We start from the raw sequence: 114,211 nt of genomic DNA on the forward strand, positions 1-114,211 counted from the left end.
CCCGGAGAGCACCACGTCGGGGTTGGCGTCACCGACGACCAGCAGGTCGAAGTCACGCGCCACGGCAGGGCACGCGGTAGGCGTCGAGCTCGTACTTCTTCTTCAGCGAGTTGAAGTTCTGGGCGTTGGACTTCGCGCAGAAGGCCGAGGCGGCCAGGTTGTACTCGACGTTGAAGACGGCCTTGCCCGCCTTGACGAACTGGTCGTAGCCGTAGTCGTCGTTCTGCGCGGTGGTGCACTCGGTGTGCTCCCAGCACTCCTCGTTCACCGCGAAGTCGAAGTACGGCAGCAGCGCCGGGATCTGCTCGATGTCGTTCTTGAGCGCGACCGACAGGCCCCGCCGGTGGGCCTCGTTGGCGAACCAGGTGTTGTAGGCGAGCTGGTCGGCGGCCTTGAGCGGGAAGCCGCTGCCGTTGCTGTAGCCGTCGACGTTGTCGGGCTCCACGGCGTCGAACCCGGCGGCCTTGCACATGTCCAGCCGGGCCTTCATGATGTCGCCGAGCTTGCCGGTGTACTTGCGGATGTCGAGCCAGCGCTCGCCCGGCCAGTCCTCCAGCGGCTTGCCGAGCACCTCGGAGGGAAACTGGCCCGCGTCCGGGCGCCAGTCCTCGTACGTGCCGGCGCTGAGGTAGCAGACGACGCCGCGGCCCGGCTTGTCGGCCTTGAGCGACCTGACGATCGCGCCGTCCTTGGCGGCGAAGCCGTCGATGTCGAACATCTGCACGTTCGGGTACGGCTTGGCCGGCAGCGAGGACAGCTGCCACTGCCAGGACGTGTTCAGCGCGGGCTTCCAGCAGCCGTTGCAGGCGACGGGAGCGGGCAACGCCTTGGGGGCGGCGGCTGCCGCGGGGGCGGAGACGAGGGCGGTGGCGGCCAGGGCGGCCGCGGAAATGAGAGCTGGGAGACGACGCACAGGCACTCCTCGCGAACGTTCGGGTTCGGGATTAGTGGCGCTGCGCGCTGTTCCGCACTCTCCGAGACGCGTCCTGGCCAGGGACGCCGGAGTGGCGTGGCCCATATCCGTAGGGCGTCACGCCAGCACGCTCCAGGCGTGCCTCCCTTCCTGCTTGCCGCACAGAATTGCGCATTCTTGCTCTTTTGTCCAGACTTTGATGCACAAAAGCATCAGGCCTTGGTCCACTCCGCGCATCCGGCGGTCCGGAACGCCTTGTCCGTGGCCTGGACGGTGACGCTCGCCGGGCCCGACGGCATGCCTCTCGCGATCTCGTCACCCGTGGCGCTCTTCAGCCGGGCCCAGTAGCACATGGGAATGCCCGCGGTCGGGCCCGCCGTGCGGTAGGTGCCCGGCTGGATGTCCGTGCCCACGATGAGCGTCCGCATGGACAGGGAGTTGAACGCGGGACTGCTGCCGGTCCCCGCGCTCGGCGGGCCGGTCTGCCCCGGCGGGTTCTGGCCGGGCCCCGTCTGGGTAGGCCCCGTCTGAGCCGGCCCTGTCTGAGCCGGCCCTGTCTGAGTCGGCCCGGTCTGGCCGGGCCCCGTCTGAGTGGGGCCCGGCTGGCCCGGCGCCGTCTGGCCGGGCGGCGGCTGCGTGCCCTGGGGCTGGGTGGGCTGGACCGGCGATGACGGGCCGGTGGCGTCGGGCTCGGGGGGCTCAGTGCCCTCGACCGTGACCGTGACCCGAGGGGCGGGCTCTCCGGACGCCGTGGCCGCGCCGAACCCGACGAAGACCCCCAGCAGGAACCCGAGCAGCGCGGCGAGCCCGGACACGAGCACGATGATCGTCGGACTGCTCGTGGCACGCGGATACTCAGGCGGATAGTCAGGAGGCCCGTACATCACGGACCCAAGGGTGCCATCCCTGTCAACGGTGGAGGTAGTCGACGAGCGACGCCTTCTCCGTCTCCAGCTCCTCGATCGCGCTCTTGACCACGTCGCCGATGCTCACGATGCCCACGAGCCGGCCGTTCTCGACCACCGGCATGTGCCGGAACCGCTGCGTGGTCATGATCTGCCGCAACGAGTCGACGTTCTCGCCGGGCCCCACCGTGCGCACCTGGGTCGTCATGATCGCGGACACGGGGCCGTCGAGGATCGCCGGGCCGCGGTCGTGCAGCCGGCGCACGACGTCACGCTCGGACACGATGCCCTCGATGGACAGGCCGTCGGTGGAGACCACCACGGCACCAATGTTGCGCTCGGCGAGCGTGGACAGCAGCTCGCGCACCGTCGCCCCGGGCGCCACGGTAGCCACGTCACTTCCTTTGGCGCGGAGAATCGTCCCAATGAGCATGTGCACCACCTCTTGCAACTCAGTCTTCCTGGCCTTGCGTACAGGCAAACAACCCCACGGGGACGACGTCAAGGGGAGTCGGGTCGTAACGGCGCGGTCACTTTTCGTGCCTGGCTGACAACATGTGACCTGCGTCTCATACCTTTCGCGCAAATTCCCACGAAAGCATCGACTACTAGACAACCCGTCAGTAGGGTTGCCACTCATCCGTAGACGGCGGAGGTGGTCATGGCGGTAACCCGAGGTCGCCGATGACCCTTTCCGGGTACGTCGGACGCCGGGCCGGATCGGCGCTCGGCCAGGTCGGCGAGCTGTTCGTCATCGTCCTTGAGGGCTTGCGCAGAACCTGGGACATCAGGCGCTGGTGGTGGGAGTTCGTCGAGCAGTGCTGGTTCCTGGCCCGGGTCACCAGCGTCCCGGTCCTGCTGGTCGCCCTGCCGCTGGGCGCCACCGTGGCGCTCCAGGTGGGCGAGCTGGCCAGGCAGCTGGGCGCCAGCTCGGCGACCGGCAGCGCGGTCTTCGTCGGGCTTATCCGCGAGGTGGCGCCGCTGGCCAGCGCGCTGCTGATCGCCGGAGCCGGGGGCAGCGCGATGACCTCCGACATCGGCGCGCGCCACATCCGCGACGAGCTGAGCGCGATGGAGGTCATGTCGGTCAACCCGATCCACCGGCTGGTCACGCCGCGCATGTGGGCGGCCAGCACGATCGCGGTCTGCCTGTGCCCGCTGGTCATCCTGGCCGGCGCGAGCGGCGGCTACTTCTTCAACGTGATCGTGCAGGGCGTCACCCCCGGCGCGTACTTCGACGGCGCGTTCTCCCTGGTCGTCGCCTCCGACCTGTACGTGACCCTGTTCAAGGCGTGGATCTTCGGGTTCATCGCGGCGGCGGTCGCCTGCTACAAGGGCATGACGTGCGCCTCCAGCCCCGTCGGCGTGGGGCGGGCGGTCAACCAGGCGACCGTGGTGACGTTCATGCTGGTGTTCGCGTTCAACTACGTGATCTCGGCCGTCTACTTCCTGGCCTACCCGCCGAGGTCGCTGTGATGATGGTGACGCGCACGGCCGGCCTGCGGCTCGCCCTGCGGGGGCGCGACGTCGCCGAGCGCTTCGCGACGCTGGCCGACTGGCCGCTGTTCGTGTGGAAGGTGCTGTACTACTCCGTACGCGACGTCGTCCTGCGGCTCAAGTTCTCCAAGGTCGTCGTCAGGCAGGTCAGCGACGTCGTGGTGGGCGTCGGGGCGACCGTCATCGGCGGCGGCATGATCTTCGTGGTGTTCACGATGGCGTTCGTCGTGGGCGCGACCGTGGGCCTGCAGGGCTACCAGGGGCTGCAGGCGATCGGCGCGGAGTCGTTCATGGGCCTGGTGGGCAGTTTCGCGAACGTCCGCGAGATCACCCCGATCATCGCCGCGACGGCGCTAGCGGCGCAGGTGGGCTCGTCGTTCACGGCGGAGCTGGGCGCGATGCGGATCTCGGAGGAGATCGACGCGCTGGAGGTCATGGGCATCAACGCCTTCACGTACCTGATCTGCACCAGGGTCGTGGCGGCGCTGCTGGCGCTGGTGCCGATCTACCTGATCGCGCTGTTCGCCAGCTTCTTCGCCACCCGGCTGATGTGCACGGTGCTGTTCGGCCTGGCGCCGGGGGTCTACGACTACTACTTCTATCTGTATCTGCCGGTCCGGGACATCGTGTTCAGCGTCAGCAAGGTCGGCGTGTTCGCCTTCGCGGTCATCGTGATCCACTGCTACCACGGCTTCCACGCCACCGGCGGCCCGGTGGGCGTGGGCGTGGCGGCGGGCCGTGCCATCCGCCAGTCGATCGTCACGATCGTGCTGCTCAACCTGCTGCTGTCGTACCTGTTCTGGGGCGGCGGCGGCAACATACCGCTGACGGGGTGAACCGGTGGGCCGATTCCAACTCTCCCTCGCCGCCCGGGTGGGCATCGCGTTCGCGGTGCTCGTCGTGTTCGCCGCGGCCACCCTGTACGTCATCCGCACCGCCACCGAGCTGAGCGGGACCAGGATCGACGCCGTGTTCGCCCGGGCCGGGCAGGGCATGGACCCCGGCTCCCCCGTCAAGATCCGCGGCATCACCGTCGGCAAGGTGACGAGCGTGTCGCTGGACGCCAGGGGCCGGGCCGTGGTGACCATGCACCTCGACCCCGGCGTCAAGGTCCCGGGCTCCACGGTCGCCTCCGTCGAGCCGGCCTCGGTGTTCGGCCCCAAGTTCCTCGACCTCAATCCCGGCTCCGGTGAGACCACCGGCCCCTACCTGGCCGGCGGCGCCGTCATCACCGACACCGAGGGCCCGCTCGACCTGTCCGACACGCTCGGCGCCGCCTACCGCGGCCTGGACGCCGTCGACCCGCGCGAGGTCACCGTCATCGTGCACACCCTGGCCCAGGGCCTGGACGGCGAGGGCGGCAACCTGCGCGAGCTGATCGGCGACGCCGGCACGGTCATCGGCGTCGCGCACCGGCAGCGCGGCCGGGCCAGGCAGTTCCTGCACGACGCCGCCCTGCTGGGCACGGCTCTGCAGGACAAGGGCGACGACCTCGTGTCGATCTCCTCCGACGTCAACGTCATCACCCCCGACCTGCTCGCGCGGGCCGACAAGGTGCGCGTGCTGCTCGACGAGGTGACCTCCGTCTCCGGCCTGGCGGCCCATGGGCTGGCCAAGCACCGCCAGGACCTGCGGGCCGGCGTGCACTCCACCGAGCGGGTGGCCGCGCTCATCTACGCCCAGCTCGGCCTGGCCGGTGACGGGGTACGCGGCCTGAACAGGCTGGTCGACCTGCTCAACGAGCTGATCGAGGCACCCGGGCCGGGCAACACCCGCCAGCTCCAGGTCGAGGCGTTCGTGGCGACCGACGTCTGCGAGCTGATCGTCGGCATTTGCGGCCCGACCGACGGGAGGCGCTGAGATGCGGCGGGCCTGGACGTTCGCCCGGTTCGCGGTCTTCGTCGGCCTGTGCGTGGCGCTGATCGTGGTGATCGGCGTGCAGATCGCCCGGGTGAGCACGGGCGCCGGTTACCGGCTGGTCGCCGTGTTCGACGACGTGTCGGGGCTGAACGAGGGCGACCAGGTGAAGATCGCCGGAGCGCCCGTGGGCCAGGTGGACACGATCAAGGTGGTGGACGGGCGGGCCGAGGTGGGCATGGAGGTGCAGCAGGGGATCACCGTGCCCGCCGACACCGAGGCCGCCATCCGCTGGCGCAACGCCGTCGGCCAGCGCGTGGTCTACCTGCTGCCCGGCACCGCGACCGGCAGGCTGGCGCCCGGGGCGCGGATCACCCGTACGTCCTCGGTCGTGGACATCGGCCAGCTGGTCAGCGACCTCGGCCCGCTCACCCGCAGCCTGGACCCCGACCAGATCAACCAGCTCCTCACCGCCGCCGCCAAGTCGCTCAAGGGCAACGAGCAGAACATCCCGAGGCTGCTCGACAACGTCAACGCCATCACCACCACGGTCACCGAGCGCAGGAAGACCATCGAGCAGCTGCTGAAGGACTACGCCACCGTCACCGGCGTGGTCGCCCGGCGCGACAAGCAGATCGAGCAGCTCGTCGACAACCTCGTCACGCTGTCGGAGGCGTTCGCCGACAACCGGGAGCTGATCGACGAGTCGCTGGTGCAGCTGTCCACGACCGTCCACACCTCCAACGAGGTGCTCGGCAAGAACGCCGACGAGCTGGGCCGGCTGGTCGACAACCTGTCGGGGCTGACCGGCGGCATCAGGCGGCACGTGACCGAGGTCGACAGGACGATCAGCACGTTCCAGCCGCTGTTCGCCCGTGCGTACCAGACCGTGGACCGCGGCCGCTACTTCATCACCGCGGTCCCGTGCGTGGCGCTGAGCGCCGCGCCCTGCCCGTACGGGATGCAGGCGCCGCCGCCGCTGCGCAACACGCGGGTCCAGAGCACGAAGGACCTCCAGAAGCTCCTGGTGGGCGAGTGATGGCGCTCAAGTCCTTCCGCGACCGCAACCGGATCGTCGTCGGCCTGGCGTCGCTGGCCACGCTCGCCGCGATCCTCGCCGGCACGTTCCTGGTCGGCAACCTGGGGCTGCTGGAGGGCGGCTACTACATGTCCGGCGTGTTCGTGGACTCCGGCGGCCTGCGCACCGGCAACGACGTCAGGGTCGCCGGGGTGCGCGTCGGCAAGGTCACCGAGGTCCGCGCCGACTACGCGCAGGGGAACGTGGTGGTCACCTGGAAGGTGGACGACGACGTGCGGCTCGGCCGCGGCACCCGGGCCGACATCGCCCTGTCGAACCTGCTCGGCGGCCGGTACGTCAAGCTCACCGGCCCCGTCTCGGCCCCGTACATGGACCAGCTCCCCGAGGGGCAGCGGCGCATCCCCGTGGCCCGGACCGGCGTGCCCACCCTGATCAACGACGCCATCAAGGACGCGACCCGGCTGGTCCAGCGCCTGGACACCGACGCCGTCGACGACCTGCTCACCGAGCTGGACAAGGTCGACCTCGGCAAGCGCGGGCGCATCACCCGGCTGCTGCGCAACATCGGCGACCTGTCCGACACGATCAGCAAGAGCGAGCCGCAGCTCCAGCGGCTCCTCGACAACGGCACCAGGATCATGAACGTCCTGGAGAAGAAGGACCGGCAGCTCTCCCGGCTCATCGACGCCATCGGGGTCATGCTGGCCGAGCTGCGCAGGCGGCGCGACGAGCTGCGCACGCTGCTGGGCGACGGCAGCGACCTGGTGCGCAGCACCACCAAGCTGATCAACGAGCACGAGAAGACCCTCGTCCAGGTGCTGGACGACAACGCGGCCATCACGACCCGGCTCAGCGACAGCAACAAGCAGTTCAATTCGCTCCTGGCATGGGCGGGCCCGACCTTCTCCGGCCTGTCCACGATGGGCGGCCAAGGCCCGTGGCTCGAGGCCATAGCCACGGGCCTCGGCCCCATCAACCCGGAGGTGCTCGCCGCGATCTCCAAGGACAGGAAGAGTGCCAAATGAGACGGCCGATCGCGATCCTGCTCGCCGTGGCCGGGCTGTTCCTGTCTTCGGGGTGCACCGTGCTGGGGCCGGAGCCGTACCGGCTGGTGGCGATCTTCAAGAAGGCGCCCTCCCTGTACGAGCAGGCGCGGGTCAAGGTGATGGGGCTGGACGCCGGATATGTCGAGAAGATCCGGATCGATGGGGACAAGGTGAGAGTCGACCTGCTGGTCGACCGGCAGGTGCCGCTCCCGGCCGGGGTGAAAGCCGTGGTCGCACCCCAGAACACGCTCGGCGAGCGCAACGTCGTCCTGTATCCCCCGTGGAAACCCGGCGACGAGAAGGCCGCGCCAGGGACGGTCATCCCCCTGGAGCGCACGGACCTGCCGGTGGAGATCGACGACGCGCTCGACGCGTTCACCAAGCTCACCGACGCGCTCGACGACAAGAAGCTCGGCTCCGTGGCGAGCGACCTGGCCGACGGGGTCAGGGGGCGCGGCAAGACCATCAACAACGCCATCGCCGACACCTCCCGGCTCACCGGCACCCTGGCCAAGCAGGACCAGCAGCTCATCGACCTCGCCAAAGGGCTGAACCGGCTGGCCACCAGCCTCAACAGGCGCGAGAGCCAGGTGACGGGCGCGATCGACTCGTTCGCCGAGGCCAGCTCGATCCTCGCGGAGGAGCGGCGGCGGCTGCGCGGTTTCATCACCGGCATCGCCGACTTCGTACGGCGCGGCGACGTGATCATCGAGCAGTACTCCGAGCGGCTCCCCCAGGCCGCCGGGACGCTGGCCGAGCTGGTGCTGACCATGCGCGCCAACAGCGCGTCCGTGGCGCAGGCGGTCAAGGGCGCGGCCGACTTCGCCGACGTGGTGATCGACTCGTGGGACAGGAAGCAGCACGTGCTGAAGATCCGCGTCGTGCTCAACGCGATGACCAGGGCGTGGCTGACTCCGCTGTTCGAGTCGCTGAACCTGGGCCGGGTGCCGTGCCTGCCCGCCGGGCTGAGCAACTGCCCCTACGAGCAGCAGGGCAGGCGCCGATGAGGGCACGCTTGCTGGCCGCGATCCTGGCGCTCACCGTGACAGCGTCGTGCTCGCTCCAGACACTGGGCGCGACCACCGGCGATCTGACCCTGCACGCGGTCTTCGACGACGTGCAGAGCCTGGTGGCCGGGCACAGCGTGCAGATCTCCGACGTACGGGTGGGCACGGTCACCGGCATCCGGCTGGAGGGCTACCGGGCCAAGGTGACGATGTCGATCGTGTCCAGGTACCGGGTGCCTCAGGGCAGCACCGCCACCGTGGCCAAGACGTCGGTCCTGGGCGAGAACTACGTCCTGCTCACGCCGCCCGCGGGCAAGGACCTGGCCACGGGGCCGTACCTGAGCAACGGCGCCACCATCTCCGAGACGTCCGTCGAGCCGGACATCGAGCAGGTCACCGCGAAGGCCGGGCCGCTCATCGAGGCGCTCGGCGCGCAGGACGTGAACGCCATCCTGGACGCGGCCTCCACCGCGTTCGCCGGGAAGGGCGACGACGTCAACAAGCTGATCAAGCAGACGGCCGAGGTCACCGACGCCTACGCCGCGGCCCGCCGGGACCTGGGCACCAGCATCGACGCCCTGGCCAGGCTGGGCGACGACCTCGCCAAGGGCAGCGGCGAGCTGGACCGGCTGCCGGGCACGCTGGCCGCGGCCACCGCGCGGATCGCGCACGGACGCAAGCACGTGAAGAAGACGATCATCGCGCTGACCAGGCTGGCCAAGGAGGCCAACCTCACCGTCTACCCGCGGCACGCCGCCCGACTGCGCACGCTGCTGCTGGAGCTGGAGGCCATCTCCTCGTCGATGCAGCGGGGCAAGGAGGACCTGAAGACGCTGGTGGCGCGGCTCCAGAAGTTCATCGACGCGCCGCCGATCACCGTCAACGGGCAGGTGCTCATCTACCTGTGGCTGAAGGGCGTCCTGCTGCCCAAGAGATCGTCGGACGGGCCGCTGCCGAACCGCATCGAGGACTTCCGCCTGCTCCTGGAGCCGCCGCGATGAGACACCGGATCTATCTGAACCTGGGCTTCTTCGCCGTCCTGGGCGTGGTCATGACCGTCTGGGCGTTCAGCACGATCATCCGGCTGGACGCCATCGAGCGGCCCTACCGGGTCTCGGCCGAGTTCGTGTCGTCGCCGGGTCTCATCCGGGGGTTCGACGTGGCGTATCTGGGGGTGCGGGTCGGCAAGATCGGCGACGTGCGGCTGGCGCCCGGCAAGATCGTGGTTGGCCTCGACATCGACAGGGGGATCAAGCTCCCGAAGGGCGCCACGGCCGAGGTGCGGCGCAAGTCGGCCATCGGGGAGCCGTACGTGGAGCTCTCGCCGCCCGCCGCCGGCGCGACGGGCCCCTCGCTGGCAGCCGGGGACACGATCCCGCTGGCCAAGACGTCGGTGCCGCTCGACTACAAGAAGCTGTTCGAGGGCGTCGGCAGGCTGCTCAACGCGGTGCCGCCGCGCGACGCGAAGACGATCACCCATGAGCTGGCCGTCGCGCTGGACGGGCGGGCCCCCGCGATCAGGAACATCATCGACGACGCCCACTCCCTCACCGGCACCCTGGCCGACAACGCCGCCGTACTCGACGACCTGTCGGTGCAGCTCACACGGCTCACCCACACGCTGGCCGGCAAGCGGGGCGAGCTGGCCTCCGGGATCACGGACCTGAGCACGGTGACGAGCACGCTGCGCGCCTCCCGCGCCGACCTGAACGCCTTCCTCGACCGGGGGCCGGGGGTGTTCGCCCAGCTGGACGCGGCCGTCAAGAAGTCCAGGCCCGGGTTCTCATGCCTGCTGACGGCGCTGGGGCAGCCGCACCGGCCGGCGTTCTCACCGGAGACCGAGCGGAACGTGCACCACCTGCTCAGTATCGTCCCTACCGCGCTCAGCCTGGCGGACGACATCAGCGAACGACACGGCGACACCGTGTACGGGAAGGCGGCGTTCATCTTCAGCGTGCCGGGCGGGCCGACGCCGGCCGAGGAGTACGCCGGCGCGGCCGGGCCGCCGACCGTCCCCACCCTGCGCTCCTGCCCCTCCCCCGCCGCCGGGGACCCCGCCGACGAGGACCCTGAGGACTCCGACGGCTCCCGGGATTCCGGGGACTCCCGTGCGGATCGCCGCCAGGGCACCGCCTCGCCCGCCGAGTCCGCGCGCCCGGTGGCGAGGAACACCGAGAAACCGAAGCAGCGCCCGGAGACCACGCCGTCGCCCAGCGGCGCGGCGGCCGCCGGGCCCGCGTCCCGCACCCCACCGAACGCCACCCCCCTGATCGCCGGGATATTCCTCGCGGTGGTGGCCGGTGGTGGCATCGTGGGCTGGATCGCGACGGGCCGGGCCGCCCGCCGCCGTGAGGAGTCTAAATGACCACCAAGCAGGACCTCGCCGAGGACGCCCGCACCGATGAGGCCCCAACCGACGAGGCCCCCACCGCGGAGACCCCTTCCGAGGAGACCCCCTCCGAGGAGACCCCTGAGGCCCCTTCTCCGGAGGACACGGCGACGGCCCCCGCCTCGAAGAGCGGCGGGCGTTTCACGCGGGCCCGGCTGCTGGGGACGCTGGCGGCGATGCTGGTGGCCGCGCTCGCCGCCACGGCCGTGCTGCAGTGGATCTCCGCCTCCCAGGCCGAGGCCGCGCGGGCCAGGCTCGAGTCCGAGCGCGCGCTGCGGCTGGAGGTGTCGGGGGCGGCCGGCGCGTTCAGCAAGGCCCTGCTCAGCTACGACTACCAGAACCTCCAGAGCACCCGCTCCACCCTCGCCGCCCAGGCCACGGGCGACTTCCTGGCCACCTACGACGCGGCGTTCGGCGGGGCGATGGCGCAGGTCATCGTCAAGCTCAAGGCCACCTCGCAGGCCACGGTGCGCGAGGTCTACCTGTCCGACGTCGACGAGGCCACCGCGCACGCCATCGTCGTGGTCGACCAGCAGGTGAACACCTCCGAGGCGATCCGCTCCGTCAAGGACTCGCACCTTAAGATCAGTCTTGTGAAGGAGAAGGGGACCTGGAAGATCCATGACGTGACCGTTCTCGGCGCGGCCTCGGAGGACCAGTACAACCTCACCGGCGACAAGAAGAAGGACTGACCATCGGTTTCTTAGCGATGGGTGGCCGCCCCGACGAGGTGCGCGCCCCGGAGGACTGGCTCACCGAGGTGGAGACCGAGCGGGCCGGGCGGTTCAGGTTCGAGGCGGATCGGGCCTGCTTCGTGGCCGCCCACCTGCTCGTACGGCTCTGCGCCGCCGCCGTGCTCGACGTCAGGCCGCAGGAGCTGACCCTGCGCCAGCACTGCGACCTGCACGGGCCAGGGCACGGCAGGCCGTACATCGAGGAGGCGCCCGAGCTGGGCGTCAGCTTCAGCCACACGCGGGGCTACGTGTGCGCGGCGGCCGGGCCCGGCAAGGTCGGCGTGGACGCCGAGCACGTGCCGCCGGGGCCGCTGGACCCGCTGCTCGCGGACCGGGTGCTCACCCCGCGCGAGCGCGCGATGGTCACCGGCAACGACGAGCTGATCCGGCACTGGACGCGCAAGGAGGCGCTGATCAAGCGCGGCGAGCTGACGCTCGACAAGCTCCGCGCGGGCGGCGACGACCTCGGCGACCGGCACCTGCTCGAATGGAGCGTCGGACCCGACATCAGGGTAAGCGTCGTCACGGATGCCCCCGTCACAAGGGTGCCCATCCCCCACGAATAAACTGGCACGCATGTTCTACAAGAAGTCACTGGAGGAGCGGATCGCCGACCGCATGGCCCAGCGGCGGCCCCTCGAAGAGGGCAAGACGTTCGAGCATGGGCCGGCCAAGTTCGTGTTCATCTCCTTCATCGTCATCGTGGTGCTGATGCACGTGATCGGCGTCGCCGTGGCCATGCACTACTTCAGCTGACCCCGCCCCCGACCCCGGTCAGCGGCGGCGGGTCGGGGTGGGGTCGAGGAAGACCAGGCTGATCCCGGAGAAGCGCTCGCGCAGCCGCTTGTCCACCTCGTCGCAGGCGATCTCCACGCCCGCCGCGCTCGCCACGTCCACGAAGTCGATCTTGGCGGCCACGAGGATGGAGCCAGGCCCGATCATCATGGTGAGCAGCTCGACCACCTCCTCCACCTCGGGCTGGGCCATCAGCTCGGCCCGGATGCCGGTCTCGATCTGCGGGGGCGCGGCCCGGCCGATGAGCAGCGACAGGTTCGACCGGATCAGGGTGATCGCCACCACCAGCAGGAGCAGGCCGATCCCGACCGACGCGGCGCCGTCCCACAGCGCCGAGCCCGTCAGCTGCGACCCAGCCAGCCCGGCGGCCGCGATGATCAGGCCCACGAGGGCGGCGGCGTCCTCGAACAGCACGGCCTTCAACGCGGTGTCGGAGGTGATCCGCACCAGCCGGAGCGGGTCGAGGTCGTACCTCGCGGCCTGCCTGCGCAGCTGGGAGAGGGCCTTGGTGAACGAGACGGCCTCGATGACGAACGCGACGGCGAGCACGATGTACGCCGGCGCGAGGTTCGTCAGCTCCTCGCCATGACTGATCACGTGCAGTCCGTGCGTGATCGAGAACCCGGCCCCGCCCACCAGCGTCGCGACCGCCGCCATCATGGCCCAGACGAAACCGCTCTTGCCGTGGCCGAACGGATGCCGCCGGTCCGCCGGCCGGCCCGCGCTGCGCACGGCCACCAGCAACAGCAGCTCGGTCACGGTGTCGGCGGCCGAGTGGGCCGCCTCCGACAGCATGGCCGCCGAGCCGCTGAGGAGGCCCGCGACGAGCTTGGCCACGGCGATGGTCAGGTTGGCGGCGCCCGCGACCAGAACGGTGCCCAGGCTCTCCCCTGAATCCCGTTGCTCCATAGCGCTTCACTTTACGTGCGATAGATTAGAGATCATGAGCGCGCCTCGCTGGCTTTCACCCGCCGAACAGCGTGCCTGGCGCACGCATCTGGCGCTGCACAAGCTCCTCATGCACCGGCTCGACCGTGAGTTGCAGGAGCATCAGCTCTCGTTGAACGACTACGAGATCCTGGTCAACCTCTCGGAGAGCGAGGGGCGGCGCATGCGGATGAGCGACCTGGCCGACGCGACGATCCAGTCGCGCAGCCGGCTGTCGCACCAGATCTCCCGCATGGAGGCCAAGGGCCTGGTGACCAGGGAGGACTGCCGCGACGACCGGCGGGGCACGTTCGCGGTGCTGACCGACGAGGGCTGGGAGACGATCCAGCGGGTGGCGCCGCACCACGTGGCGAGCGTGCGCGAGCACTTCGTCGACCGGCTCACCGACGACCAGCTCGAATCGATCGAGGCGGCCTTCGCGCCGATCGTCGAGCGTCTCAAGAAACTGCGCTGAGACCGTGGGCTGAGACGGTGCGCTGAGACCGTGGGCTTAAGACAGTGGGCTGACACCCAACCGATATCCGCGACGCCGCACGGCGTTCCCGGGCGGTCGATACGATCCGCACATGCTCAGAAAGCTTCTGATCGTCGCCGTTCTCGCGCTGGTGTCGGCGTGCTCCTCGGGCGGCGGCGGCGAGCTGCCTGCCGGTCCCGACCTGATGACGAAGGCCGCCGAAGCCATGAAGGGCGTCAAGTCGGCCGGCTTCTCGATCACGACCGAGGGCAAGACCAACGTGCCGGTCAAGAAGGCGGACGGCAGGCTCACGGCCGCCGGTGACGCCGACGGCACGATCACGATCGACCTCATGGGCCTGCAGGAGATCAGCTTCGCCGTGGTCGGGGACACCGTCCACTTCAAGGGGCCCACGGGCGGCTTCCAGAAGATGACGCGCCAGCAGCTCGCGCAGTTCTACGACCCCTCGGTGATCCTCAATCCCACCAAGGGCATCGCGCAGCTGCTCGCCTCGGCCACCGATCCCAAGGTGGAGGCGCTGGAGGGCGGCGCCTACCGGGTGGCCACCACGTTCCCCGGGCAGGTTCTCGTCCAGATCATCCCCGGTCTCTCGCAGGGTGTGAACGGCAAGGTCTGGATCGACCAGGCCACCAGCCGCCTGACCAAGGCCAGCCTGCCGGTGCAGGAGGGCACGGTGACGGTGTCGTTCAGCGACTACGACGCGCCGGTCACGATCACGCCGCCCGCCGCCGGATGAGAGCCGCCCGCCGGGTCGTCCTCGGCACCGGGGGCGCGGTGGTGCTGCTGGCCGCGCTCGACGCGTACGTGGTGGTCACGGTCCTCATCGACATCGCCGAGGACGTGAACATCCCGCTGAACCACCTGGAGCGGGCCACGCCGATCGTGACGGGGTTCCTGCTCGGGTACGTCGCCGCGATGCCGCTGCTCGGCCAGCTCTCCGACCGTTACGGGCGGCGGCCGCTGATCCACGCCTGCCTGGCGGCGTTCGCGCTCGGCTCGGTGCTGACGGCGCTGGCCGCCGGCGAGGTGATGGTGGTGGCGGGGCGAACCGTGCAGGGGGTGGCCGGCGGGGCGCTGCTGCCGATCACGATGGCGCTCATCGGCGACCTGTGGGACGAGCGCGAACGGCCGGTGGCGCTAGGGGCCGTGGGGGCGGCGCAGGAGCTCGGGAGCGCCCTCGGGCCCCTGTACGGCGGGGTGCTGGCGCTGATCCCGAGCACCGTGGTGGCGGGGGTGGAGCTGGGCGGCTGGCACGCCATCTTCTGGATCAACCTCCCGCTCGCCGCCCTGGCCGCCGTCGCGGTCCACTTCACGGTGCCCTCCGGCACGCCCACCCGTACGAGCCCGGCGGTGAACCCGGCGGACCACGCCACGCCCGCCCCCGAGGCCACTCTCCTCCCAGCGACCGCAGCTGAGGCCGCTCTCTCCCCAGCGACCACATCCGAGGTCGCCCAGCCCTCAGCGACCACATCCGAGGTCGCCGACGAGGCGGGGGACGCCGCAGCCGAGACGGCCACCGGCGACGGCGCGGCCCCGGTGGGGAGCGGCGGCGGGCGGCGGCGCGTGGACGTCGTCGGCGGCGCGCTGCTGGCGCTGGCGCTCGCCCTGCTGGTCGTGGGCCTGTACAACCCCGACCCGGCCACCACCGTGCTCCCCCCGTGGGGCCTGCCCGTGATCGCCGCCGGAGCGCTGGTGACCGGGATCTTCGTGTGGTGGGAGATCCGCTCCCCCGTACGCCTCCTCGACCTCTCCGCCACCCGCAAGGGCCCCCTGCTCGCCACCCTGGCCGTGAGCTTCCTGGCCGGGGCGGCGCTCCTGGTGACCATGGTGTTCGTCCAGTTCACCGCCCAGACCCTGCTCGGCGAGGACGCTCTGGGAGCCGCGCTGGTCCTCGCCAGGTTCCTGGCGGCGCTCACCGTCGGCGCCCTGCTGGGCGGCCTCCTGGCCCGCAGGCTGGGCGACAGCGTCGTCGCGGTGGCGGGCATGGTGCTGGCGGCGGCCGGCTACTGGCTGATGAGCCGGTGGCCGCTCGAACTCGAGAGCGCCGGGCTCGTCGTGGACGTCGACCTGGTGGTCGCCGGTCTGGGGCTGGGCCTGGTCATCGCCCCGGTCTCGTCGGCGGTGCTGCGCGTGACCTCGGCGGCCCAGCACGGCGTGGCGTCGGCGGCGGTCGTGGTGGCCAGGATGATGGGCATGCTGATCGGCATCGCGGCGGTGTCGGCGTGGGGCTTCTACCGGTTCCAGTCGCTGACCGCCCACCTGGACACGCCGCTGCCGTTCGGCGTGGACACGGTGACGTACCAGCGGCAGCTGGCCGAGTACACCGCGAAGGTGCAGGCGGCGCTGCACACGGAGTACACGGAGATGTTCCTGGTCACGGCGTTCATCTGCCTGCTGGGCGCGGCCGTCGCGCTGCTGATGCCCCGCACCCGGCGGAACGCGCCCTCCACGCCCGCCTGAGAGGCGGGCGCGGAGGGCCGTCGGTCACGGGGACAGGCGGTGCAGGTCGCGGGGGAATGCGGTGGTCTGGCGGATGTTGGCGGCCCCCGTCAGCCGCGCCGTCCACCGTTCCAGCCCCAGCGCGAACCCGCCGTGCGGCGGCATCCCGTGCCGGAACGCCTGCAGGTACCCCTCGTACGCCTCCAGGCCCTCCCCCCTGGCGGCCAGCGCGGCCACGTAGTCCGGGTACCGATGCAGCCGCTGACCGCCCGTGACCAGCTCCAACCCCCTGAACAGCAGGTCGAACCCGTTGGAGTGGCCGGGCCAGGCGGGGTCGGGGTGGGTGTAGAAGGGCCGCTTGGACATCGGGTATCCGGTGACGAACAGGAACTCCGACCCGTGCTCCCGCGCCGCCCACTCGCACAGCCAGCGCTCCTGCGCGGGCGACAGGTCCGGCTCCGTCGAGCCGGTCAGCTCCTGCGCCTCGGTGAAGTGAACGGCCGGGATCTCGGCGGGCACCTCGGGCAGGACCGCGCCGGCGCGTTCGACGGCGGACGGGGCGCGGCGCCGTACGGACTCCAGCATGCCCGCCACCACCTCACGCAGCACCGCCATCACGTCCCTGTGGTCCCGGACGAAGCCCAGTTCGGCGTCGAGGCTGGTGTACTGGGCCAGATGGCGTACGGTGTCGTGCGGCTCGGCGCGGAAGACGGGACCGACCTCGTAGACCCGCTCGAACACCCCCACCATCGCCTGCTTGTAGAACTGCGGCGACTGGGCCAGGTAGGCGGGCCGGCCGAAGTAGTCGATGCCGAAGACGTTCGCGCCCGACTCGGTGGCCGAGGCGACGATCTTCGGGGTGTGGATCTCGGTGAACCCGAGCCCGTCGAGCGTCTCGCGGAACCCCGCCACGCTCGCGGCCGAGATCTCCAGCGGCGCGCTGAGCAGCGGATGCCGCAGCGCGACCGGCGCGTGGTCGAGGATCGTCGGCAGCCCGGCCGACACCACCGGCCGGTACAGGTCGAACGGCGGCGCCGCGTACGGCTCCGTCAGCACCTCGATCTCCGGCTCGACCAGCTCGACGCCTCCCGGCGCCTGCGGGCTGGCCGTCACGGTGCCGGTGACCTCGACCACGCTCTCCTCGCCGGGCAGGTCGCTCGCGGCCACCACCTGGGCGAGGCCGGTACGGTCCCTGACGACGAGGAAGGACACGGATTTCAGTTGCCGGCGGCGATGGACCCAGCCGGCGATCGTCACTCGTTGGCCGGCGTGCTCAGCGAGCTCCGCCGACATGACACGAGAGATCATTACAGCTCCTCACGAGGAATTGCATGACCCCTTGGGAGTGCGGGGGAGAAGGGAGCTCCCGGTGCCACCGCACTTTCGCCGCCTCAGCGGAGGCGGCCTCGACGACCCGATGACGGGGGTCAGGCCGGCGGGGCATTTCCTCCCCGCACTCGGGAGTGTCTTCACCAGCGGAGCACGGGACCGCCTTCGCAGCTACCGGCGGCTCTCTGGACCCCTGCGGACCTCTGGCTACTCGTCTCCGTCGACGTGTTGCCGTAGATCTTACGGCCGGGCCCGGGGGAACGGCAAAGCGATTCCCCCGGGCCCCGCGCAGGCTACTTTTCCTTCTTGCCGCGCTTCTCCCGGATCTTCATCGTGACCTCGATCGGCGAGCCGGCGAACCCGAACTCCTCCCGGATGCGCCGCTCGATGAAGCGCCGGTAGGTGTCCTCTAGCCATCCCGACGTGAACAGCACGAACTTCGGCGGCTCGACGGAGGCTTGAGTGGCGAAGAGGATCTTGGGCTGCTTCCCGCCCCGCACCGGCGGCGGCGTCTGCTGCACCAGCTCCGTCAGGAACGCGTTGAGCCGGGCGGTCGGCACCCGGGTGGACCAGGAGTCGAGCGCCTTCTCCAGGGCGGGCACCAGCCGGTCGATGTGCCGGCCGGTCAGGGCGGAGATGTTGACCCGCAGCGCCCACGGGGTGCGCACGAGCTGCCGGTCGATCTCCTTCTCCAGGTAGTAGCGGCGGTCCTCGTCGACCAGGTCCCACTTGTTGAAGGCCACCACCATCGCCCGGCCCGACTCGATGACCAGGCCGATGATGCGCAGGTCCTGCTCGGTGAGGACCTCGCTGGCGTCGATGAGCACGACGGCCACCTCGGTGCGCTCCAGCGCGGCGCGGGTGCGCATGGCCGCGTAGAAGTCGGCCCCCTGCAACTCCCGGTCGCGCCGCCGGATGCCGGCCGTGTCGACGAACCGCCAGGTGCGCCCGCCCAGCTCGATCAGCTCGTCGACCGGGTCGCGGGTGGTGCCGGCCATGGGGTCGACCAGCACCCGCTCCTCGCCGGCGAGCTTGTTGAGCAGCGAGGACTTGCCGACGTTGGGCTTGCCCAGCAGGGCGACGCGGGCCGGGCCGCGCTCGGCCTCGAATTTGACGGCGGGCGTCTCGGGCAGCGCGTCGAGCATCACGTCGAGCAGGTCGCCGCTGGAGCGCCCGTGCAGGGCCGAGACCGGGTACGGCTCGCCGAGGCCGAGCGCCCACAGCGCGGCGGCCTCCAGCTCAAGCTGCTGGTTGTCGACCTTGTTGGCGGCCAGGATGACCGGTTTGCCCGACTGTCGCAGCACCGCGCCCACGATCTCGTCGGCGTCGGTCGCGCCCACGGTGGCGTCGACGACGAACACGATCACGTCGGCCAGCTCGACGGCGACCTGGGCCTGCTCGGCGATGCGCAGGTTCATCCCGGTGGCGTCGGGGTCCCAGCCGCCGGTGTCGACCACCGTGAACCGGCGGCCACGCCAGTTGGCGTCGTACGTGACCCGGTCGCGCGTGACGCCCGGCACGTCTTCCACGACCGCCTCGCGGCGGCCGATGATGCGGTTGACCAGCGTGGACTTGCCGACATTAGGCCGCCCCACGATGGCGACGACCGGCAGCGGCGCAGTGTCGCCGTGCTCGGTGATCTCAAGGTCGTCGAGGTCAGCCTCGACCCAATCCCCCGTTGCCACGAAATTTCATCCTTTGTGAGTACCGCACCCTCAGGTGCGCTCTTTGACCAGTCTCAACACCTCAGCGATAACCTCTTCCAGGGTCAGCGGCGTGGTGTCGAGCTCGACGGCGCCATCCGCCATCGAGAGTGGGTCCGTCTTACGTGTCGAGTCCAGGGTGTCACGCCTGGCCATGGCCTCCTGCTGCGCCTCCACCGTCGAGCCCGCCACCTCGGCGTTGCGCCGCCGGGCGCGGGCCTCCGGGCTGGCCGTCAGGTAGACCTTGACAGCCGCTTCCGGCCAGACGACCGTGCCGATGTCGCGGCCCTCGACCACGATGTCACCGGCGCCGATGAGCTCCCGCTGGAGCTCGACCAGGCGCGCCCGGACCTCGGGGACGGCGGCCACGACGGAGACGGCGCCGGTGACCCCGGCCTCCCTGATCGGCCCCCCCACGTCGACGCCGTCGACGTGGATGCTGGGACCGTCGGGGTCGGTGCCGGACTCGATGCGCGGCTCGGCGCAGCGGGCCGCCATCGCGGCGGGGTCGGCCAGGTCGACGGCCTGGGTGAGCATCCACCAGGTCATCGCCCGGTACATCGCCCCGGTGTCGAGGTAACGCAGGCCCAGCGCGCGAGCGACCCCACGCGACACGCTCGACTTACCCGACCCCGAAGGGCCGTCCATGGCGACGACCAGACCGGCCACGGCCTCTCCCTCTGCACGAGCTTCTCAAGTATCCCAACCCGAAGAGGCTACCGTGTCCGGCTCAGTCGGCGATCCAGCTCCCGTGGAAGCCGAGCGGGACGCGGGCGGGCAGGTGGACGGTGGCGACCGGCTCGCCGGTGAAGTCCTGCGCGGAAAGGATCACCAGGTCGGCCGCTCCCCTGGCCTCGTCGTTGACGAAGGCGAGCAGGTAGCCGTCGTCCTCGGCCTCGCCGGAGGCGACGAACACCGGCTCGCCGACGTACGCGCCCCGCCCGAACCGCCGCCACTCCTGTGTCCCCCGCACCAGGTCGTGCTTGATCAGCGTGTTGTCGAACGCCTGGTCGGGCAGGTCCTCCAGCTCGCTGTCGGGCGCGTACAGCACGTCGTGCAGGTCGCGGGCGGCGGAGGTGTAGCCGTAGCGGTACGGCCGGCCGGTGCGGCGCTCGTCCATGCGCGGGAACTCCTGCGGCCGGTCGTCCAGCCGGGTCTGCCGGACCTTGCCTGAGACCGGGTCGATCGTCCAGCGGTCGAGCGTCGGCAGGCCGCCCAGGTCGAGCCGGGCGTCCACGAACCGCTTCGGGTAGCGGACCACGTCCACGACCACCTCGTCGCCGTCGTCGTAGGCGTTGAGCGTGTGGAACACCCAGCACGGGTCCACCTCCACCCAGCGCACGTCGCCGCTCTCGCGCGACATGAGCCCGATCCTGGCGCCGTGGGCGTCGTTCCACGCGTACGGCAGCTGGACCCCCTTCTCCGCGTGGGCCATGCTGAACGTGACCGGCAGGTCGTAGATCACCACGTACCGCTCGGTGAGCGCGAAGTCGTGCAGCATCGGGGCGTCGGCGATCGGGATGTCCCTGATCCCCGTCACCGAGCCCTCGGGGTTGATCACGATGTGCTGGTGGTGGTCCCAGCCGAAGAAGTAGGCCAGCGCGTGCAGCTCGCCGCTGACCGGGTCGAGGTGGGTGTGCGCGGCGAACCCGCCGGGCAGGCCGCCGCCGAAGTCGCACGCGCCGACGGTGTCGAGCTCGTAGCTCAGCTCGTACGGCAGCGCCCCCGCCTCGACGGTCGCGAACGTGCGCCCGGCCAGCCCGATGACGTGCGTGTTGGCGGCGAAGTCCATGCCCCCGTGCACGGGCCCCGGCCTGGCCGGCTCGCCGAGCCGTTCGGCGACGCGGGCGCTGCGCACCCAGCGGTTGCGGTACCACTCGGCGCGGCCGTCGCGCAGCCGCACGCCGTGGACCATGCCCTCGCCGAGGAACAGGTGGCCGGCCGAGGGGTCGTCGAGGCTGAGCGGGTTGGGGCCGTTGCGCAGGTAGCGGCCGTTCAGCTCGGCCGGGACGCGGCCGGTGACCTCCAGGTCGAAGGCCGTGATCTCATCGGTCACTGGCGCGAACCCGCCGGTGTAGGGCGTCATGTCAGATTCCTCTCCTCGTGGGTCAGGAATGGCGTGAGGACCGAGTCGCAGAGCAGCCGGTGGCGCTGCGCCGCCTCGTCCGGATCGAAATAGCCCGAAATTTCAAGACTTACGGCGCCGTGCATGGCCATCCACAGCACATCGGCGATCTCCCTGGCCGTGCCCCCGTGCAACGCCCCCGCCTCCAGGCACTTCTCCACGCCCCGCAGCAGCAGGTCGAACGTCCGCCTGGCGGCCTGCACCGACTCCTGGTCCGGCTTGAACCCCGGCATCGCCCCCTGGAACATGACCCGGTAGTAGTCGGGCTCGGCCAGCGCGTAGGCGCGGTAGGCCGCCAGCCCCGCGCGCAGCGCGGCCAGGGGGTCCGCCGGGCCCGTGACCTCCAGCAGCCACCGCTCGAACCGCGCGAACCCCTCCAGCCACAGCGCCCGGCTGAGCCCGTCCTTGCCGCCGAACAGCGTGTAGATCACCTTGGTCGAGCAGCCGACCTCGCCGGAGATCCGCCGCACGGTCAGCGCCGCCGGCCCCTCGGCGACGAGCAGGTGCGTGGCGACGTCGAGGATCGCGGCCCGGACGGCGCTCTGCCCCTCCTGCTGGGCCTGCTGGTATGCAGTAGTCACGGTAACGCCGTTTCCTATGGGTAACACTGTTACCGCTCTTCCTACCCCTTTCCGGGGAGCGCGTCAACCGGAGGAGTAAGAGAGCGCGGCACGGTTAGTGGCCCCCTGTGAACGATCCGCGCGTCACCGTGGTGGTGGCCGGCAGGAACAGGCCGCGGGCGCTGGCCCGTACGCTCCCCCTGCACCCGCGCCCGGTGATCCTCGTCGACAGCGGCGCGGCCGACGTGACGGCGGGGTTCGTGCGGCGTCACTTCCCGGACGTTCACCTGGTGGAGACGGGCAAGGATCCGGGGGCGCCGGCCCGCGACGCCGGCGTCCGCCTGGCCGGGACCCCCTACGTGGCCTTCGCCGACGACGACTCCTGGTGGGCGCCGGGGGCGCTGGAGCGGGCCGCGGACGTGCTGGACGCGCATCCGCGGCTGGCCGTCCTGGCGGCACGCGTGCTGGTGGAGCCGGAGGAGCGGCTGGACGCGGTGTCGGAGCGGATGCGCGCCTCACCGCTCGGCGTGGAGCCGGACCTGCCGGGGCCGAGCGTGCTGGGGTTCCTGGCGCTGGGGGCGGTGGTGCGCAAGAAGGCGTTCCTTGAGGCGGGCGGGTTCGACGGGGTGCTCGTGTCCTCCGGCGAGGAGGAGCGGCTGGCCGTGGACCTGGCCGCGAAGGGGTGGGGGCTGGCGTACGTGGACGACGTCGTGGCCCACCGCCACCCGCCTCCGTCCGGGGACGCGCGCGGCAGGCAGGTGCTGGCCACCCGCGACGCGGTGCTGACCGCCGTGCTGCGCCGCCCTTGGCGGGTGGTGGCGCGCAGGTCGCTCGACGCGCTCCTGGCCGGCCCCGCGGGCTGGGAGGGGCTGCGTACGGCCGTGCCGAGCCTGCCCCGGGCACTGGCCGAGCGGCGGGAACTGCCGGCCGCGGTCGAACGGGCGCGGCGACGGCTGGAGAGATGACCGGATGTTACATGCCGTGACTGACGGGAAGCAGAGGGTCATGACAACGATACCGAACCCGATCGACCTGCTCAAGAACCTGAGCGACGTCGAGTTTCCGGCCAATAAGCAAGATCTGCTCAGGGCTGCCCGCCAGCACAAGGCGAGCAAGGACATCATCAAGGCCCTGGAGACCTTGCCCGACCACGAGATCTTCGACGACCCGAGTGACGTGACCGACGCGCTCTCGACCATGCGCTGATCGCGGTAAGTGCGGCGGGCGGGGCCCGGAGGCCCCGCCCGCCGTGCTGTTCACCCGAGCCCCGCGCTCAGCGCGAACGCCCACACCGGCACCAGCCCCCGCTTCAGCAGCCTGAACGTGGGCATCGGGCTGCCGCTCACCGTCTCCTTGTACGCGACCGCCGCCCGGCCCTTCAGGTACCACCGGCGCGGGCTGTCGTCCGGCCGGGTGAACTGGATGACCGCGTCCTTGCGGCCCAGGGAGATGGGCTGATGCACGTACCCGAACCGGAACGCCTTCGGGGTCCTGCCGCGCAGAGTGTCGGCGAGCGAGTCGGCGGCGTGCAGACCGGTGGGGATGCCGCCCTGGCAGGTGCCGTGCAGCACGCCGAACCGCTGGCTGACCGCGGCGGCGTCGCCTACGGCGTACACGTCGGGGTGCGACACCGAGCGCAGCGCGGAGTCCACCACGATGCGGCCGCGGGCGTCGACGGTCAGCCCGGACCCGGCGGCCACCGGCAGACCCCTGGTGCCGGTGGTCCAGAGCGTCGCGTCGGAGTGGACGAGTTCGCCGCCGGCCAGTTCGACGGCGTCCGGGAGGACTTTGGTGATGTCCGCGCCGGTCCGCACCTCGACGCCCAGCCGCTCCAGCGCGGCATCCAGGTGGGCGCGCGCCCGCTCGCCCATCATGGAGCCGGGCCGCCCCCTGGTCAGCAGGACCACGCGCAGATGAGGGTGCGCCTCGGCGATCTCCGTGGCCGACTCGACGCCGGTCAGCCCGCCGCCGGCCACGACCACCGTGCCCGAGGCGAGGGCGGCGAGGCGTTCTGCGAGCCGTACGGTGCCGATGTGGTCGTCGTAGACGAAGGCGTGGTCGGCGACGCCGGGCACCGAGGCATCGGTGACGGTGCCGAGCGCGTAGATCAGCTTGTCGTAGCCGAGCACGCGCCCGTCCTCCAGGCGCGCCTCCCGGCGCTCGACGTCCAGCCCGGCCACGCGGCCCCGGACGAACTCGATGCCGGTGCCCGCGACCACGTCCTCCAGCGGGAAGTCGGCCAGCCGCTCCCCGGCGGCCGTCTGGTGCAGCCTGAGCCGCTCGGTGAACCTCGGCGAGGCGTTCACCAGCCGCACCCGGCCGCCCGTGCGGCGGGTCCTGACGGCGGTCCTGATGGCCGCGGCGACTCCGGTGTAGCCGGCTCCGAGTACCAGGATGTCGGTCATTGTCCTTACCTCCTCGATTCGGCCTGAAGACGGATCGAGGAGGCTCGGATGTGACATCGGGTTATCCGGCGGCCGGCACGGCGGGCTTGTCGTTCGTCCAGCCGACCTTGTACGTCTCGACCCCGCTCTTGCCGGCCACCGGCTTGCCGCCGTCCCGCAGGTCGATGTAGCGGGCCAGCAGCGTCATCGTCCGGGTGTCCACGATGAACTGCTCCTTGAGCACCGAGTTCTTCCGGTCGCTGACCGGCAGGGCGACCTTCTGACCGGACCGGCCCAGCGGATCCTTGACCCGGCCGAGGTCACTGACGCCCTTGGTGGTCTTCAACGCCTGGAACGCGGCGGACCTGACCTTGAACGGCACCGGGTTCTCGTACAGCAGCTGCGTCATGGACTGGGCCACGTACCGGTCCAGGTTGACCAGCCAGTCCTCCTTCTTGGCCCGTGGGTCGGTGGTCTTGGCCTCCTCCGCGGCCTCGTCGATCCAGGCGCGCACCTCCGCGACGACGTGCGCCCTGAGGGCCTCGGGCTCGGCGGGCAGGGCCTGGAGCTGGGAATACGGCGGCCGCCTCGTCCTGGGGCGTGGCAGGCTTGGCCGGCAACGGACCTCGCCACGCCGGGAATCGAACGTCTCGCGCTTCCCGAGCACCGCGAGGAACACCTCGGCGGTCTCGTCATCGGCGGCCTGCCGGTTCGGTCCAGGCGTCTGCCTAGGGACCAGAAACGGCTGTGCATGATGGCCCGGGTTCACCCGTCGGCGAACTCCTTGGACAGGTACCGGGAGGACGCCCTTTTATCGGAGCTGTCGCGCACCTCGATCATGTTTTCTTCGCAGCGGCTCAGCATCGCGTTGTCGAAGACGTTCCGTCTGGTGACATGACGTGTCTTCCTCGTCGATATTCAGCTGGGGATCATTGGCCAGGCGATAGAGTGTTCGATAACCAGTGGGAGGGGGCAGGCGGGATGCTAGCAGGGCGCCGGTACCGGCTGGAGTTCTCGCCCGACCAGGCGGCCTTTGCCGAACGCGTCGGCGGGATCTGCCGCAGCGTGTGGAACACCGGCCTGCAACAGCGGCGCGCATATCGGCAGCGGGGGGCGTTCATCGGGTATGCCGAGCAGTGTCGCCAACTCGCCGAGGCCAAGACCGAGTTCGGCTGGCTGGCTGAGGCTCCCTCCCAGGTGTTGCAGCAGACGTTGAAAGATCTGGACTCCGCCTGTTCCCGCCATGGCGCGTGGAAGGTCAGGTGGCGTTTGGCCCGCCGCTGGAAGCCGGCGTTCCGGTTCCCCTCACCCGAGCAGATCAGCATCCAGCGGCTCTCGCGCCGCTGGGGCCGGGTAAAGCTGCCGAAATTCGGTTGGGTGCGGTTTCGCTGGTCACGCCCGCCGGGCGGGACTGTCCGCTCGGCAACGGTGTCCCATGATGGCGGGCGCTGGTTCGTGGCGTTCCTGATCGAGGACGGACAGGCTTCCCCGGCGGCGCATCCGGGCCCGCGGGCCGGGATCGACCGCGGCGTGATCGTGGCCGCCACCACCTCTGATGGCGACTTCCATGACCGCGCCTACATCGCGACCGGCGAGGCTCAACGCTACCGCCGTTTGCAACAACAACTTGCCCGGACCCGGCGCGGCAGCAACCGGCGCAGGCGCGTGATCGCGAAGATCGGGGCGGTGATGCTGCGGGTCCGGCACCGCCGGGCTGATTTCAACGCGCGCACCGCAGCGAGCCTGTGCGACCGGTACGGCACGGTGGTGCTGGAGGGCCTCAAGACGGCGAACATGACCAAGTCAGCGTCCGGCACCATCGAGTGTCCGGGCAGGAACGTGGCCGCCAAGTCCGGCCTGAATCGGGCCATCTTGGATAAGGGCTGGTACGGGCTGGAGCTTGCGCTCACCAGCGCGGCGCGTCGTTCAGGCACTCAGATCGTCAAGGTCAACCCGGCGTACACGAGTATCACGTGCTCGACCTGCGGGGCGGTGGACGCGAAATCGCGCGAGAGCCAAGCGCGGTTCGCCTGCACCTCCTGCGCAATGGTCGCACACGCTGACGTGAACGCCGCCATCAATATCAAAAACGCGGCCGGGCAGGTCATGTCAGGACGTGGAGACCTGGCTATTGGGCGGTCTGTGAAGCGTCAACCACCCCGGACGCGAGCGCGGCCCCACACGCCGGCAGCACGGGGAATCCCGGTCGTTCAAGGCCAGGAGGAAGTCAATCAACCGATAGGGCGTTTTCTCCCCTCGCCGGTTTCGCCAGGGCTCTGACAGGACGATCCGCCTCTTTAGGGAACTTCCCAGCCGCGCTCGCGCAGGGCCTCGACCAGCATGGACACGGCCTCGGGCTCGACCGACAGCTCGGCGATGCCCAGGGGCAGCCCGGGCGCGTGCTCCAGGCGCACGTCCTCGACGTTGACCCCGACCTCGTCGCACACCTGGAAGAGGCGGGCGAGCTGGCCGGGACGGTCGCCGATGACGACCTGGACGACGGCGTAGGAGGAGGCCGGGCCGCCGTGCTTGCCGGGGATGCGGTCGTGGCCGACGACGCCGCGCTTGAGCAGCTGGGTGATCTCGAAGGTGGCGGTGCCGTCGCCCTCGGCCATGGCCCGCAGGGCGCTGGCGGCCTCGGCCAGGTCGGTGGCGACGGCTTCGAGCACCTCGGCGACCGGGGAGGCGTTGCCGGACAGGATTCCGAGCCACATGCTCGGGTCGCTGCCCGCGATCCTGGTGACGTCGCGCACGCCCTGACCGGCCAGGCCGAGCGCGACGTCGGTGGCGTCGGCCAGGCGGGCCGCCACGGCGGAGGCGGCGACGTGGGGGGCGTGGGAGACGACGGCGACCGCGCGGTCGTGCTCGGTCGCGCTCACCTCGACCGCGTTGGCCCCGCACAGCTCGATCATCCGCAGCACGGTCGCCTTCGCCTCGGGATCGGCCTGCTCGGTGGGGCACAGCGCCCACGGCCGGCCCAGGAACAGGTCGGCCCTGGCCGCCCCCGGTCCGGACTTCTCGCGGCCCGCGAGGGGGTGGGAGGCGACGTACGAGGTCAGGTCGCAGCCGAGCTGCGTGGCCCGGTGCAGCGGCTCGGCCTTCACGCTGGCGACGTCGGTGTAGTACCGGGCGGCGTTGATCCGCTGCAGCTCCAGCAGCTCGGTCGCCACGTGGGCCGGGGGGACGGCGATGATGGCCAGGTCCACCGCCGGGGTGGGCGGCTCGTCCGGCTGCCAGTCTTCGCCCGCGCCCAGCTCCCGGGCCAGCCGTACGGCGGCCTGGTCGCGGTCGGCGAGCAGCACGCGTACGCCGCGCTTGCGCAGCGCCAGGGCCGCCGAAGTGCCGATGAGGCCGGTGCCGACGACGAGCGCGGTACGAAGTTCCATCTCGATGTCCTGATTTATCGGGCGATTGTGGTCGTGAGTATGCCCTGGCGTACTCGCCCTGGCGTTACTGGGCGATATCCTGCCGCAACTTCACCGCGCCACGCAGGTAGACATGCTGGATCGCGGAACGCGGGCGGTCGAGGTCGACGTGGGCCATGAGGCGTACCACGCGGGGCAGCGCGCCCGGCACGTCGATCTCGGTGCAGCAGATCAGCGGCACCTCGTGAAAGCCCAGCTTCCGCGCCGCGAGCGCCGGGAACTCGGCCGTCAGGTCGGGCGTGGCCGTGAACAGCACGCTGATCACGTCGTCCGTGGTCAGCTCATTACGCTCCATGATCGCGGTGACCAGCTCGGTCGTGCCTGCGATGATCGAGTCGCGGTCGTTGGCTTCCACCTGGATCGCCCCGCGGATCGCCCGCACCATGTGGTCAGTCCCCTTCCATAGCGGGAGAGCCCGTGCGGAGGTTCGCACGGGCTCCTGCGTCCGGCCAGATTACAGCTTCACGGCCGCGTACAACTCACCGACCTCTTTCAAGGTCAGCGCCCTAACCGTCCCGGCTTTGGTACGGCCCAGCTTCACCGGGCCGAACTCGATCCTGGCCAGGTCGATCACGCGGTGGCCCGCCTCTTCCAGCATGCGCCTGACGACGTGCTTGCGGCCCTCGTGCAGGACGATCTCGATCAGCGCCTGCTGACCGTGCTCCTGCACGATGGCGAAGCTGTCGGCCTTGACGAGGCCGTCCTCCAGCTCGATGCCCTGCTTGAGCCTGCGGCCCAGGTCGCGCGGGATCGGGCCCGGCACCTTGGCCCAGTACTTCTTCTGCACGCCGTAGCTCGGGTGCGTCAGCCGGTTGGCCAGCTCGCCGTCGTTGGTGAGCAGCAGCAGGCCCTCGGTCTCGGTGTCGAGCCTGCCCACGTGGAACAGCCGCGGAGCGAGCTCCTCCACGTAGTCGGCCAGACACGGGCGGCCCTGCGGGTCGCTCATGGTGGAGACGACGCCGATGGGCTTGTTCAGGGCGTAGTAGACGAGGTCGGGGGCGGTGGGGATGCGCTTGCCGTCCACGTGGATGACCTGCGTCGCCGGGTCCACCTTGGCCCCGAACCGCCGTACGACCTGGCCGTTCACGGTGACCCTGCCGTCGCCGATCATCTCCTCGCAGGCCCGGCGGCTGGCCACGCCCGCCTGGGCGAGCACCTTCTGCAGCCGCACCCCGTTGGGGACCTCGGTGGTGTCGCGCTCGTCGGTGTAGTCGTCGGAGTAGAAGTCGCGGTCGCGGAGGGGCTGCCGCGCGGCCTTCACGCGGTCGCGCTGGGGGCTGCCGATCGTCTGCACGTCGTCGCGGCGAGGCACACGAGGTGCCCGGTCTGCACGGTCGGTACGGGGGGCGCGGTCCGCGGTGCGGGCGTCGCCGTCGCGCTTGCCGAACCGGGCCCGCGAGGAGACCGGCGCGGCCCCTTCCCGACGCCCGCTCCGGTCAGCCCGGAACCCGCCACCACGCTCATCCCGCCGCCCGGCACCGGCGCCACCGCGCTCGTCCCGCCGCCCGGCACCGAACCCACCACGCTCGTCACGGGCACCATAGCCACCGCGCTCCTGGCGAGCACCGTAGCCACCACGCTCCTCACGGGCGCCGTAGGCACTACGCCCCTCACGGGCACCGACGCCGCCCCGCTCATCACGCCGCCCGGCACCGTAGCCGCCGCGCTCGTCGCGAGCACCGTAGCCACCGCGCCCCTCGCGGGCGCCGAACCCGCCGCCACGCTGATCGTCGCGGCGCTCGGGACGGTATCCGCCCCGGTCACCGCGGGGTCGCTCCTGGCGCTCACCACGCTCGTCGCGCCGCCCGGCCGAGTAACCGCCGCGCTCATCACGCCGTCCGGCACCAGCGCCGGCGCGCTCATCGCGCCGTCCCGCGCCGGCGCCACCGCGCTCATCACGTCGCCCGGCGCCGTAGCCGCCGCGCTCGTCCCGCCGGTCGGTGGCGCCGTGGCCACCGCGGTCGTCGCGGGAACCACGGCCGCGCTCGTCACCTCGGTCGTCGCGACGCCCGGCACCGTAACCGCGGCGGTCGTCGCCGAACCCGCCGCCACGCTGATCGTCGCGGCGCTCGGGACGGTATCCGCCCCGGTCACCGCGGGGCCGCTCCTGGCGCTCACCACGCCCGTCGCGGTCTTCGTAGCGGCTCCTGCGCTCGTCACCGTCGCGGCTGCCGCCGCGGTCGTCGCGCGCCGGGTAGCGCTCCCCGCGCTCACCACCGGAGTATCGCTGCTCGCGTCCGCCGGACCCGTACCGGGCGCGCGAGCCGCTCCGGTCGGCGCGGAGGGAGTCACCGGACCCGCCGCGGCTGTCATTCGAACGGAAACCGTCCCTGGAACGGGACCCTGAACTGGAGTCGGAGCGGAAGGCGGGACGTCCCGCTCGGCCCTGACCCGAGCCGCCGGTACGTCCACGACCGCGTCCATCACCGGACGGGGTGCTACGCCTGTTGATCACTTTGTTGTCTCCTCGAGGTTTTCCACGTCGTCGGGGAGGAGGGGCGCGAGCTCGGGGAGCTCGCTGAGGTCCCGCAGTCCCAGACGTTCAAGGAAGTATGAGCTTGTCCGGTAGAGCACTGCCTGGCTCTCCGGGTCGGTGCCGGCCTCTTCGACCAGCCCTCTCGCGACGAGCGTCCGCATGACGCCGTCGCTGTTGACGCCGCGTACTGCGGCGACGCGGGCACGACTCACCGGTTGCCGGTAAGCCACGACCGCAAGTGTCTCCAGCGCGGCCTGGGTCAGCCGCGTCTGCTGGCCGTCGCGTACGAACCGCTCGACCAGGGGTGCGCAGTCGGCACGCGTGTAAAAACGCCAGCCGCCCGCGACATCTCTCAAGTCAAAACCTCGGCCGGCAGCGGTATATTCCGCCGCCAGACCCCGCAGCGCGGCGGCGACCTCGTGGGTGGGCCGCTCCAGCACCTGGGCCAGGGTGACCTCGGCCACGGGCTCATCGACGACGAGCAGAATGGCCTCCAGCGCCGCCGCCAACGTCGGCCCCTGCCCAGCCCGCTCCTGCCCCTCCCCCGCGCCTCCGGACGCCTCTCCTAGCTCCTCCGCCCCTTCCCCACCCAACGCCGCATCGGCCACCTGACGACCGCCGCCCGCCAACGCCCCACCGGCCTCCTCGGCCGCACGCGTTGCGCCGAACTCCACCGCGCCGCCACTCGCCGACCCGGCGCTCGGGAGGCGCGGGTCCAGGGTGGTGGCCGGAGCGTCCGGCGCCGCTGGGGCGTCGGGTGGTGCCTCGTGCGAAAGCGGCCCGTCGGTCGACTGCGCCGCGTCCGCCGACGGCGTGGTGCTCGCCGGGTCCGTCTCATCGGTCGGCTGGGCACCGTCCCTCGGCTGCGTCTCGTCCGCCGGCTGCGGCTCAGCCTCCGACGGTGCGTCGTCCGAAGGCAGGGGCTCGGTGGGGGTGTCCTCCACGGGTGGGGCCGGGGGTTGGGCGAGGGAGCCGGGGAGGGTCATCCAGGAGGGGAGCGGGGGCTCGGAGTCCGGGGAGCGGCGAGGGGTGGGCAGTGGGTTGTCAGTCATTGCGTGGTTTCTCCGCCGATTCCTCGTAATCGTCCCCCACCGCGACGTCCCCGTCGTCAGCGCCCGTCCAGGTTACGTGCAAGTCCCCCAGCGCTTCGACCTGTTCGAAGGTGACCGCCGACTCCCGGAAGAGCTCCAGCACCGCCAGGAAGCGGGCGATGACCTCGAAGGTGCCCGAGCAGTCGGCCACCAGCGCGCGGAAGGTGGCGCGCCGGAGCCGGCGCAGGTGCATGACCAGGATGGCCGCCTGCTCCTTGACGCTCGCCAGGGGCTGGTAGATGTGCCCGAGGCCGACGGTGGGGGGCAGCTTGGGGGTGAAGGCCTTGGCGGCGATCTTGGCGAGCTGCTCGGGCCCGATGCCCAGGATGAGCTCGGGCAGCAGGTTGGCGAACTGCGGCTCCAGCGGCACCGTACGGGGAAAGCGCAGCGCCTCCTCCGCCATCCGGCCCGCGAAGAGCTTCGCCACCTCCTTGTACGCCTTGTACTGCAGCAACCGCGCGAACAACAGGTCCCTGGCCTCCAGCAGCGCCAGGTCCTCCTCGTCCTCCACCTCGCCCGAGGGCAGCAGCCGGGCCGCCTTCAGGTCGAGCAGGGTCGCCGCGACCAGCAGGAAGTGGCTGGTCTGGTCGAGATCCCACTCGGGCCCCCGGGAACGGATGTACGCGATGAACTCGTCGGTGACCTTGGAGAGCGAGACCTCGGTGATGTCCAGCTTGTGTTTGGCGATGAGCCCGAGCAGCAGATCGAAGGGTCCCTCGAAGACGTCCAGGTGGACCTGGAACCCCTGGGGCTGCTCGGCGTCGGTCACCTGGCCATTGTGGCAGGCGCCGGCCAGCGCGAGAGCACCTCGCGGGCCAGCTCACGGTAAGCGTTCGCACCGAGCGAGGACGGGTCGAAGGTGGTGATGGGCTCACCGGCGACCGTCGCGTCGGGGAAGCGGACCGTACGGTTGATCACCGTGTGGAACACCTTGTCGCCGAACGCCTCCACCGTGCGCGCCAGCACCTCGCGGCCGTGCAGCGTACGGGCGTCGTACATGGTGGCCAGCAGGCCCTCGATCTCGAGGTCCTCGTTGAGCCGCTCCTGGACCTTGGAGATCGTGTCCATGAGCAGCGCCACGCCGCGCAGCGCGAAGAACTCGCACTCCAGCGGCACCATGACGCCGTGGGCGCAGGTCAGGGCGTTGATCGTGAGCAGGCCCAGCGACGGCTGGCAGTCGATGAGGCACACGTCGTAGTGCGGCAGCAGCGGCTTGATCACCCGGCCGAGCACATGCTCGCGGGCGACCTCGGAGACGAGCTGCACTTCGGCGGCCGACAGGTCGATGTTGCTGGGCAGCAGGTCGAGGCCCTCGACGCCGGTCTCCAGGAGCACGTCCTCGGCGGTGATGCCGCGCTCCATGAGCAGGTTGTAGACGGTCAGGTCGAGCTGGAGCGGGTTGATGCCCAGGCCGACGGAGAGGGCGCCCTGCGGGTCGAAGTCGACCAGCAGCACCTTGAGCCCGTATTCGACGAGCGCGGCCCCCAGGTTGATGGTGGTCGTCGTCTTGCCGACGCCGCCCTTCTGGTTGACCATCGCGACCACACGCGCCGGGCCGTGCACGGCGGGCGGCACCGGCTCGGGGAACACCGGTCTGGGCCGCTGCGTGGGCCCGAGGTTGACGCCGTTGGAAAGCGTGTTGGTCTTCGTGTCGCCCCAGGGGTTGTCGGGGGTCCCCGGGGTCGAACCCTTGGTCGTCACAGTCACCAGCTCGAACCTCCCTGACGATCCCGAACCGGACCGTCCGGACGGACACTATGGGCTCGCCACTTTAGGCGGCAAGGCGGCACGCCGTGGGCAGCCGCACGTCGCAAAAGACTATAGATCACTGCCGGGCACGCGGATGCGCGGCGGCATAGACCTCGCGAAGCTTGTCGACCGTCACCAGTGTGTAGACCTGGGTGGTCGTCACGGAGGCGTGGCCGAGCAGCTCCTGAACCACCCTAACGTCAGCGCCGCCGTCTATCAGATGGGTTGCGAAGGAATGGCGAAGAACATGGGGACTTATCCCGGCCAGCCCGCCGCGCTCGGCGGCGGCCTGGAGCACTTCCCACGCTCCCTGCCTGGTCAGACGGCCTCCCCTGGCGTTCAGGAAGACGGCCGGGGTGCCGCGCCCGTGGGCGAGCAGGCCGGGGCGGGCCCGGATGAGGTAGGCGTCGAGCGCGGAGCGGGCGTAGCGGCCCAGGGGAACGACGCGGGTGCGGCCGCCCTTGCCGCGCAGGCGCACCTGGTCGTCCTCCAGGTCGTCCACGGCCAGCCCGACGGCCTCGGAGATGCGGGCGCCGGTGCCGTACAGGACCTCGAGCAGGGCCCTGTTGCGCAAGGTCAGGGGGGCGCCGTCGGGGCCTGAGGCGGCGATGAGCCGCTCGACCTCGTCCACGGCGATGGCCTTGGGGAGCCTGCGGAGCTGGCGCGGCGGGCGTACCTCGTGGGCGGGGTCGTGGGCCGTGACGCCTTCGCGCAGAGCGAAACGGTGCAGCCCGCGCACGGCGGAGACGGCGCGGGCGGCCGAGCTGGCGACGAGCGCGGGATGCTCGCCGTCGCCCTCGCGCAACGCGGCGAGGAAGGCCAGCACGTCGGCCTCCCCCACCTCGTCGAGCCCCAGCCGGCCGCGCGCCTGCAGATGGTCGACGTATCGCCGCAGGTCACGACGGTAGGACGCGAGCGTGTTGGCAGCCAGGCCCCGCTCCACCGCCAGATGGGCGAGGTAGCTGGAGAGCACCGCCTCCACGAAAAGGTCCTTCCGTCACGCCTCAGGGGCGTCGGCGGGGCGCAACAGGGCGAACCCCTCAACCGAAGCCGCGTACGCGGCGAGGATACCGGCCACGGCCGGGGAATTGTGGATCATTCCCATGAGCGCTTGCTCGACCGCGTCGGGCAGGGGCACCCACTCGACCGGCATGTCGATCTCCTCGTGCCGGTGGACGAAGTCGGTCTCGATCTTGGTCAGGTCGCGGGCGAGGAACACCCGGATCCGCTCGTCGGTCATCCCCGGGGAGGAGCGCAGGTCGACGAGGGTGTGCCAGGTGTCGGCCCGGTAGCCGGCCTCCTCGGCGAGCTCCCTGGCCGCGCCCGCGACGAGCGATTCGCCTTCGACGTCGCGGATCCCGGCGGGCAGCTCCCACATCAGCATGCGCGTGGGGTGGCGGTACTGCCTGATCATCAGGACCCGCTCCTGGTCGTCGAGCGCGAGCACGGCGACCGCGCCCGGATGCACGATGTAGTCGCGCTCGGCGACCTCGTCGCGCGGCATCTTCACGGTGTCGGTGACCACCGTGACGATGTGGCCGCGGAAGCGTTCCTTGGAATCGACGACGTCCCACGTCTCGGGCGTGTCTGTGATCATGGTCGCACTCGCTTCCGTCCCTCGTTGGTCACGCAAGCTACCGCCCTCGGTCCGAGGCTCGCCGCTCCAGGGATCATGATCGCACTCGCTTCCGGGCCGCCGCGGCTCCGACGGTCCTCACTGGCTCACCTTGGTGGCGACCCGGGCGTCGGCGTACTGCAGGGCGGCGCCGATGAGGCCCTTGAACATGGGGTTGGCGCGCGTGGGGCGCGAGCGGAACTCGGGGTGCGCCTGCGTGCCGATGAAGAACGGGTGGACGTCGGCGGGCAGCTCGGTGTACTCGACCAGGCGGCCGTCGGGCGACAGGCCGGAGAAGACCATGCCGACCTTCTCCAGCTGCTCGCGGTAGGCGTTGTTGACCTCGTAGCGGTGGCGGTGGCGCTCGTCGGCCTTGGCCTTGCCGCTGTAGAGCTGTCTGGCCAGGGTGCCCTCGCCGAGCTTGGCGGTGTAGCTGCCGAGCCGCATGGTGCCGCCCATGTCGCGCTCGCCGGCGACGACGTCCTCCTGGTCGGCCATGGTGGAGATGACCGGGTGCTTGGTGTCGGGGTCGAACTCGGCGGAGTTGGCGTCCTCGATGCCGGCCATGTTGCGGGCGGCCTCGATGACCATGCCCTGCATGCCCAGGCAGATGCCGAGCAGCGGGACCTTGCCCTCGCGGGCGTGGCGGATCGCGCCGATCTTGCCCTCGATGCCCCGCACGCCGAACCCGCCGGGGATCAGCACGCCGTCGACGCCGTCGAGCTCGCGCTCGGCGCCCTCGGGGGTCTCGCAGTCGTCGCTCTTGACCCAGCGGATGTTGATGCGGGCGTCGTTGGCGAACCCGCCGGCCCGCAGCGCCTCGGTGACCGACAGATACGCGTCAGGCAGGTCGATGTACTTGCCAACCAGGGCGATCGTGACCTCCTTGGCCGGGCGGTGCACCCGGCGCAGGAGCTCCTCCCACTCCTTCCAGTCGACGTCGCGGAAGGGCAGGCCGAGCCGGCGCACCACGTACGCGTCGAGCCCCTCGGAGTGGAGCACCTTGGGGATGTCGTAGATCGAGGCCGCGTCCACCGCGGAGACGACGGCGTCCTCGTCCACGTCGCACATCAGGCTGATCTTGCGCTTGATCGCCGTCTGCACGGGCCGGTCGGAGCGCAGCACGATCGCGTCCGGCTGGATGCCGATGCTGCGCAGCGCCGCCACGCTGTGCTGGGTCGGCTTGGTCTTGAGCTCGCCGGAGGGGCCGATGTACGGCAGCAGCGACACGTGCAGGAAGAACACGTTGTCGCGCCCGACCTCGTGCCTGATCTGGCGCACGGCCTCCAGGAACGGCAGCGACTCGATGTCGCCGACCGTGCCCCCCACCTCGGTGATGACCACGTCCACCTCAGGACCGGCCATGCCCCTGATCCGGTCCTTGATCTCGTTCGTGATGTGCGGGATGACCTGGACAGTGTCGCCCAGGTATTCGCCCCGCCGCTCCTTGGCGATGACGTTGGAGTAGACCTGGCCGGTCGTCACGTTGGCCGAGCCGTGCAGGTCGGTGTCGAGGAACCGCTCATAGTGGCCGACGTCGAGGTCGGTCTCGGCGCCGTCGTCGGTGACGAACACCTCGCCGTGCTGGAACGGGTTCATGGTGCCGGGGTCGACATTGAGGTAAGGGTCGAGCTTCTGCATGGTGACCCTGAGACCGCGCGCCTTGAGCAGGCGACCGAGGCTGGATGCCGTGAGCCCCTTGCCGAGACTGGAGGCGACACCGCCGGTGACGAATAGATGCTTGGTTTGCGATGCGCTGCGCAAAGGGGCTCCCGTGGCTCGAGGTGTGGTCGAAGTGTCCACGGGCTCTCAGGATATCAAACAACGCCCCCGACATGCCCGAACGGCTTGACCTAGCGGTAACTTTGGTCCCTATGTCATTGGTACGGCGGGCGGTAGGCACGCTGATTCACCGTGCCTACGCGGCGATCCGCCGCGCCGGCGCGATCACTCCGGCTACTCCGTCCGGCTACAGTTTCCGCCGGATCGGCGACGGGGTCAGCATCGCATTCCCCCCGGGCGCGATCTTCGGCGAGGGGTGGATCGAGATCGGCGACCACACGCTGATCGGCGAGCGCGTGTCCCTGTCCTGCGGCATGGGCCCGGGGCTGGACCTGGGGCCGGACTCCATCCTGCGCATCGGCGGCAGCTGCTCGATCGGCCGCGGCTCGCACATCGTGGCCCACCAGTCGATCGACATCGGCGACCACGTCTTCACCGGCCCGTACGTGTACATCACCGACCAGAACCACGTCTACGACGACCCCGAGATGCCGATCGGCCGGCAGTGGCCGCGTAACAGCCCGGTATCGATCGGCTCCGGCTCGTGGATCGGGGCGGGCGCGATCATCCTCCCAGGCACGAGGCTGGGCCGCCAGTGCGTGGTGGCGGGCGGGGCGGTGGTGCGCGGCGAGTTCCCCGACCACAGCGTGGTCGCAGGGGTCCCGGCCAAGCTGGTCCGCGGCTACACCTCGGAGCTCGGCTGGCACGCCCCCGGCAGCCTCCTGAAGCACCCGGCCCATCCCGGGGGATGGACCGAACAAGCTTCTGCCGGTTAGCGTCAGACCATGCGGACCCCCATCTGTGAGCGCCTGGGCATCGAGTTCCCGTTGTTCGCCTTCAGCCACTGCCGCGACGTCGTGGCCGCCGTCACGAACGCGGGCGGTTTCGGGGTCCTGGGCGCGATCGCGTACTCGCCCGAGCAGCTCGACACCGAGCTGACCTGGATCGACGGGCAGGTGGGCGGCCGGCCGTACGGCGTGGACGTGCTCGTGCCCGGCAAGGTGGACGCCTCCGCGCTCGACCGGCAGGCGCGCCTCATGGACTTCGTCCCCGACCGGCACCGCGACTTCGTCACCCACCTGCTGTCCAAGTACGGCGTGAGCGCCCCCGCGCAGCCGATGACGGCGGCGGCGGACGAGTTCGGCAGGCGGGTGACCGCGACCGGCGCGACGGGGCTGATCGACGTGGCGCTCAAGCACCCGATCGGGCTCATCGCCAGCGCCCTGGGGCCGCCTCCGCCCGAGATGGTCGCCAGGGCCAGGGAGGCGGGGGTGCCGGTGGCCGCGCTGGTCGGCACGGTCGAGCACGCCCGCAGGCAGGTGGCGGCGGGCGCGGACCTCATCGTGGCGCAGGGCACCGAGGCGGGCGGGCACACCGGCGAGATCTCCACGATGGTGCTGGTGCCGCAGGTCGTGGACGCGGTCGGCCCGGTCCCCGTGCTGGCGGCGGGCGGGATCGCGTCGGGGCGGCAGATGGCGGCGGCCATGGCGCTCGGGGCGGAGGGCGTCTGGTGCGGCTCGGTCTGGCTGACCACGGAGGAGGCCGAGACGTCTCCCGCGGTCAAGCGCAAGTTCCTGGCCGCCTCGTCGCTGGACACGGTCAGGTCCAGGTCCCGTACGGGCAAGCCGGCCCGCCAGCTCAAGTCGGCCTGGACGGAGGAATGGGACTCCGGCCAGGAGAGCCCCGGGCCGCTCGGGATGCCGCTGCAGCTGCTGGTGGCCGAGGGCGCGATGGCCCGCATCGGGGCGGCGGCGGAGAAGGGCGAGCCTGGGGCGGTGGAGCTGGTCAACTACTTCGTCGGGCAGGTCGTGGGCCAGCTCGACCAGGTGCGACCGGCCCGCGAGGTGGTCTACGACATGATCAGCGAGTTCGGGGAGGCCGTGGAGCGGCTGGGGCGCCTGTCCGACCCTGACTAGCCGCGTACAGGTACAGGTACGGGTGCCGCGGCCGGACCTCGCCGTCCGCCGCGGCCCTGGCCAGCGCGAGCGCGCCGTCGGCCGAGGTTCCCAGGGGCGGCGCGAAGCGGGCTCCCGGCAGCAGGGCGCGTACGGTGCCCTGGAACGGCTCCATCAGCAGGTCCGCGGCGTCGAAGAGGCGGCCGCCCCAGGAGAAGACCGGGTCGAGCCCCTGCGCGGCGGCCACGGCGGTCTGGCCGAGCTGCCGCCCCGCCTCGGTCCAGATCCCGCGGGCGACCGGGTCTCCGGCGCGGGCCGCGGCGGCCACGGACGGCGCGAACGACGCCAGGTGGTGCGCCGGCGAACCCGACTCGTAGACGAGCGCCACCAGGTCCAGGGGGTGGCCGAAGCGGGCCGTCAGGTGTTCGAGCAGGGCGGGCGAGCCGTCGGCCCGGCCGTCGTGGGCGCGCAGGGCGGCCTGGAGGCCCTGGGCGCCGATCCAGGCGCCGCCGCCGTGGTCGCCGAGCAGGTGGCCCCATCCGTCGGACTGGTTCCAGACGCGGTCGAGGTCGGTGCCGAGCGTGATGACGCCGGTCCCGGCGGCGACCACCACTCCGGGCCGGAACCCGAGCGCGCCGACGTGCGTGGTCACCATGTCCCCCGCGACCACCAGCGTCCCGAGCCCGAACCGCTCCCCCAGCGCCCGCCACAGCGCCTCCGGATCCCTGACCAGCCCCGGCAGCCCGGTCACGCCGACGGCCATCCCGTCCAGCCGCCCGGGAGCGCGCCTCTCGACGACCGCCGCGATCCGGAGGGCGAGCCGGTCGAGGTCGACGCGGCCCTTCTCGCGGGGCACGGGCGCCGTGTCCTCGCCGTACGCGCTGTCCGCCCCGTCCTGGATCCGGGCCCTGATCCCGCCACCGCCGACGTCGACGCCCGCGAAGCCGCCGCTCATCCGGCCTGCCCGCCCAGCGCGGCGACGGCCGCGCGCACGCCCGGGTGGGCCGCGAGCGCCGCTCGCGCCCGGCCGGGCGGGCAGCCCGTGAGGAGGCGCACGAGCGCCTCGGGGATGCGCCCGCCCGACTCCTCCAGCGCGGCGCGGCAGGCCGGGATGCCCTCCCCGGTCGCCTCCGCGAGCAGGCCGACCGCCCGCTCGCGGAGCTTGGCGTTGGTGGCGACCAGCCCGACCATGAGGTTCGAGTACGTCCGCCCCGCCTTGATCATCAGGGCCGTCGAGAACGCGTTCAGCAGCACCTTGGTCGCCGTGCCCGCCTTGAGCCGGGTGGAGCCGGTCAGCGCCTCCGGCCCCGTGTCGGCCACGACGCCGATCTCGGCCAGCGCCAGCAGCGGGGCATGGGGGTTGCAGGTGACCAGCACCGTGAGCGCCCCGGCGGCCCGGGCCGCGCGGAGGGCGCCGGCCACGTACGGGGTGGACCCGGACGCCGTGACGCCGACCGCCACGCTGTCCGCGTCGAGCGTCCGGGCGTCGGCGGCGCCGAGCTCGGCCGCGTCCTCCCGGTCGACGGACGAGTCCGTGAGCGCGCCCGCCCCGCCGGCGAAGTGCGCGGTGAACAGCTCGCGCGCCACCCCGAACGTCGGCGTGATCTCGGTGGCGTCCAGCACCGCCAGCCGCCCCGACGCGCCGGCGCCGAAGTAGTGCACGCTCCCGCCCCGGCCCAGCCTGAGGTGCGCCTCGTCCACCGCCCTGGCCAGCGGCCCGGCGGCCGCGCGGGCCGCCTCCACTGCCCCGGCGTCCTCGTCCAGCAGCAGCCGGAGCACTTCGCCCGGCTCCAGGGTGTCGATGGCGGCGGTGCGCGGGTTGCGGCCCTCAGTCGGTGATGCGGTAGGTGATGCGGGGTGGGTCATCGTGCTCCTCGTCGTTCGTCCCAGATGCCGGATGCGTACGCGGTGTGCAGGCGGCGCGACTCCGCGGCCAGGTCGCCCGGCTCCACCGGCGCCGCGCCCTCCCGCAGGAAGGTCTCGGCCCGGTCGCGCAGCCGTCCGCGCAGCCGCGCCTCGGCGCCGGGATCGCCGTCGAGCGCGCGGCCGAGGCCCCGCGCCCACAGCTCCCAGCGGTCGCGGTAGTAGCCGCCGACCAGCCCCGCCCAGTGGCGGCCCGCGTAGTCGTCGAGCAGGGGGCTGTCCGCGCTCCCCCACACGGTGATGATCCGGCGGGCGTTGTCCAGCAGGACCGCCCGGTCGGCCGGCGTGACGGCCCACGCCAGTGCCTTGGCCTCCCAGTGCCGGAAGGTGTACTCGGGGCGGCAGGCCAGCATCCGGTCCAGGTCCTCGAAGACGCGCAGGAACCGGGCGGCCCGCGCGAGATCGCCCGCCGACTCCATGACGTCAAGGCAGAGCCGGTCGGCCACCCTGGCCAGGTACGCGATGCCCACCTCGGCCAGGTCGTGGCCCAGCGGCCCGGCCACCAGGTCCCGGTCGCGCTCGGCCGCCTCGATCATCCGCTCCCAGGCCACGGCCAGCTCCTCCGGCCGGTACCAGAGGGCGCGGGCGACGTCGGCGCGCAGCTCCTCCGGGCCCCGCCCGTACGTGGGCGCGGCGGTGATGACTCCGTTGAACTGCTCGGGGAAGATCCGCAGCCCCCGGGCGTCGTAGACGGTGTCCAGCAGCCCGCGCCAGGCCGACCGCAGCCCCGGCTCGTCCGTGCCATAACGCCGGGTCACGAACGCGTCGAGCCAGGCGCCGACGTCGGGCACCCGTTCCCAGATCTGGTCGGCCACCAGCTCGAAGAAGACCGGGTTGGTACGGGTGGCCTCCATGGACAGGCCGAGGCCGACGGGCGGGTTCGGCGCGGCCAGGGCGGCGTCGATCCGCGGGGGCACCCCGCGCAGGTCGGCGACGGGGTCGGTGCGGCCGCCGAAGTTGAGCAGCGCGCACCACAGCCAGGGCTTGCCGGGGAAGGCGTCGAAGCGCTCCCACTGCGGGTCGTGCTCCGCCCACAGGTCCGCGACCACCATCCCGTCGGTGGCGCCGAGGAAGGCCTCGACGCGCTCCGCGGTCCAGAACTCCCGCTGGTACGAGAACGGCCACGCCTGCATGACCCAGGCCGCGGCCGGATCGGCGGAGCGCAGCCCGGCCAGCGTCGCCGCCGCCACCTCGCCGGGGAAGGCGGGATCGGCCTCGACCGGGATCATCTCGATGAACGGGTCGGCCGCGTACAGGTGGTCGGTGCCGTACAGCTCGATCTGGGCGCGCGCCACCTCGCCGCACAGCCGCGCGTACAGCGGGTCGGCCGGTGAGAGCACCCGCGTCTCGAACCCCTGCCACCGGCGGACCTGGGCCGACGGCGCGAGCTCGCGCGGGACGTGCCCGGTGAAGGCGGGCAGCACGGGCGTCATGCCGAAGGCGCGCTCGCGGTCGAGGATGCGGGAGCCGAGCTCGCGATGGCCGGCCGGCCAGGACGCGGGCAGCGGCCCGGCGAAGCCGTCCAGGCAGCCCATGAACTGGAACGGCAGGTAGCCGGGCCCGCCCAGGAACGCGCGGATCGTCTCGTCACCGAGGCCCAGGCGGGAGTAGGCGGCGTGCAGCGCGGCCTCGTGACCGGTGACGGCCAGCGGCATCGTGATGCCGTGCAGGGCCATCCAGTCGATCTCCCGCTCCCAGTCGGCCCAGTCCCAGTAGGGCATGGTGTAGCTGAAGGTGCAGAAGTTGAGGTAGTAGCCCTCGCGCACCCGTGCGGACCCGCGGCGCGGCGGGCAGTCGGGCAAGGACGTCACCGGCAGCGGCAGCACGGTGTCCCAGCCCACGGACAGGCCGAGGCTCCCGCGCAGGTAGTGGTGGAGCGCGACGGAGGCGCTCACGCCGTCGGTCGCGGCGACGGTCAGCGTGCCGCCCCGCGCCTCGTACTCGTACGCCCGCCCCCGGCCCTCGACCGCGGCGAGGCGGATCGACCCGGCGAGCGGCCCGAGCACCCGGCGGGCCAGCCCTCGGACCGCGTCCTCCCAGGTGGGAAGCGCTCGACGAATTAATTCCGTACGGTCCATAATTAATATGCTAGCGTACCCCCAACCTGCCGGAGGGAGAGGTCATGGAGCTGGTCGCAGCGGGCACGCAGTTCATGCGGGAGGTGAACGCGGCCGCGATCCTGCGCCGGCTGCGGGCCGAGCCCAGCATGAGCGTGTCGGCGCTGGCCAAGGCGGTGGGGCTGTCCAGGCAGGCGGTCACCCGCTCGCTCAACGCGCTGGCCGAGGAGGGCCTCGTCGAGTTCGGCTCCCTCGACCGCGACTCCAACCGGGCGGGGCGGCCCGCCCAGCTCGTGCGGTTCAGGGCGGAGGCGGGCCACGTGCTGGGCCTGTCGATCAGCCCGCAGGACGTGCGCGTGGCGGTGTCCGACCTGGCCGGGACGGTCGTCGCGAACGAGGTGGCGCAGCTGCCCGCCGGGGCGGGCGGCGAGGAGGCGGTGGAGACGCTGCTGGCCGCCGTGGCGCGGACGGGCGCCGCCGGCCTCTGGTTCGCCTCGGCGGGCACGCCCGGCATCGTCGACCCGGCGACCGGCGTCATCAAGCTCATCCCGAGCATGCCCGGCCTGGCCGGAGACCTCCTCGTACGCCGCCTCAAGGACGCGCTCGACTGCCCGGTCTACCTCGACAACGACGTCAAGCTGGCCACCCAGGGCGAGCGGTGGCGCGAGCCCGGGCGGCGCGAGGACTCCCTGGTGATGCTTCACTGGGGCGAGCGCGTCGGCGCCGGGATCGTGCTGAACGGCGAGCTCTACCGCGGCGCCTCCAACGACGCCGGCGACATCGGCTTCCTCGACCTGTTCGAGGACGGGGTCGGAAAGGACGGCCTGGGCCCCTTCGAGTCCGCGGTGGGCGGGGCGGAGATCGTCCGCCTGGCCAGGACCGCGGCCGAGCGCGACGGCGACGCCGCCTTCACCGCCCTGATCGAGGCCGCGGGCGAGCGCGCGCTCGACGTCGTGCTGGACGCCGCGGCCGACGGCGCGCCGCCCGCCCTGGAGGCGATCGACGCGGTCTCGCGGCGTTTCGCCACGGGCGTGGCCGTGATCAGGGCGATCCTCGACCCGCGGCTGGTGGTCATCGGCGGGCCGCTGGCCAGGTGCGGCGAGCACCTGCTCGCCGCCGTCCGGCGGCACCTGTCGGGGCTGCCCCTGGAGCAGCCCGCCCTGGAGGTCTCGCGGCTCCAGGACGACGCCGTCGTCCTGGGCGCGCTGCGCCACTCGCTGGACGAGATCGAACGGACCAGGTTCGGCCTGGCGCGAAACACTCCATGAGAGGAGAGGTCATGCGGATGACGGCACCAGCTCGGTGGCTCGCGGCCCTAGGCTCCGCGATCACGCTGACGGCCTGTGCGGGAACCGGCGGCACCGCCGCCCCCACGACGAGACAGATCGACGTGTCCACCGCCGTGCCCGGTGAGCCGGTGACGCTGACCCTGGCCTACACCGACGACCCGCCCACCAAGGCGCTCATCGAGGGCTTCACCAGGCAGCACCCCAACGTCACGATCAAGCCCCAGCAGACGCCGTTCAACGACTACATCAAGTCGATCAAACTCGGGATGTCGTCGGACCAGCCGCCCGACCTCGCCCAATACAATCCGGGCGCGATGAACTCCCTGGTCCCCGCCGGTCTCGTGCTCGACCTGGGCCCGTGGTCCAAGGCGTACGGCTGGGACAAGCGCTTCCCGCCCGCCAGCCTCGAGGTGCTCAGCTCGGACAAGTCGGCCAAGCGGTTCGGCACCGGCGCGCTCTACGCCGCGCCCGGCGCCCTGTCCGTGCTCGGCGTCTTCTACAACAAGAAGATCGTGAAGGAGGTGCCGAAGACGCTGGCGGAGTTCGAGGCCGCGATGGGCAAGGTGAAGGACTCCGGCACGGCCCCGCTGAGCGTCGGCGCCCTCCAGGTCGGCGGCTTCCAGGTCTGGAACGCGCTGCTCAACGTGACCGGCGACGTCGACGCGTACCGATCCTGGGTGTACGGCGCGTCCGGGGCCACGATCGAGACCGACAGCGCGCGGCAGGCCGCCCAGACCCTGATCGACTGGGTGGCGAAGGGCTACATCCCGGCCTCGGCGAACGCCACGGCCGACAGCGACGCGCAGGCGAGCTTCGCCCAGGGCAAGAGCGCGTTCCTGATCACCGGCAACTGGGCGGCCGCCGCCCTGGAGAAGTCGATGGGCGGCGACGTCGGCTTCTTCCTCCTGCCCGGCAAGAACGTCGCGTCCGGGGCCAGCGTCGCGTACGCCATCTCGTCGAAGACGAAGAACCCCAACGTCGCCGCCGCGTTCCTCGACTACCTCAGCTCGCCCGAGGCGGCGAAGATCCAGTTCGAGGCCGGGTTCATGCCCGTGGACACCAGGACCGCGCTGGGCGGCGGCGGCCTGCCCCAGGAGATCGCGACCGCCTTCGGGCCGGTGGCCCAGAGCAACGGGATCGTCCCGTTCCCCGACTTCGCCTCGCCCGGCATGATCGACAAGCTGACGCCGGGCGTCCAGGGCCTCATCAGCGGCAAGACGACCCCCCAGGACTTCCTGCGCTCGTTGCAGACGTCGTGGGACGAGCATCATGGCTCATGACGCCGGGAGGGGACGGCGGGTGCGCGGCTGGCTGTACGTGCTGCCCGGGCTCGCCGTCTACCTGGGCTTCGCCATCTGGCCCGCGCTGAACACGCTGCGCCTGTCGCTCCTGAAGTGGGACGGCATCCTGCCGGCGACCTTCGCGGGCCTGGACAACTACGTCGAGATCATCCAGGACCCCGCGCTCTACGAGGCGATCCTGCACAGCCTCGTGCTGATCGTGTTCTTCTCGTTCATCCCGATCTGCGCGGGGCTGCTCATGACGGCGCTGCTGATGGGCAGGGTGCGCAGGGGCATGACGTTCTTCCGGATCGTCTTCTTCCTGCCGCAGGTGCTGCCGCTGGTCGCCGTCGGGATCACCTGGCGCTGGCTCTACAGCGAGTCCGGCGTGGTCAACCAGCTTCTCGACCTGGTGGGGCTGGGCGCGCTCGCCCGGTCGTGGCTGGGCGACTACGGCCTGGCGCTGGTCGCGCTCGGGCTGATCGGCACCTGGGTGATGAGCGGGCTGTGCATGATGCTCTTCCTGGCCGGGGCGCAGAAGATCGACCCGTCGCTGTACGAGGCGGCCACGCTCGACGGCGCGGGCTCGTACCGGCAGTTCCGCCACGTCACCCTGCCGGGCGTGCGCAAGGAGATCACGATCGCCGGGGTGATCACCACGATCGCCGCGCTGGCCAGCTTCGACCTCGTCTTCGTCACCACGAACGGCGGCCCGGCCGGGCAGACGAACGTGCCCGCCCTGCTGGTCTACCGGCTGGCGTTCAACGAGGGCGACATCGGCGGCGCCAGCGCGCTGGCCGTCGTGCTGACCGTGCTCGTGGTGGCCGTGGTCAGCACCATCCGGTACGTCACGAGGGACAGGGGCTGAGCATGCGCGTCAGATACGCGATCCTCGTCGTGCTGACGGTCATGGTGCTGCTGCCGTTCGCCGGCATCGTGCTGGCCGCCCTGCATCCGCCCGGCGCGCAGCTCAGCGGGCTGAGCATCCCCGACCGGTGGTCGTGGGAGACGTTCGCGCTGGCCTGGGAGCGGGGCAACTTCTCCCACCTCATGCTGTCGAGCGTGCTGATCGCGGTCTGCGTGGTGCCGCTCGCGCTGGTGCTGGCCACGCTGGCCGCGTACGGACTGACGGTGCTCAAGGTGTGGGGCAACCGGACGGTGTCGGCCGGGTTCGTGCTGGGGCTCACGCTGCCGGTCGAGCTGGTGGTGGTGGCGCTCTACTTCAACCTGCGCGAGGTCGGCCTCACCAACTCCTACCCGGGCATCGTGCTGGCCGAGGCGGCGCTGTTCATGCCGTTCGGGGTGTACTGGATGCAGACCCACTTCTCGAGCGTCCCGGGCACGCTGGTCGAGGCGGCGCGCATCGACGGCGCCCGCGATCTCGTGGTCCTGGTGCGGGTGCTGCTGCCGATCTCCTGGCCGGCGATCACCACGCTGTCGGTCCTGTACTTCATGTGGTCGTGGAACCAGTTCCTGCTGGTGCTGGTCATGATGCAGGACCCGGACCGGCGCACGGCGCCGAGCGGCCTGGGGCTCTTCGTCGGCCAGTACGCCACGGACATCCCGCTCCTGGCGGCGGCCAGCCTGATCGTCATCGCCCCGATCGTCCTGGTCTACCTGACCTTCCAGCGCAGCTTCGTCAACGGGATCACCCAGGGCGCCATCAAGGGCTGACGCACCCCGTGGGGAAGCGCGAGCCGGAGGAGCCGCGAGGGCTGCGCGCAAGCGGCGCGTATTTGGCATTCACCCCGAAACCCATGTCAAGATGCGCGTGTGGTCGGGACACCGCCGGAGCTGGAGCGTGGCACGGGAGTCCCCGCGCACGTGCAGATCGAGCGGTGGCTGCTCGAGTCGATCTCCAGCGGCGAGATGGAGCCGGGCGACCGGCTGCCCGGCGAGCGGGAGCTGGCCGGGCGGCTGGGCGTGAGCAGGATGACCCTCAGGCAGGCGCTGGCCACGCTGGAGCGCGACGGCGTGCTGATCAGGGTGCCCGGCAGGTCGGGCGGCGCGTTCGTGGCCGAGCCGCGCATCGAGTGCGACCTGACCGGGCTGGCCGGGTTCACCGAGCAGATGCGGCGGGCCCACCTGCGGGCCGAGGCGCGGATCCTGGCGGCGGCGACCGTGCCCGCGCCCCGGGCGGCGGCCGCGGCGCTGCGGGTGGCGGAAGGCTCGCCGGTGCACGAGGTGGCCAGGGTGCGCTCGGCCGGGCTCTCGCCGGTGGCGCTCGAACGCTCCTGTTTCCCGCCCCTGCCCGGCTTCCTCGACCAGGATCTCACCGGCTCCCTCTACGCCCTGCTGGCCGCCCGCTACGACCTGGAGCCGCGTACGGCGGTCGAGCACCTGGCCCCGGTGATCGCCCGCCCGGCGGAGGCCGCCGAGCTGGGCATCGCCCCCGGCGCGCCGCTCATGCTCATCGAGCGCACCGCCTACGCGGGCGACGGCACGCCGGTGGAGTTCGCCCGGGACCTGTTCCGCCCCGACCGGGTCCGGATCTCGGTACGCAGCGGCGTCACGGGACCAAGGGGCTCTTGACCACGACGCCCGGCACCCAGGCGCCCTCGACCTCGATCTCGACCTCGGCGCCCGGTCCGACCGGCAGATAGGCGTAGGCGATCGACTCCTTGGCGGTGTAGCCGTACCCGCCCGAGGTGACCCGGGCCACGACCTGCCCGTCCAGCCGTACGGGCTCGTTGCCGAGCGCGACGGCCCTCGGGTCGCGCAACGTCACGCACCGCAGCCGCCGCTCGGGCGCCGGGTCCAGGGCGTCCCTGCCGAGGAAGTCCTTGTCGGTCTTGACGCAGAAGCCCAGCCCCGCCTCGTACGGCGTCGTCTCGGGCCCGATGTCCGCGCCCCACACCCGGTAGCCCTTCTCCAGCCGCAGGCTGTCGATGGCCCGGTAGCCGCCGGCCACCAGCCCGTACGGCTCCCCCGCCCGCCACAGCTCCTGCCACAGCCCCAGCCCGTACTCGGTGGAGCAGTACAGCTCCCAGCCCGTCTCCCCCACGAACGTGACCCGCAGCGCCAGCACCGGCACGTCCCCGACGGTGATCTCCCGCGCGGACATGAACGGGAAGTCCATCGGGTCCGGCGTGAGCCCGGCGATGATCTCGGGGGCGCGCGGGCCCCACAGGGCGAAGCACGCGTACTGGCCGGTCACGTCGGCGATCCTGGCCGTCGCGCCGGTGCGCGCGGCCTGCTTGCGCAGCCAGCCCAGGTCGTGGGAGCCGAACGCGGTGCCGGTGACGATCAGGAACTCCTGCTCGCCCCGCCTGGTGACGGTGAAGTCGCACTCGATGCCGCCGCGCCGGTTGAGCGCCTGGGTGTAGGTGACGGCGCCGACCTCGCGGGCGACCCGGTTGTCGCACACCCATTCCAGCAGGTCCGCCGCGTCCGGGCCGGAGACCTCGATCTTCGCGAACGAGCTCTCGTCGAACAGGCCCGCCGTGGTGCGCGTGGCCCGGTGCTCGACGCCGATCGCGGGCGACCAGAGCCGCCCGGCCCAGCCGTCGGGGCGCTCCCCTTCCCCGGTCTCGTTCGAGGCGTAGTAGTTGACCCGTTCCCAGCCGGACTTCTCGCCGAAGGCGGCGCCGTGGGCGGCGTGCCAGCCGTACGCGGGCGAGAGCCGCAGGGGCCGCCCCGCCGAGCGCTCGTGGCCGGGGTAGCGGATGTCGTAGTAGGTCTCATAGTTCTCGACGGCGCGCTTGATCGTGTACGACGGGGAGCGGTACTGGCGGCCGAAGCGGCGGATGTCCATGTGCCAGAGGTCCATGCCGGGCTCGCCCTCGACGATCCACTCGGCCATCACCTTGCCGATGCCGCCCGCGCCCGCGATGCCGTGCGCGCAGAACCCGGCCGCCACGAAGAACCCGCCGACCTCCGTCTCCCCCAGGCAGAACTCGTTGTCGGGCGTGAACGCCTCGGGGCCGTTGATCAGCTTGCGGATGCCGACGTCGGCCATCGCGGGCACACGAATCCGGGAATTATCCGAAATTTCCTCAAATCTCGGCCAATCTTCGGACAGGAGGCGGCCGTTGAAGTCCGGGGGGACGGCGTCGAAGGAGTTCGGGCCGGCCGTCCAGGGCGCGCAGGTGCGCTCGTAACCGCCCATGACCAGCCCCTGCACCTCCTGCCGGTAGTAGACGAGCAGGTCGGGGTCGCGCAGCGTGGGCAGCCCCGTGTGGTCGTGGCAGGGCTCGGTCACCACGTACTGGTGCGACATGGGCACGATCGGGATCCGCGCCCCGGCCATGCGGCCGATCTCGGCCGCGAACATGCCGCCGCAGTTGACCACGATCTCGCAGTCGATGTCCCCCTGGTCGGTGCGCACGCCGGTGACGCGGCCGTTCGCCGTGTTGACACCGAGCACCCTGGTGCGGGTACGGATCACCGCCCCGCCCTCGCGGGCCCGCTGGGCCAGGGCGTAGCAGAGCTGCGAGGGGTCGATCTGCCCGTCCGTGGGCAGGTACGCGGCGCCCACGACGCCCTCGGGGTCCATGAGGGGGAACAGCTCGACGGCCTCGGCCACCGAGATCTCCTCCAGCGGCAGCCCGAACGTCCGCGCCCAGCCGATCTGCCGGCGGATCTCCGCCATGCGCTCGGGGGTGGAGGCCAGCTTGATGCCGCCGCACTCCGTCCATCCGGCGTCGAGGGTGCGGTAGAGCTCGACGGAGTACTGGTTCATGCGGGTCAGGGTGGGATCGGCGCGGAGCTGGCCGACCAGCCCCGCCGAGTGGAACGTGGAGCCGCTGGTGAGCTCGTCCCGCTCCAGCAGGACGACGTCGCGTTCGCCGAGTTGGGTGAGGTGGTAGGCGACGGACGCGCCGCCCACCCCGCCACCGATGATCACGATGCGGGCCGAGTCGCTCATGCTGGCGAGGCTAACCTTCGGACCGGTAAAAGGTCTAGACCGTTTAGCGCCGCCCGTCCTAGCATCGAGCATGGCCGTGCCCGAGGTGCTCGATCGCATCCCTCTGCTGTCCGGCGTGTCGCGCTCCGTCGAGGAGCTGCCCGGTGGGCTGACCAACCACAACTACAAGGTCACCACCCCCGGCGGGGCGTACGTGGTGCGCGTGTGGGCCAGCGACAGCTCGCTGCTGGGGATCGACAGGGACGCCGAGCACGCGTGCACGCTGGCCGCCGCCGAGGCCGGGGTGGGGGCGCCGGTGCACGCGTACCTGCCCGAGCTGGGGGTGCTGGTGGTGGGCTTCCTGCCGGGGCGGACGTTCACCGAGGCCGACCTCCGCGACCCGGCGAACCTGCCCCGGCTGGCGGAGGCGTGCCGCCGCCTGCACGCGGGGCCGCGGTTCGTACGGGACTTCGACATGTTCGAGGTCCAGCGGCACTATTTGGGGATCGTGCGGGAGCGGGGTTACCGGCTGCCCGCGGACTACCTCGGCTTCATGCCCGCCGTCGACAACATCCGGAAATGTCTGGAAATAAGGGCAGAAGGCACCGTTCCTTGTAACAACGACCTTCTGCCGGGCAACATCCTCGACGACGGGCAGCGCCTCCGGCTGATCGACTACGAGTACGCCGGCAACAACGACGCCTGCTTCGAGCTCGGCAACATCTGGAGCGAGTCCGACCTGCCGCCCGGCCACCTGGACGAGCTCGTCACCGCGTACTACGGCCGCCGCCTCCGCCACAAGATCGCCCGCGCCCGCCTGCTCGGCCTCATGTCCAAGTACGGCTGGACACTCTGGGCCTCCATCCAGGACGGCGCGAACGAGAGCATCGACTTCGACTTCTGGTCGTGGGGCATGGAGAAGTACGAGCGGGCGGTGGCCGAGTTCACCGGATCCGGCCTCGCGTACCTCATGGACGAGGCGGTACGGGCAGACTAGGGGCATGCTTGCCGCACTGACCGGCCTCGGCCTGTCCACGGCCGCCGGGCTGAACGCCTACATCCCGCTCCTGGTCGTGGGCGTCCTGGCCAACTTCACGGACGCCGTGAAGCTCCCCGACGGCTACTCCTGGCTGTCCAACTGGGGCGTGCTCGCGGTGATCGCCGTCCTGCTGGTGGCCGAGTTCGTCCTGGACAAGGTGCCCGCCGTGGACAGCGTCAACGACGCCATCCAGACCGTGGTCCGCCCGGCGTCGGGCGGCGTGGTCTTCTCGGCCACGCAGGCGGCCTCCGAGCTCGACCACTCCACCTGGATGGCCGAGCACCCATGGGCCGGCTGGCTGCTGGGCATCGTGATGGCGCTGGCCGTGCACGCGGTCAAGGCCACCGCCCGGCCGGTGATCAACGCCGGGACGGCGGGCGTGGGCGCCCCGGTGGTGAGCACGGCGGAGGACGCGGGCTCGCTCGGCATGAGCCTGGTCGCCGTCTTCGCCCCCGTGCTGGTGATCGTCGCGCTGCTGGCGATGGCCGTGCTGGCGTGGTGGCTGATCAGCCGGGTACGCCGCATGCGCGCCCGCAGAAGAGCGGCACGCGGCCAGCCCTGACCCGGCGCCACTCGCGGCCCCGGCCCGGGATCACTCCTGGGCCCGCAGCCACTCCTCCACCAGGTCCACGAACTCGGCGGGCCGCTCCTCGTGCAGCCGGTGGCCGGCGCCCTCCCAGCACACGACCCTGGACGCGGGGTCCTTGAGCAGGCCCGACTCCCAGCTCGCCCGTTCCGGATCCGCCCAGATCGACAGCACCGGGCAGCGCCTGCGGGCCAGGTAGTCGTCACTGGCCGGGCGCACCCCGATCGCGTCCGGGGCCGTGAACATGGCCTCGAACGCCTGGACCAGCACGTGCGGCGGCATGCCGTACAGCCTGCGCTTGTGCCAGCGCCTGATGACGGGGGGCGTGCCGGCGTTCGTGCACCACTCGTCGATCTTCTCGGCGGCGGCGTGCGGGTGCTCGCCGCGCAGGCCCGCGATCATCTTGGGGAAGCGCCTGGCGAGCCGGTCGGTCATGCCGTAGCCGGGGTCGATGGCGACGAGCCCGCGTACCAGCTCGGGATGCTCGACGGCGAGGATGGAGACCACCTGGCCGCCCATCGAGTGCCCGACGGCGACCACGCGCGGGATGCCCAGGCTTTCGAGCAGGGCGCGCAGGTCGCCGGCCATCTCGCGCGGCGTGTTGCCGCTCTCGGGGACGGACGAGTAGCCGTGGCCGCGCAGGTCCACGGCGATCACCCGGTGGGCGGCCGCCAGCGCGTCGATGTGCCAGGACCACTGGTGGGAGTCGGTGCCCCACCCGTGGACGAGCAGCAGCGGCGGCCCGTCCCCGTCCTCCGTGTAGAAAAGCCTGACATTTCCACCCACATCCGCGTACGGCATCTACCGACCGCCACCTTCCAGCCGGGCCAGCAGCGCGCCCTCACCGGCCGTCCACCCGCCGTCCACGGCCAGCTCCGCGCCCGTCACGTACGAGGCCGCGTCGGACAGCAGGAACGCGATGGCCTCCGCCACCTCCTCTGGCTCGCCCCAGCGCCCGGCGGCGGCCAGCGGGAAGGTCCCGTCCCCCGCCACCGCCCCGAGCGGCTGCGTCATTGGGGTGATGATCATTCCGGGATGTACGGAGTTGACCCGGATGCGGTCCTTGCCGAACTCCAACGCGGCGATCTTGGTCAGCCCGCGCACGCCCCACTTGGACGCCCCGTAACCGCCCGTGCCGGGGAGGGCGGTGAGGCCCGCGACGGAGGACAGGTTCACGATGGCGCCGCCACCGGACTCGCGCATGGCCCTGACCACCGATTTGAGGCCCAGGAAGACGCCGGTCAGGTTCACCTGGAGCACGCGCTCGAAGGCGTCCAGCGACTGCTGCTCGATCGGCTCGGTGAGGGCAATGCCCGCGTTGTTCACCAGCCCGTCGAGCCTGCCGTACGCCTCCAGGGTGCCGGCGACCACTTCGGCCCACTGGTCCTGATTTGTCACATCGTGAGGGATGAATCGGGCACCCAGCTCCTTGGCGGTGGCCGTACCCTCCTCCACCAGCACATCGGTGATCACGACCCGGGCCCCGGCCGCCACGCAGCGCCGCGCGGTGGCCGCTCCCATCCCGCGAGCGCCGCCGGTGATGATCACAACCTTGCCGTCGAGCACGTCGCCCCGCCCCCTTCCCGCCGCTCTCCGAGAACTGAAGCACAGCTCCGCGCCTCTGATCAAGTGCTTGCTTGGTAGCTCCGCCGCGCCGATGCCGCCCCGGGCGACTATCCTTCAATTCATCAACACCTTCGGGAGGTGGCGAAGATCAGCGAGTTGCTCGTCGTCCTACTGGTGATCCTGGCTTTCTTCCTGCTGCTGGGCGGTGTGGGCGTCTTCCTCCTGGTCAAGCTGGGCAAGAAAGCGGCGGTCAAGGCCAAGCAGGCCACGACCCGCATCACCACCCACGTCAACGCCATGGGCACAGGCGACGCCGCCGAGGTCGAGCGCCTCCGGCTCGACCTGCGCCGCGAGGTGTCCCTCACCCGCCAGGCCATCGGCCACGCCCAACAGCGAGGCTGGGGCCTCGGCGACCTCCCCCGGCTCATGGCCGACCTCTCGGCGCAGGCGGAGGTCCACGACGGCCAGCTCGGCATGTACGCCCAGCAGCGCCGCGTGTCCCCGTACGTCGACCACGCCACCCTCGACCGGCTCAGGGAGCACCAGGCCAAGCTGACGGCGATGTGCGCCCGCATCCGCGCCGACCTGCTGGGCGACCAGGTGCAACACACGGCCACCGGCATCGCCGACCTCGGCTCCCGCACCGACCTCGAGATCGAGGCCCGCCGCCGCGCCCCCGACCCACTGGACGAGATCGACGAGCTCTACCGCCGCTCGATGCAGGAACGCAAAGACCTCTCCTGACGACGTGGCGTCATGAGCGCGCCGCGCGAAAGGACGAGCTGCCCGTCGTTCACACCTTCGAGCGCGAGCCGGCGGTCAAGACCTACGTCCCCACCGGCATTCACCGCAAGCGACTGCAGACCTACATCGGATTCGACGTCGACATCGATCTCGACCTGAAATGGCCGCCACCGGTTTAGCGGTCGGTCCACTCGCGATAGATGAACGCGGCGAGCTCCGCCTCCGTGGCGCCGCGGTTGGCCAGGGCCTTGGTGGCCTGGGCCTGAGCTCCGGTGGGGAGTCGACCCTCCAGAAGGATGGGCAGCGACAGTCGCCGCAGCAGCACCTCGGATTCCGAGATCCCGGACGGTCGGCGGGTGACGGCCACGTTCACCCGCAGCGCGTGCTCGTTGCCGGGCGGGACGGCGGGGCGGTCGACCTCGATGGCCGAGTAGCGGAACCCGTTGGCCAGGTCACACGCGGTGCATCCGGCCGGCCCCCTGCTGAGCCGTTCGCCGCATTCGGGACAGGTCAGGCGATCGTATGCGGCGTCCACCACGCGCCACGGGTGCTTGTCGGGCTCGTCGGTGACCATCTCGGCGATGAGGCGCTCGTCGGGCGGCCCGGTGGTGCCGAACTCCCGTTCGAGGAACGCGCGCCAGCCCTCCTCGACGATCTCGTCGACCAACCCGGCGCACCGGACGCAGCCTGGGGCTCCGGCGGGCTCCCAGTGGTCGCAGGCCGGGCAACGTCGCATGCCCGCACCGTACAGGCCGGGCCGGACCCACCGCACCGCATTTAGAGGCGGCCCAAGGCAGGGCGCAACTCCTCACCGAGACGGGACCAGCCCCCACGATGTCGAGGCTGAGGCAGGGGCGAGGCAGGGCCGCGGTACGAGGCAGGCAGCGGCGGGGCAGGGCCTGAGGGGGGCCGGGCCCGAGGCGGGGCGCAAGGCAAGCCCGAGTTGAGGCCAGGCAGGAGGCGGGGCGCGGGGCGAGGCAGGCTCGGATAGCGGCGAGGCGGGGCTCTGCAGGAGCGAAGCGGCGCGAGGCAGGACGAGGCGACGCAGGACGAGGCGGCGCGACGCGTGGACGAGGCGACGCGGAGGCATGTGGGTTGGGTGTTGGTTGGCAAGGGTGTCGTTAATCGGTTGCGAAGGCTGGGGGTGGCCCGGCATACTCGGCCGAGTTGATCGCTTGGCAGCGGCTCGATGATGATCGCCGCGCCATGTCACGGAGGGAGGGTGAGACCGTGATGACGACTGTTCGCGTGCCGTTTTCCGCGTCCTCAGACCTTCCCACCGCGCGTTCGCTGACCTGATCGACGAGCCGGTGGGCCTCATACCTGGAGTAATCCCACCGTGCCCAAGCACTCGCAACACCGCACCCGTGGCAAACACGCCCTCGACGCCGACGACCTCGAATGGCTGGAAAGCACTCCCGAGACCGACGACGGACCGCCCGAGGGTGACCGCTGGTCCACCTGGGACCAGAGCACTCCCACGGAGAAGGGGCCCAAGCCCTACCCCGACTGGCTCGTCACCGAGCTGGCCGCCGTCGACACCGAGCACGGCGTGCTCAAGACCGGCAAGGAAGCCGACGTCCACCTGATCTCCCGGGGCGTGCCCGGTACGGACCGGGTCTGCCTCCTGGCCGCCAAGCGCTACCGCTCCTCCGACCACCGGCTGTTCCACCGCGACTCCGGCTACATGGAGGGCCGCAGGACCCGTGAGAGCCGCATGAACCGCGCCATGGCCAACCGCACCGCGTTCGGCAAGCAGGTGATCGCCGCCCAGTGGGCGGTCGCCGAGTTCGGGGCGTTGTGCCGGCTGTGGGAGCTCGGGGTTCCCGTGCCGTACCCGGTGCAGATCGTGGGGACGGAGATCCTGCAGGAGTTCATCGGGACCCGGGACGGGTACGCGGCTCCGCGGCTGGCGCAGGTGTCCGACGATCTGGACGGGCTGTGGGAGCAGTTGGTGGCGGCCATGGTCACGCTGGCCAGGGAGGGGCTGGCCCATGGGGACCTGTCGCCGTACAACCTGCTGGTCTGTGACGGCAGGCTGGTGATCATCGACCTGCCGCAGATCGTGGACGTGATCGCCCACCCGACCGGCCCCTCGTTCCTGGACCGGGACGCCCACAACGTCGCCACCTGGTTCGCCGCCAAGGGCGTCCCCGCCGCCGACCCGGATTCCCTCGCCGCCCTCCTCCGCAGGGAGGCCGGCCTGTCCCTGTGATCCGCATTTCGCCTTTCGCAGCTCAACCATGGGCGAGGGACTGCGGCCCCTCGGGGGTGGGGGGTGAGGCGACTGCGCCCGCGCGCCTCACGCCAACGAATGGATGGGCGTCGTGGGACGGCCGTATGCCACCACCACGGGAGCAGGGCCACAGTCCCTCGGGCGCGGCGTGCTGACGGCCGTGTTTGAGAGCCGCGCCCGCCGCACGAATGGCAACACGGGATGGCCGCAGTGCGCCACCGACGCCGGGTCACGTCCCTCAGGTGCGGCGTGCAGACGGCTGCGCCTGAGGGACACGCCCCGCCGCGCGGATGGCAACGCGGGACGGCCGGATGGCGCGAGGGCGCGGTTCTTTGGGTGCTGGGTGGAGGTGGCGGTGTCCGGGGTGCGACGCTATGTGTGGCGGAGTCGCGGCTCGGCGCGAAGGAGGCCGGGCTGTGGCTCGGCGCGAAGGAGACCGGGGCTGTGGCTCGGCGCGAAGGAGACCGGGGCCGCGGTGCTCCGCGAAAGAGACCGGGGCTGCGGCGCTGCGCCGAAGAGAGGGGCTGTGGCGCTTCGCGGTTCGAGGCGCCGGAGGCGGCCGGTCGTTTGTGCAGGTCGTAGGTATATTGGCCCCGGACATACGAGGAGGCCCGTCATGCACGATGCCGTTGTCCACCCCAGCGGTGCTCGCATCCGTTGGGTGGAGCTGCCGGGCGGGGAGCCGGTGCGGGTCTACGTGCACGGTCTCGGCGCCACCTCCGCCCCCTACTACGCCGAGGTCGCCGCCCACCCCCTCCTGCCGCGGCATCGTTCCCTGCTGATCGACCTGCTCGGGTTCGGGATCAGCGACCGTCCCCGCGACTTCGCCTACACCCTTGAGAGCCACGCCGACACCCTGGCCGACGCGCTGCGTAAAGCGGGGGTGGCCGGGGCGTCGATGATCGCCCACAGCATGGGCGGCGCGGTGGCGATCGTGCTGGCCTCGCGCCATCCCGAGCTGATCGCCGGTCTGGTCCTCGTGGACGCCAACCTCGACCCCTACCCGCCGGTTCCGGTGCCGCCGGGCGGCAGCGGGATCGCGAGCTACACGGAGGACGCGTTCGTGTCGCACGGGTGGAAGGAGGTGCGCGAGCGCGTGGGGCCGCACTGGTGGTCCACCATACGGCTGGCGGACCTGCGCGGGCTCCACCGCACGGCCGTCAGCCTGGCCTCAGGCACCACGCCCACCATGCGCGAGCTCCTGCGGGACCTCCCGATCCCCCGCGTCTTCCTGCATCCGGAGAGCGGCCCGCCCGAGGACGCCGGCGGCCTGCGGGCGAGCGGGGTCCAGGTGGTCGGCATCCCCGAGTCGGGGCACAACATCATGCTCGACAACCCCGAGGCGTTCGCCCGCGCCCTGGTGGACTTCCTCGGCTGAGCCCCGGCGACCGGCCGGCCGAAGGGCCCCCGGAGGCCCCCGGACCGCGGCTCCATGGCCCCACGGCCCCGGCCATGGCAGCTCCTGTACGAACGCCCTCGGCAGCCGCCCCGGGGCTCACGAAGTACCGCGCCCGGAGGCGGCCTACCGCGTTACTTGATGCCGGCCTCGCGCATGTCGCGCAGCTCGCGCTTGAGCTCCTTGATCTCGTCGCGCAGCCGCGCCGCCACCTCGAACTGCAGGTCGGCGGCAGCCTGGTGCATCTGCTCGGTCAGCGACTCGATCAGGGACTCCATCTGCGCCCGCGGCATCTCGCCGGCGATGGCCTTGGCGTGCTGGCCGGCCTGCTTGGCGGCGAAGCCCGGCACCGGGGCCTTGCCGCGCGACTGCTGGCGGCCACCGCCGAGGAGGCGGTCGGTGTCGGCGTCCTCGCGCTGCAGCGAGTCGAGGATGTCGGCGATCTTCTTGCGCAGCGGCTGCGGGTCGATGCCGTTGGCCTCGTTGAAGGCCATCTGCTTGGCCCGGCGCCGGTTGGTCTCGTCGATCGCCCGCTCCATGGACGGCGTGATCTTGTCGGCGTACATGTGAACCTGGCCGGACACGTTACGGGCGGCGCGGCCGATGGTCTGGATCAGCGACGTCTCCGAGCGCAGGAAGCCCTCCTTGTCGGCGTCGAGGATGGCCACCAGCGACACCTCGGGCAGGTCGAGGCCCTCGCGCAGCAGGTTGATGCCGACGAGCACGTCGAACTCGCCCGTGCGCAGCTCCCGCAGCAGCTCGATGCGGCGCAGCGTGTCGACCTCGCTGTGGAGGTAGCGGACCCGGATGCCGAGCTCCAGGAGGTAGTCGGTCAGGTCTTCGGACATCTTCTTCGTCAGCGTGGTGACCAGCACGCGCTCGTCGCGCTCGGCCCGCTGGCGGATCTCGTGGACCAGGTCGTCGATCTGCCCCTTGGTCGGCTTGACCACGATCTCGGGGTCGACCAGGCCGGTCGGGCGGATGACCTGCTCGACGACGTCGCCCTTGACCCGCCCCAGCTCGTACGGCCCGGGCGTGGCCGAGAGGTAGACCGTCTGGCCGATGCGCTCCAGGAACTCCTCCCACTTCAGCGGCCGGTTGTCGAGCGCCGACGGCAGCCGGAACCCGTGCTCGACCAGCGTGCGCTTGCGGGAGGCGTCGCCTTCGTACATGGCGCCGATCTGCGGCACGGTCTGGTGGGACTCGTCGAGGACCAGGACGAAGTCCTCGGGGAAGTAGTCGATCAGCGTGTTGGGCGCGCTGCCGGCCTCGCGCCCGTCCATGTGGCGCGAGTAGTTTTCGATGCCGGAGCAGGTGCCGATCTGCCGCATCATCTCGATGTCGTACGTCGTGCGCATCCGCAGCCGCTGCGCCTCCAGCAGCTTGCCCTGGCGCTCCAGCTCCTCCAGCCGCCCGGCCAGCTCCGCCTCGATGCCCGTCACGGCGGCGGCCATGCGCTGCTCGCCGGCGACGTAGTGGGAGGCGGGGAAGATGTAGAGCTCCTCGTCCTCCGTGATGACCTCGCCGGTCAGCGGGTGCATGGTCGAGAGCTTCTCGATCTCGTCGCCGAACATCTCGATGCGCACGGCCAGCTCTTCGTACTTCGGGATGATCTCGATCGTGTCGCCCCGGACGCGGAACGTGCCCCGGGTGAAGGCCAGGTCGTTACGCGTGTACTGCATGTCGACCAGGCGGCGCAGGAGCTGGTCGCGGTCGACGTCCATGCCGACCCGCAGCCTGGCCATGCGGTCGACGTATTCCTGCGGCGTGCCCAGGCCGTAGATGCAGGACACGGAGGCGACCACGATGGTGTCGCGGCGGGTGAGCAGCGAGTTGGTCGCCGAGTGGCGCAGCCGCTCGACCTCGTCGTTGATCGAGGAGTCTTTCTCGATGTACGTGTCGCTCTGCGGGACGTACGCCTCAGGCTGGTAATAATCGTAATAAGAAACGAAATATTCGACCGCGTTGTTGGGCAGCATCTCCCGCAGCTCGTTGGCGAACTGCGCCGCGAGGGTCTTGTTGGGCTGCATGACCAGCGCGGGCCGCTGCAGCCGCTCGATCATCCAGGCGATGGTCGCGGTCTTGCCGGTGCCGGTGGCGCCCAGCAGCACGCTGTCCTTCTCCCCGGCCCTGACGCGGCGCTCCAGCTCGGCGATGGCCGTGGGCTGGTCGCCCGAGGGAGTCATCTCGGTGACGACCTCGAACGGCGCCACCTTCCGCTGCAAATCTGTGACCGGTCGCATGTTGCCACTGTAGGCGTCCCGACCGACAGAAAGGGTCGTGCCCCCTCAGACCTCCGCCGCCGCCGGGGTCCCCGCGCCCCGGCGGCGTACCGGTCAGAACCAGCCGCGGCGGCGGGCCATCTGCTCCAGGCCGTGCTGCAGCACCCCGTCCGCGGAGTGCGGCGGGTCGTCGTAACGCACGGTGAAGCGGTTGTACGCATCGTGGCTGGAGGTCAGGAAGCCGCCCCGCTTGTCGGCCTCCAGGATGACGTCCATCTGCCGCGGCCCGGCGATGAACGTCAGTTCGAGCTCGTTGAAGTGGCGCCGCCACTGCCCGCCCGCGTAGTACTCGATCTCCTGGAAGAACGGCATCGTCGAGCCGTACAGCGTGCCGCGCTCCAGGTCGGCCTTCTTGAACTGGAAGCCCAGCCGGTCGAGCGCCGCGATGACGTGGTCCTGCGCCGGCAGCGGGCTCACGTACAGCGGGTCGAGGTCGCCCTTGTCGAGCGCGCTCGCCAGGGCCAGCTCCGTCTGGACGCCCAGCTTCATGCCGTGCAGGGGGTGCCCGGCGATGGCGCTGATCGGCGTCTCCCAGGGGACCTGGATCTCGAACGGCTGCTGGTGCTGCGCGCCCGCGGCGAGCTGGAACGTCCCGGCGACCTGCTGGCGCAGGAAGCTGTAGGTCGTCTTGTACTCGTTGTCGCCGGACTCGACCTCGACGACCGCGGTCAGGTCGATGTGGATGCCCTCGACCTTGTAGTCGGAGTTGCCGCCACGGAAGTGGACGACGCCGCGCAGGGCCTCGCCGGGGCGCACGCCCGTGTTGGTCAGCACCGTGTCTACCTCGACGCCCGCGCCGAACGCGGACATCAGTTTGCGGAACACCATGGGGTTCTCCTAAGCGGAAGGTGAGTGGCCGTTCACTTGAGCGGTACCCGTGCCCGAGATGCGGGGGAGCAACTGGGCAAGGAGGAGGGTGGACAGCGCGGAGTCCGACTGGCCCTGCTGGGTGCGTACGACCAGCGGCTGGGGTGCGTTCTCCGCGAGTTTGGCGCCCACGTCGAGGCGCCTGCGGGCCAGCTCGTACTGCAGCACGGCCCGGTTGTCCCGGTACGACTCGGCCAGCCGGCGCAGCGCCTTGGCCTCGTTCTCGGCGGCGGTCAGCTCGGCCCGGCCGCGCGCCTCGATCTCCCACGTCACGCGCTGTGCCTCGGTCTCCTGCTCCTCCAGCATGCGCGCCACGTCCTTGCGCGCCTTGTTGTGGGCGGCCTTGACCTCGACGACGCGGGCGTCACGGGTCTTCTTGGAGCGCTCGATCTCCATCAGCAGGGTGTCGATGCGGCGCTTGCGGGTCAGCTCCCACTCGCGCTCGTAGGCCGAGAGCTCCTTGGCCACCTTCTCGCGGGTGGCCAGGTGCTGCTGGTACTGGTCGGGCAGCTGGACGTCGGGGATGTTGGCGCCCGTGATGCGCACGCCGTACCGGCCGAGCTGGCGGGTGAGCGCGTCCTGCATGTCGCCGACGTCGGAGCCGCGCAGGTCGTAGGCGCGCTCGGTGTTGACCCGGCGGCTGCGCTGCCTGATCGCGTCCTGCACCGCGCTGGAGAGCACCAGGTCGAAGTTGCCGGCGCCGATCGTGCGGACGAACGCGACGGGGTCCACGATGCGGAACTTGAGGAAGAACTCGATCGACTTCAGCGGCACGTTCTCGGCCGTGGGGCAGGCCACGATCGGCGCCGAGTACGGGATCTCCGTGGAGGTGTCGACGACCGCGTCCACCCGGTCCCACGGCAGCCACAGGTAGTGGCGGCCCGGCGGGAGGGTGCCGGTGATGGCGCCCCAGCGGCTGCGTACGCCGGTGGTGCCCTCCTCGATCTCGATGATCGCCTTGCGCCACATCGTGACCATCGCCACGAACAGGAAGAACAGCGCCAGCAGCGCGGCGATCACGGTGAGGTCGGTCAGGACCGCCATCCCGGCGAAGTACAGCCCGAGGAACACCAGCGCCATCCACGCGAAGCCGCGCCGGTCCTTGGGGATCACGACGGGGACGAGCTGGCCCTGCTCGCCGCCGCGCAGGAGCTGGCGGATGTCACCCCAGGAGGCCAGCGACTCCTTGATCTTCGAAAACTCGCGGCTCATCTCAGATCTCCCCCTTGCCGGGCAGCAGGCGTTCGACGGTTCGCGCCAGGTCCGCGTCGGGCTCCGGCGCCGCCTGGGGCTCGGTCACGTCGGCGGTGGCCTTCTTGAGCAGGGCGGCGATCTCGGCCTCGCGGCCCTGCACGCGCGCGCCGATCTCGTCGAGCCTGCCGCGGATGGCGGCCATGTCCTCGGCGGAGAACAGCACCGCGTCCTTGCCGCCCACCAGTTGCTGGGCCAGGGCCAGGAAGTCGATGTCGGTCTGCTCGCCCACCTGCACGACCTGCGGCAGCCTGGTGGCGACGGACTCCAGCTTGTTCAGCAGGTCCTGCTGGAAGCGGTAGTCGAGGATCTCGGGCGCCTCCGCGGCCGACAGCGCCCTGATGTCCAGCGCCTGCGCCTCCAGGAGCGCGGAGTTGGCGTTGGCCGTGGACTCGGCCTCGACCAGGCGCTGCCTGGCCTGCGCGGTGGCCTGGTGGCTGGCGCGCTCGAGCGCGGTGTCCATGCGGGCCTGGTAGCCGGCGATCTCCGCCTGGATGGCGCTCAGCGTCTCCTGCAGCCCGGCCAGCTCCTTGACCAGGTCGCCCTCGTTCTGCTCCTTGCGCAGCTGCAGCTCGTACTCGTAGGTGTAGGCCTCCTTGGCGACCCGGACCATCTCGGGGGCGGCCAGGTCCATCCGGTATTCCTGGCTGGACGGCTCGGCGTGCGTGATGTTCACGTCGGTGAGCCGTACGGCCGGCAGGAACTGCTGGTTGAGGCTGTCCAGCATGCCCACCGTGCTCTCGCCGACCAGGTCGTAGATCTCCTCGGCCCGCTGGGCGTAGATGAGGGAGCGGGTGACCTCGCTGATGGCGTTCTGGAGCTTGGACTGGAAGCCGCTGACCGAGCCGAGCACGAAGATGAACTCCGCCGGGTTCTCGATCCTGAACTGCAGGAACAGGTCCACGCTGGCCTTGACGCCCTGCTGCGTCGGCGCTTCGCTGATCGGCGCGTTGAACGGATATTCGCGGGTGGTGTTGACGATGTAGCTGACCCGCTTCCACGGGTTGAACAGCGTCACCCGGCCCGGGTCCGCGATGTGCACCAGCTTGCCGAACTGGGTGATCAGCGCCTTGCAGCCCTCGGGCACCATCACCACGCTGCGCCGCCACCACAGGAACGCGGCCGCCAGGACCAGCACCACCCAGTAGTGGGGGCCGAAGATCAGATCGGTGTTGGGGATGACGTTGCCGAGCGCGCCGATCAGGCCGAGCACCACCAGGATGCCCAGCGGCACGATCACCTTCGCGGTGCTGCCCTTGGGGATCACCACCGGCGAGATGACGTGCATGCCGTTCTCGGTGAAGCTGCGGTTGACGATCTCGCCGGCCTCGTTCAGCGACGCCGACCTGGCCTCGATGGCCGTGCCGACCGACGCCCCGCCGTCGCGGGCCGCGGCGAAGTCGTGGGGGTTCAGCGCGAAGCCGCGTGCCTGGCCCGCGAACTGCCCCGCCTGGTCGACGACCTGGCCCATGGCCTGCCCCATCGCCTGCCGCATGTCACCCCCTTGGGCGACTGCTTGGGCTATGCCCTGACCTGCCTGGATCAGTGCCTCTCTGGGTCGTGACATGGAACCTTCCTTTTCCGCTACAGGCGAATCCGACCGTATCGGGTGCGACTTACTGTTCGCTTGCAATGCATGTCATATGTCTATTACGTCCCGTAGTAGGAGTGCTATCTATGTAGCAGGGCTACTATCTGGGGAATTGATGGGCGCTAAGAGAGCTCGAAGGAGGCTCGATGGGCGAGACCGTCTACAACCGCATCGCGCTGCTGCGCGCCGAGCGGAACGTGACCCGCAGGCAGCTCGCCGACGCCCTGGGGGTCCATTACCAGACCGTCGGCTACCTGGAACGGGGCGAATACAGCCCGAGCCTCCTGCTGGCGCTGCGGATCGCCGAATACTTCGGGGTGCCGGTGGAGGTGGTCTTCTCGACCAGGCCGTTCCCGCGGATCGGCGAGCGGTCCGCCTGACGGCCGGGGCCCGCGGTCAGACGGTGGCCACCGCCAGGACGTGCGCGCTGACCCCCAGGAGCGACGGCTCCGACTCCAGCCGGCGGGCGGCGTCGAGCAGCAGCTCGCGCCGCTCGTCGTCGTCCAGCCAGTCGTCCACGTCGCCGTAGAGCCAGAAGGCGCCCTCCAGCCCGTAGCGGTGGGGCCGCGCCAGCCCGGCGTCGGCGAACTCGCCCAGGATCTCGTCGGGCTGGTGGAAGTAGCCGCGGAACCCGCCCGGCCTCAACGAGATCATCACCCCCGTCTCCAGGCCCCGGTAGTCGGCCGCCCGCTGCTCCTCGTCCAGCAGGAAGCCGCGGTAGACGCCGTCGTGCACGGCCGCGAAGCGGCTGATGAAGGCCGCCACGACCAGGCCTCCCGGGCGTACGGCGCGCTTGGCCTCGGAAAGGGCGCGGACGCGGTCGGCCCGTTCGGGCAGGTGGTAGAGCGGGCCGAGCAGCAGCGCCGCGTCGGCCCCGCCGTCGGGGGCGGGCAGGTCGCGGGCGTCGCCCAGGCGGGCGCTCACCCCCGGCAGCGCGGACGCCTCCCGCACGTGCAGCGGCACCGGGTCGATCAGCTCGACCTCGTAACCGTCGTCGGCCAGCCATTCGGCGTGCGCGCCGGTGCCCCCGCCCACGTCGAGCACCCTCGCGGGCGTCGGCGGCAGGACGCGGCACAGCACGTCGCGCGTGCGCCAGTACTCCAGGCGGTTGCGCCCCTGCCGCAGCCTGGTCCGCTCACCGCCCTGCTCGTAGTAGCCGAGCACCTCGGGATCCATGATCATGCGAGCCGATGCTAGCGACGACCCCCGCGCGGGTTCGAGGCAATAAAGTCCCTAGCTTTGCGTTACTGGTGGTCGCTTGGCGCGGTCGTTACCATGACCTCGGGGACTGAATGATCGTCGAACGGCGGGGCGAGCGATGACACGGTTCGTGGCGGCGATGAAGCGGGTCGCCCCGTGGGCGGGGCAGAACGCCGACGGCGCCATCGCGCTGGTGCTCGCGATCGTGATCGGCATCGTGGGCGTCCTGCCCAACGAGATCGTCCCCGACGCGGTGCAGTCCCAGCTGGTCAACGCCGCGTCCCTGGTCATCATGGCGCTGGTGGCCACCGCGCTGCTGCGCGACCGCGCGCGCCAGGCCCCGGTCGAGGAGACGATCACCTCGGGCGCGCTGGCCGAGCTGCCCGCGCGCCTGGCGCGGCTGCAGGAGATCGAGTCGCTGGTCGGCAGCACCCGCAAGGCCCTCGACGTGCTCCAGCTCGTACGCGTGCTCGGCAGCAAGCAGGAGATCGCCCAGTCCCACGCCGAGGCGCGCAAGGACACCCACAGGTGGAGCTTCAAGGGCGGCACCGGCACCTACCTGCGCGCGGTCACCCTGCCCGAGTGCGTCGCGGCGGCCCGCAGGGACAAGCGCCACCTCACGGTCAGGGTCGAGGTGATCGACCCGGCCAACCTGGAGGTGTGCGAGACGTACGCCCACTACCGCCGCTCGCTGTCGGACGCCCCCGACGGCACCGGCGAGACGTGGACGACCGACCGAGCCAGGAAGGAGTCGTACGCGACGATCCTGGCCGCCTTCTGGCACCGCCAGCGCTACGGGCTGCTCGACATCGCGGTGGGCCTGTCCTCGACGATGACCACGTTCCGCTGGGACGTGTCCGCCAGCCGCCTGATCATGACGGTCGAGGACCCCAACAAGGCGATGACCGCGCTGGCCGGCACGTTCTTCTACGAGAACTGCGACACCGAGCTGCGGCTCAGCTTCGAGCAGGCGCGGCGGGTGCCGCTGGAGATGTACAAGAAGGTGCCGCTGAGCGACGAGCCCACCATCGAGGAGGTTCAGGAGCTGTTCGAGCGCGTCGGGATCCCCCTGCCCAAGTCGTACAACGGGCGTGACGTCGTCGACATCGCCCGCAAGGCGTTGCGGGCGATGGATCCCTACGGGGAGCCGCAGCCTCGAGACGGTGCGTGATGAGCCACAACGGCGTCCAGCAGCGGGTGCTCGGGGGCGGGGCCAGGTCGTGGGCGCTGGAGACGCTCTCGTCCGGCGGCCTGACCGCCGTGCGCCACCCGCTCGGATTCGTGTGCCTGCCGCTGGAGCGCGACGGCGGCGAAGGGGTATGCGTCCACCTGTGGACCGACACGTTCGCGCACGCCGAGAGCACCACCTCGCAGATCCACTGCCACAGCTGGGACCTGGTGAGCCACGTCCTGTACGGCCAGGTGCGCAACGTGCACGCGGTGGTCACCGACGCCGGCCCGGACGCCACGCACCGGGTCTTCGAGGTGGTCAGCGGGGCCGACGGCGACCGCATCTCACCAACGGGGCGCACCGTGCGGCACGCGACGGGCCTGGTGGAGGTGTTCGGCCCCGGCGACACCTACACGCTGGCCGCCGACCGCTTCCACAGCAGCGTCGTGCCGGAGGGCGGCGAGGCGGCCACGATCGCGCTGGGGCGGGGCCGGCCCGGCAGCCGCGACCTGTCGCTCGGCCCGCTGGGCGGCGGGCCGCACCACGTGGCCAGGCAGCCGCTGGACGCCCGCGAGACCGAGCTGGCCGTCCGTCTGATCACCGCTCACCTGACCTGAGAGGCACCCGATGGACCTGGATCACGCCCGCACGGTCGCCGTCGAAGCCGCCGAGGCCGCGGGAGCGCTGCTCCAGGAGGGCATGCGCGGCGCGGTCGACGTCCGGGCCAAGGGCGACGCGGGCGACGTGGTGACCGACCTCGACCTGGCCTCGGAGAAGCTGCTGCTGGAGCGCATCCTGACGGCCTACCCGTCGCACACGGTGATCGCCGAGGAGTCGGGGCTGGTGGGGGCCGCGGGCGGCGAGTGGACGTGGCTGGTCGACCCGCTCGACGGCACCAACAACGTGGCGATCGGCCTGCCCGCCTACGTGGTGGGCGTGGCACTGTGCCAGGGCGGGCGTCCCGTGCTGGGCGTGGTGCACGACCCCGTCTCCGCCCGGACGTGGTCGGCCGTCCGCGGGCGGGGCGCGCTGTCCGCCGCGGCGGGGTCGTCCTCAGGGGTACGCCTGGCGCCCCCGTACGCGCGGCGCCCGCACGGGCCGCTGCTGGCCTGGACCCAGGGCTACGGCGTGACCAGGGACGACGCGACCGTGCGGGCCCTGCGGTCGGCGCTGGAGCTCAACGCGCGGCGGGTGCTGCAGCTGTGGGCGCCGCTGCTGTCGTGGGCGATGCTGGCGCGCGGCGACATCGACGGCATCGTGGGCTACCGGGCCGAGGCGGTGGACCTGCCCGCGGGCGCGCTGCTCGCCCGGGAGGCCGGCATCGAGATCAGGGCGCTGGACGGCGGCCCGTTCGAGGAGTGCATCGACGGCACCGCCGACGACCGCAGCTTCGTCGCCGCGCATCCCCGTGCCCTCCCCGGGCTCCTGTCCGTCCTCGGGCTCGAATGAGGAAAAGTCCGCAGAACAGGTGTGTCCTTCGCCGATGAGTTCCGCTCCCGTCCGAGGTCTATTTGGAGAGAACGGCACAAGGGAGAGGGGCTCGACATGATGACCACGACCGAGCTGGCGCAGGTGCTCTTCACGACCGCTCTGCAGCCGTCCGACCGGCTGTCGGCGTTCCAGATCCGCGAGGCCGTGGACGCGCGGCTGTGCCGGTGCGGCGGCGACCCGGCCGGGTGCGCGGCCTACGTGGCCCAGGAGGCCGGCGACCACCCCGACACGTACGTCGTGCGGATGCGCTGGGCGCTGGACGCGGTCGCCGGCGCCTACGCGCTGGCCGCCGCCTGATCAGCCGAACCGGACCAGGGCCCACACGGTGGCGAGCAGCCCGACCACGGCCAGGCCCGTGCCGGTGAGCAGGAAGCGGCGCATCGGCACCGTGACCTCGTGGCGGCGGCACGACTCGAACCACAGCAGCGTGGCCAGCGACGCCCACGGCGTGATGACCGGGCCCACGTTGGTGCCGGCCAGCAGGGCCAGCAGCTGGTCCTGGCCGGTGGCCGGGATGACGATCTCGACGGCCTTGTAGGCGGGCAGGTTGTTGATGGCGTTGGACAGCCCGGCCCCGACGGCGGCCGTGCGGTAGGGGTCGCCCTCCGTGCCGACCATCCACGTCATCAGGTCGGACAGGCCGTGCCTGCTGAGCGTGGGCACCACCAGGAACAGCCCCGTCACGAAGATCACGAGCTGCCATGGGACGAGGCTCCAGGTCAGGCGCCCGCGGGCGCGTACCAGGAAGGCCGCCACGACGATCGCGGCCGCCGCCGTGGCGGCGATGGCGACGTGCGCCTTGAGCAGCAGCATCGCGATGAACAGCAGGCAGCCCGCCGACGCGGCGCCGAACAGCACGCGGTCGGCCACCGGCTCCAGCACCGGCGGGGTGTAGCGCAGGTCGCGCCGCTCGCCGCGGCGCCAGTAGAACACCCACAGGAACGCCATCGTCACCGCGATCGAGGCGAGCTGCGGGGCCCACATGCGCGCGGCGAACTCCTGGGCGTCCAGGCCGATCTTCTCCATGCCCAGGAGGTTGGTCAGGTTGGAGACCGGCAGCAGCAGGCTCGCGGTGTTGGCCAGCCAGATCGTGGTCATGGCCAGGGGGAGGGCGGCGATGCGGGCCTTGGGGGCGAGGGCGAGCATGACGGGGGTGAGCAGGACCGCCGTCGTGTCCAGATTCAGAAATATCGTGATAAAAGACGCGAAGGCTGTGCAGAGGAAGAAGAGGGCGGCGTAGTTGCCGCGGCCGAGCACCGCCATCCTCGCCGCGATCGCGTCGAAGACCTGGGCCTCTTTGGTGAGCTCGGCCAGCACGATGATCGCGACCAGGAAGATCAGCAGCGGCCAGATCTCATCCAGGCTGGCGAGCGCTTCCTCCCACGGCAGCAGCCCCGTCGACACGAAGACCACGCCGAGAATGAGCAGCCCGAACCTGATCAGGTCGAGCACCCCAAAACGCCGCCACACCCGTAGATGATCGCACACTGCTGAAACCCGTTGCCCTACAGGGGATACTGGCCTCATGGCGCGTGACGGCAGGCCGACCGAGATCTTCGTCAGCTACTCCCCGGCCGACACGGCGTGGGCCACCTGGATAGCGTGGGAGCTCGAGGCGGCGGGCTACAAGACCATGATCCAGGCCTGGGACTTCGTGCCGGGCACCAACTTCATCGACTTCATGGACCGTGGGGTCAGCGAGGCGCACCTGGTCGTGGCCGTGCTCTCGCGCCACTATCTGAGCTCCCGCTACGGCCGGATGGAGTGGCAGGCCGCGCTGCGGGCCGACCCCGACAACCCCTCCAACAAGCTCGTCACGATCCGGCTGGAGGACGTCCAGCTGGAGGGCCTGCTGTCCACGATCACCTGGGTCGACCTGCTCGGCGTCACCGACTCCGGGCAGGCCAGGGCGCTGCTGCTGGGCAGGGTGCGGGAGGCGATGGCGGGCCGGGCCAAGCCGGAGTCGGCGCCCGCGTTCCCCGACGGCTCCAGCGTGCCGGCGCCCGTCCCGACGCTCCCACCGCCGGGCGAGCGGGCCAGGGCGCGGCGCACGCCGGTGTCGGCGCCGAAGTTCCCCCCGGCGGCGAGCGCCGACCGGGGGCGCGGGTCGATCAGCGTGCTGCACATCGGCGGCCCCAGGTTCGGCCGGGCGCTGCCCGACCCGGGCGAGCCGTTCACGCCCGAGGACATGCAGGCGCGCATCTGGGCGGACCTGACCGCCATGTACGACCGGGGCATGCCGCGTCCCGACCTCATGCTGGTCACCGGTGACCTGACCGAGTCGGGCAGCCTGGGGCAGTTCGGGCAGGCGACCCGGTTCGTGACCGACCTGCGGCTGCTGATCGGGCTGGAGCCGCACCGGCTGATCCTGCTGCCGGGGCCGCGCGACGTGACCAAGGCCGCCGCCAGCGCGTACTTCATGACCTGCGAGGCCGACGACGTGAGCCCGCAGCCGCCCTACTGGCCCAAGTGGCGGCACTTCGCCGGGCTGTTCGGCGAGGTGTACCAGGGGCTGGACGACCGGGTGTTCGACGGCGGGCAGCCGTGGACGCTGTTCGAGGTGCCCGATCTGAAGGTGGTCGTGGCGGGGCTCAACTCGACGATGGCGATGAGCCATCTCGAACGCGACGCGTACGCGCAGCTCGGGGAGGCGCAGGCGGCCTGGTTCGCCGAGCGGCTGCGGCCGTACGAGGAGGGCGCGTGGCTGCGGCTGGGCGCGGTCGGGCATCCGCCGGGCGAGCTGCGCGACGCGCCCGCGTTCGAGCGGCTGCTGGCCCACCGGCTCAACCTGCTCTTCCACGGCGGGTCCGCCCACCGGGCCGAGGGCGTGATCGCCGCGCCGCGCTCCGGGCGGCACCAGGTGGTCGAGATCACCCCTGACGGCCTGCGGATCTGGCAGCCCGACGCGGACGAGCCCGAGCCGGCCCCGTACCGGTGGAAGGCCGTGCGGGCCACCTTCACCGGCGAGAGCCCGGCTCCCGAGCCGCCCGCGCCCAAGCCGGACGAGCGCGCGCCGAGCCCGGTCGAGCTGCTGCTCGACCGCATCGCCGAGGTCTGCGAGGCCAGGCACGAACGGGCCAGGATCCGCCGCTTCGACGCGCACCTCGTGGTCACCCACCCGGAAGACGGCTTCGTCCGCCAGACGATGATCGGCGCGCACGTGGGCGAGCTGACCGAGAGCGCCGCAGACGGCTTCGTCCGCCAGGCGCACGCCACCGGCCTGGCCGCCGAGCTGGTCTACCAGGGCCCGCCCGCCGCCCGCGCGGTCCGCGACGACCTGATGCGCAGGGGCGTGCGGCTGCGCACCTTCACCGAGTTCCAGGGGCTGCTCGACCTGACCGGCTACGTCGCCGAGCAGACGGCCAGGGTGACGGCCGACCGCCGCTACCCGCCCGACCTGTACGTGCCGCAGCGCTACCGCGAGCTCGACCGCCCGGGCGGCCAGGTCAAGCACGGCCTGACCGACGAGCTGATGCGGCTGCTGGCCACCGACCACGGCAGGTTCCTGCTGCTGCTCGGCGACTTCGGCCACGGCAAGACGTTCGCGCTGCGGGAGCTGGCCCGGCGCATCCCGGCCGAGCTGCCGCACCTGACGCCGATCCTGATCGAGCTGCGCGCCCTGGACAAGGCGCACTCCGTGGACGCGCTGGTGGCCGCCCATCTGGCCGGGCACGGCGAGGAGTTCATCGACCTCAAGGCGTTCCGCTACCTGCTCAGGCAGGGGCGCATCGTGCTGCTGTTCGACGGGTTCGACGAGCTGGTGACCCGGCTGACGTTCGACCGGGCGGCCGATCACCTGGCCACACTGCTGGCGGCGGCCGAGGACAAAGCCAAGATCGTGGTCGCCAGCCGCACCCAGCACTTCAAGTCGCACAGCCAGGTGCTGACCTCGCTCGGGGAGATGGTGGGCGTGCTGCCGCAGCGGCGGGTGCTCACCGTCGAGGACTTCACGCACGACCAGATCCGCTCCTACCTGGCCAACCGGTTCGTCGACGGCGACGAGGCCGGCGCGCGCATGTCGCTGATGGGCGAGATCAAGGACCTGCTGGCGCTGGCCCAGAACCCGCGCATGCTGAGCTTCATCGCCGACCTCGACGCCGACCGGCTGCGTACGGTCGCGGGCGCCCGCCACACCATCAGCCCCGCGCTGCTGTACGAGGAGATCCTCAGCTCCTGGCTGGCCTTCGAGGAGCGGCGGGCCGGGGTCCCCGGCTCGGCCGCGGCGCTGACCGTCGACGAGCTGTGGCAGGCGGTGACGGCGCTGGCGATGCGGCTGTGGGACAGCGGCGAGTCGCTGCTGGGCGTGGACGAGCTGACCGAGATCGGCGAGACGCTGACGGACCTGTCCGACGGGCAGCTGTCGGCGGCGCACGCGGCGTACCGGATGGGCTCGGGCAGCCTGCTGGTGCGGACCGAGGACGGGATGTTCGGGTTCATCCACGCGTCGGTGATGGAGTGGCTGATCGCCCGCCACATCGCCCTCGACAACTTCGCGCTGCTGTCCAGCAGGCCGCTGTCGGCGCTGACCATGGAGTTCCTGTGCGACCTGGCCGACGTCCGGGCGCTGCGCGAGTGGGCGGCCGACCCGCCGGGCGACGACGTGTCCAGGGCGAACGCGGTCAAGATCTCCGCCAGGCTGCGCACCCCCGCCCGGGCCGACCTGCGCGGCGCGAACCTGAAGGGCGAGGACCTGTCGGCCAGGGACCTGAGCGAGGTCGACCTCACCGGCGCCGACCTGTCCGAGGCCACCCTGGCGGGCACGAACCTGGCCAGGGCCACCCTGCGCGAGGCCAGCCTGGCCGGGGCGCGGCTGGACGGCGCCACGCTGACCGGGGCCGACCTGACCGGCGCCGACCTGTCGGGGGCGCGGCTGGCCCAGGTGGACCTGAGCGACGCGGCCGTCGAGGGCGCCCGCTGGCACCGGGCCTCGCTCATCAACGTGACCGGCACGCTGCCCCGCCTGCACGGCGCGGCGGTGGTGCCCGGCCAGCCGGTGGAGGTGGAGTTCGCGCCGGCCGGCATCGGCGTCCCGTACGGCTACCACTTCCAGACCAGCCGCCTGCCCGAGCCCATCGCCTACAGCCCCGACGGCTCCACGATCGCGATCGGCAACGAGGACGGCGGCGTGCTGCTCTGCGTCGGCGGCGCGCCCGTGCGCACGCTGCAGGGGCACCGGGGGCGCGTCTACGCGGTCACCTTCGCCCGCTCCCGCGACCTGCTGGCCACCGGCGCGAGCGACGGAGCCGTCCTGCTGTGGGACTCCCTCACCGGCGAGCGCCTGCACGCGCTCAAGGGCCACGCCGACGGCGTCTGGCCGGTGCGCCTCAGCCCGGCCGGCGACCTGGTGGCGGCCGGGGGCGGCGACGGCGTCGTCCGCGTGTGGGAGACGGCCACCGGGCGGCTCGCGCACGCGCTCGAAGGGCACCAGGCGCCGATCTACACGGCGTCGTTCGGCCACTCGATGCTGGTGACGGGTGACGCGGCCGGCGTCGTACGCGTCTGGGACCTGGCGAGCGGGCAGGTGCGGCAGACGCTCGACGGCCACCGCGGCAGCGTCTACCGCGCCGTGCACAGCCCGGACCTCCGCCTGCTGGCCACCGGCGACGAGGCGGGCACCGTCAGGCTGTGGGACACCGCCACGTGGACGCCGCTGCACGTGCTGAGCGGGCACGCGGGCAGCGTCTACTGCGTGACGTTCTCACCGGACGGCTCACTGCTGGCCACCGGCGACACGGCGGGCGCCGTACGCCTGTGGGAGGCGTCCGGCGAGTCCCGGGGCGTGCACACCACGCACGCGGCGGCCGTCTACCAGGTGACCTTCAGCCCCGACGGGCAGGCGCTGGCCAGCGGCGACTCGGGCGGCGTGGTCCGGCTCCAGCAGGTCGGCGGCGGTCAGCGGATCGAGCTGACGGGCCACCGCAGCTCGGTCTGGCCGTTCGCGTTCCACCCCGACGGCCAGCAGATCGCCACCAGCAGCAACGACGGCACCGTGCGCCTGTGGGACCCGGGCTCGGGCAAGTGCCAGCGGGTGCTGCGCGGCCACGGGCGGCGCATCTCGTCCGTCCGGTTCAGCGCCGACGGCTCGATGCTGGCGACCAGCGGCAACGACGGCGTCGTACGCGTGTGGGAGCCGCGCACGGGGCGGCGGCTGCGGGAGTTCACCGGCACGGCCGACCGGCTCATCTCGGCCCTGTTCTCCCCCGCCGGGCCGGCGCTGGCCACCGCCAGCAACGACGGCGGCGTGCACTTCTGGAACGCCGTCACCGGCGACTACGAGCGCGAGCTGAGCGCCGAGACCGACCACGTCTGGGCCGAGGCGTTCAGCCCCGACGGCCAGTTGCTGGCCACGGCCAACGACGACGACAGCGTCAAGATCTGGTATCGCCCGACCGGGCGGCTGGCGGGTAACCTGGCCGACCACCGCGGGCGGGTGCGCTCGATCGCGTTCAGCCCCGACGGCGAGTACGTGGCCACGGGCTGCGACGACCGGCTGGTGCGCCTGTGGCACGTGGCCACCGGCGGCCGGGTGGCCACGCTCAAGGGCCACTCCGACCGGGTCTACTCGGTGGCCTTCTCCCCCGACGGCCGCCACCTGGCCAGCGCGGGCAACGACGGGCGGGCCATGGTGTGGGAGCTGCGCACGGGGCAGCCGTGGCAGCCGCGGCTGGTGCACGAGCTCTGGCACGAGGGGCGGCTGTGGAGCCTGGCGTTCGACGCCACGGGCGAGCGGCTGGCCACGGGCGGCGACGACCTGGTGGTGCGGGTCTGGGACACCGCGACCGGACGGCCGCGGCACACGCTGGCCGGGCACGCCCGCCGGGTGTGGTCGGTGGCCTTCAGCCCGGCCTCCGACCTGCTGGCCAGCGCGGGCGACGACGGCGTGGTGATCCTCTGGGAGGGCGGCGAGCGGCGGGCGACCCTGCTCGGGCTGGCCGAGGGGTGGGCGGCGCTGGCTCCCGACGGGCGGTACAAGATCCAGGGGGAGCCGGCCGGGCAGTTCTGGCACGTGATCGGGATGTCCCGGTTCGAGCTGGGCGAGCTCGACCGCTACCTGCCGGGCGTGCGGCAGGTGCCGCTCGACGCGCCCTTCTGAGCCGCGCCAAGGCCGACGCGGCCCCGGCCCCCACCGGAGCGGGCCCGTTCAGCCGCGGCCGGCGCGGCTCGTGAGCTCCGCCCAGACCTCGTCCACCCGGGCGTCCAGCTCGGCCAGCGAGCCCTCGTTCGGGATCACGATGTCGGCCACGGCCAGCCGGTCCTCGCGGCTCGCCTGGGCGGCGATGCGGGCCTTGGCGTCGGCCTCCGGCATGCTCCGGTGCTCGGCCAGGCGCCGGATGCGGGTCTCGTCGTCCGCGTCGACGACGATGACCACGTCGTACATGGGGGCCAGGTGGTTCTCCGCCAGCAGCGGCACGTCGTAGACGGTGATCGCGTCGTCGGCCGCCCGGCTCTGCAGCTCCGCCACCCGCTCCCCCACCAGCGGATGCACGATCGCGTTGAGCGCGGCGAGCCGCTCGGGGTCGGCGAAGACGATGGAGCCGAGCTTCTCCCTGTCGAGCGAGCCGTCGGGGCGGAGCACCTCCTCCCCGAACACGGCGACCACCCTGGCCAGCCCGGGCGTGCCGGGCTCCACCACCTCGCGGGCGATCCTGTCGGCGTCGATCACGACCGCGCCCCTGGCCGCGAGCCGCTTCGACACCTCACTCTTGCCCGATCCGATACCGCCCGTGAGCCCAGTCTTCAACACGGGAAAAAGCCTACGGGGTCATCATCGTAAGCATGACGACCACGATCGTACGGGCCGCGCACGAGCAGGCCGCGGCCGTCGGGGACGACTGGGTGGGGCCGCAGCACGTCGTGCTCGCCCTGCTGGCCGGCGAGTCCCTGGCCGCGCGGGTGCTGGCCGGGGCGGGCCTGGACCGCGAGCGGGCGCTCGGCTGCCTGCCGCACCACGCCAGGCCCGCGCACGGGACGGGCGGGTTCGCCAACCCCGCCTTCTACAAGCTGTACGGCATCGCGACCGGCCTGGCGCTGGCCGCGGGCGACCGGCACGCCGAGCCCGAACACTGGCTCATGGCCCTGGCCTACGACGTCGAGGAGGACCGGGGCCCGACGCCGCTGCACCTGTTCGGGGTGGACCCGGCGGCGGTGGTCGAGGCGCTGCGCGCGCACGGGGTACGCACGCCGCCGCTCGGCCCGCCCGTGCACGTGCCGTGGCGAGGCCGCCACCAGGTCATCGTGCCCGTCTCCGCCCTCCAGGGCGTGCTGGACCGGCTCGGCGCCGAGCACCCGGCGGGCTCGGAGTGGCGCTGGGGGTGGAACTGGGTGGACGACGACCTGGGCCGCGCCGTGATCACGGCTGAGGAAGGGATCGATCTGGCCGCATACGCAGGTGGATCAGCGTCAGGTGATCGTCCATCCGCTCCCGGCCCGTCTCCCGATAGCCCAGACGGCGGTAGAGCTTGAGGTTCGCCTCTGACAGGTGGCCCGTGAACAGGTCGAACGCCTCCGCCTCCGGCACCGCCTCGTGCAGGGCCGTCAGCAGCGCCGTGCCGAGGCCCTGGCCCTGGCGGTCGGGCGCCACGACCAGCCGGCCGACCAGGCAGGTCGTGCCGGACAGCTGCCCGCGCACCGCCCCGATCACGCGGCCGGCGTCGAGCGCCTTGAGCACGACGGCGCCCTCGATGACCTTGCGGACCTGCTCCAGCGACTCGACGAGCGGCGGGATGTACGGGTCGCCGTACAGCTGGGCCTCGCTCACGTAGGCCGCCCGCTGCACGGTGAGGATCTCGCCCGCGTCCGGCGCGGTCGCCCGTTCGATCAGCACGCGCAGCACCCTACCGCTCAACCCTCACGAATACATGCCTGCCGTGAGCGCGCCGGGGCATTCGGTGCCTTCCTCCGGAAGCGCCCCGTTGACGAGGTAGTCGTGCACGCGCGTGCGCAGGCAGGCCGCGCGGAGCCGGCTGACCCCCTGGAGCAGGTACGCGTCGCGCCCGTCGCCGTGCGACAGCACGACCGCCCCGGGGACGGGCCCCGCGGGCCGCGCGCCGGCGTCCAGCCGTCCGACGCCGACCAGCAACGTCGGGTCGTGGCGCGGTTCGGGCACGTGCGGGCGCCAGCTCGGGGCGTCCCGGCGCGGCACGCCCAGGCATCGGGCGACCTCGTAGCGGCCGCTCAGCCATCCCACGCGCGGCGCCACCTCGCGCAGGTGCGCCTCCATGGCGCTGAGGCGCCGGTAGCCCGGCACGTCCGGCATGAAGTCGTGGCACAGCATGGACCCCGACGCGGTCGCCGGCGCGGCCGGGGCGGTAACGGCCGCCAGCGCGGCCAGCCTGCTCGCGTCACCCTGCTTGGCCTCGGACATGGCCCGGGCCAGCTCCGGCCAGTGCCTCGGCGCCAGCCCGGCGGCGACGGCCGTGGCCAGGCGTCTGGCCTTCACCGAGCGGCCGGGGCCCGCGTGCAGGGGCGTGCGGCGGGCCAGGGCGTCGTAGACCTCCACGGCGTCGTCGTCGAGCGGGCAGCCCAGATGCCCGCGGCACCAGTCGCGGAAGGCGAACAGCCGCCGCTCGGCCGCCCGCGCCAGGGCGGTCAGCCGCTCGGCCAGGTCGGGCTCGGTGTGGTCGGGCCCGCCTTCGAGGTACATCCGCCCGACCCGGTGCGGGAACAGCTCCGTGTACGCCTGGCCGTACACGGCCCCGTAGGAGGAGCCGAAGTACCGCAGCCGGGGCTCCCCCAGCTCGGCGCGCAGGGCGTCGAGGTCGTGGGCGACCTGCCAGGACGTGAGCCCGTCGTAGGCGGCCCCGGCGGCGGCGCGGCAGCTTTCGTCGTAGGCGGCGTTGTCGCGGGCGTAGGCGCGCCATCCGGCCCGTCCCGGGGCCAAGGCGAGGCGCGTCGGGTCGGGCTGGGTCACCGCGCACCGGACGCCGGCCCCGCGCGGCTCGATCAGCACCACGTCGAACCACCTGGCCAGCTCGCTCACGCTCTCCGGCTGGGCGCGCACGCCCTGGACGGTGGAGGCCGCGCCGGTGTTCACCACCAGGAAGCCACGGCTGTGCTGCGGGTCCTGCGCGGGCATCCTGGCCAGGTCGATCTCGGTACGGGCGCCGCGCGGCCTGGCCCAGTCGACGGGCACGGACAGCTTGGCGCACTGCAGCCCGTCGCCGCAGTCCTGCCACTGGGGAACGGCCGCGCCCTTCACCGCCGGGGTAGCGGTGGCCGCGGCCGCCAGCGCGGCCACGGCAAGGATGATCACCCGCTGAACCATGCCCACTGCGTCGCCCCTGAGAATCGGTCGTAGGTGTCAACAGCGCAGGTCAGTCTGACAGCGCCGGTTCCCGGGGGCGGCGGGCTCGCCTGGGCCGAAGGTAAAATCTGCGGCCCGCTCAGCGGACCATCCGGAAAAAGGCGCGTATGCCCGCTACCAGCGAGTCGGGCACCGCCATGGCGACCATGTGGCTGGGGCTGGTGGCGTCGCCCCAGTACACGATGTCGTTGTCCCGCTCGGCGATCCGCCGCATCAGCGCGGGCCCGCCGTGGGTCACGCCCGTCGGCACGGCGCTCTGGTTGATCGGCAGCCCGGCGGCGCCCTCGTAGTACGTCCACGACGACGACCCGCCGGTGTCGGTCAGCCAGTAAAGGGCCGCGTTCGTGAGCACCCGGTCCCGGTCGATCGGCTCGGCGCCCGAACCCCACCCGTCGAACTCCTTGAACCGCTCCACCAGGTACGCGAGCTGCGCCACCGGCGAGTCCGCGAACCCGTGCGCGAGCGTCTGCGGCCTGGCCGCCAGGTAGGGCCCGTAGCCGCTGCCTCCGCTCATCCACGACGTCAGCTCCTCCAGCTCGGCGGTCTCCTTCTCGCCGAGCCCTTCGAGCTGCGCCGGGTCTCCGGTGGGGATGCCCAGCCCGGCCGTGATGAGCGAGCCCACGACGTGCTCGCCGTCCAGCGCGGCCAGCTGCGGCGTGACCAGCGCCCCGGCGTCGTTGCCGTGCGCGCCGTAGCGCTCGTATCCGAGTCTGCGCATGAGCTCGGCCCACGTACGGGCCACCCGCTCGATGTTCCAGGGCCGCTCGTCGGCCGGTTCGGGGAACGGCGAGAAGGCGAAGCCGGGCAGGGAGGGCGCCACGACGTGGAAGGCGATGTCGGGGTCGAGCCCGTGCGCTCGCGGGTCGGTGAGCGGGCCGATGACGTCGAGGAACTCGGCGACGGAGCTCGGCCAGCTGTGCGTGATGATCAGCGGCAGGGCCCGGGGCTCGGGCGAGCTCACGTGCAGGAAATGGATCGCCTGCCCGTCGATGTCGGTGGTGAACTGCGGGAACGCGTTCAGCCTGGCCTCCTGCGCCCGCCAGTCGAACCCGTCGGCCCAGTACTCGGCCAGCTCCTTCAGGTACGCGACAGGCACGCCCCTGCTCCAGCCGCCGGGCAACTGGCGCGCCCACCTCGTCCGCCGCAGCCGCGCCTGCAGGTCGTCGAGGTCTTCCTGGGGGATGTCGATGCGGAATGCCGTGATCTCTTCCATGGGGAAAACCGTAGAAGCCAATGCGGCAAAGATCCTTCCGCATTGCCACCGGCGCCTTCAGAAAACACCGGCCATCGGCACCCGCCCCCGGGAGGCACCGGCACCCCGGAAAGGCGGAAGGCCCCGCACCACGTCGGGTGCGGGGCCTTCCGGAAAGGCATTCAGCCAGATCAGAGCCGGATGATCAGCTCTGGCCGCCGGCGAGCTTCTCGCGCAGAGCCGCGAGAGCCTCGTCCGAGGCCAGCGCGCCGCTGGCCGGGGCCGAAGAGGAGGAGCCGCCGGCCGGAGCCTGCGTCTCGCCGCTGTAGGACGAGGGAGCGGCCTCGCCGGCCTCCGCCTCGGCCTTGCGGGCCTCCTCGATCTGCTTCCTGTGGGCCTCGAAACGCGTCTGGGCCTCGGCGTACTGCCGCTCCCACTCCTCGCGCTGCTTGTCGAAGCCCTCGAGCCACTCCCCGGTCTCCGAGTCGAAGCCCTCAGGGTAGATGTAGTTGCCCTGGTCGTCGTACGTGGCCGCCATGCCGTACAGGGTCGGGTCGAACTCGACCTCGGCCCCGACGCCCTCGTTGGCCTGCTTCAGCGAGAGGCTGATGCGACGACGGTCGAGGTCGATGTCGATGATCTTGACAAAGATCTCGTCGCCGACCTGGACGACCTGCTCCGGGATCTCCACGTGGCGCTCGGCCAGCTCGGAGATGTGGACCAGGCCCTCGATGCCCTCCTCGACCCGGACGAACGCGCCGAACGGCACCAGCTTGGTGACGCGGCCCGGCACGACCTGGCCGATCTGGTGGGTGCGGGCGAACTGCTGCCACGGGTCTTCCTGGGTCGCCTTGAGCGACAGGGAGACGCGCTCGCGCTCCATGTCGACGTCGAGGACCTCGACCGTGACCTCCTGGCCGACCTCGACAACCTCGGAGGGGTGGTCGATGTGCTTCCAGGACAGCTCGGACACGTGGACCAGACCGTCGACCCCACCGAGGTCGACGAAGGCGCCGAAGTTGACGATCGAGGAGACGACGCCCTTGCGGACCTGGCCCTTCTGGAGGGTGTTGAGGAAGGTCTGGCGGACCTCCGACTGCGTCTGCTCAAGCCAGGCGCGGCGCGACAGAACCACGTTGTTGCGGTTCTTGTCGAGCTCAATGATCTTGGCTTCGAGCTCGCGGCCGACGTACGGCTGCAGGTCGCGGACGCGGCGCATCTCCACCAGGGACGCCGGCAGGAAGCCGCGCAGGCCGATGTCGAGGATGAGACCACCCTTGACGACCTCGATGACGGTGCCGGTGACGATACCGTCCTCGTCCTTGATCTTCTCGATCGTGCCCCAGGCACGCTCGTACTGAGCGCGCTTCTTGGACAGGATCAGCCGGCCCTCTTTGTCCTCCTTCTGGAGGACCAGGGCTTCGACGTGCTCTCCCACTTCCACGACGTCAGCAGGGTCGACATCGTGCTTGATGGAAAGCTCGCGCGAGGGGATGACACCCTCGGTCTTGTAGCCGATATCGAGAAGAACCTCGTCTCGATCGACCTTGACGACGGTGCCCTCGACGATGTCGCCGTCGTTGAAGTACTTGATGGTCTCGTCGATCGCCGCGAGGAAGGCTTCCTCGGACCCGATGTCGTTGACCGCTACCTGCGGGGTGCTCGAGGTGGCCTCAGTGCTGGACGTCATGTGTGGAATTGCTCCGAACGCGGACAGGATGTCGATGTGGCGGATGCGCGGCAGGCCCTCTTCCGCATCAAGCCGAGGAATTACGACATCGACGTGACCGAGCGCGAGCCCGCTCCGTCTGAGGCGCGCGCGAGCCCACAGCGCAGCGATCAGCATATGAGACCATCGCCACTGGGTCAATCCGGGGAGCAATCAATACGCGTTGACCTGCAGTCCTCGCTTGGCGACGATTTTACCGCGCAGTTTCTCCGGGATGGAGATCCGGGCCGGGTCGCCGTCGGAGACATAGCGCTCGCCGGGGTGCTTGTTCAGCCATTCCAGCCAGTACTGCGAGCACCACTTGCGGCACTCGCCCTTCTTACCGTTGCTCTGGATGCGCTGGATGGCGCCCCGGTCGAATTTTTTCGCGTAGGGCGAAAGTGAGGGCTCCGCACCCGCGAGGAAGACGCCCGCGAAATCATACTTGCTGCCGTCCCAGGATCCGGTGCGGGCGAGCTTCTTCGGCCGGGGCATCGACCCGTACGGCAGGGCCATGGTCCGCGACTCCGGCACGCCGAGCTTCTTGAGCAGGCGTTCGATCCGGACGATCTGCTCGCGGACCTTCTTCTTGCGCAGCACGCGCAGGTTGGGGTGGTTCCAGGTGTGGTTGGCCACTTCGTACCCGTGGTCGACCAGCCACTTGACGGCGGTCTCCTGGGCCTGCCGGTCGGTCAGCCCGAACGGCTCCCGGTTGATCCAGAAGGTGGCGACCGGCCGGAAGGACGGGTATTTCCTGGCCACCTCCTGGATGACGGCCACGGCCGTGCCGCTCTTGGGGTTGCCGTTCCCGTCGAGCCCGAAGTGGCTCGGGTGCCCGTCGTCGAACGTCAGCACCACCGGGAACTTCCCCGCCGGCACCTTGATGTCGCCGGTGGCGAAGTCTCTGGCGGTGATCGGCACGTAGCCCTGCTTGGCCAGCTTCTCCAGCTCTTTCCTGAGCTGGTCGGGCGTCCGGTCGATCGAGGCGAGCCGCTTGGCGAGGATCCGGTGGTACATCAGGACCGGCACCAGTCCGGCCTCGTTGGCGTGCACCTGGCGGGCGAAGTCGGGCGTGGCCACGACCCCGGGCGGCTCGCCCACCGGGGCCAGGCTCGGCGGTGCGACGCTGCCCTGGACCTTGGCCACGTCGTCCGGCTTGGCGTGGGGGCGCGGCTCGGAGGGTAAGAGGCTCAGGCCGATGACGGCCACCGTTACCACCACGACGTTGGCGATGCCGATGATCCGCGTGAAGGACGCTGGAAACCGCACAGAACTCCTGGCCGCCTAGTGAAATTTAGTCCAGGTTAGCCGAAAGAGATGATCAATCAGTGGCCCGCGTCCTCCCACGTGCGCCCGACGCCGACGGAGACCTCCAGCGGGACGCGCAGGTGGTAGGCGGCGTTCATCTGGTCGCGCACGAGCTGCGTGAGCCGCTCCAGCTCCCCTGGCGCGACCTCGAACACCAGCTCGTCGTGGACCTGCAGCAGCATCCGGGAGGACAGCTTCTCCTCGCGGATGGCCTGGTGGACGTGGAGCATGGCGACCTTGATGATGTCGGCGGCCGAGCCCTGGATGGGGGCGTTGAGCGCCATCCGCTCGGCCATCTCGCGGCGCTGGCGGTTGTCGCTGGTGAGGTCGGGCAGGTAACGGCGGCGGCCCATGATCGTCTCGGTGTAGCCGTCGGTGCGCGCCTGCTGGACGATGGCCTGCAGGAAGTCGCGCACGCCGCCGAACTCGGTGAAGTATTCCTCCTTCAGCGCCCGCGCCTCCGACACCGGGATGTTGAGCTGGCCGGACAGCCCGAAGTCGGACAGCCCGTAGGCCAGGCCGTAGTTCATGGCCTTGATGCGGGCCCGCAGCTCGCCGTCGATCTGCTCGGGCGGCAGGTCGAACACGCGGGCGGCGGTGGCCTGGTGGAAGTCGTGGCCCGACTCGAAGGCCGCGATCAGCGACTCGTCGCCCGACAGGTGGGCCATGATGCGCAGCTCGATCTGGCTGTAGTCGGCCGTCAGCAGCGTCTCGTAGCCCTCGCCGACCACGAAGCCCTGCCGGATGCGGCGGCCCTCGGCGGTGCGGATCGGGATGTTCTGCAGGTTGGGCTTCTCGGAGGACAGGCGGCCGGTGGCGGCGACGATCTGGTTGAACGTGGTGTGGATGCGCCGGTCGTCGGAGATCTCCTTGATCAGGCCCTCGACGGTGGTGCGCAGCTTCTGCTGGTCGCGGTGGCGCAGCATGATCGTCGGCAGCTCGTGCTCGGTCTGCGTGGCCAGCCAGGCGAGCTGGTCGGCGTCGGTGCTGTAGCCGGTCTTGATCTTCTTCGTCTTGGGGAGGCTGAGCCGGTCGAAGAGGATCTCCTGCAGCTGCTTGGGCGAGCCCAGGTTGAACTGCTCGCCGACCGACCGGTGGGCCTCCTCCACGGCGTGCTTGACGGCCGCGCCGAACTCGGCCTCCAGGCCCGCGAAGTATTCGCCGTCGACGGCGATGCCCGCCCGCTCCAGCTCGGCCAGCACGCTCAGCAGGGGCAGCTCGACGTCGGCCAGGAGCTGGGTGCCGCCGCGCCCGGCCAGGAAGGTCTCCAGGGAGTCGGCCAGCTCGCGCACGGCGTGGGCGCGCAGCGCGAGGTCCTTGGCCGGGGCGTCCTCGTCGTCGCCGAACAGCGCGGCCTGCCCGTTGGACTCCTCCTCGGCCCGCAGGTCGCGGTGGAGGTAGCGCCTGGCGAGGTCTTCGAGCGCGAACGTGCGCTGCCCCGGCATCGCCAGGTAGGCCGCCAGCGCGGTGTCACAGCTCAGGCCGCGCAGCTCCATGCCCTGCGCCCAGAGCGCCAGGATGGGCCCCTTGGCGTCGTGGACGGCCTTGGGCCTGCTCTCGTCGCCCAGCCAGGCCCGCAGGGCCGCCTCGTCGGCCTCGGTGAGCTTGACGGGGTCGATGTGGGCGGCGGTGCCGTCGGGCGAGGCGACGGCGATGGCGTCGATGCGGCCGGTGCCGCTGCCGTAGGCGCCCTTGAAGGCCAGCCCGGCCCGGCCCGCGGGCATCGCCGACAGCCAGCCGGGCACCCGGTCGGGGCCGAGCAGCACGGTCTCGACCTCGAAGCCCTGCTCGGGCTCCTGCTCGCCGGAGCCGAGCACCTTGAAGACGCGCTCGCGCAGCTCGCCGCGGATCTGCAGGGAGTCGAACAGCTTGTTGATCTCCTCGCGGTCCCAGGCGCCCTGCGTGAGGTCGCCGAGGTCGACCTCCAGCGGGACGTCGCGCAGCAGCTCGGTCAGGCGCCGGTTCATCAGCACCTGGGCGACGTGCTCGCGCAGCTTGTCGCCGACCTTGCCCTTGACCTCGTCGACCCGGTCGACCAGCGCGGTCAGCGAGCCGAACTCGCGCACCCACTTGGCGGCGGTCTTCTCCCCCACGCTCGGGATGCTCAGGAGGTTGTCGCTGGGGTCGCCGCGCAGGGCGGCGAAGTCGGGATACTGCTCCGGGGTCAGGCCGTATTTCTCGACGACGGCCTCGGGCGTGAACCTGGTCATGTCGCTGATGCCGCGCCGGGTCATCAGGACGGTGATGTGCTCGTTGACCAGCTGCAGCGCGTCGCGGTCGCCGGTGACGATCAGCACGTCCATGCCCTCGCCGGCCGCGCGGGTGGCGAGCGTGGCGATCAGGTCGTCGGCCTCGAAGCCCGCCTTGGACAGGTGCGGGACGCGCAGGATGTCGAGCAGCTCGTAGATGAGCTGCATCTGGCCGCGGAAGTCCTCCGGCGTCTCGCTCCGGTTGGCCTTGTACTCGGAGTACGCCTCGTGGCGGAACGTCGGCTCCGACCTGTCGAAGGCCACCGCCACGTGCGTCGGCTGCTCGTCGCGCAGGACGTTGGTCAGCATCGAGGTGAACCCGTAGACCGCCTCGGTGTGCTGACCATCGGTGGTCATCAGGTTGGCGTCCTTGAGCGCGTAGAAAGCGCGATAGGCCAGGGAATGCCCGTCAAGCAGCAACAGGCGCGGGCGGCTGGGGGTCACTTCACTCTTCGGCACACACGCAGCCTAGTCTGCGTCTGCGACAGAAAACCTGAGCTCGGAAGAGTGGAGACGTCCCTTTGACGCAGACCAACCCCATGGACTTCTCGGTGTACGGCGCCGTGCACGAGGGCACGCTGGCCGACCGCATGGGCATCGAGTTCCTCGAGGCCGGCCCCGAGCGGGTCGTGGGCCGGATGCCGGTCGAGGGCAACACCCAGCCCTACGGCCTGCTGCACGGCGGGGCCTCGGCGGTGCTGGCCGAGACGCTGGGCTCGGTGGCGGCCGCCATCCACGCGGGCCCCGAGCGCATCGCCGTGGGGATCGAGATCAACGCCACCCACCACCGCTCGGCGAGCGCCGGGCACGTCACGGGCGTGGCGACCCGGCTGCACGGCGGCCGGACATTGGCGACGTACGGCATCGAAATCACTGACGAGCAGGGAAAACTCGTCTGTACCTCGCGTCTCACGTGCATGCTGCGCGACAGGTGAAACTACCGTCCCTTTGCGCGCCGCACCCGTAGATGGATACGGTGGTCCGAACGCGAGCCCGCGGGGAGGCTTAGTAGAAAACGTGTGCGGCCGGGGAAGCCCTACACGGCCCCAAACGCCGACCTCGCGGGCTCGTCCAGCATTTACGGCGATCGTTACGCATTCGATCCGCAAAGCCGCCAGGCGTCTACCCCGATTTAGCCCCTGACCTGGCTTGTTGATTCCTCACATCAGTGACACACACATGTCACTAATTGGTGACGAACGATACTGAACCGGGCGTCACCAGAATAAGCTCCCGCCACAGCATCCCAGTTGTGCCTGCGATGCGCGCGTGTCGAGATGGAGGGGCACAACCCCGCCTTGACCTACTTGAGGGAGCACCATTGCGCAGAGCCGTGATCGCGTTCACGGCCTTCCTGGGTGGACTCGTCTTCCTGCTGGCCAGCCCCGCTCACGCGGGGCCCGCCGATTGCCAGGGACTGAGGGGAACACTCAAACTCCAAGGCCAGCCAGTGAACGGCGCCAAAGTCGCCGTGACCACCGAGAGCGGACAACCCGTCAAGGAGGTCACGAGCAACGCACAAGGCACTTGGGACGTTCAGGTCGACAAACCCGGTAAGTACAAGGTCACCCTGGATGTCAGCAGCCTTCCGCAGAACTCGGAGGTGCGTGGCGGCAACAACGTCCGCACACCGACCGTCTATGAGGGCAACTGCTCGACGGTCCTGTTCGCCCTCGAAGCCAAGGGCGCCCCGGGGCAGCAGCAGGAGGAGGCCGGCGGCGAGAGCTCGTTCTGGTCGACGGCCGCGCAGCTGACCTTCGAGGGCCTGAACCTCGGCCTGATCATCGCCCTGGCCGCGCTCGGTCTGTCGCTCATCTACGGCACGACCGGCCTGACCAACTTCGCCCACGGCGAGCTGGTCACGCTCGGCGCGATCCTCGCCTACGCGTTCAACGTGGGCTTCGGGCTGCATCTCATACCCGCCGCCATCATCGCCGTCGTGGTCGGCGGCATGCTCGGATACCTGCAGGACCGCCTGTTCTGGGGCCAGCTGCGCAAGCGCGGCACCGGCACCATCGCCATGATGATCATCTCGATCGGCGTGGCGCTCTTCCTGCGGTACGTGTTCCTGATCTTCTTCGGCGGTCAGAACGAGGCCTTCGCGCAGTACACCGCCCAGCCCGGCATCCAGGTCGGCCCCATCTCGGCCGCGCCCAAGAACTTCGTCGCGATGGGCATCGAGCTCGCGGTCCTGATCATCGTCGGCCTGGCCCTGATGCGCACCCGCACCGGCAAGGCGGCCCGCGCCGTGGCCGACAACCCGGCGCTCGCGGCCTCGTCCGGCATCAACGTCGACCAGGTCATCCGGATCATCTGGACCACGGGCGGCGCCATCGCCGCGCTGGCGGGCATCATGCTCGGCCTGTCGCAGAGCCTGAAATACACGATGGGCCAGGACATCCTGCTGCTCATCTTCGCCGGCGTGACGCTCGGCGGGCTCGGCACCGCGTTCGGCGCCCTGGTCGGCTCGCTGGTGGTGGGCCTGTTCATCCAGGTCTCCACCCTGTGGGTGCCGCCGGAGCTCAAGAGCCTCGGCGCGCTGGGCGTACTCATCATCGTGCTCCTCGTCCGGCCACAGGGCATCCTGGGCCGCCGCGAGCGGATCGGCTGATCGGGGAGGATCACAATGGACTGGATCACGATCATCAGCACCACGCTCAAGTCCGCCGTCGGCGTGGACACGGTGCTGTACGCCCTCGCGGCCATCGGCATCAACATCCACTTCGGCTACACGGGCCTGCTCAACTTCGGCCAGGCCGCGTTCATGGGCGTGGCCGGCTACGGCCTGGCGGTCACGGTCACCGTCATGGGCCTGCCGTTCTGGATCGGCATCATCGTCGGCCTGCTCTCCGCCGTGGTGCTGGCGATCCTCATGGGCATCCCGACGCTGCAGCTGCGCGCCGACTACCTGGCCATCGTCACCATCGCGGCGGCCGAGATCATCAGGCTCGTCTTCCGTTCGGTGGCCTTCAAGGGGGTCTTCGGCGGCTCCGACGGGCAGCGCGGCTTCTCCGACGGCTTCTACGCCCTCAACCCGTTCCCTGAGGGCGACTACGGCTTCAACCTCGGCCCGGTGCCGCTCTTCTTCAACAACCGGGTGCTGTGGGTGCTGGTCGTCGGCTGGGTGCTGATCGCCATCTGCTGCGCCATCGTCTACCTGCTCATGAAGAGCCCGTGGGGCCGCGTGCTCAAGGCCATCCGCGAGGACGAGGACGCGGTGCGCAGCCTGGGCAAGAGCGTCTTCTCGTACAAGATGCAGTCGCTCATCCTGGGCGGCGTCATCGGCTCGCTCGGCGGCTTCATCTACGGCCTGGCCTTCGCCTCCGTGCAGCCGGACGTCTTCGGCACCGAGACGACCTTCTACATCTACACCATGGTCATCCTCGGCGGCGCGGCCCGCGTGCTCGGCCCGGTCGTCGGCTCGATGATCTTCTGGGTGCTGCTGGTCTTCATCTACGGTGTGCTCACCGAGGCGGTCGGCGCCGGGTACATCACGTTCATGGACACCAACCAGGTGGGCGCGTTCCGCTACATCATCGTGGGTCTCGGCCTCATCCTGTTGCTCGTCTTCCGGCCACAGGGCGTCTTCGGTGACAAGAGGGAGATAGCAATCGATGCACGCTGAAACCCACGCGCAGACGGGCACCACCGAGCGCAAGTCGGCCGCCCTGGCGGCGTTCAAGGACCTGGCGCGCGACCCCGGCGTGCCCAAGCCCGACCCCATCCTCGTGGTGGACAACGTGGTGCGCCGCTTCGGCGGCCTGACCGCGGTCGAGGTGAACCACGTCGAGATCCAGCGCGGCTCCATCACCGCGCTGATCGGCCCCAACGGCGCCGGCAAGACCACCTTCTTCAACCAGCTCACCGGGTTCGACACGGCCGACTCCGGCTCGTGGACGTTCAACGGACGCTCGATGAACGGGGTGCCCGCCCACAAGGTGGCCCGTTCCGGCATGGTGCGCACGTTCCAGCTCACCAAGGCGCTGTCCCGGCTGACGGTGATGGAGAACATGCGCCTGGGCGCCCAGCGCCAGAAGGGCGAGAACTTCTTCCGCGCGCTCGTGCCGAGCCTGTGGCGCGGCGAGGAGGACGCGATCACGGTCCGGGCCGAGGAGCTGCTGGAGCGGTTCAAGCTCGACGCCAAGCGCGACGACTTCGCCGGGTCGCTGTCGGGCGGCCAGCGCAAGCTGCTGGAGATGGCCCGCGCGCTCATGGTCCAGCCGGAGCTGGTCATGCTCGACGAGCCCATGGCCGGGGTCAACCCGGCGCTGACGCAATCGCTGCTCGGCCACGTCAAGGACCTGCGCGAGCAGGGCATGACGGTGCTGTTCGTCGAGCACGACATGGACATGGTCCGCGACATCAGCGACTGGGTGATCGTCATGGCGCAGGGCGCGGTCATCGCCGAGGGACCGCCCTCGACGATCATGTCCGACGAGCGCGTGATCGACGCCTATCTGGGCGCGCACCACGACGCGCCGCTGTCGGAGACCGAGCTGGAGGCTCAGCTCCAGGAGGCCGAGGCGGCGCTGGAGGCCGAGATCGAAGAGGAGACGCAGAAGTGACCGTCCCTGAGCCGGCCCAGTCGAAGGCGGCCGTCACCGACCGCAGCGACCACCTGCAGGGCGCCGAGGACGCCGTGCTGAGGTGCGACGAGCTGATCGCCGGCTACCTGCCGGGCGTCAACATCCTCAACGGCTCCGACCTCTACGTCAAAGAGGGCGAGCTGATCGGCATCATCGGCCCCAACGGCGCCGGCAAGTCGACGCTGCTCAAGGCCATGTTCGGGCTGGTCACCATCCGCAGCGGCACCGTGCTGCTCAAGGGTGAGGACATCACGAACATGAAGGCGCACTCGCTGGTCGCCCGCGGCGTCGGCTACGTGCCGCAGACCAACAACGTCTTCCCCAGCCTCACCATCGAGGAGAACCTCGAGATGGGCGCCTTCCAGGTGCCGGGGAAGTTCAAGGAGCGCTTCGAGTTCGTGGCCGAGCTGTTCCCCGCGCTCAAGGAGCGGCGCAAGCAGCGCGCCGGCTCCCTGTCCGGCGGTGAGCGGCAGATGGTCGCGATGGCCAGGGCGCTCATGACCGAGCCGTCCGTGCTCCTGCTCGACGAGCCGTCGGCGGGCCTGTCGCCCAAGCTGCAGGACCTGGTGTTCATCCAGGCCCAGCAGATCAACAAGGCGGGCGTGACAGTGATCATGGTGGAGCAGAACGCGCGCCGCTGCCTGCAGATCTGCCACCGCGGCTACGTCCTCGACCAGGGCCGCAACGCCTACACCGGCACCGGGCGGCAGCTCGCCAACGACCCCAAGGTCATCGAGCTGTACCTCGGCACGCTGGCCAAGGCGTAAGTCGATCGAGAACGGCGGAGGGGCTCCCATGGGCCCCTCCGCCGTTCTTTAATGTGCGTTGTGAAACGTTTAGCGACAGTCGCGCTCATGCTTCCCGTCCTACTCGTCGGCTGCCAGGGCAACGCCTCGTCCGCGTCGAAATACAGCACCGGCGGCGATCCCACCGACAGCCCGTGCGCCCGCGTGGTCTCGGCCATCGGGTACGCCAACCTCATGCTGGAACCGAAGGGTCAGGAGGACCGGCAATACTTCGAGGACGCCGTGATCGGCCGCCTGGCGGAGCTGCGCGGGATCACGCTGGAGTTCGGCGACCGGCTGCCCGACTCCCTGAAGGGCGCCGTACAGACCGTCAGGACCACCACCGCCGGGCTCGCCAGGAACGACGTGCCCCGCGCGCGGCAGGTGGCGCTGCTCAAGCAGTACCGCGTGGCCGCCGACCAGATCGTGGCCGGCTGCAGGCGGTGACGACGAGAAGGGCCCGGCCGTGGCGGCCGGGCCCTTCCGTGTGAGGCGGCGGTACTAGCCGGCGATGTTGCCGGTGCGGTACTCGAGCGCCTTGGTGGCGTACTTGTTGTTGGCGCCGTACTGGTAGATGCCGATGGTGGCCACCGCCGGGTCACCGGCGTCGTTGAACTCGACCGGGCCGCTGACGCCCTCGTAGTCGATGTCCTTGCCGGCCTTCAGCAGGTCCACGCACTCCTTGAAGCTCTTGCACTTCTCGCCGCCCTTGCTCACCTCGGCGAGCTTGGCCGCGATGTCCGTGCCGGCGTCGCTCTTGGCGGCCTCGGCGGCCAGCGCGATCAGGTTGGCGGCGTCGTAGGACTCGGGGGCGTAGCTGAAGTCCTGGAGCTTGGGGTTGATGGCCAGGAGCTTCTTCTCGAACTCCTCGGGGGCCGCGGCACCCGGAATCGTGCCCTTGACGCCGTCGAGCGTGCCCTTGGGCATCTTCACGTAGTTCGTGTTGGACGTGTTGCCGTCCACCATGTACCACTTGTGCTTGTCGGCGGGCAGGCCCTGCTTGACCAGCTCGGCCACGACCTTCGCGGTCTCCTCGAACCCGATCAGCACGATGCCCTTGGGGTTCTTGGCCTTGATCTTGGCCACGTCGGCGGAGAAGTCGGCCGCCTTCGGGTCGTAGTCGACCCGCTCGACGACCTCGGCGCCGCCGTCGGTGACGGTCTTCTGCACCTGGTCGGCCAGACCCGTGCCGTAGGAGTCCTGCATGGCCAGGATGCCGACCGTGTCGTTCCCGTCGGCCACCACGAGGTCACCCAGCACGCGCCCCTGCAGCTTGTCGGGCGGCGAGGTACGGAAGTACAGGCCCTTGTCGTTGATCGTGGTGAACTTGTCGGAGGTGTTGGCCGGCGAGAACTGCACCACACCCGCACCGGTGATCTTGTCGATCACCGACTCCGACACCGACGAGGACGCGGCGCCGATGATGGCGTCGGCCTTCTGGGCCAGGAGCTTGTCCACCGACTGCGAGGCGATGTTGGTGGTGGTGTCACCCGAGTCGGTGTCGTACTTGGTGATCGGCTTGCCGAGCACGCCACCGGCCTCGTTGATCTCCTTGACGGCGGCGTCGACTCCCGCGATCTCGGGCGGGCCGAGGAAGGCCAGCGAACCGGTCTGGGGCAGCAGGGTACCGATGGTGAGAGTGCCATCGCCCTTCGCCGCGGCGGGCGCCGACGACGATGGCGCGGCAGACTCTGACGTCTGCGTGGCGGTGTTGCCGCCGCCACCGCCGCAGGCTGTCAGGGCGAGGCTGGTGGCAGCCACGACAGCCAGCGCCCGCCCCACGGGAGCAATGCGGATCATGAAGTGTCTCCTTCATTTCCAGGCCGGGATCGGTCAGCACCGCCGAGCGTTCCCGAACGAATGCAGGAAACGTACAAAACTGCAGCGTGCTCCAACCAGATGCGCTGGGGAACTGTCGGCACTTGGATGCGGAGTCGTAATCAGTCCTCAACTTACGGGACCTGGGCAAGCGCGCTTAATCTGCATCGAGTGAAGCGTTTTACGGTTCTCCTCGCGACGGCGCTCCTCCTCGCCGGTTGCGGCACCTCCGAGCCGCCTTCCCAGCCACCCGCGACGCCGCCCGCGGGCGTATCCGTGTCACTGGCCCAATGGCGTTCGGACGAGCCCGTGCACGCGCTGGAAGTGGCCGTCCGCAATACCGCCGACACTCCGGTCTATTTCGCCGATGTCCAGCTTGTCACGCCTTCATTCAAAACCCTGCCGGCCCAAAGGACCGACGCCACCATCAAGAAGACCGAACGGACGGACCTGCGCATCACGTACGGGCCCGCCAACTGCCTGCCCCAGGGGCTGCCCGAGGTCCAGCCGGCCACGGTCGTGGCGCACGTCAGTACGGGCTCCGAGCAGCCGCGGAAGGTGGTCTTCACCGTCCCCCACCCCGACCCGCTGCTGGCCAGGCTGCTGCGCGACGAGTGCTCCGAGTTCCTGATCAAGGAGTCGGCCGACATCCAGTTCGGCCCGGAGTGGAAGGACGTGGACAAGGCCATGCGGGGCACCCTGGTGATCACCCGGCGCGGGAACGGCTCGGTCGCCCTGAACGACATGGGCGGGACCACCCACTTCATCGTCACGCCCGAGCACCGGCCCCTGGGCGTGCTGGCCGCCGGGCAGCAGCGGCTGGAGGTGCCGATCGCGCTCACCCCCGGCCGCTGCGACCCCCACGCGTTCGCCGAGGCCAAGAAGGCCTTCCTGTTCCCCGTGCGGGCCAGCGTCGACGGGGGCCAGGAACGCGTGGTCATCGTGGTGCCGCCCAAGCCGCTGCAGGACCGCCTCATCCCGTGGGCGATGAAGACGTGCGGCCTGAGCTGAGGGTCAGCCCTCGATCTTGCCGGTGCGGTACTCCAGCGCCTTGCCGGGGTACTTGTTGTCGTCGCCGTACTGGTAGACGCCGATCGTGGCCACCGCAGGGTCACCGGCGTCGTTGAACTCGACCGGGCCGCTGAGACCGTCGTAGTCGATGTCCTTGCCGGCCTTCAGCAGGTCCACGCACTCCTTGAAGCTCTTGCACTTCTCGCCGCCCTTGCTCACCTCGGGCAGCTTGGCGGCGATGGACGCGCCGGAGTCGTCCTTGGCCGCCTCGGCGGCCAGCGCGATCAGGTTCGCCGCGTCGTACGACTCGGCCGAGTACGTGAAGTCGCTCAGCTTGGGGTCGAGCTCCTGGAGCTTCTTCCTGAACTCCTCGGGGGCCTCGGCACCCGGGATGGTGCCCTTGACGCCCTTGAGGGTGCCCTTGGGCATCTTCAGGTAGTTGGTGTTCGACATGTTGCCGTCCACCATGTACCACTTGTGCTTGTCCGCCGACAGGCCCTGCTTGACCAGCTCGGCCACGACCTTGGCGCCCTCCTCGAAGCCGATCAGCACGATCGCCTTCGGGTTCTTCGCCTTGATCTTGGCCACGTCGGCGGAGAAGTCGGCCGCCTTCGGGTCGTAGTCGACCCGCTCCACGACGCTGGCGCCGGCCTCCTCGGCGGTCTTGGTGATCTGGTCGGCCAGGCCGGAGCCGTAGGAGTCCTGCATGGCCAGGATGCCGATGGAGTCGTTGCCGTCGGCGGCGATCAGGTCGCCGAGCACGCGGCCCTGCAGCTTGTCCGGCGGCGCCGTACGGAAGTACAGGCCCTTGTCGTTGATCGTGGTGAACTTGTCGGAGGTGTTGGCCGGCGAGAACTGCACCACGCCCGCACCGGTGATCTTGTCGACGATCGACTCGGACACCGACGACGACGCGGCGCCGATGATGGCGTCGGCCTTCTGCGCCAGCAGCTTGTCCACCGACTGCGAGGCGATGTTCGTGCTGGTGTCACCCGAGTCCGTGTGGACCTTGGTGATCGGCTTGCCGAGCACGCCACCGGCCTCGTTGATCTCCTTGACGGCCAGGTCGACGCCGGCGAACTCGGGCGGGCCGAGGAACGCGAGCGAGCCCGTCTGCGGCAGCACCGTGCCGAGGGTCAACGTGCCGTCGCCCTTGGCCGCGGGAGCCGACGAGGCCGCCGCGGACGGGGCCGCCGACTCAGACTGCTTCGCGGCCGTGTCGCCACCGCCGCCGCCACACGCCGTCAGAGCCAGGCTCGCCGCGGCCGCCACGGCCAGGACGCGCCCCGTTGGAGCAATGCGGATCATAAAAGAGACTCCCCCTATCTCAACGAAGGAACGATCACCTTCGCTGGGTTTTCCGAGCTCAGCATGCCTGTTCGAACAGGTGATGGGGAGTTCTTACGCGGCTTTTATGCGGATTCGTAATGTCACAAACACTCATAGTAATGAGATGTTTCGCGTGAGTTACGGTCTTCTCGGAGTACGAGACAACCCCGATCCAGAAATTTCCGGATCGGGGCCGTAATGGGCGATCGTCAGCCGGCGATGTTCCCCTGCCGATATTCGAGCGCCTTCGCCGCGTCGAACTTGTTGTCCGCGCCGTACTGGTAGACCCCGATCGTGGCCACCGCCGGGTCGCCTGCCTCGTTGAAGTCGACCGGCCCGCTGACACCCTCGTAGTCGATGTCCTTACCGGCCTTGACCAGGTCCACGCACTCCTTGAAGCCGGTGCACTTCTCCCCCGACTTGCTCACGTCCACCAGACGCGCCGCGACGGCCGCCCCCGAGTCGTCCTTGGCCACCTCGGCCGCCAGCGCGATCAGCGTCACCGCGTCGTACGACTCGGCCGCGTACGTGAACTCGGTCAGCTTGGGGTTGACCGTCAGCAGCTTCTTCTGGAACGCCTCGGGAGCCGCCGCGCCGGGGATGGTGCCCTTGACGCCCTTCAGCGTGCCCTTGGGCATCCTCAGGTAGTTGGTGTTCGACATGTTGCCGTCCACCATGTACCACTTGTGCTTGTCCGCCGTCAGGCCCTGCTTGACCAGCTCGGCCACGACCTTCGCCGTCTCCTCGAACCCGATCAGCACGATCGCCTTCGGGTCCTTGGCCTTGATCTTGGCCACGTCGGCGGAGAAGTCGGCCGCCTTCGGGTCGTAGTCGACCCGCTCCACGACCTCGCCGCCCGCCGCCTGCGCGGTCTCGGTCACCTGGTCGGCCAGGCCGGAGCCGTACGAGTCCTGCATGGCCAGGATGCCGATCGTGTCGCTCCCGTCGGACACCACGAGATCGCCCAGCACCCGGCCCTGCAGCTTGTCCGGCGGCGCCGTACGGAAGTACAGGCCCCTGTCGTTGATCGTGGTGAACTTGTCGGAGGTGTTCGCCGGCGAGAACTGCACGACCCCGGCCCTGGTGATCTTGTCGATGATCGACTCCGACACCGACGACGACGCGGCACCGACGATCGCGTCCACCTTCTGCGTCAGCAGCTTGTCCGCCGACTGCGAGGCGATGTTGGTGGTGGTGTCGCCCGAGTCCGTGTCGTACTTGACGACCGGCTTGCCCAGCACCCCGCCCGCCTCGTTCACCTCCTTGAGCGCCAGATTCACACCCGTGAACATGGGCGGGCCCAGATACGCGAGCGAACCCGTCTGCGGCAGCACCGTGCCGATCGTCAGCGTGCCGTCCCCCTTCTTCGCGGCCCCGGCCTCACCCGAGGAGGCCGGGGCCGAGGACGACCCGGCGGGCGCGGCGGTCGTGCCCGCGCCCGAACACGCCGTCAGCACCAGACACACCGCGGCGCCCGCCGCGACGACCGGCAGGCGAGCGGCAGCGACCGGCAGGCGGGCGGCGGCGAGCGCCGATACGCGGACCGCCGTGACGGCGAGCACCGGCAGGCGGATCGCTGTCGCGGCGAGCACCGGTAAGCGGGCGGGCGCCGGTACGCGGATCGCTGTGGCGGCGAGCGGCGCACGGGAAATACGGATCATCGAAAGTGTCTCCGTTCGAGATGAGCGGACCTTCCGTCCGCCCATCAGTTACGCGCCGGGACACCTCCCACGAAAAGCACTCGAAGCCGGTTGGATGCCCACTCGTGACCACACCACAACCCGCCGGCCCAAAAGACCTGATACAGGCCTTATTCAGCTCCGCTCGGCCGCGTCGTCTATAACGATCTGAGCAACCTCACGCATGCTCAACCGCCGATCCATCGACGCCTTCTGGATCCACCGGAACGCCTGCGGCTCACTCCAGCCGTGCTGCGTCATCAGCAGCCCCTTGGCCCGCTCGACCAGCTTCCTGGTCTCCAGCCGCTCCGACAGGCTCGACACCTCGGCCGCCAGCGCGACCATCTCCTCGTGCCTGCTGACCGCCATCTCGATCGCCGGCACCAGATCCGCCTTCGTGAACGGCTTGACCAGATAGGCCATCGCCCCCGCGTCCCTGGCCCGCTCGACCAGGTCACGCTGGGAGAACGCGGTCAGGATCAGGCACGGCGCGATCCGCTCGGACACGATCCGCTCGGCCGCCGAGATCCCGTCGAGCACGGGCATCTTCACGTCCAGGATCACGAGGTCGGGCCTCAGATCGGCGGCCAGCTGGATCGCCTGCTCACCGTCCCCGGCCTCGCCCACGACGACGTAGCCGTCCTCCTGGAGCATCTCCTTGAGGTCGAGGCGGATCAGGGCCTCGTCTTCCGCGATCACTACTCGCCGCTGCGTACTCACGAGCAGAAGAGTACCGATGTCCGGTACATTAGAGCCACGTTGGCGGCCAGCAGGCGATCTTGCTCGACGCTAGGATGCACGGCAAATCCGGAAATGCCCCGGTATTCCAACGGCAGAGAAGATGGCCTCAAAATCCATTCAGTGTGGGTTCGAATCCCACCCGGGGCACTGACCGACCGCCCGGTTCTTTGAACCGGGCGGTTTTGTCGTACCCGGCTGCGACACTCTCCGCATGCGCGATCTCGCCGTCCGTGACGACACCCTTCGCCTGCTCGCCCGAGCACCGGCCGCACCGGTTCCCGCGGCACGGTCCCGCGCCATCGTCCTCGAGCCGTGGCAGCGGGAGGTCGTCTCGGCGCAACCCGGGTGGTTCGTCCGAAGGCTGCCGAGGCATGGACCGGGCCCGCCGGGGCATGGACCGGGTCCGCCGGGTCCTCCCCAGCGGAGTCCGCTGGTGCGAGTCCCCCGACATCCTCGCCCCCTGCGGCGAGGCGCTCGATCTGCTCGGCGTCGCCTGGCGGTTCGACCACCGCGACGAGCTCTCGGCCGCCCGGCGGGAGGCCGTGGAGTCGCTGGATCTCCAGCTGGACCCGAAATACCGACCGGTCACCAGGGCACGGTGCCTGCGTCGTCGTAGAAGCCGCCGCTCGGCCCGTCGGGGCCGAGAGTGGCCAGGGCGATGACGACGATGGCCCCGTCCGCGGCGGTGCGTGTGGGCCTGTACGGCAGGTCCTTGGTGAAGTCGGTGGCGCAGGCGCCCGGGGCGGCGGCATTGACGAGGATGCCGTCCTTCCGCAGTTCCTTGGCGTACTGGACGGTCAGGGAGTTGAGCGCGGTCTTCGAGACGGGATAGGCGGCCGTGGCCGGCAGGGCGGACATGTAGTGGCCGGGGTCGGTGTGGTGGGCGAGGGAGCCGACGCCGCTGGAGACGTTCACGATGCGGGCCGCGGGCGAGCGTCTGAGCAGGGGGAGCATGGCGTTGGTGACCGTGAGGACGCCGACGACGTTCGTCTCGAACACCTCCCGGACGGTCCGCGGGGACATCGCGCTGGGCGGGTCGCCGATGGGGCCCGAGATGCCGGCGTTGTTGACCAGCACGTCGAGGCGGGTCAGCGTGGTGGCGGCGGCTTCGATGGAGGCCGGGTCGGTGACGTCGAGCACGACGGGGCGCACGTCGCCACCCTCGGCGCGGAGCCGGGCGGCGGCCTCCTCCCCGCGTGCCCGGTCGCGGGAGCCGAGCAGCACCGTCATGCCCTTGCGCGCGAGGCCCGCGGCGACCTCGTACCCGATGCCCTTGTTCGCCCCGGTCACCAGGGCGGTGGTCTTTTCCGTCATGTCCGGCAGCACACCATCGACGGCCGGTCCGGGGCCAACACCGGGTGGGTCACGGGCAATACCCTGAGGGTATGGAGACGCGCGAGCTGGCCTATTTCGCCGCCGTCGCGGAGGAGCTGCACTTCGGTCGGGCGGCCGAGCGGCTGGGCATGGCGCAGCCGCCGCTGTCGAGGGCGATCCAGAAGCTGGAGCGGCGGCTCGGGGTGAGGTTGTTCGACCGGTCGGGGCGGCGGATCTCGCTGACTCCGGCGGGCGAGGTGCTGGCCAGGGAGGCGGCCAAGGTCCTCGACGCGGTGGCCGCCGCGACGGTGCGCACGCAGCGGGCGGGGCAGGCGGTGCCCCGGCTGGTGGTGGCGATGAAGGCGGGCGGCGACGGCGGCCTGCTGCCGGAGATCCTCGCCGCCTACCGCGCCCATCCGGACGCGGTCGAGGTGGACCTGGTCCTGTGCGCGGTGACGGAGCGGGCGCGGATGCTGCGTGAGGGCACGGCCGACGTGGCGTTCCTGCACAGCCCGTACGAGGATCTGACCGGTTTCGACAGCGAGCCGCTGCGCGAGGAGGGCAGCGTGGCGATCGTGCCGCCCGGGCACCGGCTGGCGGGGCGGCCGTTCGTGCGCCTGGCGGAGTTGGAGGAGGACCCGATTCCGTGCTGGCCGGGCCGGCATCCGGAGCTGCACGATCCGGCCGTGTTGATGCAGTTGGTGGCCTTCGGGCGGTTGATCGCGGTGGCGCCGGAGTCGGTGCGGGATCAGCTACGGCGGGATCTGGCGTGTGTGCCGGTGCTCGACGGGGTGCCGACGACGGTGGTGCTGGCCTGGCCGGAGGGGGCCCGGTCGCGGGCGCTGGCGGCGTTCGTGCACACGGCGACGACGGTCGCGGCCCGGAACCTCGCCGCCACAGATGGGGATCACCTGGGAAAAGCCGCGATCGAGGAGCTTTCGGGATCGCTCCCATCGGGAATATCGGTCTCAAGATCGATGAAGACGGGGGTGGGGCGGGATGCCGTTGAGCGTGGCGGTGAGGGAGGCGTTCCTGGCGGAGCCGCACATCGCGAGCCTGGCGGTGGAGACGGGTGACGGGCGCGCGCCACTGATCGTGCCCGTCTGGTACGACTACGTCCCCGGCGGCGAGATCCGCTTCCTGACGGACGGCGACTCGCGCAAGGCGCGGCTGATCGCGAAGGCGGCCAGGTTCTCGATGCTGGTGCAGCGGGCCAGCCCGACCTACCGGTACGTGTCCGTCGAAGGGCCCGTCGTGCGCTCCGGGCCCACGACGCTGGAGGACCTGACGCGCATCTCCTCCCGCTATCTGCCGCCCGACGCGGTGGAGGGATACGTGCAGGGCTCGGACCTGCACGTGCTCATGACGTTCCGGATGCGCCCCGAGCACTGGCTCTCCGCCGACCTGGGCGCTCTCGGCTGACCCGGAAACGGTATTTTTGGCCCGTGACTGCTATCGATCCCACCTCGACCGGCGCGTTCGGCGTCGGCCTCGCGACCATCGCCGCCGACGGCACCGTACTCGACACCTGGTTCCCCGCCCCCGAGCTGGGCGACGCGCCCGCGACGGGCACCGAGCGGCTCTCCGCCGACGAGGCCGGCGAGCTGGCCGAGCTGGCGGGGCCCGACGCGGCACGGGGCGTGGAGGTGGTGGCGGTGCGCACCGGCATCGCCAAGCTCTCCGAGGCGCCCGTGGACGCCCACGACGTCTACCTGCGGCTGCATCTGCTGTCCGCGCGCCTGGTCAGGCCGCACGGCGTGAACCTGGACGGCGTCTTCGGCCTGCTCGCCAACGTCGTGTGGACCAATTTCGGCCCCTGCCCGGTGTCGGACTTCGAGCGCACGCGCCTGCGGCTGCGGGCGAGGGGCGCGGTGACGGTGTACGGGGTGGACAAGTTCCCGCGGATGGTGGACTACGTGCTGCCTTCCGGCGTACGGGTCGCCGACGCGGACCGGGTGCGCCTGGGCGCCCACCTGGCGAGCGGCACCACGGTCATGCACGAGGGCTTCGTGAACTTCAACGCCGGCACGCTGGGCGCCTCGATGGTCGAGGGCCGCATCTCGGCCGGCGTGATCGTCGGCGACGGCTCCGACGTGGGCGGCGGCGCCTCGATCATGGGGACGCTGTCGGGCGGCGGCAAGCAGGTCATCTCGGTCGGCGAGCGCTGCCTGCTGGGCGCCAACGCGGGCATCGGCATCTCGCTGGGGGACGACTGCGTGGTGGAGGCCGGGCTGTACGTGACGGCGGGCACGAAGGTCGCGCTCCCGGACGGCACGGTGGTGAAGGCGGCCGAGCTGTCCGGCTCGAACGGGATCCTGCTGCGCCGCAACTCGCAGTCGGGCGCGGTGGAGGCGGTGCCGCGCACGGGCGGCGGCATCGAACTGAACGCCGCCCTGCACGCCAACTGACACCCTGACGACACGGGCGGGAGGCCCGACCCCTCCCGCCCAGGCCCGGCCCACCGCCGGTGCCGCCTGCGCGCCCCTGCCCGATGCGGGCCGCTCGAAGAACGCGCCCCGGGCCATGGCCTTGGCGCCACGGGACGCAGGACGGCGGGTCGACCGCTCATCGGGAGAGCCCGGAAGAGGCGCCCGGCATGTCATACGGTGCGTCGGCCAGGCCGGAGCACTCGGATGCCCGAGGCATGGCCTTAGGCGCGCCGGTCAAGCGGGAACCACCGTGGCGGCCCACGGCGCGCCGTTACGGGGGCGCGCCGGTGAGGCGGGTGAGCGTCACCCTGGAGGGCCCTCAGCCACGGTCGGCGGGTGGTGCCCACCGTGCGCAGCCGTAAAAGCTCCTGAGAGCCTTCAGTGCGCGTGGGAGACGGCCGAGCCGACCGTGTGGACGCGCAGGGCGTTGGTGGAGCCCGGGGTGCCGGGAGGCGACCCGGCCACGATGACCACCTTGTCGCCCTTCTCCAGCCGCCCGGACGACAGCAGCGACGCCTCCACCTGCCGCACCATGTCGTCGGTGTGGTGCACGAACGGCACGTGGAACGTCTCCACCCCCCACGTCACCGACAGCTGCCCCCGCACGTGCGGCGACGAGGTGAAGGCCAGCAGCGGGATCGGCGAGCGGTAGCGGGCCAGGCGGCGCGCCGTCTCCCCCGACATCGTGAACGCCACCAGCGCCTTGGCCCCCACGATGGCCCCCACCTCGGCCGCGGCGCGCGCGATGGCGCCGCCGGTGGTCTCCGGCATGCGCTCCAGCGTGTGCGTGGCGTGCAGGGACGTCTCCTCGGCGGCGCAGGCGATGCGGTCCATCGTGGAGACGGACTCGATCGGGTAGTTGCCGACCGACGTCTCGCCCGACAGCATGACCGCGTCGGCGCCGTCCATGACCGCGTAGGCCACGTCGGAGGCCTCGGCCCGGGTGGGGCGCGGGGCGTTCATCATGGAGTCGAGCATCTGGGTGGCGACGATGACCGGGTGGGCCTTCTCGCGGCACAGCTCGATGATGCGCCGCTGCACGATCGGCACCTGCTCCAGCGGCAGCTCGACGCCCAGGTCGCCGCGGGCGACCATGATGCCGTCGAAGGCGTCGACGATCTCGGGGAGGCGGTCGACGGCCTGCGGCTTCTCGATCTTGGCGAGCAGCGGCAGGCGGACGGCCTCCTGCTCCATGATGTTGCGCACCACGTCGGCGTCGGAGGGGCGGCGGACGAAGGACAGGGCGATCATGTCGAAGCCGGTGCGCAGCGCCCAGCGCAGGTCGGCCTCGTCCTTGTCGGTCAGCGCCGGGGCGCTGACGTTGACGCCGGGCAGGTTGAGGCCCTTGTTGTCGGAGATCATGCCGCCGATGACGACGCGGGTGGTGATGCGCTCGCCGTCGACGCGGGTGGCCTCGAGCACGAGGCGGCCGTCGTCGACGAGGATCGTGTCACCGGGGCGGACGTCGTTGGGCAGCCCCTTGTAGGTGGTGGAGACCTGCTCGCGGTCTCCCGGGACGTCTTCGGTGGTGATGGTGAAGACGTCGCCGAAGCCCAGCCTGACGGGGCCCTCCTCGAACGTGCCGACGCGGATCTTGGGGCCCTGCAGGTCGGCGAGCAGGCCTACACCGCGGCCGAGGTCGGCCGCCACCTCCCTGACGCGGTCGTAAACCTCTCTGTGCATGTCATGATTGCCATGGCTGAGGTTGAACCGTGCCACGTCCATGCCTGCGGCGATCAGCTCGCGGAGGCGTTCTTTGGAGGATGTGGCGGGGCCTAGGGTGCAGACGATTTTCGCGCGACGAGTCACGAGTCCTACCTTAATTGGTACAGACCACTTGGCAGTCACTGACGACGGAGAACGTAGCCCATGTAAGAGAACAGAACGAGAACGGCGACCCCCAGACGTGCCAAGTTCGTGTACTCCTCCGGGTAGATCACGCCCTTGATGTAGTGGTCGATGAAACCCCCGGGAGGCAGCCCCGCCAGCCCCGCGCGCCGGCGTCCCCAGTCCTCGACCACGGTCAGCGGGCACTCGAGGCCGACTGTGATCGAGAGCAGCCCCCAGGCGACCACGGCGAGATGCGCCCAGATCGTGCGCCGCCAGCGCCAGGCGAGGAATCCGCCCACGACCATGTAGGCGAGGAACGCGAAGTGCGTCACCATCGCGAGGTCCGCGATGATGCGGTACATCATGGTTCGACAGTAGCCGCTTTCCAGGCGTCCACGACACCGTGCCCGAAGAAGCCGTTGTCGGCCTGGTCCCCCTCGCAGACCTGCGTGACGTCCTGGCCGTACGCCTTGTACACGTACTGGCGGGGCGTGGGGCACGCCTTGGGCGTGGCGGTCTTGTAGAGCAGGTCCTCGACGGTGGCGGGAGCCAGTTCGAGGCCGGCCTTGCCGGGTTTGCCGAAGCGGCTGATGAGGATGGCGGCGACTCCCGTGGCGTGCGGGGCGGCCATGGAGGTGCCGTCGAGGTACTGGTAGTAGGCGCAGGTGCCGCGCGCGCAGTCCTTGACGACGTCCGCGCCCTTGGGCTCGCCCTTGGCGTCGATCCGCCCGGCGGCCCGCAGCACCCGCTCGGGCGCGGCGCCCAGGATCGACCGGGTGGCCTTGGCCCCGTTGCCGTCCAGCGCGTCGCCGCCGGGCGCGGACACGTCGGCCTGCTCGACGCCGTAGTCGCTGTAGATCGCCTTGCGGCCGGAGGGGCCGAGCCCGGCGACGGAGATGACGCCGTTCGACTCGGCGGGCACGTTGAGGCAGGAGTTGTCGACCTGGCGGGTCTTCTTCTCGCCCACCGGGTAGCCGGGGCTCTCCTTGTCGACCTTGGGGTGGCCGAGGTCGGTGGAGCCGTTGCCGAGGGCGGAGATGAGCGTGACGCCGCGCTGGCGGGCGTAGTCGAGCGCCCGCTGCATGCCGGTGATGATGGCCGCCTGTTCGAGCTGTTCCTTGCGGGAGTCGGCCTTGTTGGCCGTGCAGTTGAACAGCCAGGGGTCGACGTAGTAGCTCATGTTGACGACGTCCACGCCGATGTCGCCGGCGTAGGTGAGGGCGTCGAGGCTGGGCTTGAGGAAGAAGAACCCGGAGTCCTGGCCGGCCCTGATGTTCACGATCTGGACGCCGGGGGCGACGCCGGCGATGCCGATGCCGTTGATCGGCGCGGCGATGGTGCTGGCCACGTGGGTGCCGTGGCCGTCGTCGTCCTCGTCCACGGGGTCCTTGCAGCTGCTGACCTCGCAGGGTCCGTCGAGCGTCTCGCCGCTCTCGTCCTTGGGCTTGTCGGTGACGAAGTTGCGGCTGAGCTCGCGGTTGAAGTTGGGGGCGATGTCGGGGTGCTTGCCGTCCACGCCGGTGTCGATGACGCCGACCAGCACCTGCCTGCTGCCGGGGACCTTGGCGTTGGCGCGGTCGGCGCCGATCATCCGCATGTCCCACTGGCGGCCGGCGAGCGGCTCGCCCGAGCCCGAGCCGCTCCTGGTGAAGGATCTCGCGTCGGGGAAGGTCCCCGCGCGGGCCTTGGCCCCTCCGGTACGGCGGGTGACGGGGGCGGCGCCGCCGCCGTCGGCGAAGCCGATGCTCCGGTCCGGGGACACCCCGACGATGGACGCGTCCGCGCCCACCTTCTCCACGAACGTGGCGCCGCCGCCCGTGGCGGTGAGGTAGCCGAGTTTGGCGTCGTTCGCGAGCATGGTGCCGCCGGCGCGTTCGACGGCCTGCTGCGCCCGGCTCTGCCCGCCTTCGGTGTAGAAGACGAGGTATTCGGGGCCTTCGTGGATGGCGGAGCGCGTAGTGGAACGCGTGGCGGTCTCCGGCGTGCCGACCGAGCAGGCGCCGATCGCGACCACGGCGGCCAGCGCCGTCAGGCCAGAGGCGACTCGCCGCATTCTTCCCCCATCCACCGAGTGCCGCAGATTCTGCATCTTCCCGACACTTACCAGGTGATGCAACTTAGTGGTGAAATTTCGCCCCATAAGTAGCGAAGCGGATCCCCCGTTACGGGATCCGCTTCACCGCGGGCTCAGGCCCGTACGCCGGGCTCCGGGGTCGTGTCCCGCGCGACCGGCTCGGGCGGCGTCTGGTCGGTCAGGCGTACGTTCCTCAGGCACACCAGGAGCAACGTGCAGACCAGCAGGATCGGCCCCATCCAGGCGAACACCGCGCCGATGGCTTCGGAGAAGGCGAGTTGCGTGGCGTGGCGTGCGGCCTCCGGCAGCGCCCGGATCGCGTCGGGCGTGAGCGCGGACTGTCCCGCCGCGAGCCTGCCGCTGAAGACGCCGCCCAGCACCGCCACGCCCACCGCGCCGCCGACGCCCCGGGCGAACGTGACGGCCGAGGTCGCCGCGCCCCGGTCCGCCGCCGTCGTGGTGGTCTGCACGGCCAGCAGCACGTTCTGCATGACCATGCCGAGCCCGGCCCCGAACAGCGCCATGTACGCGCCGGAGACGATCCCGCCGGTCCCGAGGTCCATGGTGGAGAACAGGAACCCGGCGACCCCGGCGAGCGCCGTCCCCGTGACCATGAACCACTTGAACCGGCCGTACCGGTGCACGAGCTGCCCCGTCAGCGTCGACGAGACGACCATCCCGATCATCATCGGGAGCAGCAGCAGCCCCGAGTCCGCCACGCTCGCCCCGGTGGCCAGTTGCAGGAACATGGGCAGGAACGTGGCCGCGCCGAGCATCGCGGTGGCCATGAGCACGACGGCGGCCACCGGGAGCGTGAACGTCCTGTCGCGGAAGAGCCGCAGCGGCAGCACCGGCTCGGCCGCGTTCCGCTCCACCAGCACGAACAGCAGGGCCAGCAGCACCGCGCCGCCGCCGAGCCCGATGACGACCGGCGAGGACCAGGCGTAGAGGGTGCCGCCCCAGGAGGCGAACAGCGTCAGGCAGGTCAGCAGCCCGGAGATCAGCACGGCGCCGAGCCAGTCGATCCGGTGCGGAGAGACCCGCTTGGGCAGCTTCAGCACGGTGAACGCCACGGCCAGCGCGATCGCGCCGAGCGGCAGGTTGATGTAGAAGATCCAGCGCCAGGAGACGTGCTGGGTGAGGTAGCCGCCGAGGATCGGCCCGGCGATCGAGGCCATCGTGAAGACCGCGCCGAAGATGCCCTGGAACTTGGCCCGTTCGCGGGGCGAGACCAGGTCGCCGAGGATGGTCATGGTCAGCACCATGAGCCCGCCCGCCCCGATGCCCTGGAAGGCCCGGAAGGCGATGAGCTGGCCCATCGACTGCGCCAGCCCGCACAGGGCCGAGCCGAGGACGAACAGGACGATGGCCGACAGATAGAGGTTCTTGCGGCCGTACATGTCGCTGAGCTTGCCGTAGAGGGGCGTGGCGATGCCCGACGTCAGGGCGAACGCGGTGACCAGCCACGACAGGCTCTCCAGGCCGTGCAGCTCGCCCACGATGGTCGGCATGGCGGTCGCCACGACGGTCTGGTCGATGGCGGCCAGGAACAAGGTGAGCATGAGTGAGCTCATGCTCACCCAGAGTGAGCGCCGCGACGCGGCCTCGGGCTCGGTTGCGGATAGCATTGGTCGTCTCCTTGCTTCTTTCGCGAGGGCAGGAGTGATCCGCGGCGATCGGGGGTGCCACCCCGGTCGCCGCTTTCTCTATGGGTTTCTCTCTGAGGTCAGAGCCCGTTTTCGAGCAGCGTGAACGCCTCGTCGATCAGCTCCTCCACCGAGCCGCCGCCGGCCGTCGCCTCCTGGATCGAGGAGATGGCCGCGCCGAACGACGCGATGATGAGCAGCCTGGCGTGAATGCGGCTGGTGACGCCCGGACGGCCCCTGACGGCCTCGAAGACCGTGTCCATGATCTTCGTCTCGTCGGCCGCCCTGGCCTTGGCGGCCAGTTCGGGATGGCGCCTGCGCAGCTCCATGAACGGCTCCATGTCCGCCCAGATCCGCTGACTGCGGACGGCGAAGGCCCGCATCACCGCTTTCAGCGACTGGAAGGCCGGCTCGTCGGCCGGCCTTCGCGCGAGCAGGTCGACGAGCTCCTCAGGGTGCCAGATCGGCTCCATGACGAGCGCCTCTTCCTTGGAGGCGAAGTAGTTGAAGAAGGTGCGCGGCGAGATGTCTGCCGCCACGCTGATCGCCTCCACGGTCGCGGCCTCGACCCCCTCGTCGAGCGCGATCTTCACGGCGGCCACCCTGATGGCCTGCCGCTTCTCGGCCCTGCGACGGTCTCGACGCTGCTGCGCACTCTCCATATCTTGCACTGTACGAAACTGTTGCAGACCGTGCAAGCTTTGCATGATGTGCAATTTCTGTGGACACGCGAAAGGCGCCCGCCATACGGGGCGGGCGCCTCAGGAGCGGAGGAGGCGGGCCCGCTCGCGCGGCTCGTGCTCGACCTGTCGCCGCTGCCCGCCATGCTGCTCAACCACCGCTTCGACATCCTCGCGTGGAACCCGGAGATGGCCGGGCTGATGCTGGACTTCGGCACGCTGCCGCCGGAGCACCGCAACAGCCTGTGGCTGTGCACGCTGCACCCGGGCCTGCGCGACTTCTACCGCGACAGGGAACGCACGCTGCGCGAGGGCATCGCCGGCCTGCGGGCCTCGTGGGCGGCCCATCTACGAGGTGCTGGCCCCGATCCAGGCCCCCGGCCGGCGGCTGGTCATCCACCGCGCCGCCGACGCCGGCTCCCAGCGCGTCCTCGACGACATCGCCCGCGAATGCGCGTGAAAAAGCCGGGACCGCGCTGAGCGGTCCCGGCCTCTTTTTGAGTTACACCAGCGGCCGCGCGGTCGGCAGGATCGGGTACGGCAGCGCCGTGTCCCCGGTCAGATACCGGTCCACGCCCGAGGCGGCGGCCCGCCCCTCGGCGATGGCCCACACGATGAGCGACTGCCCGCGGCCCATGTCACCGGCCACGAAGACGCCGTCCACCTTGGACATGTACGTCTTGTCCCGCGAGACGTTGCCGCGCGCGTCGTAGAAGCCGTCACCGGCGACCTCGGCCAGGTCCTGCAGGAGCGAGCCCTTCTCCGGGCCGAGGAAGCCCATGGACAGCGTCACCAGCTCGGCCGGGATCTCCCGCTCGGTGCCCGGGATCGGCTTGAACCCGGCCTGCGGCCCCTCGACCTCGACCAGCCGCAGCGCCCGCACGTTGCCGTCGGCGTCGCCGACGAACTCGGTGGTGGAGACCGCGTAGACCCGCGCTCCCCCGCCGTCGACCAGCTCCTCGTGGGCGCTCTCCATCTTGAACAGGATCGGGAACGTCGGCCACGGCTGGCTGCCGGGCCTGTTCGCCGGCGGCTGCGGCATGATCTCGAGCTGGGTGACGGACTCGGCACCCTGCCGGATCGCCGTCCCGATGCAGTCGGCGCCGGTGTCGCCGCCGCCGATCACCACGACGTGCTTGCCCTCGGCCGAGACGGGCGGCTGGTCGAAGTCGCCCTCCTGGACCTTGTTGGACAGCGGCAGGTACTCCATCGCCTGGTAGACGCCCTTGAGCTCGCGCCCGGTCACCGGCAGGTCGCGCCACTGGGTGGCGCCGCCCGACAGCACCACGGCGTCGAACTGCTCGCGCAGCTCGGCGGCGGTGATGTCGACGCCGACGTTCACGCCGGTGCGGAACTCGGTGCCCTCGGCCCGCATCTGCTCCAGGCGGCGCTCGATGTGCCGCTTCTCCATCTTGAACTCGGGGATGCCGTACCGCAGCAGGCCGCCGATCCGGTCGGCCCGCTCGAACACGACCACGTCATGCCCGGCCCTGGTGAGCTGCTGCGCCGCGGCCAGGCCCGCCGGGCCCGAGCCGACGACCGCGACCCTCTTGCCGGTCTTGACGGCCGGGGGCTGCGGGGTCACCCAGCCCTCGGCGAACGCCCGGTCGATGACCTCGACCTCGACCCGCTTGATCGCCACGGGGTCGGAGTTGATGCCGAGCACGCACGCCGCCTCGCACGGGGCCGGGCAGAGCCGGCCCGTGAACTCGGGGAAGTTGTTCGTGGCGTGCAGCCGCTCGATCGCCTCGCGCCAGTCGGTGCGGTAGACGAGGTCGTTCCACTCGGGGATGAGGTTCCCGAGCGGGCAGCCGTTGTGGCAGAACGGGATGCCGCAGTCCATGCAGCGGGCCGCCTGCTTGGTCAGCTTCTCCTGCGAGAAGTCCTGGTAGACCTCGCGCCAGTCGCTGATGCGGACGTCCACGGGGCGGCGCGCCGGCAGCTCCCGGTCGTGCGTGAGAAAACCCTTGGGGTCAGCCATTCGGTTACGCCTCCCTTAGCTCTGCACCGCGGCGGCCATGACCGCCTCGTCGATGTCCCTGCCTTCGATGCGGGCGGCCTCGGCGGCGGCCAGCACCCGCTTGTAGTCGGTCGGCATGATCTTGCCGAACCGGCCCAGCGCCGCGTCCCAGTCGGCCAGCAGCTCCTTGGCGACCGGCGAGCCGGTCTCCGCGAAGTGCTTCTCGACGATCTCCTTGAGGAACTCGCCGTCCTCCTCGGTGAGCGTCTCGATGGCGACCATCTCGCGGTTGACCCGCTCGGACTTGAGGTCGAGCAGGTACGCGATGCCGCCCGACATGCCGGCCGCGAAGTTGCGCCCGGTCGGCCCGAGGACGACGGCCCGTCCGCCGGTCATGTACTCGCAGCCGTGGTCGCCCACGCCCTCGACGACCGCCGTGGCGCCGGAGTTGCGCACGCAGAACCGCTCGCCCACGACGCCGCGGACGAACACCTCGCCGGACGTGGCTCCGTACAGGGCGACGTTGCCGGAGATGATGTGGCCGTCGAGCGGGGCCTCCTCGTGCGGCCGGACGGTGATCCGCCCGCCGGACAGGCCCTTGCCGAGGTAGTCGTTGGCGTCGCCGGTCAGCCGCAGCGTGACCCCGCGCGGCAGGAACGCGCCGAACGAGTTGCCCGCCGACCCGGTGAACGAGATGTCGATCGTGTTGTCGGGCAGGCCCTGGCCGCCGTACCGCTTGGTCACCTGATAGCCGAGCATGGTGCCGACCGTGCGGTTGACGTTGCGGATGGGCAGCTCCAGCGTGACCGGGGTGCCCTCGTTGAGCGCGCCCTCGGCGAGCTGGATCAGCGTGTTGTCCAGCGCGTGCTGCAGCCCGTGGTCCTGCTCGATGACGCGGCGCAGCGCCGTGCCGGCGGGCAGTTCGGGCTTGTGCAGGATCGGCGCCAGGTCGAGGCCGCTGGCCTTCCAGTGGTCCTCGGCCGCCGACATGTCGAGCAGCTCGACGTGCCCGATCGCCTCGTCGAGCGAGCGGAAGCCCAGCTCGGCCAGGTATTCGCGGATCTCCTCGGCGATGAACTCGAAGAAGTTGACCACGAACTCCGGCTTGCCACTGAAGCGCTTGCGCAGCTCCGGGTTCTGCGTGGCGACGCCCACGGGGCAGGTGTCGAGGTGGCAGACCCGCATCATGACGCAGCCGCTGACGACGAGGGGCGCGGTGGCGAAGCCGTACTCCTCGGCGCCGAGCAGCGCGGCGATGACGACGTCGCGGCCGGTCTTGAGCTGGCCGTCGACCTGGACGACGATGCGGTCGCGCAGGCCGTTCAGCAGGAGCGTCTGCTGGGTCTCGGCCAGGCCGAGCTCCCACGGGGCGCCCGCGTGCTTGAGGCTCGTCAGCGGGGACGCGCCGGTGCCGCCGTCGTGCCCGGAGATGAGCACCACGTCGGCGTGCGCCTTCGACACGCCCGCGGCGACCGTGCCGACGCCGACCTCGGCGACCAGCTTCACGTGGACCCTGGCCTCCGGGTTGGAGTTCTTCAGGTCGTGGATGAGCTGGGCCAGGTCCTCGATCGAGTAGATGTCGTGGTGCGGCGGCGGCGAGATGAGGCCGACGCCCGGCGTGGAGTGCCTGGTCTTGGCGATCCACGGGTAGACCTTGTGGCCGGGCAGCTGGCCGCCCTCGCCGGGCTTGGCGCCCTGGGCCATCTTGATCTGCAGGTCGGCCGCGTTCACCAGGTATTCGCTGGTGACGCCGAACCGGCCGCTGGCGACCTGCTTGATGGCGCTGCGGCGGGCGGCGTCGTAGAGCCGCTCGGGGTCCTCGCCGCCCTCGCCGGTGTTGGACTTGCCGCCGAGCTGGTTCATCGCCATGGCGAGCGTCTCGTGCGCCTCCATGGAGATGGAGCCGTACGACATCGCGCCCGTCGAGAACCGCTTGACGATCTCCGAGGCCGGCTCGACCTCCTCGATCGGGATCGGCTCGCCCTTGCGCAGCTTGAACAGGCCGCGCAGGGTCATCAGCCGCTCCGCCTGGGAGTCCACGAGGTTCGTGTACTCCTTGAAGATCTCGTAGCGGCGGGTCCTGGTGGCGTGCTGCAGCTTGAAGACGGTCTCGGGGTTGAACAGGTGCGGCTCGCCCTCGCGCCGCCACTGGTACTCGCCGCCGACCTGGAGGCGGCGGTGGGCGTTCTCCGCGCGCGGGTAGGCGTGGCGGTGCCGCTGCTCGACCTCCTTGGCCAGCACGTCGAACCCGACCCCGCCCAGGCGGGAGGTGGTGCCGGTGAAGCAGGAGTCGATGACCTCCTGGCTCAGGCCGAGCGCCTCGAAGATCTGCGCGCCGGTGTAGGAGGCCACCGTGGACACGCCCATCTTGGACATGACCTTGATGACGCCCTTGCCGTACGCCTTGATCAGGTTGCGCACGGCCTTGCGCTTGTCCATCTGGAGGGCACCGGTGTCGACCAGGTCCTCGATGGTCTCGATCGCGAGGTACGGGTTGATCGCGCCGGCGCCGTACCCGATGAGCAGCGCCATGTGGTGGCACTCGCGGGCCTCGGCGGTCTCGACCACGAGGCCGATCTTGGTGCGGGTCTTCTCCTGGATCAGGTGGTGGTGCACCGCGCCGGTCAGCAGCAGCGCCGGGATCGGCGCCAGCGTCTCCGACGAGCCGCGGTCGGACAGCACGATGATCCGCGCGCCGCCCGCGATCGCCCGGGACGCCTCGGCCCTGATCTCCTCCAGGCGGCCCAGCAGCGCCTCACCGCCGCCGGCGACCTCGTACAGGCCGCTGATGACGTACGGGTGGAAGCCGGGCAGGTCGTGCTCGTCGTTGATGTGGATGATCTTGGCGAGCTCGTCGTTGTCGATCACCGGGTACGGCAGCACGAGCTGGCGGCACGACGACGGACCCGGGTCGAGCAGGTTGCCCTCGGGACCGATGGTGCTGGCCAGCGAGGTGACCAGCTCTTCACGGATGGCGTCCAGCGGCGGGTTCGTGACCTGCGCGAACAGCTGCGTGAAGTAGTCGAACAGGAGCCGCGGCTTCTCGCTCAGCACGGCCACGGGCGTGTCGGTGCCCATGGAGCCGATCGGCTCCTGGCCGGCCCTGGCCATCGGCGACAGGATGATGCGCAGCTCTTCCTCGGTGTAGCCGAAGGTCTGCTGCCGCTTGACCAGCGCCTCGTGCGTGGGGATCTCCCGCTGCCGCGCGGGCAGCTCCTCGAAGCGGACGAGCCCCGCGTGCAGCCACTCCTCGTACGGCAGCTCGGCGGCCAGCTCGGCCTTGATCTCGTCGTCCTCGATGATCTTGCCGCGGGCGGTGTCGATGAGGAACATGCGGCCCGGCTGGAGGCGGCCCTTCCTGACCACGTCCTCGGGCTTGAAGTCCAGCACACCGGCCTCGGAGGCCAGCACGACCAGGCCGTCGGCGGTCACCCAGAAGCGGCCGGGGCGCAGGCCGTTGCGGTCGAGCACGGCGCCGGCCAGAGTGCCGTCGGTGAACGTGATCGACGCGGGGCCGTCCCACGCCTCCATCATCGAGGAGTGGAACTCGTAGAAGGCCCGGCGCGCGGGGTCCATCTCGGTGTGGTTCTCCCACGCCTCCGGGATCATCATCAGGACGGCGTGGGGCAGGCTCCGGCCGCCGATGTGCAGCAGCTCGAGGGCCTCGTCGAAGCTGGCGGTGTCGCTGCCATCCGGGTCACAGATGGGGAAAAGTCGTGAAATATCGCCCGGGATGTGGGCAGACTCCAGCATCGCCTCGCGGGCCCGCATCCAGTTGCGGTTGCCCTTGACCGTGTTGATCTCGCCGTTGTGGGCGATGTAACGGTAGGGGTGGGCGAGCGGCCAGCTCGGGAACGTGTTGGTGGAGAAGCGCGAGTGCACCAGCGCGATCGCCGTCTCGTAACGCTCGTCGCTCAGGTCGGGGAAGAACGGCTCGACCTGGTCGGGCGTGAGCATGCCCTTGTAGACGATCGTCCTGGCGGACAGCGAGGGGAAGTACACGTGCGCCTCGTGCTCGGCCCTCTTGCGCAGGCAGAACGCCAGCCGGTCGAGCTCCAGCCCCTCCCGGCCCTCGGGGTCGGTCACGAACAGCTGGGCGAAGTGCGGCATGACGGCCCTGGCGCTCGGCCCGGGCAGCTCGCGGTCGACCGGCAGCTCACGCCAGCCGAGCACGGTGAGGCCCTCCTCGGCCGCGATCTCCTCGATCAGGCCGGTGGCGATGCCCCTGGCCTGCTCGTCGAACGGCAGGAAGGCGATGCCGGTCGCGTACGCGCCGGCAGGGGGAAGCGCGAACGGCACGCTCGCGCGGTAGAACCCATCGGGGATCTGCGTCAGGATCCCGGCTCCGTCGCCGGTGTCCGGCTCGCTACCCTTGGCCCCCCGATGATCAAGATTGCACAGAGCCGTCAGCGCCTTGACCACGATCCCGTGCCCCCGGCGCCCGGCGACGTCGGCAACCATGGCGACACCGCAGGCATCATGCTCGTTGGCGGGGTGGTACAGGCCCTGGGGCTCGGGGAACCCGAGGTGGGCAGCAGGCATTTAATCCCTCCCGTCGTCATCGTCTGTCTCTAACTGCGCTACAGGCGGGGACGACGTTGGCCCTGCTGCATATCGTGGGTAGAGGTTACCCCACCCTGCCGGAATGGTGCCCGCCACGTCCGCATTGCGAACATTGGGCCTCATCCCAACATCCGAACTCCCTATCCCAAACCCCGGACTAGGGCTCCAAAATTCCCGCTCCAGACGTGCGATTTACGGCACGACGAGCGACTCCACCCCTCACCGCCCCGCACCCCCTCCACGACCCCAGCCCAAGCGCCGAAACCCACCACCCACCACCGCTCCCCGCCCCGGCGCCTCGCCCGCCCCACTGGCATCTCCGGGCACCCCCGCCACGCCCCGGCCGCCTGGCGGGCGGGTCACCCGCACCTTATTGACCCGCCCATCGCCCCCTCGTTCCCTCACCACACAGGAATTCATCCACCTCAGGAGCTAGCCCGCCACGCATCCGTCACTTCGTCCACGACATCACCCCCACGCACAGCCCCGACCTTCCCCCATGGCAACAACAGCCCTCCCCTCAGGCCCCTGCCCGGCCAAAGCGTGGGACTCCGGATGGTCGATAGGGTGACCCTCATGGACCGTGACGGGGTGGAGCGGCTGTTCAGCGAGGCCGGGGCGGACAGCAGGCGGCTGCGGCACGCCCTGACCCTCCTGTGCGACGGCCAGTGGTGGACGCTGGCCGATCTGGTCAGAGAGACCGCCACCTCCAGGCGCACGATCGAGGCCCTGCTCCGCGAGCTCCGCCTGGAGCGGGACGGCGAGACCTTCCGCGTCCCGCTGATCCACACCCCTGACTACCAGGACCTCCTCGCGCTGGCCCCGCCGCCGGAGGATCCGGTGGCCCACCTGCTCCCCCACTACGCCGCGGAGCTCGCCCGTCTCAAGGATCTCGTCGCCCGGGCCCCGCGCGCCCGCCACGTGCTCGACCACGTCTCGGCCACCCCCGAGACGGTCCTGAGGCGGGCGCTGCTGCTGGGCACCCGTTTCTGGCTCCCCGGCACGCGCCTGCTGTGCGTGGGCGACCACGACCTGACCTCGCTGGCGGTCAAGCTGGTCCATCCGGAGACCGACGTCACGGTGGTCGACATCGACGAGCGCATCCTGGCGTACATCGACGCCCAGCGCCTGGGCGTCCGCACCCGCTGGGCCGACCTGCGCCTCGGCCTGCCGGCCTCCGCCCGAGACCACGACCTCGCGCTCACCGACCCGCCGTACACGCCGGAGGGCACGGGCCTGTTCGTGGCGCGCGCCGCCGAGGCCCTGGCGGACAACGGCCGCATCCTGCTCGCGTACGGCGCCAGCGAACGCACCCCGATGCTGGCCTTCAAGGTCCAGCAGGCCCTGACGGACCTCAACCTCGCCTACGAAGCCATCTATCCCGACTTCAACCGATATTTCGGCGCAGAAGCCATCGGCTCCGCCGCCGACATGTACATCCTGCACCCCACCACCAAGACGCGCCCGGCCGTCACGTCCCGCCTGAGCCGCCAGACCACCGCCATCTACACTCAGGGCCCGCAATCGGTCGAAAGCGCCCAAAACGCCCTCTCGGCTCCGCAGGAGGCCATCCAGGGCTTCGACCCCGACCTGCTGGTCGGCGAGTGGCCCAAGGACCTCACCCAGCCCCGGGTACGCCTCTCGACCTGGCTCTCCAAGCCGTACGCCGCCACCCTCGACCGCGTGGCCGTGGCCCTGCCCCCGGGCCTGGAGGCCGCCCTCCCGCGCATCCTCCTGGCGACCCGCGCCTCCCACGTACGCGTCGTGTGCCCCGACCTCCCGCCCCTGCCCGACGTGCTGTCCACGGTCTACAAGCTGAGCGCCGGCGGCGACGTCCTGGACGCCGTACGCCTGCCACAGCCGGACGGCGAGGCGGCCTCGGTGCTGCGCCGGATCCTGGACAACGCGCACGCCAAACTGGCCAACACGTGGCGCGAGGCCCTCATCGCGGTGGCCCGTGCCCAAGGCTCGACCCTGACCAAGAACGAGGCCCGCACCCTCATCGCCGAAGCC

General features: G+C 70.8%; 102 protein-coding genes and 1 tRNA gene (2 of these 103 running past the window's edge). 49 read left to right on the forward strand and 54 right to left on the reverse strand.

Translation table 11 applies throughout. The features are described 5' to 3' along the window. From ABZS69_RS01300 to ABZS69_RS01315, 4 genes are all read right to left on the reverse strand, one after another. On the reverse strand, positions 1–63 hold the 5' end (the start) of the coding sequence (locus tag ABZS69_RS01300; protein WP_355364472.1) for a carbohydrate kinase family protein. It extends 852 nt beyond the left edge of the window; the window shows 63 of its 915 coding nt (coding positions 1–63); the start codon lies at positions 61–63; the stop codon falls past the left edge of the window. Further along, complete coding sequence (locus tag ABZS69_RS01305) at positions 53–913, reverse strand: endo alpha-1,4 polygalactosaminidase (RefSeq protein ID WP_355364475.1); 861 nt, start codon at positions 911–913, stop codon at positions 53–55. Before ABZS69_RS01305 ends, ABZS69_RS01300 begins: the two co-directional genes overlap by 11 nt. Positions 914–1,125: 212 nt before the next feature. Further along, entirely contained in the window at positions 1,126–1,728 is a 603-nt protein-coding gene (locus ABZS69_RS01310) for a hypothetical protein (RefSeq protein ID WP_355364478.1), read from the reverse strand. A gap of 94 nt (positions 1,729–1,822) precedes the next feature. Next, complete coding sequence (locus tag ABZS69_RS01315) at positions 1,823–2,251, reverse strand: CBS domain-containing protein (protein ID WP_355364481.1); 429 nt, start codon at positions 2,249–2,251, stop codon at positions 1,823–1,825. A gap of 251 nt (positions 2,252–2,502) precedes the next feature. Here ABZS69_RS01315 and ABZS69_RS01320 point away from each other — a divergent pair, with 251 nt between their 5' ends. From ABZS69_RS01320 to ABZS69_RS01370, 11 genes are read left to right on the forward strand one after another with little or no spacing between them, the layout of a single operon-like run. Continuing rightward, a complete protein-coding gene (locus ABZS69_RS01320; protein WP_355364484.1) occupies positions 2,503–3,294 on the forward strand; it encodes an ABC transporter permease in 792 nt (263 codons plus the stop codon). Further along, positions 3,294–4,151, forward strand: a complete 858-nt coding sequence (locus ABZS69_RS01325; protein WP_355364487.1) for an ABC transporter permease — start codon at positions 3,294–3,296, stop codon at positions 4,149–4,151. Before ABZS69_RS01320 ends, ABZS69_RS01325 begins: the two co-directional genes overlap by 1 nt. 4 nt (positions 4,152–4,155) lie before the next feature. Continuing rightward, on the forward strand, positions 4,156–5,175 hold the full coding sequence (locus ABZS69_RS01330) for an MlaD family protein (RefSeq protein ID WP_355364490.1): 1,020 nt from the start codon (positions 4,156–4,158) through the stop codon (positions 5,173–5,175). 1 nt (position 5,176) lies between these two features. Next, on the forward strand, positions 5,177–6,211 hold the full coding sequence (locus tag ABZS69_RS01335) for an MlaD family protein (protein WP_355364493.1): 1,035 nt from the start codon (positions 5,177–5,179) through the stop codon (positions 6,209–6,211). Next, positions 6,211–7,236, forward strand: coding sequence for an MlaD family protein (locus tag ABZS69_RS01340; RefSeq protein ID WP_355364496.1), 1,026 nt, complete (start codon positions 6,211–6,213; stop codon positions 7,234–7,236). Before ABZS69_RS01335 ends, ABZS69_RS01340 begins: the two co-directional genes overlap by 1 nt. Next, on the forward strand, positions 7,233–8,264 hold the full coding sequence (locus tag ABZS69_RS01345) for an MCE family protein (protein ID WP_355364499.1): 1,032 nt from the start codon (positions 7,233–7,235) through the stop codon (positions 8,262–8,264). Before ABZS69_RS01340 ends, ABZS69_RS01345 begins: the two co-directional genes overlap by 4 nt. Then, positions 8,261–9,265, forward strand: a complete 1,005-nt coding sequence (locus tag ABZS69_RS01350) for an MCE family protein (RefSeq protein ID WP_355364502.1) — start codon at positions 8,261–8,263, stop codon at positions 9,263–9,265. The genes ABZS69_RS01345 and ABZS69_RS01350 overlap by 4 nt, the downstream gene beginning before the upstream one ends. Further along, the gene (locus ABZS69_RS01355; protein ID WP_355364505.1) at positions 9,262–10,629 is read left to right on the forward strand and encodes an MCE family protein; all 1,368 of its coding nucleotides are present in this window, start codon (positions 9,262–9,264) and stop codon (positions 10,627–10,629) included. The genes ABZS69_RS01350 and ABZS69_RS01355 overlap by 4 nt, the downstream gene beginning before the upstream one ends. Further along, positions 10,626–11,345 (forward strand): hypothetical protein, encoded by a 720-nt coding sequence (locus ABZS69_RS01360; protein WP_355364508.1) that lies wholly within the window; start codon positions 10,626–10,628, stop codon positions 11,343–11,345. The genes ABZS69_RS01355 and ABZS69_RS01360 overlap by 4 nt, the downstream gene beginning before the upstream one ends. Before the next feature lie 17 nt (positions 11,346–11,362). Then, a complete protein-coding gene (locus ABZS69_RS01365; protein WP_355364511.1) occupies positions 11,363–11,953 on the forward strand; it encodes a 4'-phosphopantetheinyl transferase superfamily protein in 591 nt (196 codons plus the stop codon). A 10-nt stretch (positions 11,954–11,963) separates the two neighbouring features. Continuing rightward, complete coding sequence (locus ABZS69_RS01370; protein WP_355364514.1) at positions 11,964–12,143, forward strand: hypothetical protein; 180 nt, start codon at positions 11,964–11,966, stop codon at positions 12,141–12,143. A gap of 18 nt (positions 12,144–12,161) precedes the next feature. On the opposite strand, the gene ABZS69_RS01375 is transcribed toward ABZS69_RS01370, so the two are convergent. Further along, on the reverse strand, positions 12,162–13,091 hold the full coding sequence (locus tag ABZS69_RS01375; protein WP_355364517.1) for a cation diffusion facilitator family transporter: 930 nt from the start codon (positions 13,089–13,091) through the stop codon (positions 12,162–12,164). A gap of 34 nt (positions 13,092–13,125) precedes the next feature. On the opposite strand from ABZS69_RS01375, the gene ABZS69_RS01380 reads away from it, so the two are divergent. The 3 genes from ABZS69_RS01380 (at position 13,126) to ABZS69_RS01390 (ending at position 16,065) form a co-directional block, all read left to right on the forward strand. Continuing rightward, on the forward strand, positions 13,126–13,584 hold the full coding sequence (locus tag ABZS69_RS01380) for a MarR family transcriptional regulator (RefSeq protein ID WP_355364520.1): 459 nt from the start codon (positions 13,126–13,128) through the stop codon (positions 13,582–13,584). Between the two features lie 112 nt (positions 13,585–13,696). Continuing rightward, entirely contained in the window at positions 13,697–14,341 is a 645-nt protein-coding gene (locus tag ABZS69_RS01385; RefSeq protein WP_355364523.1) for an LppX_LprAFG lipoprotein, read from the forward strand. After that, a complete protein-coding gene (locus ABZS69_RS01390; RefSeq protein WP_355364526.1) occupies positions 14,338–16,065 on the forward strand; it encodes an MFS transporter in 1,728 nt (575 codons plus the stop codon). The genes ABZS69_RS01385 and ABZS69_RS01390 overlap by 4 nt, the downstream gene beginning before the upstream one ends. A 24-nt stretch (positions 16,066–16,089) precedes the next feature. On the opposite strand, the gene aspS is transcribed toward ABZS69_RS01390, so the two are convergent. From aspS to ABZS69_RS01415, 5 genes are all read right to left on the reverse strand, one after another. Then, positions 16,090–17,352 (reverse strand): aspartate--tRNA(Asn) ligase, encoded by a 1,263-nt coding sequence (aspS, locus tag ABZS69_RS01395; protein WP_355364529.1) that lies wholly within the window; start codon positions 17,350–17,352, stop codon positions 16,090–16,092. Between the two features lie 314 nt (positions 17,353–17,666). Continuing rightward, entirely contained in the window at positions 17,667–19,058 is a 1,392-nt protein-coding gene (gene der / locus ABZS69_RS01400; RefSeq protein WP_355364532.1) for a ribosome biogenesis GTPase Der, read from the reverse strand. Positions 19,059–19,088: 30 nt separating this feature from the next. After that, complete coding sequence (gene cmk / locus ABZS69_RS01405) at positions 19,089–19,745, reverse strand: (d)CMP kinase (protein ID WP_355364535.1); 657 nt, start codon at positions 19,743–19,745, stop codon at positions 19,089–19,091. Positions 19,746–19,806: 61 nt separating this feature from the next. Further along, entirely contained in the window at positions 19,807–21,162 is a 1,356-nt protein-coding gene (locus ABZS69_RS01410) for a carotenoid oxygenase family protein (protein ID WP_355364538.1), read from the reverse strand. Continuing rightward, a complete protein-coding gene (locus tag ABZS69_RS01415; protein WP_355364541.1) occupies positions 21,159–21,782 on the reverse strand; it encodes a TetR/AcrR family transcriptional regulator in 624 nt (207 codons plus the stop codon). The genes ABZS69_RS01410 and ABZS69_RS01415 overlap by 4 nt, the downstream gene beginning before the upstream one ends. 107 nt (positions 21,783–21,889) lie before the next feature. On the opposite strand from ABZS69_RS01415, the gene ABZS69_RS01420 reads away from it, so the two are divergent. Next, the gene (locus ABZS69_RS01420) at positions 21,890–22,726 is read left to right on the forward strand and encodes a glycosyltransferase family 2 protein (protein WP_355364544.1); all 837 of its coding nucleotides are present in this window, start codon (positions 21,890–21,892) and stop codon (positions 22,724–22,726) included. 40 nt (positions 22,727–22,766) lie between these two features. Then, complete coding sequence (locus tag ABZS69_RS01425; RefSeq protein WP_355364547.1) at positions 22,767–22,967, forward strand: DUF2795 domain-containing protein; 201 nt, start codon at positions 22,767–22,769, stop codon at positions 22,965–22,967. Between the two features lie 50 nt (positions 22,968–23,017). On the opposite strand, the gene ABZS69_RS01430 is transcribed toward ABZS69_RS01425, so the two are convergent. Both ABZS69_RS01430 and ABZS69_RS01435 read right to left on the reverse strand, forming a co-directional pair. Beyond that, complete coding sequence (locus tag ABZS69_RS01430; RefSeq protein ID WP_355364550.1) at positions 23,018–24,166, reverse strand: FAD-dependent oxidoreductase; 1,149 nt, start codon at positions 24,164–24,166, stop codon at positions 23,018–23,020. Between the two features lie 61 nt (positions 24,167–24,227). Then, the gene (locus ABZS69_RS01435) at positions 24,228–24,914 is read right to left on the reverse strand and encodes a hypothetical protein (RefSeq protein ID WP_355364553.1); all 687 of its coding nucleotides are present in this window, start codon (positions 24,912–24,914) and stop codon (positions 24,228–24,230) included. Between the two features lie 179 nt (positions 24,915–25,093). Here ABZS69_RS01435 and ABZS69_RS01440 point away from each other — a divergent pair, with 179 nt between their 5' ends. Beyond that, on the forward strand, positions 25,094–26,425 hold the full coding sequence (locus ABZS69_RS01440) for a transposase (RefSeq protein ID WP_355364556.1): 1,332 nt from the start codon (positions 25,094–25,096) through the stop codon (positions 26,423–26,425). 17 nt (positions 26,426–26,442) lie between these two features. Here ABZS69_RS01440 and ABZS69_RS01445 read toward each other — a convergent pair whose 3' ends face one another. The 10 genes from ABZS69_RS01445 to ABZS69_RS01490 all read right to left on the reverse strand — a co-directional run bounded on the left by ABZS69_RS01445 (position 26,443) and on the right by ABZS69_RS01490 (position 36,265). Next, positions 26,443–27,531, reverse strand: a complete 1,089-nt coding sequence (locus tag ABZS69_RS01445; protein ID WP_355364559.1) for a prephenate dehydrogenase — start codon at positions 27,529–27,531, stop codon at positions 26,443–26,445. Positions 27,532–27,595: 64 nt separating this feature from the next. Continuing rightward, positions 27,596–27,955, reverse strand: coding sequence for a chorismate mutase (gene aroH, locus ABZS69_RS01450; RefSeq protein WP_185073133.1), 360 nt, complete (start codon positions 27,953–27,955; stop codon positions 27,596–27,598). A 69-nt stretch (positions 27,956–28,024) separates the two neighbouring features. Then, on the reverse strand, positions 28,025–28,882 hold the full coding sequence (locus ABZS69_RS01455) for a pseudouridine synthase (RefSeq protein ID WP_355364562.1): 858 nt from the start codon (positions 28,880–28,882) through the stop codon (positions 28,025–28,027). Next, a complete protein-coding gene (locus ABZS69_RS01460) occupies positions 28,828–29,664 on the reverse strand; it encodes a hypothetical protein (RefSeq protein ID WP_355364565.1) in 837 nt (278 codons plus the stop codon). The genes ABZS69_RS01455 and ABZS69_RS01460 overlap by 55 nt, the downstream gene beginning before the upstream one ends. A gap of 357 nt (positions 29,665–30,021) precedes the next feature. After that, positions 30,022–30,555, reverse strand: a complete 534-nt coding sequence (scpB, locus tag ABZS69_RS01465; RefSeq protein ID WP_355365299.1) for an SMC-Scp complex subunit ScpB — start codon at positions 30,553–30,555, stop codon at positions 30,022–30,024. A 535-nt stretch (positions 30,556–31,090) separates the two neighbouring features. After that, positions 31,091–31,906, reverse strand: coding sequence for a segregation/condensation protein A (locus ABZS69_RS01470; protein ID WP_355364568.1), 816 nt, complete (start codon positions 31,904–31,906; stop codon positions 31,091–31,093). After that, positions 31,903–32,844 (reverse strand): ParA family protein, encoded by a 942-nt coding sequence (locus ABZS69_RS01475; RefSeq protein WP_355364571.1) that lies wholly within the window; start codon positions 32,842–32,844, stop codon positions 31,903–31,905. The genes ABZS69_RS01470 and ABZS69_RS01475 overlap by 4 nt, the downstream gene beginning before the upstream one ends. Before the next feature lie 118 nt (positions 32,845–32,962). Then, positions 32,963–33,868 carry a site-specific tyrosine recombinase XerD gene (locus ABZS69_RS01480; protein WP_355364574.1) on the reverse strand — a complete coding sequence of 302 codons (906 nt, stop codon included), beginning with the start codon at positions 33,866–33,868 and terminating at the stop codon, positions 32,963–32,965. Positions 33,869–33,883: 15 nt separating this feature from the next. After that, on the reverse strand, positions 33,884–34,483 hold the full coding sequence (locus tag ABZS69_RS01485) for an NUDIX hydrolase (protein WP_355364577.1): 600 nt from the start codon (positions 34,481–34,483) through the stop codon (positions 33,884–33,886). A gap of 117 nt (positions 34,484–34,600) precedes the next feature. Continuing rightward, positions 34,601–36,265 carry a CTP synthase gene (locus ABZS69_RS01490; RefSeq protein WP_355364580.1) on the reverse strand — a complete coding sequence of 555 codons (1,665 nt, stop codon included), beginning with the start codon at positions 36,263–36,265 and terminating at the stop codon, positions 34,601–34,603. Between the two features lie 110 nt (positions 36,266–36,375). Here ABZS69_RS01490 and ABZS69_RS01495 point away from each other — a divergent pair, with 110 nt between their 5' ends. Then, positions 36,376–37,059 (forward strand): acyltransferase, encoded by a 684-nt coding sequence (locus tag ABZS69_RS01495; protein ID WP_355364583.1) that lies wholly within the window; start codon positions 36,376–36,378, stop codon positions 37,057–37,059. 9 nt (positions 37,060–37,068) lie between these two features. Next, positions 37,069–38,199, forward strand: coding sequence for a nitronate monooxygenase family protein (locus tag ABZS69_RS01500; RefSeq protein WP_355364585.1), 1,131 nt, complete (start codon positions 37,069–37,071; stop codon positions 38,197–38,199). Here the strand turns inward: ABZS69_RS01500 and ABZS69_RS01505 are convergent. The 3 genes from ABZS69_RS01505 to ABZS69_RS01515 are packed head-to-tail and all read right to left on the reverse strand — an operon-like array spanning position 38,144 to position 42,179. Next, on the reverse strand, positions 38,144–39,133 hold the full coding sequence (locus ABZS69_RS01505) for a BadF/BadG/BcrA/BcrD ATPase family protein (protein ID WP_355364588.1): 990 nt from the start codon (positions 39,131–39,133) through the stop codon (positions 38,144–38,146). The genes ABZS69_RS01500 and ABZS69_RS01505 overlap by 56 nt on opposite strands. Further along, positions 39,130–40,044 carry an N-acetylmuramic acid 6-phosphate etherase gene (locus ABZS69_RS01510; protein WP_355364591.1) on the reverse strand — a complete coding sequence of 305 codons (915 nt, stop codon included), beginning with the start codon at positions 40,042–40,044 and terminating at the stop codon, positions 39,130–39,132. Before ABZS69_RS01510 ends, ABZS69_RS01505 begins: the two co-directional genes overlap by 4 nt. Beyond that, the gene (locus ABZS69_RS01515) at positions 40,041–42,179 is read right to left on the reverse strand and encodes an alpha-N-acetylglucosaminidase TIM-barrel domain-containing protein (RefSeq protein WP_355364594.1); all 2,139 of its coding nucleotides are present in this window, start codon (positions 42,177–42,179) and stop codon (positions 40,041–40,043) included. The genes ABZS69_RS01510 and ABZS69_RS01515 overlap by 4 nt, the downstream gene beginning before the upstream one ends. Positions 42,180–42,223: 44 nt before the next feature. Between ABZS69_RS01515 and ABZS69_RS01520 the strand changes: the two genes are divergently transcribed. From ABZS69_RS01520 to ABZS69_RS01540, 5 genes are all read left to right on the forward strand, one after another. Beyond that, positions 42,224–43,426: an ROK family transcriptional regulator gene (locus tag ABZS69_RS01520; RefSeq protein ID WP_355364597.1), complete on the forward strand. Its 1,203-nt coding sequence runs from the start codon at positions 42,224–42,226 to the stop codon at positions 43,424–43,426. Between the two features lie 17 nt (positions 43,427–43,443). After that, positions 43,444–44,727 (forward strand): extracellular solute-binding protein, encoded by a 1,284-nt coding sequence (locus ABZS69_RS01525; protein ID WP_355364600.1) that lies wholly within the window; start codon positions 43,444–43,446, stop codon positions 44,725–44,727. Then, complete coding sequence (locus ABZS69_RS01530) at positions 44,717–45,595, forward strand: sugar ABC transporter permease (protein WP_355364603.1); 879 nt, start codon at positions 44,717–44,719, stop codon at positions 45,593–45,595. The genes ABZS69_RS01525 and ABZS69_RS01530 overlap by 11 nt, the downstream gene beginning before the upstream one ends. A gap of 2 nt (positions 45,596–45,597) precedes the next feature. Next, positions 45,598–46,401 (forward strand): carbohydrate ABC transporter permease, encoded by an 804-nt coding sequence (locus ABZS69_RS01535; RefSeq protein ID WP_355364606.1) that lies wholly within the window; start codon positions 45,598–45,600, stop codon positions 46,399–46,401. Positions 46,402–46,500: 99 nt separating this feature from the next. After that, complete coding sequence (locus ABZS69_RS01540; RefSeq protein WP_355364609.1) at positions 46,501–47,259, forward strand: GntR family transcriptional regulator; 759 nt, start codon at positions 46,501–46,503, stop codon at positions 47,257–47,259. On the opposite strand, the gene ABZS69_RS01545 is transcribed toward ABZS69_RS01540, so the two are convergent. Next, positions 47,237–49,594, reverse strand: a complete 2,358-nt coding sequence (locus tag ABZS69_RS01545) for an FAD-dependent oxidoreductase (protein ID WP_355364612.1) — start codon at positions 49,592–49,594, stop codon at positions 47,237–47,239. The two genes, ABZS69_RS01540 and ABZS69_RS01545, sit on opposite strands and share 23 nt — an antisense overlap. Positions 49,595–49,664: 70 nt before the next feature. On the opposite strand from ABZS69_RS01545, the gene ABZS69_RS01550 reads away from it, so the two are divergent. After that, complete coding sequence (locus tag ABZS69_RS01550) at positions 49,665–50,570, forward strand: phosphotransferase (RefSeq protein ID WP_355364615.1); 906 nt, start codon at positions 49,665–49,667, stop codon at positions 50,568–50,570. A 4-nt stretch (positions 50,571–50,574) separates the two neighbouring features. Further along, positions 50,575–51,174, forward strand: coding sequence for a DUF4126 domain-containing protein (locus tag ABZS69_RS01555; protein WP_355364618.1), 600 nt, complete (start codon positions 50,575–50,577; stop codon positions 51,172–51,174). A 30-nt stretch (positions 51,175–51,204) separates the two neighbouring features. Here ABZS69_RS01555 and ABZS69_RS01560 read toward each other — a convergent pair whose 3' ends face one another. Both ABZS69_RS01560 and ABZS69_RS01565 read right to left on the reverse strand, forming a co-directional pair. Beyond that, entirely contained in the window at positions 51,205–51,999 is a 795-nt protein-coding gene (locus ABZS69_RS01560; RefSeq protein WP_355364621.1) for an alpha/beta hydrolase, read from the reverse strand. Continuing rightward, positions 52,000–52,764, reverse strand: coding sequence for a glucose 1-dehydrogenase (locus tag ABZS69_RS01565; protein WP_355364624.1), 765 nt, complete (start codon positions 52,762–52,764; stop codon positions 52,000–52,002). Between the two features lie 138 nt (positions 52,765–52,902). On the opposite strand from ABZS69_RS01565, the gene ABZS69_RS01570 reads away from it, so the two are divergent. Beyond that, the gene (locus ABZS69_RS01570) at positions 52,903–53,508 is read left to right on the forward strand and encodes a hypothetical protein (RefSeq protein WP_355364627.1); all 606 of its coding nucleotides are present in this window, start codon (positions 52,903–52,905) and stop codon (positions 53,506–53,508) included. Between the two features lie 175 nt (positions 53,509–53,683). Here ABZS69_RS01570 and ABZS69_RS01575 read toward each other — a convergent pair whose 3' ends face one another. Beyond that, positions 53,684–54,244 carry a hypothetical protein gene (locus ABZS69_RS01575; protein ID WP_355364630.1) on the reverse strand — a complete coding sequence of 187 codons (561 nt, stop codon included), beginning with the start codon at positions 54,242–54,244 and terminating at the stop codon, positions 53,684–53,686. Positions 54,245–54,847: 603 nt separating this feature from the next. Here ABZS69_RS01575 and ABZS69_RS01580 point away from each other — a divergent pair. Together ABZS69_RS01580 and ABZS69_RS01585 are read left to right on the forward strand one after the other, a co-directional pair. Then, on the forward strand, positions 54,848–55,723 hold the full coding sequence (locus ABZS69_RS01580) for an RIO1 family regulatory kinase/ATPase (RefSeq protein ID WP_355364633.1): 876 nt from the start codon (positions 54,848–54,850) through the stop codon (positions 55,721–55,723). 637 nt (positions 55,724–56,360) lie between these two features. Next, the gene (locus ABZS69_RS01585) at positions 56,361–57,122 is read left to right on the forward strand and encodes an alpha/beta hydrolase (RefSeq protein WP_355364635.1); all 762 of its coding nucleotides are present in this window, start codon (positions 56,361–56,363) and stop codon (positions 57,120–57,122) included. 152 nt (positions 57,123–57,274) lie between these two features. Here ABZS69_RS01585 and uvrB read toward each other — a convergent pair whose 3' ends face one another. The 4 genes from uvrB to ABZS69_RS01605 form a co-directional block, all read right to left on the reverse strand. Continuing rightward, positions 57,275–59,383: an excinuclease ABC subunit UvrB gene (gene uvrB, locus ABZS69_RS01590; RefSeq protein ID WP_355364638.1), complete on the reverse strand. Its 2,109-nt coding sequence runs from the start codon at positions 59,381–59,383 to the stop codon at positions 57,275–57,277. 93 nt (positions 59,384–59,476) lie between these two features. Then, positions 59,477–60,250, reverse strand: coding sequence for a sporulation protein (locus tag ABZS69_RS01595; RefSeq protein ID WP_355364641.1), 774 nt, complete (start codon positions 60,248–60,250; stop codon positions 59,477–59,479). Between the two features lie 9 nt (positions 60,251–60,259). Next, positions 60,260–61,501 (reverse strand): SPFH domain-containing protein, encoded by a 1,242-nt coding sequence (locus ABZS69_RS01600; protein WP_355364644.1) that lies wholly within the window; start codon positions 61,499–61,501, stop codon positions 60,260–60,262. Position 61,502: 1 nt separating this feature from the next. After that, positions 61,503–63,107 carry an SPFH domain-containing protein gene (locus ABZS69_RS01605; RefSeq protein ID WP_355364647.1) on the reverse strand — a complete coding sequence of 535 codons (1,605 nt, stop codon included), beginning with the start codon at positions 63,105–63,107 and terminating at the stop codon, positions 61,503–61,505. Between the two features lie 170 nt (positions 63,108–63,277). On the opposite strand from ABZS69_RS01605, the gene ABZS69_RS01610 reads away from it, so the two are divergent. Next, positions 63,278–63,511 (forward strand): helix-turn-helix transcriptional regulator, encoded by a 234-nt coding sequence (locus ABZS69_RS01610; protein ID WP_355364650.1) that lies wholly within the window; start codon positions 63,278–63,280, stop codon positions 63,509–63,511. Positions 63,512–63,527: 16 nt separating this feature from the next. On the opposite strand, the gene ABZS69_RS01615 is transcribed toward ABZS69_RS01610, so the two are convergent. Then, entirely contained in the window at positions 63,528–64,313 is a 786-nt protein-coding gene (locus tag ABZS69_RS01615) for a methyltransferase domain-containing protein (protein WP_355364653.1), read from the reverse strand. A gap of 136 nt (positions 64,314–64,449) precedes the next feature. Between ABZS69_RS01615 and ABZS69_RS01620 the strand changes: the two genes are divergently transcribed. The 4 genes from ABZS69_RS01620 (at position 64,450) to ABZS69_RS01635 (ending at position 67,290) form a co-directional block, all read left to right on the forward strand. After that, positions 64,450–65,502 (forward strand): hypothetical protein, encoded by a 1,053-nt coding sequence (locus tag ABZS69_RS01620; protein ID WP_355364656.1) that lies wholly within the window; start codon positions 64,450–64,452, stop codon positions 65,500–65,502. Further along, complete coding sequence (locus ABZS69_RS01625) at positions 65,502–66,119, forward strand: hypothetical protein (RefSeq protein ID WP_355364659.1); 618 nt, start codon at positions 65,502–65,504, stop codon at positions 66,117–66,119. The genes ABZS69_RS01620 and ABZS69_RS01625 overlap by 1 nt, the downstream gene beginning before the upstream one ends. A 10-nt stretch (positions 66,120–66,129) precedes the next feature. Next, positions 66,130–66,951: an inositol monophosphatase family protein gene (locus ABZS69_RS01630; RefSeq protein ID WP_355364662.1), complete on the forward strand. Its 822-nt coding sequence runs from the start codon at positions 66,130–66,132 to the stop codon at positions 66,949–66,951. Between the two features lie 96 nt (positions 66,952–67,047). Then, positions 67,048–67,290, forward strand: a complete 243-nt coding sequence (locus ABZS69_RS01635) for a hypothetical protein (protein ID WP_355364665.1) — start codon at positions 67,048–67,050, stop codon at positions 67,288–67,290. Here ABZS69_RS01635 and ABZS69_RS01640 read toward each other — a convergent pair whose 3' ends face one another. Continuing rightward, positions 67,291–68,463, reverse strand: coding sequence for an SLC13 family permease (locus ABZS69_RS01640; protein WP_355364668.1), 1,173 nt, complete (start codon positions 68,461–68,463; stop codon positions 67,291–67,293). Positions 68,464–68,518: 55 nt separating this feature from the next. Between ABZS69_RS01640 and ABZS69_RS01645 the strand changes: the two genes are divergently transcribed. After that, entirely contained in the window at positions 68,519–74,086 is a 5,568-nt protein-coding gene (locus ABZS69_RS01645; protein WP_355364671.1) for a TIR domain-containing protein, read from the forward strand. Between the two features lie 48 nt (positions 74,087–74,134). On the opposite strand, the gene coaE is transcribed toward ABZS69_RS01645, so the two are convergent. Then, positions 74,135–74,737 (reverse strand): dephospho-CoA kinase, encoded by a 603-nt coding sequence (coaE, locus tag ABZS69_RS01650; RefSeq protein ID WP_355364674.1) that lies wholly within the window; start codon positions 74,735–74,737, stop codon positions 74,135–74,137. 32 nt (positions 74,738–74,769) lie between these two features. Here coaE and ABZS69_RS01655 point away from each other — a divergent pair, with 32 nt between their 5' ends. Then, entirely contained in the window at positions 74,770–75,456 is a 687-nt protein-coding gene (locus ABZS69_RS01655; protein WP_355364677.1) for a Clp protease N-terminal domain-containing protein, read from the forward strand. Here the strand turns inward: ABZS69_RS01655 and ABZS69_RS01660 are convergent. The 6 genes from ABZS69_RS01660 to polA all read right to left on the reverse strand — a co-directional run bounded on the left by ABZS69_RS01660 (position 75,344) and on the right by polA (position 84,212). Then, complete coding sequence (locus ABZS69_RS01660; RefSeq protein WP_355365302.1) at positions 75,344–75,814, reverse strand: GNAT family N-acetyltransferase; 471 nt, start codon at positions 75,812–75,814, stop codon at positions 75,344–75,346. The genes ABZS69_RS01655 and ABZS69_RS01660 overlap by 113 nt on opposite strands. Before the next feature lie 27 nt (positions 75,815–75,841). Then, the gene (locus tag ABZS69_RS01665; RefSeq protein WP_355364679.1) at positions 75,842–77,245 is read right to left on the reverse strand and encodes an alpha/beta fold hydrolase; all 1,404 of its coding nucleotides are present in this window, start codon (positions 77,243–77,245) and stop codon (positions 75,842–75,844) included. Between the two features lie 130 nt (positions 77,246–77,375). Continuing rightward, positions 77,376–78,509, reverse strand: coding sequence for an epoxide hydrolase (locus tag ABZS69_RS01670; RefSeq protein WP_355364682.1), 1,134 nt, complete (start codon positions 78,507–78,509; stop codon positions 77,376–77,378). 184 nt (positions 78,510–78,693) lie between these two features. Next, entirely contained in the window at positions 78,694–80,178 is a 1,485-nt protein-coding gene (gene rpsA, locus ABZS69_RS01675) for a 30S ribosomal protein S1 (RefSeq protein WP_355364685.1), read from the reverse strand. Between the two features lie 192 nt (positions 80,179–80,370). Further along, positions 80,371–81,465: a polysaccharide deacetylase family protein gene (locus ABZS69_RS01680; protein WP_355364688.1), complete on the reverse strand. Its 1,095-nt coding sequence runs from the start codon at positions 81,463–81,465 to the stop codon at positions 80,371–80,373. A 56-nt stretch (positions 81,466–81,521) separates the two neighbouring features. Beyond that, complete coding sequence (gene polA, locus ABZS69_RS01685) at positions 81,522–84,212, reverse strand: DNA polymerase I (RefSeq protein WP_355364691.1); 2,691 nt, start codon at positions 84,210–84,212, stop codon at positions 81,522–81,524. 80 nt (positions 84,213–84,292) lie between these two features. Between polA and ABZS69_RS01690 the strand changes: the two genes are divergently transcribed. The 6 genes from ABZS69_RS01690 to ABZS69_RS01715 all read left to right on the forward strand — a co-directional run bounded on the left by ABZS69_RS01690 (position 84,293) and on the right by ABZS69_RS01715 (position 89,571). Continuing rightward, the gene (locus ABZS69_RS01690) at positions 84,293–84,688 is read left to right on the forward strand and encodes a hotdog fold thioesterase (protein WP_355365305.1); all 396 of its coding nucleotides are present in this window, start codon (positions 84,293–84,295) and stop codon (positions 84,686–84,688) included. 515 nt (positions 84,689–85,203) lie between these two features. After that, on the forward strand, positions 85,204–86,364 hold the full coding sequence (locus ABZS69_RS01695; protein ID WP_355364694.1) for a branched-chain amino acid ABC transporter permease: 1,161 nt from the start codon (positions 85,204–85,206) through the stop codon (positions 86,362–86,364). 15 nt (positions 86,365–86,379) lie between these two features. After that, a complete protein-coding gene (locus ABZS69_RS01700) occupies positions 86,380–87,378 on the forward strand; it encodes a branched-chain amino acid ABC transporter permease (protein WP_355364697.1) in 999 nt (332 codons plus the stop codon). Continuing rightward, a complete protein-coding gene (locus ABZS69_RS01705; protein WP_355364700.1) occupies positions 87,368–88,318 on the forward strand; it encodes an ABC transporter ATP-binding protein in 951 nt (316 codons plus the stop codon). Before ABZS69_RS01700 ends, ABZS69_RS01705 begins: the two co-directional genes overlap by 11 nt. A 53-nt stretch (positions 88,319–88,371) precedes the next feature. After that, positions 88,372–89,106, forward strand: coding sequence for an ABC transporter ATP-binding protein (locus ABZS69_RS01710; RefSeq protein WP_355365308.1), 735 nt, complete (start codon positions 88,372–88,374; stop codon positions 89,104–89,106). A gap of 87 nt (positions 89,107–89,193) precedes the next feature. Further along, complete coding sequence (locus ABZS69_RS01715; protein WP_355364703.1) at positions 89,194–89,571, forward strand: hypothetical protein; 378 nt, start codon at positions 89,194–89,196, stop codon at positions 89,569–89,571. A 54-nt stretch (positions 89,572–89,625) separates the two neighbouring features. On the opposite strand, the gene ABZS69_RS01720 is transcribed toward ABZS69_RS01715, so the two are convergent. Further along, positions 89,626–90,924 (reverse strand): ABC transporter substrate-binding protein, encoded by a 1,299-nt coding sequence (locus ABZS69_RS01720; RefSeq protein ID WP_355364706.1) that lies wholly within the window; start codon positions 90,922–90,924, stop codon positions 89,626–89,628. A gap of 189 nt (positions 90,925–91,113) precedes the next feature. Here ABZS69_RS01720 and ABZS69_RS01725 point away from each other — a divergent pair, with 189 nt between their 5' ends. Continuing rightward, positions 91,114–91,953, forward strand: a complete 840-nt coding sequence (locus tag ABZS69_RS01725; RefSeq protein ID WP_355364709.1) for a hypothetical protein — start codon at positions 91,114–91,116, stop codon at positions 91,951–91,953. Positions 91,954–91,956: 3 nt separating this feature from the next. Here ABZS69_RS01725 and ABZS69_RS01730 read toward each other — a convergent pair whose 3' ends face one another. The 3 genes from ABZS69_RS01730 to ABZS69_RS01740 form a co-directional block, all read right to left on the reverse strand. Next, the gene (locus ABZS69_RS01730; protein ID WP_355364712.1) at positions 91,957–93,261 is read right to left on the reverse strand and encodes an ABC transporter substrate-binding protein; all 1,305 of its coding nucleotides are present in this window, start codon (positions 93,259–93,261) and stop codon (positions 91,957–91,959) included. A 230-nt stretch (positions 93,262–93,491) separates the two neighbouring features. Next, positions 93,492–94,943 (reverse strand): ABC transporter substrate-binding protein, encoded by a 1,452-nt coding sequence (locus tag ABZS69_RS01735; RefSeq protein WP_355364715.1) that lies wholly within the window; start codon positions 94,941–94,943, stop codon positions 93,492–93,494. A gap of 153 nt (positions 94,944–95,096) precedes the next feature. Beyond that, complete coding sequence (locus ABZS69_RS01740) at positions 95,097–95,681, reverse strand: response regulator (RefSeq protein WP_355364718.1); 585 nt, start codon at positions 95,679–95,681, stop codon at positions 95,097–95,099. A gap of 95 nt (positions 95,682–95,776) precedes the next feature. Between ABZS69_RS01740 and ABZS69_RS01745 the strand changes: the two genes are divergently transcribed. Further along, a tRNA-Leu gene (locus tag ABZS69_RS01745) sits at positions 95,777–95,849 on the forward strand. 438 nt (positions 95,850–96,287) lie between these two features. Here ABZS69_RS01745 and ABZS69_RS01750 read toward each other — a convergent pair. Next, positions 96,288–97,016, reverse strand: a complete 729-nt coding sequence (locus ABZS69_RS01750) for an SDR family oxidoreductase (protein ID WP_355364721.1) — start codon at positions 97,014–97,016, stop codon at positions 96,288–96,290. 71 nt (positions 97,017–97,087) lie between these two features. On the opposite strand from ABZS69_RS01750, the gene ABZS69_RS01755 reads away from it, so the two are divergent. From ABZS69_RS01755 to dapD, 3 genes are read left to right on the forward strand one after another with little or no spacing between them, the layout of a single operon-like run. Continuing rightward, positions 97,088–98,092 carry a LysR family transcriptional regulator gene (locus ABZS69_RS01755; RefSeq protein WP_355364724.1) on the forward strand — a complete coding sequence of 335 codons (1,005 nt, stop codon included), beginning with the start codon at positions 97,088–97,090 and terminating at the stop codon, positions 98,090–98,092. Continuing rightward, positions 98,034–98,438 (forward strand): pyridoxamine 5'-phosphate oxidase family protein, encoded by a 405-nt coding sequence (locus ABZS69_RS01760; protein ID WP_355364727.1) that lies wholly within the window; start codon positions 98,034–98,036, stop codon positions 98,436–98,438. The genes ABZS69_RS01755 and ABZS69_RS01760 overlap by 59 nt, the downstream gene beginning before the upstream one ends. A 23-nt stretch (positions 98,439–98,461) precedes the next feature. Continuing rightward, positions 98,462–99,424, forward strand: a complete 963-nt coding sequence (gene dapD / locus ABZS69_RS01765) for a 2,3,4,5-tetrahydropyridine-2,6-dicarboxylate N-succinyltransferase (RefSeq protein WP_355364730.1) — start codon at positions 98,462–98,464, stop codon at positions 99,422–99,424. A gap of 399 nt (positions 99,425–99,823) precedes the next feature. Here dapD and pyk read toward each other — a convergent pair whose 3' ends face one another. From pyk to ABZS69_RS01790, 5 genes are all read right to left on the reverse strand, one after another. Then, complete coding sequence (pyk, locus tag ABZS69_RS01770) at positions 99,824–101,254, reverse strand: pyruvate kinase (RefSeq protein WP_355364733.1); 1,431 nt, start codon at positions 101,252–101,254, stop codon at positions 99,824–99,826. Positions 101,255–101,289: 35 nt separating this feature from the next. Next, complete coding sequence (locus ABZS69_RS01775; RefSeq protein WP_355364736.1) at positions 101,290–101,640, reverse strand: DUF2784 domain-containing protein; 351 nt, start codon at positions 101,638–101,640, stop codon at positions 101,290–101,292. Beyond that, complete coding sequence (locus ABZS69_RS01780; RefSeq protein WP_355364739.1) at positions 101,637–103,328, reverse strand: S8 family serine peptidase; 1,692 nt, start codon at positions 103,326–103,328, stop codon at positions 101,637–101,639. The genes ABZS69_RS01775 and ABZS69_RS01780 overlap by 4 nt, the downstream gene beginning before the upstream one ends. 134 nt (positions 103,329–103,462) lie before the next feature. Further along, positions 103,463–104,977, reverse strand: coding sequence for an MDR family MFS transporter (locus ABZS69_RS01785; RefSeq protein WP_355364742.1), 1,515 nt, complete (start codon positions 104,975–104,977; stop codon positions 103,463–103,465). A 98-nt stretch (positions 104,978–105,075) separates the two neighbouring features. Next, entirely contained in the window at positions 105,076–105,657 is a 582-nt protein-coding gene (locus tag ABZS69_RS01790) for a TetR/AcrR family transcriptional regulator (RefSeq protein WP_355364745.1), read from the reverse strand. A 48-nt stretch (positions 105,658–105,705) separates the two neighbouring features. Here ABZS69_RS01790 and ABZS69_RS01795 point away from each other — a divergent pair, with 48 nt between their 5' ends. Then, a complete protein-coding gene (locus ABZS69_RS01795; RefSeq protein WP_355365311.1) occupies positions 105,706–106,155 on the forward strand; it encodes a hypothetical protein in 450 nt (149 codons plus the stop codon). Between the two features lie 22 nt (positions 106,156–106,177). Here the strand turns inward: ABZS69_RS01795 and ABZS69_RS01800 are convergent, their stop codons facing one another. After that, the gene (locus tag ABZS69_RS01800; RefSeq protein WP_355364748.1) at positions 106,178–107,656 is read right to left on the reverse strand and encodes a glutamate synthase subunit beta; all 1,479 of its coding nucleotides are present in this window, start codon (positions 107,654–107,656) and stop codon (positions 106,178–106,180) included. A 15-nt stretch (positions 107,657–107,671) separates the two neighbouring features. Further along, positions 107,672–112,177, reverse strand: a complete 4,506-nt coding sequence (gltB, locus tag ABZS69_RS01805) for a glutamate synthase large subunit (RefSeq protein WP_355364751.1) — start codon at positions 112,175–112,177, stop codon at positions 107,672–107,674. A 597-nt stretch (positions 112,178–112,774) separates the two neighbouring features. On the opposite strand from gltB, the gene ABZS69_RS01810 reads away from it, so the two are divergent. Next, a protein-coding gene (locus tag ABZS69_RS01810; RefSeq protein WP_355364754.1) for a bis-aminopropyl spermidine synthase family protein crosses the window boundary here: on the forward strand, positions 112,775–114,211 show its 5' portion. 108 nt of this gene lie beyond the right edge of the window; 1,437 of the gene's 1,545 nt are visible here — the first part of the coding sequence; it begins with the start codon at positions 112,775–112,777; the stop codon falls past the right edge of the window.

It is taken from the genome of Nonomuraea sp. NPDC005650 (genome assembly GCF_040605375.1).
Classification (GTDB): Bacteria; Actinomycetota; Actinomycetes; order Streptosporangiales; family Streptosporangiaceae; genus Nonomuraea.

Coding starts and splice junctions, on each gene's coding strand:
- ABZS69_RS01670 (WP_355364682.1), bottom strand. CDS start 78,509: ATGGAAGAGATCACGGCATTCCGCATCGACATCCCCCAGGAAGACCTC.
- ABZS69_RS01350 (WP_355364502.1), top strand. CDS start 8,261: ATGAGGGCACGCTTGCTGGCCGCGATCCTGGCGCTCACCGTGACAGCG.
- ABZS69_RS01755 (WP_355364724.1), top strand. CDS start 97,088: ATGGAGACGCGCGAGCTGGCCTATTTCGCCGCCGTCGCGGAGGAGCTG.
- ABZS69_RS01335 (WP_355364493.1), top strand. CDS start 5,177: ATGCGGCGGGCCTGGACGTTCGCCCGGTTCGCGGTCTTCGTCGGCCTG.
- ABZS69_RS01645 (WP_355364671.1), top strand. CDS start 68,519: ATGGCGCGTGACGGCAGGCCGACCGAGATCTTCGTCAGCTACTCCCCG.
- ABZS69_RS01345 (WP_355364499.1), top strand. CDS start 7,233: ATGAGACGGCCGATCGCGATCCTGCTCGCCGTGGCCGGGCTGTTCCTG.
- ABZS69_RS01625 (WP_355364659.1), top strand. CDS start 65,502: ATGAGCCACAACGGCGTCCAGCAGCGGGTGCTCGGGGGCGGGGCCAGG.
- ABZS69_RS01535 (WP_355364606.1), top strand. CDS start 45,598: ATGCGCGTCAGATACGCGATCCTCGTCGTGCTGACGGTCATGGTGCTG.
- ABZS69_RS01605 (WP_355364647.1), bottom strand. CDS start 63,107: ATGTCACGACCCAGAGAGGCACTGATCCAGGCAGGTCAGGGCATAGCC.
- ABZS69_RS01700 (WP_355364697.1), top strand. CDS start 86,380: ATGGACTGGATCACGATCATCAGCACCACGCTCAAGTCCGCCGTCGGC.
- ABZS69_RS01370 (WP_355364514.1), top strand. CDS start 11,964: ATGTTCTACAAGAAGTCACTGGAGGAGCGGATCGCCGACCGCATGGCC.
- ABZS69_RS01720 (WP_355364706.1), bottom strand. CDS start 90,924: ATGATCCGCATTGCTCCCGTGGGGCGGGCGCTGGCTGTCGTGGCTGCC.
- ABZS69_RS01425 (WP_355364547.1), top strand. CDS start 22,767: ATGACAACGATACCGAACCCGATCGACCTGCTCAAGAACCTGAGCGAC.
- ABZS69_RS01375 (WP_355364517.1), bottom strand. CDS start 13,091: ATGGAGCAACGGGATTCAGGGGAGAGCCTGGGCACCGTTCTGGTCGCG.
- ABZS69_RS01515 (WP_355364594.1), bottom strand. CDS start 42,179: ATGGACCGTACGGAATTAATTCGTCGAGCGCTTCCCACCTGGGAGGAC.
- ABZS69_RS01500 (WP_355364585.1), top strand. CDS start 37,069: ATGCGGACCCCCATCTGTGAGCGCCTGGGCATCGAGTTCCCGTTGTTC.
- ABZS69_RS01315 (WP_355364481.1), bottom strand. CDS start 2,251: ATGCTCATTGGGACGATTCTCCGCGCCAAAGGAAGTGACGTGGCTACC.
- ABZS69_RS01655 (WP_355364677.1), top strand. CDS start 74,770: ATGACGACCACGATCGTACGGGCCGCGCACGAGCAGGCCGCGGCCGTC.
- ABZS69_RS01520 (WP_355364597.1), top strand. CDS start 42,224: ATGGAGCTGGTCGCAGCGGGCACGCAGTTCATGCGGGAGGTGAACGCG.
- ABZS69_RS01595 (WP_355364641.1), bottom strand. CDS start 60,250: ATGGTGTTCCGCAAACTGATGTCCGCGTTCGGCGCGGGCGTCGAGGTA.
- ABZS69_RS01430 (WP_355364550.1), bottom strand. CDS start 24,166: ATGACCGACATCCTGGTACTCGGAGCCGGCTACACCGGAGTCGCCGCG.
- ABZS69_RS01530 (WP_355364603.1), top strand. CDS start 44,717: ATGGCTCATGACGCCGGGAGGGGACGGCGGGTGCGCGGCTGGCTGTAC.
- ABZS69_RS01385 (WP_355364523.1), top strand. CDS start 13,697: ATGCTCAGAAAGCTTCTGATCGTCGCCGTTCTCGCGCTGGTGTCGGCG.
- ABZS69_RS01585 (WP_355364635.1), top strand. CDS start 56,361: ATGCACGATGCCGTTGTCCACCCCAGCGGTGCTCGCATCCGTTGGGTG.
- ABZS69_RS01600 (WP_355364644.1), bottom strand. CDS start 61,501: ATGAGCCGCGAGTTTTCGAAGATCAAGGAGTCGCTGGCCTCCTGGGGT.
- ABZS69_RS01630 (WP_355364662.1), top strand. CDS start 66,130: ATGGACCTGGATCACGCCCGCACGGTCGCCGTCGAAGCCGCCGAGGCC.
- ABZS69_RS01750 (WP_355364721.1), bottom strand. CDS start 97,016: ATGACGGAAAAGACCACCGCCCTGGTGACCGGGGCGAACAAGGGCATC.
- ABZS69_RS01560 (WP_355364621.1), bottom strand. CDS start 51,999: ATGCCGTACGCGGATGTGGGTGGAAATGTCAGGCTTTTCTACACGGAG.
- ABZS69_RS01545 (WP_355364612.1), bottom strand. CDS start 49,594: ATGAGCGACTCGGCCCGCATCGTGATCATCGGTGGCGGGGTGGGCGGC.
- ABZS69_RS01525 (WP_355364600.1), top strand. CDS start 43,444: ATGACGGCACCAGCTCGGTGGCTCGCGGCCCTAGGCTCCGCGATCACG.
- ABZS69_RS01410 (WP_355364538.1), bottom strand. CDS start 21,162: ATGACGCCCTACACCGGCGGGTTCGCGCCAGTGACCGATGAGATCACG.
- ABZS69_RS01320 (WP_355364484.1), top strand. CDS start 2,503: ATGACCCTTTCCGGGTACGTCGGACGCCGGGCCGGATCGGCGCTCGGC.
- ABZS69_RS01780 (WP_355364739.1), bottom strand. CDS start 103,328: ATGCGGCGAGTCGCCTCTGGCCTGACGGCGCTGGCCGCCGTGGTCGCG.
- gltB (WP_355364751.1), bottom strand. CDS start 112,177: ATGCCTGCTGCCCACCTCGGGTTCCCCGAGCCCCAGGGCCTGTACCAC.
- ABZS69_RS01785 (WP_355364742.1), bottom strand. CDS start 104,977: ATGCTATCCGCAACCGAGCCCGAGGCCGCGTCGCGGCGCTCACTCTGG.
- ABZS69_RS01360 (WP_355364508.1), top strand. CDS start 10,626: ATGACCACCAAGCAGGACCTCGCCGAGGACGCCCGCACCGATGAGGCC.
- ABZS69_RS01380 (WP_355364520.1), top strand. CDS start 13,126: ATGAGCGCGCCTCGCTGGCTTTCACCCGCCGAACAGCGTGCCTGGCGC.
- ABZS69_RS01445 (WP_355364559.1), bottom strand. CDS start 27,531: ATGGAACTTCGTACCGCGCTCGTCGTCGGCACCGGCCTCATCGGCACT.
- ABZS69_RS01485 (WP_355364577.1), bottom strand. CDS start 34,483: ATGATCACAGACACGCCCGAGACGTGGGACGTCGTCGATTCCAAGGAA.
- ABZS69_RS01635 (WP_355364665.1), top strand. CDS start 67,048: ATGATGACCACGACCGAGCTGGCGCAGGTGCTCTTCACGACCGCTCTG.
- ABZS69_RS01775 (WP_355364736.1), bottom strand. CDS start 101,640: ATGATGTACCGCATCATCGCGGACCTCGCGATGGTGACGCACTTCGCG.
- ABZS69_RS01610 (WP_355364650.1), top strand. CDS start 63,278: ATGGGCGAGACCGTCTACAACCGCATCGCGCTGCTGCGCGCCGAGCGG.
- ABZS69_RS01615 (WP_355364653.1), bottom strand. CDS start 64,313: ATGATCATGGATCCCGAGGTGCTCGGCTACTACGAGCAGGGCGGTGAG.
- ABZS69_RS01340 (WP_355364496.1), top strand. CDS start 6,211: ATGGCGCTCAAGTCCTTCCGCGACCGCAACCGGATCGTCGTCGGCCTG.
- ABZS69_RS01390 (WP_355364526.1), top strand. CDS start 14,338: ATGAGAGCCGCCCGCCGGGTCGTCCTCGGCACCGGGGGCGCGGTGGTG.
- ABZS69_RS01690 (WP_355365305.1), top strand. CDS start 84,293: ATGGACTTCTCGGTGTACGGCGCCGTGCACGAGGGCACGCTGGCCGAC.
- ABZS69_RS01495 (WP_355364583.1), top strand. CDS start 36,376: ATGTCATTGGTACGGCGGGCGGTAGGCACGCTGATTCACCGTGCCTAC.
- aspS (WP_355364529.1), bottom strand. CDS start 17,352: ATGATCTCTCGTGTCATGTCGGCGGAGCTCGCTGAGCACGCCGGCCAA.
- ABZS69_RS01705 (WP_355364700.1), top strand. CDS start 87,368: ATGCACGCTGAAACCCACGCGCAGACGGGCACCACCGAGCGCAAGTCG.
- ABZS69_RS01355 (WP_355364505.1), top strand. CDS start 9,262: ATGAGACACCGGATCTATCTGAACCTGGGCTTCTTCGCCGTCCTGGGC.
- ABZS69_RS01325 (WP_355364487.1), top strand. CDS start 3,294: ATGATGGTGACGCGCACGGCCGGCCTGCGGCTCGCCCTGCGGGGGCGC.
- ABZS69_RS01510 (WP_355364591.1), bottom strand. CDS start 40,044: ATGACCCACCCCGCATCACCTACCGCATCACCGACTGAGGGCCGCAAC.
- ABZS69_RS01800 (WP_355364748.1), bottom strand. CDS start 107,656: ATGGCTGACCCCAAGGGTTTTCTCACGCACGACCGGGAGCTGCCGGCG.
- ABZS69_RS01505 (WP_355364588.1), bottom strand. CDS start 39,133: ATGAGCGGCGGCTTCGCGGGCGTCGACGTCGGCGGTGGCGGGATCAGG.
- ABZS69_RS01555 (WP_355364618.1), top strand. CDS start 50,575: ATGCTTGCCGCACTGACCGGCCTCGGCCTGTCCACGGCCGCCGGGCTG.
- ABZS69_RS01620 (WP_355364656.1), top strand. CDS start 64,450: ATGACACGGTTCGTGGCGGCGATGAAGCGGGTCGCCCCGTGGGCGGGG.
- rpsA (WP_355364685.1), bottom strand. CDS start 80,178: ATGACGTCCAGCACTGAGGCCACCTCGAGCACCCCGCAGGTAGCGGTC.
- ABZS69_RS01365 (WP_355364511.1), top strand. CDS start 11,363: ATGGGTGGCCGCCCCGACGAGGTGCGCGCCCCGGAGGACTGGCTCACC.
- ABZS69_RS01790 (WP_355364745.1), bottom strand. CDS start 105,657: ATGGAGAGTGCGCAGCAGCGTCGAGACCGTCGCAGGGCCGAGAAGCGG.
- ABZS69_RS01735 (WP_355364715.1), bottom strand. CDS start 94,943: ATGATCCGTATTTCCCGTGCGCCGCTCGCCGCCACAGCGATCCGCGTA.
- ABZS69_RS01550 (WP_355364615.1), top strand. CDS start 49,665: ATGGCCGTGCCCGAGGTGCTCGATCGCATCCCTCTGCTGTCCGGCGTG.
- uvrB (WP_355364638.1), bottom strand. CDS start 59,383: ATGCGACCGGTCACAGATTTGCAGCGGAAGGTGGCGCCGTTCGAGGTC.
- aroH (WP_185073133.1), bottom strand. CDS start 27,955: ATGGTGCGGGCGATCCGCGGGGCGATCCAGGTGGAAGCCAACGACCGC.
- ABZS69_RS01715 (WP_355364703.1), top strand. CDS start 89,194: ATGCTTCCCGTCCTACTCGTCGGCTGCCAGGGCAACGCCTCGTCCGCG.
- ABZS69_RS01575 (WP_355364630.1), bottom strand. CDS start 54,244: ATGCGACGTTGCCCGGCCTGCGACCACTGGGAGCCCGCCGGAGCCCCA.
- ABZS69_RS01730 (WP_355364712.1), bottom strand. CDS start 93,261: ATGATCCGCATTGCTCCAACGGGGCGCGTCCTGGCCGTGGCGGCCGCG.